100 protein-coding genes, 3 tRNA genes, 1 other RNA gene and 4 pseudogenes (1 of these 108 cut by a window edge) are annotated in these 107421 nt (G+C 34.3%); 38 read left to right on the top strand and 70 right to left on the bottom strand.

Annotated features, from left to right (window positions below):
* Nucleotides 1–298 precede the first annotated feature (298 nt).
* The 4 genes from A9G47_RS14835 to trhP all read right to left on the bottom strand — a co-directional run bounded on the left by A9G47_RS14835 (nucleotide 299) and on the right by trhP (nucleotide 5802).
* Nucleotides 299–463, bottom strand: a complete 165-nt coding sequence (locus A9G47_RS14835; RefSeq protein ID WP_442903228.1) for a phage/plasmid replication protein, II/X family — start codon at nucleotides 461–463, stop codon at nucleotides 299–301.
* Nucleotides 464–1190: 727 nt separating this feature from the next.
* On the bottom strand, nucleotides 1191–3131 hold the full coding sequence (locus A9G47_RS02930) for a peptidase U32 family protein (RefSeq protein WP_065579396.1): 1941 nt from the start codon (nucleotides 3129–3131) through the stop codon (nucleotides 1191–1193).
* Between the two features lie 133 nt (nucleotides 3132–3264).
* Nucleotides 3265–4134 (bottom strand): protease HtpX, encoded by an 870-nt coding sequence (gene htpX / locus A9G47_RS02925; RefSeq protein ID WP_065567208.1) that lies wholly within the window; start codon nucleotides 4132–4134, stop codon nucleotides 3265–3267.
* 324 nt (nucleotides 4135–4458) lie between these two features.
* The gene (gene trhP, locus A9G47_RS02920; protein WP_065579397.1) at nucleotides 4459–5802 is read right to left on the bottom strand and encodes a prephenate-dependent tRNA uridine(34) hydroxylase TrhP; all 1344 of its coding nucleotides are present in this window, start codon (nucleotides 5800–5802) and stop codon (nucleotides 4459–4461) included.
* Between the two features lie 513 nt (nucleotides 5803–6315).
* Between trhP and argE the strand changes: the two genes are divergently transcribed.
* The gene (gene argE / locus A9G47_RS02915) at nucleotides 6316–7473 is read left to right on the top strand and encodes an acetylornithine deacetylase (RefSeq protein ID WP_065579398.1); all 1158 of its coding nucleotides are present in this window, start codon (nucleotides 6316–6318) and stop codon (nucleotides 7471–7473) included.
* Between the two features lie 39 nt (nucleotides 7474–7512).
* On the opposite strand, the gene rnz is transcribed toward argE, so the two are convergent.
* The gene (rnz, locus tag A9G47_RS02910) at nucleotides 7513–8430 is read right to left on the bottom strand and encodes a ribonuclease Z (RefSeq protein ID WP_065642109.1); all 918 of its coding nucleotides are present in this window, start codon (nucleotides 8428–8430) and stop codon (nucleotides 7513–7515) included.
* Nucleotides 8431–8436: 6 nt separating this feature from the next.
* Nucleotides 8437–8664, bottom strand: a complete 228-nt coding sequence (locus tag A9G47_RS02905; protein ID WP_065567204.1) for a YccJ family protein — start codon at nucleotides 8662–8664, stop codon at nucleotides 8437–8439.
* Between the two features lie 351 nt (nucleotides 8665–9015).
* Between A9G47_RS02905 and yaaA the strand changes: the two genes are divergently transcribed.
* A complete protein-coding gene (gene yaaA / locus A9G47_RS02900; protein ID WP_065642108.1) occupies nucleotides 9016–9789 on the top strand; it encodes a peroxide stress protein YaaA in 774 nt (257 codons plus the stop codon).
* A 10-nt stretch (nucleotides 9790–9799) separates the two neighbouring features.
* Entirely contained in the window at nucleotides 9800–10753 is a 954-nt protein-coding gene (locus A9G47_RS02895) for an AEC family transporter (protein ID WP_065642107.1), read from the top strand.
* A 554-nt stretch (nucleotides 10754–11307) separates the two neighbouring features.
* On the opposite strand, the gene A9G47_RS02890 is transcribed toward A9G47_RS02895, so the two are convergent.
* The 8 genes and pseudogenes from A9G47_RS02890 to A9G47_RS02865 all read right to left on the bottom strand — a co-directional run bounded on the left by A9G47_RS02890 (nucleotide 11308) and on the right by A9G47_RS02865 (nucleotide 15026).
* Nucleotides 11308–12195, bottom strand: a complete 888-nt coding sequence (locus A9G47_RS02890) for a carboxylate/amino acid/amine transporter (RefSeq protein ID WP_218057413.1) — start codon at nucleotides 12193–12195, stop codon at nucleotides 11308–11310.
* Between the two features lie 180 nt (nucleotides 12196–12375).
* Nucleotides 12376–12702 (bottom strand): helix-turn-helix transcriptional regulator, encoded by a 327-nt coding sequence (locus A9G47_RS13850; protein ID WP_141674792.1) that lies wholly within the window; start codon nucleotides 12700–12702, stop codon nucleotides 12376–12378.
* A gap of 139 nt (nucleotides 12703–12841) precedes the next feature.
* Nucleotides 12842–13159 (bottom strand): AraC family ligand binding domain-containing protein, encoded by a 318-nt coding sequence (locus A9G47_RS02880; protein WP_065642105.1) that lies wholly within the window; start codon nucleotides 13157–13159, stop codon nucleotides 12842–12844.
* 25 nt (nucleotides 13160–13184) lie between these two features.
* A complete protein-coding gene (locus tag A9G47_RS02875; protein WP_218057412.1) occupies nucleotides 13185–13739 on the bottom strand; it encodes a YbhB/YbcL family Raf kinase inhibitor-like protein in 555 nt (184 codons plus the stop codon).
* 98 nt (nucleotides 13740–13837) lie between these two features.
* Nucleotides 13838–13939 (bottom strand): annotated as a pseudogene (locus A9G47_RS14830) (riboflavin synthase); the annotation flags it as partial.
* Nucleotides 13940–13978: 39 nt separating this feature from the next.
* Nucleotides 13979–14179 carry a hypothetical protein gene (locus A9G47_RS02870; RefSeq protein WP_141674791.1) on the bottom strand — a complete coding sequence of 67 codons (201 nt, stop codon included), beginning with the start codon at nucleotides 14177–14179 and terminating at the stop codon, nucleotides 13979–13981.
* A gap of 288 nt (nucleotides 14180–14467) precedes the next feature.
* Nucleotides 14468–14593 (bottom strand): hypothetical protein, encoded by a 126-nt coding sequence (locus A9G47_RS14580; RefSeq protein ID WP_255309193.1) that lies wholly within the window; start codon nucleotides 14591–14593, stop codon nucleotides 14468–14470.
* Between the two features lie 142 nt (nucleotides 14594–14735).
* Nucleotides 14736–15026, bottom strand: a complete 291-nt coding sequence (locus tag A9G47_RS02865) for a hypothetical protein (protein ID WP_065642103.1) — start codon at nucleotides 15024–15026, stop codon at nucleotides 14736–14738.
* Between the two features lie 540 nt (nucleotides 15027–15566).
* Between A9G47_RS02865 and A9G47_RS02860 the strand changes: the two genes are divergently transcribed.
* Complete coding sequence (locus A9G47_RS02860) at nucleotides 15567–17162, top strand: ABC-F family ATPase (RefSeq protein ID WP_065567197.1); 1596 nt, start codon at nucleotides 15567–15569, stop codon at nucleotides 17160–17162.
* A gap of 36 nt (nucleotides 17163–17198) precedes the next feature.
* On the opposite strand, the pseudogene A9G47_RS13460 reads toward A9G47_RS02860, so the two are convergent.
* The 12 genes and pseudogenes from A9G47_RS13460 to A9G47_RS02785 all read right to left on the bottom strand — a co-directional run.
* A pseudogene (locus tag A9G47_RS13460) lies at nucleotides 17199–18543 on the bottom strand (transposase); the annotation flags it as partial.
* Nucleotides 18544–18641: 98 nt separating this feature from the next.
* On the bottom strand, nucleotides 18642–19028 hold the full coding sequence (locus tag A9G47_RS02845) for a hypothetical protein (RefSeq protein WP_141674790.1): 387 nt from the start codon (nucleotides 19026–19028) through the stop codon (nucleotides 18642–18644).
* Between the two features lie 373 nt (nucleotides 19029–19401).
* A complete protein-coding gene (locus tag A9G47_RS02840; protein WP_065567194.1) occupies nucleotides 19402–20100 on the bottom strand; it encodes a hypothetical protein in 699 nt (232 codons plus the stop codon).
* Nucleotides 20101–20693: 593 nt separating this feature from the next.
* Nucleotides 20694–21431: a carbonic anhydrase gene (locus A9G47_RS02835; protein WP_065567193.1), complete on the bottom strand. Its 738-nt coding sequence runs from the start codon at nucleotides 21429–21431 to the stop codon at nucleotides 20694–20696.
* A gap of 388 nt (nucleotides 21432–21819) precedes the next feature.
* On the bottom strand, nucleotides 21820–23466 hold the full coding sequence (locus A9G47_RS13455; RefSeq protein ID WP_081303503.1) for a hypothetical protein: 1647 nt from the start codon (nucleotides 23464–23466) through the stop codon (nucleotides 21820–21822).
* A gap of 1060 nt (nucleotides 23467–24526) precedes the next feature.
* Nucleotides 24527–24835 (bottom strand): hypothetical protein, encoded by a 309-nt coding sequence (locus tag A9G47_RS02815; RefSeq protein ID WP_065642098.1) that lies wholly within the window; start codon nucleotides 24833–24835, stop codon nucleotides 24527–24529.
* A gap of 286 nt (nucleotides 24836–25121) precedes the next feature.
* The gene (locus A9G47_RS02810) at nucleotides 25122–25457 is read right to left on the bottom strand and encodes a YggL family protein (RefSeq protein WP_065566670.1); all 336 of its coding nucleotides are present in this window, start codon (nucleotides 25455–25457) and stop codon (nucleotides 25122–25124) included.
* 20 nt (nucleotides 25458–25477) lie between these two features.
* Nucleotides 25478–26797: an ATP-dependent RNA helicase RhlE gene (gene rhlE, locus A9G47_RS02805; protein WP_081297910.1), complete on the bottom strand. Its 1320-nt coding sequence runs from the start codon at nucleotides 26795–26797 to the stop codon at nucleotides 25478–25480.
* A 395-nt stretch (nucleotides 26798–27192) separates the two neighbouring features.
* Nucleotides 27193–27561 (bottom strand): MmcQ/YjbR family DNA-binding protein, encoded by a 369-nt coding sequence (locus A9G47_RS02800; protein ID WP_065566669.1) that lies wholly within the window; start codon nucleotides 27559–27561, stop codon nucleotides 27193–27195.
* Between the two features lie 327 nt (nucleotides 27562–27888).
* Entirely contained in the window at nucleotides 27889–28320 is a 432-nt protein-coding gene (locus tag A9G47_RS02795; RefSeq protein ID WP_065566668.1) for a hypothetical protein, read from the bottom strand.
* Nucleotides 28321–28881: 561 nt separating this feature from the next.
* On the bottom strand, nucleotides 28882–29088 hold the full coding sequence (locus A9G47_RS02790) for a hypothetical protein (RefSeq protein ID WP_065566667.1): 207 nt from the start codon (nucleotides 29086–29088) through the stop codon (nucleotides 28882–28884).
* Nucleotides 29089–29669: 581 nt separating this feature from the next.
* Complete coding sequence (locus A9G47_RS02785) at nucleotides 29670–30275, bottom strand: riboflavin synthase (RefSeq protein ID WP_065566666.1); 606 nt, start codon at nucleotides 30273–30275, stop codon at nucleotides 29670–29672.
* 212 nt (nucleotides 30276–30487) lie between these two features.
* Here A9G47_RS02785 and crcB point away from each other — a divergent pair, with 212 nt between their 5' ends.
* Both crcB and A9G47_RS02775 read left to right on the top strand, forming a co-directional pair.
* Entirely contained in the window at nucleotides 30488–30865 is a 378-nt protein-coding gene (crcB, locus tag A9G47_RS02780) for a fluoride efflux transporter CrcB (RefSeq protein ID WP_065566665.1), read from the top strand.
* Nucleotides 30866–30970: 105 nt separating this feature from the next.
* Nucleotides 30971–31387, top strand: coding sequence for a cell division inhibitor SulA (locus tag A9G47_RS02775; protein ID WP_065566664.1), 417 nt, complete (start codon nucleotides 30971–30973; stop codon nucleotides 31385–31387).
* Between the two features lie 267 nt (nucleotides 31388–31654).
* Here A9G47_RS02775 and A9G47_RS02770 read toward each other — a convergent pair whose 3' ends face one another.
* Both A9G47_RS02770 and A9G47_RS02765 read right to left on the bottom strand, forming a co-directional pair.
* Nucleotides 31655–32236, bottom strand: a complete 582-nt coding sequence (locus tag A9G47_RS02770) for a hypothetical protein (protein WP_065642097.1) — start codon at nucleotides 32234–32236, stop codon at nucleotides 31655–31657.
* Between the two features lie 116 nt (nucleotides 32237–32352).
* Nucleotides 32353–32982, bottom strand: a complete 630-nt coding sequence (locus A9G47_RS02765) for a TetR/AcrR family transcriptional regulator (protein WP_065566676.1) — start codon at nucleotides 32980–32982, stop codon at nucleotides 32353–32355.
* Nucleotides 32983–33156: 174 nt separating this feature from the next.
* Between A9G47_RS02765 and A9G47_RS02760 the strand changes: the two genes are divergently transcribed.
* The 6 genes from A9G47_RS02760 to A9G47_RS02730 all read left to right on the top strand — a co-directional run bounded on the left by A9G47_RS02760 (nucleotide 33157) and on the right by A9G47_RS02730 (nucleotide 38124).
* Nucleotides 33157–34368, top strand: coding sequence for a Tm-1-like ATP-binding domain-containing protein (locus A9G47_RS02760; RefSeq protein ID WP_065580773.1), 1212 nt, complete (start codon nucleotides 33157–33159; stop codon nucleotides 34366–34368).
* A gap of 12 nt (nucleotides 34369–34380) precedes the next feature.
* Nucleotides 34381–35211, top strand: coding sequence for a phosphoenolpyruvate hydrolase family protein (locus tag A9G47_RS02755; protein ID WP_065580774.1), 831 nt, complete (start codon nucleotides 34381–34383; stop codon nucleotides 35209–35211).
* A 234-nt stretch (nucleotides 35212–35445) separates the two neighbouring features.
* Entirely contained in the window at nucleotides 35446–36183 is a 738-nt protein-coding gene (locus A9G47_RS14445; RefSeq protein ID WP_218057411.1) for a hypothetical protein, read from the top strand.
* A gap of 443 nt (nucleotides 36184–36626) precedes the next feature.
* Nucleotides 36627–37118: a hypothetical protein gene (locus A9G47_RS02740; protein WP_065642095.1), complete on the top strand. Its 492-nt coding sequence runs from the start codon at nucleotides 36627–36629 to the stop codon at nucleotides 37116–37118.
* A gap of 310 nt (nucleotides 37119–37428) precedes the next feature.
* Nucleotides 37429–37830 (top strand): hypothetical protein, encoded by a 402-nt coding sequence (locus tag A9G47_RS02735; protein ID WP_065588503.1) that lies wholly within the window; start codon nucleotides 37429–37431, stop codon nucleotides 37828–37830.
* Nucleotides 37831–37839: 9 nt separating this feature from the next.
* On the top strand, nucleotides 37840–38124 hold the full coding sequence (locus tag A9G47_RS02730) for a hypothetical protein (protein ID WP_065642094.1): 285 nt from the start codon (nucleotides 37840–37842) through the stop codon (nucleotides 38122–38124).
* Nucleotides 38125–38262: 138 nt separating this feature from the next.
* Here the strand turns inward: A9G47_RS02730 and A9G47_RS02725 are convergent, their stop codons facing one another.
* The 10 genes from A9G47_RS02725 to thrS form a co-directional block, all read right to left on the bottom strand.
* A complete protein-coding gene (locus A9G47_RS02725) occupies nucleotides 38263–39153 on the bottom strand; it encodes a DUF4261 domain-containing protein (RefSeq protein WP_065642093.1) in 891 nt (296 codons plus the stop codon).
* 1204 nt (nucleotides 39154–40357) lie between these two features.
* Nucleotides 40358–40453, bottom strand: an RNA gene (gene ffs / locus A9G47_RS02720) — signal recognition particle sRNA small type.
* A gap of 137 nt (nucleotides 40454–40590) precedes the next feature.
* On the bottom strand, nucleotides 40591–40884 hold the full coding sequence (locus A9G47_RS02715) for an integration host factor subunit alpha (RefSeq protein ID WP_065566618.1): 294 nt from the start codon (nucleotides 40882–40884) through the stop codon (nucleotides 40591–40593).
* 4 nt (nucleotides 40885–40888) lie between these two features.
* On the bottom strand, nucleotides 40889–43276 hold the full coding sequence (gene pheT / locus A9G47_RS02710; protein ID WP_065642092.1) for a phenylalanine--tRNA ligase subunit beta: 2388 nt from the start codon (nucleotides 43274–43276) through the stop codon (nucleotides 40889–40891).
* A gap of 16 nt (nucleotides 43277–43292) precedes the next feature.
* The gene (gene pheS / locus A9G47_RS02705) at nucleotides 43293–44276 is read right to left on the bottom strand and encodes a phenylalanine--tRNA ligase subunit alpha (protein WP_065566616.1); all 984 of its coding nucleotides are present in this window, start codon (nucleotides 44274–44276) and stop codon (nucleotides 43293–43295) included.
* An 81-nt stretch (nucleotides 44277–44357) separates the two neighbouring features.
* On the bottom strand, nucleotides 44358–44414 hold the full coding sequence (gene pheM / locus A9G47_RS14825; protein ID WP_141671930.1) for a pheST operon leader peptide PheM: 57 nt from the start codon (nucleotides 44412–44414) through the stop codon (nucleotides 44358–44360).
* A 67-nt stretch (nucleotides 44415–44481) separates the two neighbouring features.
* Nucleotides 44482–44835, bottom strand: a complete 354-nt coding sequence (gene rplT / locus A9G47_RS02700; RefSeq protein WP_024496189.1) for a 50S ribosomal protein L20 — start codon at nucleotides 44833–44835, stop codon at nucleotides 44482–44484.
* Between the two features lie 32 nt (nucleotides 44836–44867).
* Nucleotides 44868–45065 (bottom strand): 50S ribosomal protein L35, encoded by a 198-nt coding sequence (gene rpmI / locus A9G47_RS02695; protein WP_034945602.1) that lies wholly within the window; start codon nucleotides 45063–45065, stop codon nucleotides 44868–44870.
* An 84-nt stretch (nucleotides 45066–45149) separates the two neighbouring features.
* A complete protein-coding gene (infC, locus tag A9G47_RS02690) occupies nucleotides 45150–45689 on the bottom strand; it encodes a translation initiation factor IF-3 (RefSeq protein ID WP_065566615.1) in 540 nt (179 codons plus the stop codon).
* Between the two features lie 27 nt (nucleotides 45690–45716).
* Entirely contained in the window at nucleotides 45717–47642 is a 1926-nt protein-coding gene (gene thrS / locus A9G47_RS02685; protein WP_065566614.1) for a threonine--tRNA ligase, read from the bottom strand.
* A gap of 262 nt (nucleotides 47643–47904) precedes the next feature.
* On the opposite strand from thrS, the gene A9G47_RS02680 reads away from it, so the two are divergent.
* Entirely contained in the window at nucleotides 47905–48366 is a 462-nt protein-coding gene (locus A9G47_RS02680) for a YaiI/YqxD family protein (RefSeq protein WP_065566613.1), read from the top strand.
* 29 nt (nucleotides 48367–48395) lie between these two features.
* Here A9G47_RS02680 and recO read toward each other — a convergent pair whose 3' ends face one another.
* On the bottom strand, nucleotides 48396–49088 hold the full coding sequence (gene recO, locus A9G47_RS02675; RefSeq protein WP_065566612.1) for a DNA repair protein RecO: 693 nt from the start codon (nucleotides 49086–49088) through the stop codon (nucleotides 48396–48398).
* 156 nt (nucleotides 49089–49244) lie between these two features.
* On the opposite strand from recO, the gene A9G47_RS02670 reads away from it, so the two are divergent.
* Both A9G47_RS02670 and ubiT read left to right on the top strand, forming a co-directional pair.
* The gene (locus A9G47_RS02670) at nucleotides 49245–50873 is read left to right on the top strand and encodes a Na+/H+ antiporter (protein ID WP_065566611.1); all 1629 of its coding nucleotides are present in this window, start codon (nucleotides 49245–49247) and stop codon (nucleotides 50871–50873) included.
* A 21-nt stretch (nucleotides 50874–50894) separates the two neighbouring features.
* On the top strand, nucleotides 50895–51380 hold the full coding sequence (ubiT, locus tag A9G47_RS02665) for a ubiquinone anaerobic biosynthesis accessory factor UbiT (protein ID WP_065581822.1): 486 nt from the start codon (nucleotides 50895–50897) through the stop codon (nucleotides 51378–51380).
* 822 nt (nucleotides 51381–52202) lie between these two features.
* On the opposite strand, the pseudogene A9G47_RS14820 reads toward ubiT, so the two are convergent.
* Nucleotides 52203–52316: pseudogene (locus tag A9G47_RS14820) on the bottom strand (hypothetical protein); the annotation flags it as partial.
* 158 nt (nucleotides 52317–52474) lie between these two features.
* Here A9G47_RS14820 and sbcB point away from each other — a divergent pair.
* From sbcB to A9G47_RS14815, 13 genes are all read left to right on the top strand, one after another.
* Complete coding sequence (sbcB, locus tag A9G47_RS02660) at nucleotides 52475–53908, top strand: exodeoxyribonuclease I (RefSeq protein WP_065567555.1); 1434 nt, start codon at nucleotides 52475–52477, stop codon at nucleotides 53906–53908.
* Between the two features lie 101 nt (nucleotides 53909–54009).
* Entirely contained in the window at nucleotides 54010–54465 is a 456-nt protein-coding gene (locus tag A9G47_RS02655; RefSeq protein ID WP_081303502.1) for a CidA/LrgA family protein, read from the top strand.
* On the top strand, nucleotides 54462–55151 hold the full coding sequence (locus A9G47_RS02650; RefSeq protein WP_065567554.1) for a CidB/LrgB family autolysis modulator: 690 nt from the start codon (nucleotides 54462–54464) through the stop codon (nucleotides 55149–55151). Before A9G47_RS02655 ends, A9G47_RS02650 begins: the two co-directional genes overlap by 4 nt.
* Nucleotide 55152: 1 nt before the next feature.
* Entirely contained in the window at nucleotides 55153–55800 is a 648-nt protein-coding gene (locus A9G47_RS02645) for an ElyC/SanA/YdcF family protein (RefSeq protein ID WP_065567553.1), read from the top strand.
* A gap of 157 nt (nucleotides 55801–55957) precedes the next feature.
* On the top strand, nucleotides 55958–56686 hold the full coding sequence (gene artP, locus A9G47_RS02640; protein ID WP_065567563.1) for an arginine ABC transporter ATP-binding protein ArtP: 729 nt from the start codon (nucleotides 55958–55960) through the stop codon (nucleotides 56684–56686).
* Nucleotides 56687–56709: 23 nt separating this feature from the next.
* A complete protein-coding gene (locus tag A9G47_RS02635) occupies nucleotides 56710–57444 on the top strand; it encodes a transporter substrate-binding domain-containing protein (protein ID WP_065567552.1) in 735 nt (244 codons plus the stop codon).
* Between the two features lie 134 nt (nucleotides 57445–57578).
* Complete coding sequence (artQ, locus tag A9G47_RS02630) at nucleotides 57579–58307, top strand: arginine ABC transporter permease ArtQ (RefSeq protein WP_065580789.1); 729 nt, start codon at nucleotides 57579–57581, stop codon at nucleotides 58305–58307.
* A 12-nt stretch (nucleotides 58308–58319) separates the two neighbouring features.
* Complete coding sequence (artM, locus tag A9G47_RS02625) at nucleotides 58320–58997, top strand: arginine ABC transporter permease ArtM (protein ID WP_065567551.1); 678 nt, start codon at nucleotides 58320–58322, stop codon at nucleotides 58995–58997.
* A gap of 1 nt (nucleotide 58998) precedes the next feature.
* Nucleotides 58999–60834, top strand: a complete 1836-nt coding sequence (gene uvrC, locus A9G47_RS02620) for an excinuclease ABC subunit UvrC (RefSeq protein ID WP_065567550.1) — start codon at nucleotides 58999–59001, stop codon at nucleotides 60832–60834.
* A gap of 107 nt (nucleotides 60835–60941) precedes the next feature.
* Complete coding sequence (gene pgsA / locus A9G47_RS02615) at nucleotides 60942–61496, top strand: CDP-diacylglycerol--glycerol-3-phosphate 3-phosphatidyltransferase (protein ID WP_065567549.1); 555 nt, start codon at nucleotides 60942–60944, stop codon at nucleotides 61494–61496.
* A 236-nt stretch (nucleotides 61497–61732) separates the two neighbouring features.
* Nucleotides 61733–61820 (top strand) — tRNA-Leu (locus A9G47_RS02610).
* A 12-nt stretch (nucleotides 61821–61832) separates the two neighbouring features.
* A tRNA-Gly gene (locus A9G47_RS02605) sits at nucleotides 61833–61908 on the top strand.
* Nucleotides 61909–62144: 236 nt separating this feature from the next.
* Entirely contained in the window at nucleotides 62145–62618 is a 474-nt protein-coding gene (locus tag A9G47_RS14815) for an integrase arm-type DNA-binding domain-containing protein (protein WP_081303501.1), read from the top strand.
* Here A9G47_RS14815 and A9G47_RS13830 read toward each other — a convergent pair.
* From A9G47_RS13830 to A9G47_RS02570, 7 genes and pseudogenes are all read right to left on the bottom strand, one after another.
* Entirely contained in the window at nucleotides 62521–62964 is a 444-nt protein-coding gene (locus A9G47_RS13830; RefSeq protein WP_141674789.1) for an IS3 family transposase, read from the bottom strand. The genes A9G47_RS14815 and A9G47_RS13830 overlap by 98 nt on opposite strands.
* A 9-nt stretch (nucleotides 62965–62973) precedes the next feature.
* Nucleotides 62974–63099 carry a hypothetical protein gene (locus tag A9G47_RS14575; RefSeq protein WP_255309192.1) on the bottom strand — a complete coding sequence of 42 codons (126 nt, stop codon included), beginning with the start codon at nucleotides 63097–63099 and terminating at the stop codon, nucleotides 62974–62976.
* Complete coding sequence (locus A9G47_RS02595; RefSeq protein ID WP_065642090.1) at nucleotides 63099–63356, bottom strand: transposase; 258 nt, start codon at nucleotides 63354–63356, stop codon at nucleotides 63099–63101. Before A9G47_RS02595 ends, A9G47_RS14575 begins: the two co-directional genes overlap by 1 nt.
* Nucleotides 63357–63602: 246 nt before the next feature.
* Entirely contained in the window at nucleotides 63603–64940 is a 1338-nt protein-coding gene (locus tag A9G47_RS02590) for an HlyD family type I secretion periplasmic adaptor subunit (protein ID WP_065589096.1), read from the bottom strand.
* The gene (locus A9G47_RS02585; protein ID WP_065589097.1) at nucleotides 64940–67048 is read right to left on the bottom strand and encodes a type I secretion system permease/ATPase; all 2109 of its coding nucleotides are present in this window, start codon (nucleotides 67046–67048) and stop codon (nucleotides 64940–64942) included. Before A9G47_RS02585 ends, A9G47_RS02590 begins: the two co-directional genes overlap by 1 nt.
* Before the next feature lie 115 nt (nucleotides 67049–67163).
* Nucleotides 67164–71165 (bottom strand): calcium-binding protein, encoded by a 4002-nt coding sequence (locus A9G47_RS02580; protein ID WP_065642089.1) that lies wholly within the window; start codon nucleotides 71163–71165, stop codon nucleotides 67164–67166.
* A 1417-nt stretch (nucleotides 71166–72582) separates the two neighbouring features.
* Nucleotides 72583–73741 (bottom strand): annotated as a pseudogene (locus A9G47_RS02570) (IS256 family transposase).
* Between the two features lie 704 nt (nucleotides 73742–74445).
* Between A9G47_RS02570 and cysK the strand changes: the two are divergent.
* Nucleotides 74446–75411, top strand: a complete 966-nt coding sequence (gene cysK, locus A9G47_RS02565; RefSeq protein WP_065580557.1) for a cysteine synthase A — start codon at nucleotides 74446–74448, stop codon at nucleotides 75409–75411.
* A 90-nt stretch (nucleotides 75412–75501) separates the two neighbouring features.
* On the opposite strand, the gene ruvB is transcribed toward cysK, so the two are convergent.
* From ruvB to A9G47_RS02535, 6 genes are all read right to left on the bottom strand, one after another.
* Entirely contained in the window at nucleotides 75502–76506 is a 1005-nt protein-coding gene (gene ruvB, locus A9G47_RS02560; RefSeq protein ID WP_065567580.1) for a Holliday junction branch migration DNA helicase RuvB, read from the bottom strand.
* A gap of 13 nt (nucleotides 76507–76519) precedes the next feature.
* Nucleotides 76520–77128, bottom strand: a complete 609-nt coding sequence (gene ruvA, locus A9G47_RS02555) for a Holliday junction branch migration protein RuvA (RefSeq protein ID WP_065567581.1) — start codon at nucleotides 77126–77128, stop codon at nucleotides 76520–76522.
* A gap of 170 nt (nucleotides 77129–77298) precedes the next feature.
* Nucleotides 77299–77637, bottom strand: coding sequence for a YbaB/EbfC family nucleoid-associated protein (locus tag A9G47_RS02550; RefSeq protein WP_065567582.1), 339 nt, complete (start codon nucleotides 77635–77637; stop codon nucleotides 77299–77301).
* 31 nt (nucleotides 77638–77668) lie between these two features.
* Complete coding sequence (dnaX, locus tag A9G47_RS02545) at nucleotides 77669–79795, bottom strand: DNA polymerase III subunit gamma/tau (protein WP_065580579.1); 2127 nt, start codon at nucleotides 79793–79795, stop codon at nucleotides 77669–77671.
* Between the two features lie 658 nt (nucleotides 79796–80453).
* Nucleotides 80454–80909 carry a DNA polymerase III subunit chi gene (locus tag A9G47_RS02540; RefSeq protein ID WP_065580560.1) on the bottom strand — a complete coding sequence of 152 codons (456 nt, stop codon included), beginning with the start codon at nucleotides 80907–80909 and terminating at the stop codon, nucleotides 80454–80456.
* Between the two features lie 16 nt (nucleotides 80910–80925).
* Entirely contained in the window at nucleotides 80926–82407 is a 1482-nt protein-coding gene (locus A9G47_RS02535) for a leucyl aminopeptidase (protein ID WP_065642087.1), read from the bottom strand.
* A 137-nt stretch (nucleotides 82408–82544) separates the two neighbouring features.
* On the opposite strand from A9G47_RS02535, the gene lptF reads away from it, so the two are divergent.
* Together lptF and lptG are read left to right on the top strand one after the other, a co-directional pair.
* Nucleotides 82545–83648: an LPS export ABC transporter permease LptF gene (gene lptF / locus A9G47_RS02530; protein ID WP_065642086.1), complete on the top strand. Its 1104-nt coding sequence runs from the start codon at nucleotides 82545–82547 to the stop codon at nucleotides 83646–83648.
* Between the two features lie 10 nt (nucleotides 83649–83658).
* Nucleotides 83659–84723, top strand: coding sequence for an LPS export ABC transporter permease LptG (gene lptG / locus A9G47_RS02525; protein ID WP_065642085.1), 1065 nt, complete (start codon nucleotides 83659–83661; stop codon nucleotides 84721–84723).
* An 85-nt stretch (nucleotides 84724–84808) separates the two neighbouring features.
* Here lptG and msrB read toward each other — a convergent pair whose 3' ends face one another.
* Genes msrB through msrA form a run of 3 tightly spaced genes read right to left on the bottom strand, consistent with a single transcriptional unit; the run spans nucleotide 84809 to nucleotide 86373 of the window.
* On the bottom strand, nucleotides 84809–85249 hold the full coding sequence (msrB, locus tag A9G47_RS02520) for a peptide-methionine (R)-S-oxide reductase MsrB (RefSeq protein WP_065642084.1): 441 nt from the start codon (nucleotides 85247–85249) through the stop codon (nucleotides 84809–84811).
* Between the two features lie 53 nt (nucleotides 85250–85302).
* Complete coding sequence (locus A9G47_RS02515; RefSeq protein ID WP_065642083.1) at nucleotides 85303–85824, bottom strand: cytochrome b; 522 nt, start codon at nucleotides 85822–85824, stop codon at nucleotides 85303–85305.
* A 15-nt stretch (nucleotides 85825–85839) separates the two neighbouring features.
* Complete coding sequence (msrA, locus tag A9G47_RS02510; protein ID WP_065642082.1) at nucleotides 85840–86373, bottom strand: peptide-methionine (S)-S-oxide reductase MsrA; 534 nt, start codon at nucleotides 86371–86373, stop codon at nucleotides 85840–85842.
* 155 nt (nucleotides 86374–86528) lie between these two features.
* Between msrA and A9G47_RS02505 the strand changes: the two genes are divergently transcribed.
* Nucleotides 86529–86801, top strand: a complete 273-nt coding sequence (locus tag A9G47_RS02505) for a DksA/TraR family C4-type zinc finger protein (protein WP_065642081.1) — start codon at nucleotides 86529–86531, stop codon at nucleotides 86799–86801.
* 68 nt (nucleotides 86802–86869) lie between these two features.
* On the opposite strand, the gene A9G47_RS02500 is transcribed toward A9G47_RS02505, so the two are convergent.
* Nucleotides 86870–87520 (bottom strand): DUF421 domain-containing protein, encoded by a 651-nt coding sequence (locus A9G47_RS02500; protein WP_065642080.1) that lies wholly within the window; start codon nucleotides 87518–87520, stop codon nucleotides 86870–86872.
* A gap of 540 nt (nucleotides 87521–88060) precedes the next feature.
* Nucleotides 88061–88597, bottom strand: coding sequence for an HPP family protein (locus A9G47_RS02495; RefSeq protein ID WP_065642079.1), 537 nt, complete (start codon nucleotides 88595–88597; stop codon nucleotides 88061–88063).
* A gap of 113 nt (nucleotides 88598–88710) precedes the next feature.
* On the opposite strand from A9G47_RS02495, the gene A9G47_RS02490 reads away from it, so the two are divergent.
* A complete protein-coding gene (locus A9G47_RS02490; protein ID WP_065642078.1) occupies nucleotides 88711–89286 on the top strand; it encodes a TetR/AcrR family transcriptional regulator in 576 nt (191 codons plus the stop codon).
* 513 nt (nucleotides 89287–89799) lie between these two features.
* Nucleotides 89800–90129 carry a hypothetical protein gene (locus A9G47_RS02485; protein WP_065567593.1) on the top strand — a complete coding sequence of 110 codons (330 nt, stop codon included), beginning with the start codon at nucleotides 89800–89802 and terminating at the stop codon, nucleotides 90127–90129.
* Nucleotides 90130–90949: 820 nt separating this feature from the next.
* On the opposite strand, the gene tkt is transcribed toward A9G47_RS02485, so the two are convergent.
* The 6 genes from tkt to A9G47_RS02455 all read right to left on the bottom strand — a co-directional run bounded on the left by tkt (nucleotide 90950) and on the right by A9G47_RS02455 (nucleotide 98398).
* Nucleotides 90950–92956, bottom strand: coding sequence for a transketolase (tkt, locus tag A9G47_RS02480; RefSeq protein ID WP_065642077.1), 2007 nt, complete (start codon nucleotides 92954–92956; stop codon nucleotides 90950–90952).
* A gap of 139 nt (nucleotides 92957–93095) precedes the next feature.
* Nucleotides 93096–94046 carry a transaldolase gene (gene tal / locus A9G47_RS02475; RefSeq protein WP_065567596.1) on the bottom strand — a complete coding sequence of 317 codons (951 nt, stop codon included), beginning with the start codon at nucleotides 94044–94046 and terminating at the stop codon, nucleotides 93096–93098.
* Between the two features lie 330 nt (nucleotides 94047–94376).
* Nucleotides 94377–94613 carry a FeoC-like transcriptional regulator gene (locus A9G47_RS02470; RefSeq protein WP_081303496.1) on the bottom strand — a complete coding sequence of 79 codons (237 nt, stop codon included), beginning with the start codon at nucleotides 94611–94613 and terminating at the stop codon, nucleotides 94377–94379.
* A gap of 129 nt (nucleotides 94614–94742) precedes the next feature.
* Nucleotides 94743–97019 carry a Fe(2+) transporter permease subunit FeoB gene (gene feoB / locus A9G47_RS02465; RefSeq protein WP_065580575.1) on the bottom strand — a complete coding sequence of 759 codons (2277 nt, stop codon included), beginning with the start codon at nucleotides 97017–97019 and terminating at the stop codon, nucleotides 94743–94745.
* Complete coding sequence (locus A9G47_RS02460) at nucleotides 97016–97258, bottom strand: FeoA family protein (protein WP_081297763.1); 243 nt, start codon at nucleotides 97256–97258, stop codon at nucleotides 97016–97018. The genes feoB and A9G47_RS02460 overlap by 4 nt, the downstream gene beginning before the upstream one ends.
* A 1068-nt stretch (nucleotides 97259–98326) precedes the next feature.
* A tRNA-Arg gene (locus A9G47_RS02455) sits at nucleotides 98327–98398 on the bottom strand.
* 134 nt (nucleotides 98399–98532) lie between these two features.
* Between A9G47_RS02455 and A9G47_RS02450 the strand changes: the two genes are divergently transcribed.
* Nucleotides 98533–99291, top strand: a complete 759-nt coding sequence (locus A9G47_RS02450; protein WP_065566299.1) for an MlaA family lipoprotein — start codon at nucleotides 98533–98535, stop codon at nucleotides 99289–99291.
* A gap of 56 nt (nucleotides 99292–99347) precedes the next feature.
* On the opposite strand, the gene A9G47_RS02445 is transcribed toward A9G47_RS02450, so the two are convergent.
* Both A9G47_RS02445 and A9G47_RS02440 read right to left on the bottom strand, forming a co-directional pair.
* Nucleotides 99348–100157 carry a TIGR03915 family putative DNA repair protein gene (locus tag A9G47_RS02445; RefSeq protein ID WP_065642075.1) on the bottom strand — a complete coding sequence of 270 codons (810 nt, stop codon included), beginning with the start codon at nucleotides 100155–100157 and terminating at the stop codon, nucleotides 99348–99350.
* Between the two features lie 3 nt (nucleotides 100158–100160).
* Nucleotides 100161–101426 (bottom strand): putative DNA modification/repair radical SAM protein, encoded by a 1266-nt coding sequence (locus tag A9G47_RS02440; protein WP_065642114.1) that lies wholly within the window; start codon nucleotides 101424–101426, stop codon nucleotides 100161–100163.
* 279 nt (nucleotides 101427–101705) lie between these two features.
* On the opposite strand from A9G47_RS02440, the gene fabB reads away from it, so the two are divergent.
* Complete coding sequence (gene fabB / locus A9G47_RS02435; protein WP_065580577.1) at nucleotides 101706–102917, top strand: beta-ketoacyl-ACP synthase I; 1212 nt, start codon at nucleotides 101706–101708, stop codon at nucleotides 102915–102917.
* A 159-nt stretch (nucleotides 102918–103076) separates the two neighbouring features.
* Here fabB and A9G47_RS02430 read toward each other — a convergent pair whose 3' ends face one another.
* Both A9G47_RS02430 and A9G47_RS02425 read right to left on the bottom strand, forming a co-directional pair.
* Nucleotides 103077–103646 carry a hypothetical protein gene (locus A9G47_RS02430; protein ID WP_065642074.1) on the bottom strand — a complete coding sequence of 190 codons (570 nt, stop codon included), beginning with the start codon at nucleotides 103644–103646 and terminating at the stop codon, nucleotides 103077–103079.
* Nucleotides 103616–104218 (bottom strand): hypothetical protein, encoded by a 603-nt coding sequence (locus tag A9G47_RS02425; RefSeq protein WP_065642073.1) that lies wholly within the window; start codon nucleotides 104216–104218, stop codon nucleotides 103616–103618. Before A9G47_RS02425 ends, A9G47_RS02430 begins: the two co-directional genes overlap by 31 nt.
* 378 nt (nucleotides 104219–104596) lie before the next feature.
* Here A9G47_RS02425 and asnA point away from each other — a divergent pair, with 378 nt between their 5' ends.
* A complete protein-coding gene (asnA, locus tag A9G47_RS02420; protein ID WP_065566295.1) occupies nucleotides 104597–105589 on the top strand; it encodes an aspartate--ammonia ligase in 993 nt (330 codons plus the stop codon).
* 68 nt (nucleotides 105590–105657) lie between these two features.
* Here the strand turns inward: asnA and A9G47_RS02415 are convergent, their stop codons facing one another.
* Complete coding sequence (locus tag A9G47_RS02415; RefSeq protein ID WP_065566294.1) at nucleotides 105658–106050, bottom strand: DUF1161 domain-containing protein; 393 nt, start codon at nucleotides 106048–106050, stop codon at nucleotides 105658–105660.
* 369 nt (nucleotides 106051–106419) lie between these two features.
* Nucleotides 106420–106683 carry a SemiSWEET family transporter gene (locus tag A9G47_RS02410; RefSeq protein ID WP_081297764.1) on the bottom strand — a complete coding sequence of 88 codons (264 nt, stop codon included), beginning with the start codon at nucleotides 106681–106683 and terminating at the stop codon, nucleotides 106420–106422.
* Between the two features lie 624 nt (nucleotides 106684–107307).
* Between A9G47_RS02410 and A9G47_RS02405 the strand changes: the two genes are divergently transcribed.
* Nucleotides 107308–107421: the 5' portion of an IclR family transcriptional regulator gene (locus A9G47_RS02405; protein WP_065642072.1), read on the top strand. Its footprint extends 330 nt past the window's final position; 114 of the gene's 444 nt are visible here — the first part of the coding sequence; the start codon lies at nucleotides 107308–107310; its stop codon lies beyond the right edge, outside the window.

Below are 107421 nucleotides of genomic sequence, written 5' to 3'. Positions count from 1 at the left end.
GATAAACGTACATAAAATTAGACAATGAAACCAGCATAATCTGACCTCAATTGAAAAAACACAACTCACTAGTAAAATATTAAATTAATCAATAAATTAACAAACATTAAAAATAAATAATCATTAAAATCAATACGTTAGAATAATGTATATTATGTTAAATAAGGTTGTTGTGAATTATATTATCGTAAAATAATGTCGGCTCTACGTACCCGCTCGGACACTGATGACTAAAATCAATATTAATAACCCTGCGCAACGGAATTACGTTATTTTTTTGTTGTTGTAAGTTTTATAATTACATTTTACTTAAACCAATTAATAACAAGTCTTTTTCGTACAGCCAAAAAGTTTTTTGTGACATAGAGTTCTTAACAAATTGATAACCGTCATTTAGTAATAATCGATAAAAAGTATAAATTCGATTAGCTTTTGAATATGAGATTTTTCCTGTTCTAGTAATAATTGATTGACAAAATACTCAATCAAAAGATGTTAAGTAGCAATTAATAATTAGAACTGATACGGACGATAAAGGACTTAAAGTTTCATAGATATTTTTATCGTGGTACGCATAATGGCATTTTGCGTACCACGATAAACGTACGTAAAACTAGACGATGAAACTAGCATAATCATGACCTCAAATAAAAAAACATAACCCGCCAACAAAAAATTAAATTAATCAATTTGTGAATTAAGAATGAAGAATAAATGACCATTAAAATCAATTATGTTATAACTTGTCGGCTGTTTAATTGGCCGTTTATCGTCGCTCTTCTTTTTTAATGCTGGGCACTTTGTCCTTCAAAGTTGTTTAAAAAAAGTTAAATAAAATCAATGCGTTTTCTGACTGTTTTTTATTGTGTTTATTTACAACCGTACTTTCTGCCACCTCATCACCTTTGTTTCGGATATTTACAATTAAGCTTGGTGTCACTTAAACAGGCTTTATGTTGCTAATTAAAGTGTGTTGATAGGCAAATGCCTATTTGATTAACCAAGTATAGTTTCACATATAGGCACTTTAGTGATAATGAATAAGCTTAGTTTACAAAACAGGTAATTATAGAATTAATTCCAGCTTGCATTACTAACTTTATTTTTTGAAACTACTGCTTTATATCTGTTCTCATCAATTTAAAACTAAATTTTTTTGTTATTTTTGTTATTTTTGTTATTATAGTAATTTAATTCTTTGTCATAAAAATAACATCACTACCAGGTAACGGTTTTTTTAAGATGTGGCTTTTGATTTTTCCCCAAACTTGCATTTCACAAGCTTTACAATTGAACTTTAATAATAATTCTTCATTGTTTTGAATCAATTTCATTGGCGTTACTTTGGTTTTTACTCCTTGGATTCCTTTTGCTTGTTTTGGACATAAATTAAACGCAAATCGTAAACAATGTTTCGTTATCATTAGTGGGACATCATCTTTTATTTCGTGTGCTTCATACGCACTTTCAATTAATTTTACGCCATGTTGTGCATAAAATTCCTTAGCTTTATGGTTATATACATTGGCTAAGTAACTTAAGTGTGTCTCTGGGTAAATTGGTGTTGGTTTTAATTCTGGCTTACGTGTCTTACAATGATAATTGGCTAATCTAGCTGTGGTTAAATTATCGATAATTTCTCTTCTAAATTGATTTAGTCGGCTACTTGGAATAAAATAAATTTTTGACAAATTCATTTTAAATTCAATTAAGTGATATATTGTTTGCCCTATTTTAGATAAGTTATCTCTAATATTTTTCACAAATTTATCTGGTTGTTCTGCAAGATCAAATTCATCCTTTAATGCTAATTCAACACAAATACCCTCTTCACTTTTTGCTATTAATTCAATACCGCCTTCGATATTATGTAATTCAAATGATACACCTATGCGACGATTACTTGTTTCTTTCAATAAATTTTGCTGCCACATATGATCGAGATTCCTATTGACCATATAAGGTAATTTAATGGAAAAAAGTGGTTTGGGAATTTCATTTGGGTAAATGCGGTATTGATTAGCCGAAAGTTTCTCTACTTTGTCAGCTCTAAATCCAAAAATTTCTCTTTTTATCAGTACATTTAAACCATCACCATTAGTTAATATTTTCTCGGATTTGATATCGATAGTTTTAGATGTAACTTTAGTTATCTCACCAACCTGCAAACCAATAAATTTAGGTGAATTGAAAGCGCCTATATCAGGTTTTCTACCGTTTATAAAATAATCAGTACTTCCACGATGAAATGTTCGGTTAGGATCTGGTGTAAAAAAGTGCTCGGTACGACCACTTGATGCAGGTAAGAAATTTGATGATTTAGCTAAAATATTATCTAATTTTTGGCGATAAAATGCTGTAATATTTTTTACATAACTTAAGTCTTTATAGCGCCCTTCTATTTTGAATGATCTAACACCAGCTTGAATTAACTCCATTAGATTATCCGATTGATTATTATCTTTCATTGATAATAAATGTTTTTCGTAAGCAACAATACGACCTTGGTCATCTTTTAAAGTAAAAGGTAAGCGACAAGCTTGAGAGCAATCTCCTCGATTAGCACTGCGCCCTGTTTGTGCATGAGAAATATAACATTGACCTGAAAAAGCCACACAAAGTGCTCCATGAATAAAAAATTCTATTTTCGAATCAATTTTTTTATTAATTTCAGATATTTGAGTTAAATTAAGTTCTCGTGCTAAAACTATTTGTGAAAATCCAACATCAGATAAAAATTTTGCTTTTTCTGGTGTTCTAATATCCATTTGAGTACTAGCATGTAAATCAATGGGAGGTATATCCATATTCAAAATTCCCATATCTTGTACAATTAATGCATCAACACCCGCATCATAAAATTGCCATATGAGTTGTCTTGCTGGTTCAAGCTCATTATCGTGAAGAATGGTGTTTAAGGTTACAAACACTTTTGCATAATAACGATGAGCAAATTCAACTAACTGGGCAATATCGCTAACAGAATTCCCTGCATTATGCCTAGCACCAAAGCTTGGTCCACCGATATATACTGCATCTGCGCCGTGTAAAATAGCCTGCTGTGCAATTTCAATATTTTTGGCAGGACTAAGTAATTCTAATTCATTTTTAGCATTATGATAGGATGGCATTATAAACTCTTTTGACAATGGGATTAATAGGCGCTCTGTTCTTTATTTGACAAGCATTATTGTTAATTTAATAATGCTTGTCAAAAGCTTTCAGATAATTGTACGTTTGTATATAATTTTTGTTATAGAATGATTAGTTTTGGTAAGTTCTATTCTGTAAAGCTTTGATTCGTTTTTCTAATGGTGGATGAGACATAAACAATTCAGAAAATTTCGCTTTTTTTGCACCATTAATACAAAATGCCAGAATTGACGTATCTTCACTTGGTTCATGGCTGGTTTTTAGTTTTTCTAACGCAGCAATCATTTTTGTACTGCCTACTAATTTAGCCGAACCAGCATCAGCATGAAATTCTCGATAACGAGAAAACCACATTGCGATAAGGCTTGCTAAAATACCAAATACAGTTTCAAAAACCATAACTATCAAGAAATAGGTTAACTGTGATAAACCACGATTACGATCATCCAATGCTTGAGCTACAACAGATGCTAACATTCTTGAAATAAAAATAACAAAAGTATTAAGAACTCCTTGTAATAAAGTCATTGTGACCATGTCGCCATTAGCAACATGACTCATTTCATGACCGATTACCGCTTCAGCTTCATCTTGAGTCATAGTATTTAATAAACCAGAACTTACTGCAACCAGTGAACTATTTTTGGTAGCACCAGTTGCAAAAGCATTAACATCTTGAGCATGATAGATAGCAACATCTGGCATTTTTATATTAAGCTCGGTTGATAAACGGCGAACAACATCAAGTAACCACTGTTCTTGATTATTACTAGGTTGAGTAATAATTTGCCCTCCTACTGACCGTAAAGCCATCCGTTTAGATAAAAGAAGAGATATAAAAGATCCACCAAAACCAAATAGTGCTGCAAAAATAAGTAAACCTAGCGTACTATGTGAATCAACACCTAAGATACTTAGAACAATGCCAAATACAAACATAACAGCTAAGTTAGTTAGAATAAATAATCCAACTCGCATCATAATGAAAATTTTCCTTTTTTGTGATTTTTATTAATAAAATAACCTTTAAACATAATTGTTGTATTACATATAGTAAAAATATAACTCTACTTTTCTTTGGAGCTTTTATTATTTTACTATATTTTATAGGAGTATGACATAATCCACTCACTAAACATAAACTAGCGATGTCGTCTTCTACAGTCGTTTTCTACAACCATTTTTTACATAGCTAACTCAGTGGCCAGCTCTCTTAAATGTTTTCATCCATTTTCATATCCTCTTAATACATAAAAAACAAAAGCGCAATAGCTATACTGCGCTTTGGTATTAAGTTAAATTTAACTAATCAAAATTACGCATTAATAATGCATAATTCAGATCAATATCTTCGGGAATGGGAATATAAACAATATGACCATCGCCAAGTCCTGCGGGCACTGGTTGCCCTTTTCTATTTTCCATACGTTCAATAATAAAAGTGGTATTGCCCTTTGGGGTCATCATTTCAACACTATCGCCGACAGAAAATTTATTTTTTACAATAATTTCAGCGAGACCATTTAATCGCTCACCACTAAATTCACCCACAAATTGTTGTCTATCAGATACTGAATGACTATGTTCATAGTTTTGCATTTCTTCATGCTTATGGCGACGTAAAAAACCCTCGGTATAACCGCGATGCGCAAGTGCATTGAGTTCTTGCAACAAACGAGGATCAAAAGGTTTACCCTCGCTCGCGGCATCAATCGCTTGGCGATACACTTGTGCTGTTCTTGCACAATAATAAAAAGATTTTGTTCGGCCTTCAATTTTGAGTGAATGTACACCAATTTTAGTCAGGTCGCCTACTAACTCAACCGCTCTTAAATCCTTTGAGTTCATAATATAAGTGCCATGCTCATCTTCAAAAGCTTGCATATACTCGCCTGGGCGTCCAGACTCTTCAAGCATGAATACTTTATTTGTGGTCTGCCCAATACCTAATGTTGGCTCTACTTGTTGCACTGGGATGGGCTCACATTTATGTACAATTTGGCCAACTTCGTCTTCTTTGCCTTCAGCAACCTTATATTCCCAACGGCATGCATTAGTGCACGTACCTTGATTGGAATCACGTTTGTTAATATAACCAGAAAGTAAACATCGACCAGAGTATGCCATACATAGCGCTCCATGAATAAATACTTCTAATTCCATTTCGGGCACTTTTTCACGAATTTCAGCAATTTCATCAAGTGATAATTCTCGGGATAATACAACTCGGGTTAAGCCCATCTGGTGCCAAAATTTTACTGTAGCCCAGTTAACTGCATTAGATTGCACCGATAAATGGATTTCCATTTCAGGGAAATGTTCACGAACTAACATAATTAACCCAGGATCAGACATAATAAAAGCATCGGGTTTCATGTTTACAATAGGCTCTAAATCACGAATAAAGGTTTTTAATTTAGAGTTATGTGGGGCAATATTAACTACCACATAAAACTTTTTGCCTTGGGCATGGGCTTCGTTGATCCCAATTGCCAAATTTTCATGATTAAATTCGTTATTGCGAACACGTAGGCTGTAGCGAGGTTGACCAGCATAAACGGCATCTGCGCCATAAGCAAAAGCGTAACGCATATTTTTAAGGGAACCAGCTGGCGAAAGTAGCTCTGGTTTTGCATATAAAGTTGTCATTAAAAAATGCCTCTGATTTCAAGTCAGTATTACTTATTCGTAATAGGTTAAGCAAAATAGGATGGGCATTTTACGCTTTAGCTTATCTGTTGGCAAATTTATTAGTTACCTTCGATAAACACTTCTTTATTTTAAAGCGTATTTCTAGCTATTTAGGTTGGTAGTTGACAAGCTAAATAACCTATTTTATTAGCAATTAAAATGACATTATCTGGGGATTTTTTGATATTTTCTTGTTTCCTGAGCATATGATCAATATGTTTATTTAGCAATAATAAACTATCTTATTAAAAGTTCAGCAGTAGCTTTTTCATCATTATGTGTGTTTTATTTATTAACACATATTACTTTATTTGGAATAACTTTAATGATAATTAATGATCCAATATATAAAATACCGATTGAAAAGAATGGTAATTTATAGGCAAACGATAATGTAAATGTTATGCTTACAGCATGTAAAAATATATGTTTTCAAGCTATTATTTAAAGGTAATATTTAAAGGTAATTTTATGGCTATCCCTTCTTTTTTAACACTATATAACGAACTTGTCTCTATCCCGACAATTAGTAATGTCACTAACGAAAAATTGGATTATTCTAACCAACCACTTATCGAGAAGTTAGCTACTTGGTTTGAAGATTTAGGTTTTACTATTGATATTCAGCCTGTCCCCAATACTCGACACAAATTCAACATGCTAGCAACTTATTCAAACAGCGACAATAAAACGCAAGGTGGTTTATTACTAAGTGGGCACAGCGATACGGTTCCTTTTGATGAAGGACAATGGACAAAAGATCCTTTTAAGCTAACTGAAGAAGATAATAAGCTATATGGACTAGGCACTGCCGATATGAAAGGCTTTTTTGCTTTTATTTTAGAAGCGTTACGTGATATTGATCTCAAAAAGTTAAACAAGCCAATTTACGTTTTAGCTACCGCTGATGAAGAAACCTCCATGGCTGGCGCATCATTTTTTGCTAAAAACACCAATCTTCAACCTGACTGTACCATTATTGGCGAGCCAACATCTTTAATACCCATCCGTGCTCATAAAGGGTTTATCTCTAATTCTATAAAAGTAATTGGTAAATCAGGGCATTCTAGTGATCCAGATAAAGGTATTAACGCTATCGAAGTGATGCATTTAGTCATTGAACGCTTATTAATCCTGAAACAGCAATTTAAACAGCAGTACCACAATGAGGGGTTTAGTGTTCCCTATCCTACATTAAATTTAGGTGTTATTCATGGAGGCGATGCAGCAAACCGTATTTGTGGTTGTTGTGAACTGGTCATCGATATTCGGGTATTGCCTAATAATGATATCGATTCGCTTTATAATGCTCTTTGTGACGTACTTCAGCCTGTCATAGATAGATATCCAAATCGAATTGAAATACAATACGAAGTTTCGCCTATTCCAGGTTATGAATGCAAAAAAGATCATCCGGCATTACAGCATATTGAAAAGTTAGTTGGCCATAGTGCCGAAACAGTGAATTATAGTACCGAAGCACCATACTTAAATCAAATCTCACCAACTATTGTGTTAGGTCCGGGATCAATTGAACAAGCACATCAACCCGATGAATTTATTTCATTAGATTTTTTAAAGCCAACCAAAGCAACAATAGAACAATTAATTAAAGATTTTTGTATTTAGAACAGCCGCTTATTCGCCGAGCATTTCGGCGAAATCTGTTTAAATTTCAAACGTGGAAAAATCGGTGGCTATTTCGGTATTCGGAAATATATTTTTAGCTTCGCTAACCAATTTATCATTATCATGTAAACTATATCTAGGGCTAATATGCGTCATAATTAACTTTTTAGCATTAGCTTGCTTGGCTATTGTTGCGGCATGTGTTGTTGTCGAATGACCGCGCGCAATGGCTTTATCCGCTAAAGCATGTTCTTGTGTTGCTTCATGCACAAGAACATCAACATCTTTAGCAAGTTCAATCGATGCTTCACAAGGTATTGTGTCACCTAAAATCGCTAATTTCCGACCTTTTTTAATTTGACCTAAATAGTCTAACCCATTAATTAGTCGCCCATCATCAAGTATGATTGTTTTACCTTTTTTAAGATCACTATATAAAGAACCTATCTCAATATTATCTTGCTTTAATTTATCAATATTTAAAGTTGCTGGCAGATCTTTTTCAATAATACGATAACCAAAACAAGGCACGCGGTGTTGTAATAATTTTGCTTCAACTCGAAACAGGTTATCTTCAAAAACGGTACAATCTTTTTCAAGCTCAATAATATTAAGCGGGTAAGTTAACCAAGAATCACTAATTTCAATGACCGTTTCGATAAATTGTTTAATACCTTTTGGACCAACCAAAATTAACGATGATTGATTTTGCATTAAAGAGCGAGATGTTAAAACACCGGGTAGCCCAAACAGGTGATCACCGTGTAAATGTGTTAAAAAGAGGATCTCAAGTTTAGAAAGGCTAAATTTGGCTTTTTGCATTTGCATCTGAGTTGTCTCACCGCAATCAAAAAGCCATAAGCGCCCTCTTTCTTGCCTAACATCTAGCACAATACTACTCACGTTACGTTGTGCGGTAGGAGAGCCTGCGCTTGTTCCTAAAAAAGTTAACTTCATAAAAATCTAAATATTTTTGCGTTCAATGGTTTGCTCACCCCAGAACAGCCTATCAGCTTTAGTTTTAGCAAAAGCGAGCTTTAAAACTTCATCACTCCCTTCTGACCAAATCTGCTCAGCTAAAGTTTCGTCATTATTGGCTAATTCAAAAATAGCTTCGGCAATTTCAATAGATGTTTCACGAATAGTAGCCCAAGCTTTGATATCGTGCATTTCTTTTTTATCTACGTTCATTTTTGCTACTCCTTTGGGTTGAATTAGATGTAAAATAACCCTATTTATTGCAAAATACAATAGGCAAAATACGTTATGATAACAATTATTTCACCAGCAAAAACCTTAGATTATCAATCACCATTATTAACCCAAAATTATACGCTTCCTCAATTTATTAACTCAACTAAAATCCCCCTATAAAAAATTCAAAAATAGCGCCGACAATTTCAAAAAATATTTCACGAATAGTAGGCCAAGCTTTGATATCGTGCATTTCTTGTTTATCTACGTTCATTTTGCTACTCCTTTGGGTTGAATTAGATGTAAAATAGCCCGATTTATTGCAAAATACAATAGGCAAAATACGTTATGATAACAATTATTTCACCAGCAAAAACCTTAGATTATCAATCACCATTATTAACCCAAAATTATACGCTTCCTCAATTTATTGACTCAACTAAAACCCTTATACAAGATTGTCAAAAATTGAGTGTGGAGAATTTAGCCCAATTAATGTCTATCAGCCCCAAATTAGCTGAGCTTAATTATGAGCGTTTTCAAAATTGGCATAGTGATTTTAATCTTGAGAATGCAAGGCAAGCGATACTGGCTTTTAAAGGTGATGTTTACGAGGGCTTACATGTTGAAGATTTTAATGATAGTGATCTAAAATTTGCTCAATCACATCTACGGATTTTGTCAGGATTATATGGCTTATTACGACCACTTGATCTAATTCAGCCCTATCGCTTAGAAATGGGTATTCGCTTAAAAAACGGTAACCATACTAATCTTTATCAATTTTGGGGAGAATCATTAACAAATAAACTTAATGACGAGTTGTTAAAATCATCACATCCCACATTAATTAATTTGGCATCAAACGAATATTTCAAAGCAATAAAAGCAAAACAGCTCAATGCTAAGATCATTCAACCGATATTTTTAGATAAAAGCAAAGATGATTATAAAGTGATTAGCTTTTATGCTAAAAAAGCGCGTGGTTTAATGAGCCGATTTATTATAAAAAATAAAATTAATCACCGTGATGATATTAAAGATTTCAATTTAGAAGGCTATCAATTTGATTCAAAACGATCAACTGACTTAGAATGGTACTTCATACGCAATCATCAATAAAATAATAACGATGGTATTTTTTACAACATTATGGGCGCAGTTTTTATCTACTCTGCCCCTTTTTATGCTAATTTTATTCGGCTTTTTAGCGGTTAAAGTAGGTCGTTGGCAAAAAACAGTCACCGATAGCTTAACCAAATTTACCTTTTATATTGCATTTCCCATCATGCTATTTCAGATCATGAGCCATTTTTCTGAACATTCGCAAATCGATATAAAACTGTTATTCGTTTTTTTTGGTGGATCCTTTATTGTCTTTGCAATTGGTTGCCTAATTGCATCTAAATTATTTAAGTTAAATGGTTCAGAAAGTACAATGTTTGCTATGGGTAGTATTTATACCAATACGGTGTTTGTTGGTATTCCTATTATTAAAATGTTATTAGGCGATAATGCTATCCCCATTGTTGCCATTATCGTTATTTTTAATGCCTTAATTTTATGGACACTTGCGACGGTTTCTATTGAATTTGTGCAAATGGGAAAATGTTCGACTAAAGGGATTGTTAAAGCCTTTAAAAATGTTGCAAAAAATCCCATTATTATTGGAATTTTTACAGGCATTATAGTGAATTTTATTGGTTTACCGTTACCTAACTTTATCGATAAATCAACCAAAATGGTGAGTGAGATGACCGCACCTCTTTCATTAATTGTTTTAGGCATGGGACTAGCTGAATATAAAATTCGAGATAAACTTTTAATTACAACAGCTATCTGCACATTAAAATTGGCTATGTTACCTATTGTTACCTATATTTTAGGTAAACTCATTGGACTACCAACTTTAGAATTGCAAGTGGTGGTATTACTCAGTTCAGTTTCAATTGCGATAAATTGTTATATGATGGCAAGGCAGTTTGAAGTGTTGCAAGGCGCTATCGCTTCAAGCTTATTAATATCAACGATGCTATCTTCCATTACAACACCGTTAATTTTATCAATTATGACACATTTACCTTAAACGGTTATTTATAGCACAACACCAGATTGCTTACACTTCATGATTCAAATAATTTGCTAACAATGCCTAAAGCATTTTACTTAAAATCATCTTATGTGTATAAAAATGAATAAATCATTTTCTATCTTTTGAATCTAACAAATAAAATACTGCAGAGTTTTAATTTATCACCAAACGGTATAGAATCCTGAATATTTTTTACAAAACCTATCACCTGAAAAATGCATACTGGGCTTGCCGTCTTAATTTATCTTTAATCGATTTTTAAATTTTAACCAAATGATCAATGACATGATTAATGGTTTTATAACGTTTGTTGCTACTGGTTAAGAAGACAAATAGCTTCAAACAGGCTTTTTTAGCAGGTTACAAATCATTGAACGATTCATCAAAATGTTTAGCCAAATCAGTGGTAGTTATTTTTCTTTATGATATAAGTGCCATATCGCAATCTTTGATTTACGTTAGTTCTGTTTTTTATGTCTATTTATGACGGACGTTTCTCAAATTACTGTCAATAACGCGAATAATTCCTACAGATTATTGTTCTTAACTTAATGAGCAATTTTAACTTTGTAGTGTAGCAATAGTGCCAACATAATGACTGCACTACCCAATATAAAGCGTACCCAGTCTATTGATTGATGCCAAATCGCCACATTCACCAAAATCCCTGTTGGAATAACCACATTATTCATAATAGCCAAAGTGCCCGAATTCACTTTTGTCGCACCATAATTCCATAAAAAGTAACATATGCCAGAAGCCACTACGCCAAGCCAGATAATAATGCTCCATTGTAAAATAGTTGTAGGTAATTTTGATGCATCGCCAAAAAGCAACCAACCTACTGTTGCCACAATTACCGCCCCCAAGTAAACCCAAGCAAAAGCCTGATGTTGAGGCATTGGATATATCTCCATAATTCTTTTATAACCAACCTGCCCTAAGGCAAAAACAATATTAGCTCCTTGAATTAATAAAAAACCAATAATAAAGTTTGCACTAATATGATCATAACGAATAATAGCGGCACCAATAACTGCTAATATTGCCGTAAAAAGGTAACTCAATCTTAATGGATGACGTTGCAGTAAATCATAAATAACCGTGACATAAATAGGTGTAAAAATGGTAAACAACAGCACTTCAGGTACTGAAATATATTGGAAGGAATTATAATAAAAAAAGTACATAATCCCTAATTGACAAGCCCCAACACCCATTAAAAGAAATAGGGTTTTAAGCTTAATATTTCTAAAGCATAAAAAAGGTAAAAAGGTAATAAATGCTAACAAAACACGCATAACTACAGCAAACCAAGTATCAACCTGTCCACTGATATAAACACCAATAAAACTAAACGAAAACGACCAAATAATTGTTACAAAAATAAGATAAAGCATAATTGATGAATATAAAGAAAATAATGAGAGACGCATCGTATCAATTGGCTTAGCACTTGTAAACTTTATATCATAAAAATTGATTACTATGATAAAATAATTGATAATCTGTAGGAATTGCTAGCGCTATATACTATAGTCTGAGAAACCATGGTAATGGACATGCATAAAAAACAATTTAATAAATAAAATTAAATGGTAGTGATAAAAAATTGACTAACGTAGCCTCTTTGGTGAAAACCCAAAACGTTGTTTAAAGTAAAAAGCAAAACGAGAGCCTGATTCATATCCCACTTCTTGGGCAATTTGTAGGATCGTTTTTTGGGTGGTTTGTAACAGCATTAAACCAAAATTCATTCTTATATCTAAGATAATTTTGGATAAATTATATCCTTCTAAAGCAAGATGACGCCGTAAAGTTGATTCACTCATAGCAAATTGTTTAGCAATTTCTGCTGCCTGCCACTTTTTGTCTGGCTGCTGGTTAATAATTTCGCGAATTTTTTGGCTAATTTTCGGGTTATTATTCAGTGGAAAATACACACCAAATTCAGATAATCTAATTAAAATTTCAATAAATAAATGTTTAACAAGATTAGAATTGCATTGATTATGCGTAAATAATTCTGTTTTAATCTGTATTAGTCGAGCAATAAAAGTTTCAGGTAATATTGTTTCAACTTTAATTTTTTTTAATAATTTGATTACTCTGATAAAAATGAGATAAAGCAAATTGGTCTAGTAGCTGTGCATGCCAAGAGTAACAAATGGCTTGATAATCCTTATCATCAATATAAAAATTATTTATATTCATTAAATTACCTGCTGGAATCAGGACTAACTGACCTGTTTTTACCCTAAAATATTCGCCCTCACATTCAATCTGTTTTTCGCCATTTATGACATAGACAATCATTGGATCAATGCTTTGAATCTGTTTTAGGGTTTGATTACAACGTTGTGTTATATAATTCACTCGACCAATTGAAGCAAAATCCATAATCCTAATAGCCTATTAACCAATATCAACGTGAGTAGGAGTAAATTATATCTGCCTTTGCTATTTGATGCGAATTAGCAATAAAACCAACTAGAGCTGGGGTAGTTTGTTCATCAACCTCAATGTGATCAATGTCTAGTGCATAAAGTGTAAATTGATATCGATGAGTCGAATTTAACGGAGGACATGGCCCTCCATAATTTATCACGCCAAAATCATTACGTACTAATCTACTTCCTTTAGGCAATAAATTGGGATTATTTCCTGCTGATTGTTTAATAAACGATGTTTGTACAGGAATATTAACAATCACCCAATGCCACCACCCAGAACCTGTTGGTGCATCAGGATCATACATAGTTAATACTAAACTTTTTGTCGCTTTTGGTAGATTTTGCCATGAAATTTGTGGAGATATATTTTCGCCTTGGCAACCAAATTGATTGGATATAAATCGAGTAGTAAATCCATTATTGATAAGATCTGTGCTAATTAATTGTAATTGTGTCGCATAACTGCAATTTGTGCTCAATAATAATGTACTATAAATAATGGCTTTCGCTTTGTACAAAATACGCATGTTAGCCTCTTTTAACGATTAAATAAAAGCTATCATAAGGAATTTTCAAGCTATAATCGGCACAAATTAGCTTAAATCTGACACAAATTCGATTAATATTAGCATTCTCTTGCAGCTAATACTCGTTCAACCGTATCAACAATGGCTTGAGTTTGTATGTTGACTTTATGTCCAACTTTTTTAGCGTCTAATATTGTTTGATTGTCGTCTAGCAATAACTTTGCATTATTTATCTCAACCTATAATGCCGTGGCCACAATCAGTGTGCTACCGGGTATATTACTCACTTGTAAAAAAGGCTTAGTCCAACCAGCCCTGTTTTCGGCTAAAGACAACTCGCCATTGGATTTGGTTACATTGGCAATAGCAGCTTCATTTTTTATCCATAATGTCTTTATCTCAGTTTCTGATGACTGTATTTTAATTTGTAACCAAGCCACCTTCACATCTTGACTCATTATATTGATTTTGGTCTTTGCATACGGTTTAGCTACTGTCTTATCTGCTGCAGTTTCTTTTTCTAGTAGTTTGGTTTGAGTAGTCTAGTTCAGAGAAGAACCTAAACCTCTCGCTGGTAACAAATCTGCCTCGCGTAATCGCACATCCAGACGATTGATGGTTTTAACATCCTCAATATTTTTAAAAGATGGAAAATGATCGAGCGATACAATGACAGTGCCAACCTGTTTATCATTTTGATTAATAGGAATAATTTTATGCGCCTCGGGCTAATCCTTTGCATTTAGTGGTGCTGGAATGTAAACAATTAGCGAAGTACCAATTCGTCCAGGAAATATACCCAGCACATCAATATCAATATAGCTATCCGTAAAGGCGTTAGCTAATTTTGTCACAAAGGTTGTAATTTGCTTTAACAGCTGTAAATCTTCAAGTTTCGTGAAAAAAAACTTAATATTAGAATTAATAATAGCGTTATCAGAAAATGACTTATCAACGCTATAAGTGATAACCTGCCCGACACTTGTCGGTTCACCATCAATAAAAAAACCTGCATATCATTTTTTTTTCAATTTTTTTGTAGGCTAATGCAAGTTTTTTCATCCCAAAATCAGTAAAACCCTCAGGCTGGTAGACTAACTCTTCAGGTTTCGCTTTCATACTGTTTTTAGATAGGTACCAACGCATGTTTGAATCAAAACTGTCTTGATAAGCCTTTAAGGCATTTTCCAAACATTGATAAAAATTAGTAAATGTGAGTATTGTTGTCTTTGATAAATAAAGTCTGATTCTAAACTGAATATCGTTTGATTCAATGTATTTAGTCATACTAATCTCGTTATGTTAATTGCGATAATGGAATCCAAATTGCACTGACTGAAGGTGTTTGCTAAATATTTACAAATTATATGCGTTTATTTTTCGATAATAACAGATTATTGGAGTGGTGTAAAAGCCGTTGGTGGATAAAATTACATCATGATTTCATGATACTTTTTTAATATTAATAAGTTATATTAATAAGTTATGTTAGTTAGACGAGTATGAGGCTATCAGTGAAAAGCTTTGTGAAATGAGGATAAGTAAACTTACCATTTCCTGGTGCACGCCTATATTTGGTAATTGAATTTCCATTTTTATTGAAACGTAGTTTTATTCCCTAAACGTTCTTTATAATTCTTATAAAATCACGCTAAATCAATTGATAATAACTTAAATAAATTACCATAAAAAAGATAGCCGATAAATCAAAGATCCTCAAAAAAGCTATTTTATGGCATAATGTGCGCTAAATCACATTTTATAGGTTTCACTTAAAGGCTAATTATTGCTTTTGAGCAAAACGCATTTTAAAGAGAGTAAATTTTAGTGTTAAGTACAAATAACATCACAATGCAATTTGGCAGTAAGCCATTATTTGAAAACATTTCGGTTAAATTTGGTAACGGTAATCGCTATGGGCTTATCGGTGCTAATGGCTGTGGTAAATCGACCTTTATGAAAATTATTGGTGGTGATCTAGTGCCGACATCGGGTAATGTATCGCTCGATCCACATGAAAGATTAGGTAAATTACGCCAAGATCAGTTTGCTTTTGAAGATTTTACCGTACTTGATACCGTCATTATGGGGCATACCGAATTATGGCAAATCAAACAAGAGCGCGATCGTATTTACTCGCTCCCAGAAATGAGCGAAGAAGACGGGTTTAAAGTGGCTGATTTAGAAATTCAATATGCTGAAATGGATGGTTATAGCGCTGAGTCTCGTGCTGGCGAATTATTATTAGGTGTTGGTATCCCCATTGAGCAACATTACGGGCTAATGAGCGAAATTGCGCCGGGTTGGAAGTTACGGGTATTGTTAGCGCAAGCCCTATTTTCAAATCCGGATATCTTATTACTTGATGAACCAACCAATAACTTAGATATTGATACGATCCGTTGGCTTGAGGAGACGCTAAATCAACGCGAAAGTACGATGATTATTATTTCGCATGACCGCCATTTTTTAAATATGGTTTGTACCCATATGGCCGATTTGGACTATGGTGAATTGCGTGTCTATCCTGGTAATTACGACGATTATATGACCGCGTCAACTCAAGCCAGAGAGCGCTTATTAGCTGACAATGCCAAAAAGAAAGCACAAATAAGTGAATTGCAATCGTTTGTAAGTCGTTTTAGTGCCAATGCTTCTAAATCCAAGCAAGCGACATCACGCGCCAGACAAATTGAAAAAATCAAACTTGAAGAAGTCAAAGCTTCCAGTCGTCAAAACCCATTTATTCGCTTTGAACAGGATAAAAAGCTGTTTCGCAATGCCCTTGTTGTTGAAAATCTGACGAAAGGTTTTGACAACGGCCCACTATTTAAAAATCTTAAATTAATGGTTGAAGTAGGCGAGAAAGTCGCGATTTTAGGGACTAACGGTATCGGTAAAACCACCCTACTAAAAACCTTAATGGGCGAACTGACACCAGAACAAGGCGAGATCAAATGGTCAGAAAATGCCAATATTGGTTATTACGCGCAAGATCATGAATATGAATTTGATGAAGACTTAACCGTATTTGACTGGATGAGTCAATGGAAGCAACCCACCGACGATGAGCAAGCGGTACGTAGTATTTTAGGGCGTTTATTATTTTCGCAAGATGATATTAAAAAACAAGTTAAAGTCCTATCTGGTGGTGAAAAGGGACGCATGTTATTTGGTAAATTGATGATGCAACGCCCGAATATTATTGTCATGGATGAGCCAACAAACCATCTTGATATGGAATCAATTGAATCACTCAACATGGCATTAGAGCTTTATCAGGGCACACTATTTTTTGTTTCACACGACCGTGAGTTTGTAAGTTCCTTAGCGACTCGAATTGTTGAAATTACACCTGAAAAAGTGAACGATTATACGGGTAATTATGAAGATTATCTGCGTAGTCAAGGAATTGAATCATAGCCATTAATAAAAATAGCCACTAAATGTGGCTATTCAGATTGATGACAAACCTCGATATAATTCGGGGTTTATTTTTTTATTTAAACCATAAATAGGATTTTTAATTTGGATTTTATTAAATAAATTAAAAAATAGCCTAAAAAAACGTAACAAAAATAACTTTATCGCTATTTTCTTGATATTTTGAGCCGTTGTAGCCAATAAACACTGCATTTGAACCTGCGCTCTTCCTCTAAATCGAGCATAGCGATGTCCGTGATGTTGTTTAGCATCAGCAAAGCTGCGCTCTATCGTTTCTTTTCGCCGAGCATAGACTTTTTTACCCCACTGACTTAAATGAATCTCGTTGGCTTTTTCTTTATCTGCTTCCCAGATATGCCGTGTGATGACTTTCTGTGTATTTTTACTCTGTGTACACTGTGACAATAACGGACAGATTTTGCAGGTTGTTGCATCAGAATGATAATGACGATAACCTTCCCTGCTGGTAGTTTTATATATTAATGTTTGCCCGTTTGGGCAAGTATAAGTATCGTTTTGACGGTTATAGATAAACTGCTTTTTTCTGATGGGATTCGCACCATGGGTGGGGCGACGATAACCCAACACCGAATATATCTGCTCTGCCAGCAGTAAATGGCAAATGGGAGCCGTAAAATAACCCGCATCAAGACCGACACCAACCGGATTAAAGCCAAACCGCTCTAGCTGGCGTTTTAATCGAGCCATATAAGGCTGGGGATCATGGATATTTCCGGCTGTGACATAGGTATCGGTAATTAAATTATGTTTGCCATCAACCGTTCGGTGATCTAAGTAGAAGAATCCTTTAGGCTTGTCTTCCCGATGCATAAAGCCACTATCCGAATCTGTTGTACTGACTTTAACATCCTTGTATTTCTCTACCGTCGATGGCTTTAAGGCTTTTTTCCGTTTAATTCTCTTTCTGCGTTGATGGCTTGATTAAGCGCATCAATATATTGACTGGGCTCAACAATATTATCAAAAATCTATTGATAGATTTCACTGTCATTAAACCGACGGCGACGATTTTGGCTGAGTGTTGAGGCGTCAATCACTTTTTCGGTTAATCCCATTCCAGAAACCAGCGATAAGCTAAATTGACCAGAATTTCCTGAACTAGACGACGTTCACTGGGGATACCGAAAAGATACCCCAATAGCATGATTTTAAACAGTCTGACCGGATCTTCTGCCGGACGACCGTTATTAAGGCAATAAAGTGGTGCTACCGCTTCTCGAATAAATTCAAAATCAATGACTTTAGCTATTTTACGAACAAGATGATTTTGAGGGACAAGCGCATCTAGCGAGATTTGCTCTATTTTTTTCTGGTGTCGCTGGAATTGGTTTTTTAGCATAGAAGAATTCCTCTTATAATGGACTCCTCTCTATTAGATCAAAGAACTCGCCAAAAAACGAGCTCTTTGTCATCAATTTGAAATTTATAAATAAATTTTTACTTAACATACAATTCAGATGTATCTAATTTAAATTCATCATAAATATCAAGTTTTTTCATAATATGCGCTAAAACTTGATTAATAGTTCGCATTCCAACTAATAACTCATCCATATAAATATCTGGATGTAATTGCGATGAATTATAACCTAAGCTTTCCTTTTCTGCTTTACAGCCCAATTCATCGTTTGAATCATAAACTAAATTAAGAAGTTCTGCCCTTAATGGCACACCAGCCTTAAATACATTTTCTTTTACAAAATTCAACCAATTAACATAATCATTATTAACTTGATACTTAAACATTTTGATATTTATTGAGAAAAAGCATATCTCTACTGAACAAATGAAAGCCCCAAAAGCCCACAATGTACGCTTATCCAATGAAACTTTAAGGTTATTAGCACAAAAACTACTAGGGAGTAATAGTGAATATGTGTCTCCTAACCGTATTAAACATGATGAACCACTTAATCCCCAAAAAACTAACGCCGCAAGCGTATAGGCTACAGAGGTCAGCTAGTAGCACATGGCTTACGCTCTATCGCTATTACCATCAATGAACGAAGCCAAACTTAAACCCGTATGATTGAAGTAGTATTAGCGCATAACAATAAAAACAAAGTAAGACTAGCCTATAACGCTCAACTTATATAGCGCAATTCAAAGAATTAATGATTTGGCGTGGAAAAAACGGGTTTATAAAAATTAGATATGAGCGTTAATAAAGCCCCTATATAGGGCTATTTATTCATAGTTATACTTTTTTTTTCAAAAATTCTAGCTGTTTTTCACTTAAAATAACTTGCTCTTTTGATAGGTAATCAGTATTTGTTTCAATTATAGTTACTTTTTGTGTACTACCATTTTTATATGATATCCTAACTAAGCGAGAAAATGCACCTTGATTAATCCATAAATCCTCATAAGTATTAATTCTCGCTTCATAGAAAAAGCAAAACTTTAATTTTCGTTGTTTATTATAACTTTTACTTGGCAAATAGTTTATTAGGGTTACATAAACATAGGGTAAGAGTTGAGGATTAAGATTTGTATATTCGTAAATATTGAGTTTTTTTGCTTCATTAAGAATTGACAAAAACTCTGAAAAGTCAAAGAATGGAATAATTTCTTTCAACCTTTCCCAAATTTTACCTATATTTTCTTTAGCAAAATTAAGGTTTTTTTGTCGTATTTCTGCGTTTTGTTTTGTTATTGGCAAGTTACCGTAGGATCTTTTATTTGCTTCTTTTGTTGGGCAATAATATTCATCATTGTGATAAAAATGCCCATCATCCTTTTGTTTTCCTGCTCTGACTTTCAGACGCCTTTCACAAACAGGACAGCGAGCACCTGGCGCATCATTAGGTTTTTGAAAATTATGATCTAATGCAAATTTTAGGTATTCCGTATAAGAAATTAGCTTATTATCATATGGATGTAATGCACTAAACATTTTATTCTCCTTGTTATATTAAGCTCTTTTAAATTCTGAAATGGCAACATATATTCAATCAAAAAATTAAGAGCTGTCTGTTTTTTAAACTCAACTGTAGGCAAGTAGCCTAACGACGAATATAACTCTGTTATTATTATACCAATATGCATATGCAGAAAAAGAATGTTATAACTCCATAGTCGAGATGAGGAATTGACCTTTATAAACTCCGTTTAATCGTTTTAAATGTCGCTTCCACCACCGCTATAGGTAAATAACAATAAAAAAGAGCTTAATCCTATTAAGTCATTTTATTATATCGGCTTATTTATTAATAGCTAAGTTTATTTCTCTGCTTCAACTATATTAAATACAGGTGGAATTGTTAACTTAATCGAATAACATTGCGCATTGTTTTTTCTGATATAAACAACGTCCTTGGCATGGATATTCATATTATTTGATGATAGCGCAAAATTTTTATACGGTATGCGTATCATGTTTAATTACGAAAAATCATTAAAAAATACATTATATATTTTAGTGTGTTATAAATGATAAGTGCACTAATTATTGGCTCTATTCGCTTTCACCGATAGAGCCAAAAAGTATTAATTAACTATCACACGACCATTTAAAGGCTGAATTGGACGGTTGTTATCATGATGTATGATTGAGTGGAATTTTTCAATTTGTTTGGCAGATGCGCTACTTTCTTGTTCTAAAATAATCCATCTCACACCTTCCGTACAAGGCGGTGTTGTTAGTGAGCCGCTAAAGCGGTAAAAATCTAATCTATTTGGCAATAATGCCTTAATATTAACCGACTGACTTAATGTCGCAGTGTTTCCTACTTGTGTCGGAATATGTTGCCAAGCTTTAGCTAATTCGGGGTTAGATTTTCCCCTATTAAACATAAGACCAACAACCGTTAAGTCGCCATTGTCGTTTTTATAAACAAAGTGAGCTTCCATCGGAAAGGGTTTGCTTTTAATCATATTTTCGCTTGGTGCATGAAAATGGAATTGTTGTAACGTAAAGATTTCATTATCAATTTCTAAGGTATTACCTTCGTTAACATTGATTTGAATGGTATGGCCGTTGTTGATGATTTCTTGCTTGCTGGGTTTAAACGCCAGTTTAAGTTTATCATGATGGGTTTTTAGTGCATGTTCAATATTGATCGGCGATTGATTTTTGCCGTTTTCACAGGTTGAAAATTCAGGTGAAAGTTTTCCCCAATTTTCGGGTTTAAATTCGCCTTCATAATCCCAATGCGGAGCAGGCTCTACAGCAGCACAAGATAAACTGGTTGCCATTAAGGCTGCAATAATTACATTAAATTTCATGTTGATTTTACGTTAGAAAGTTGTTTATTGGAGACCAAATTATACGCCACAAAAAACTACCTTACTACAATCACACATCATCACTTTTTGATATTTTTATAAAAAATCGTTTGACATTTATACAAAAAAACCAGCTAAAAAATAGCTGTTTTTTTTGGTACTAATTTTACTCAATTTTTATTATGATAATGTCTAATTGTTTATGTTGAGTAACTCTTCACAGCTTAGGCATCGTCAGTCGGGGGAAGTGCTTTTTGATTTTCCGTCATTAAAGCGCAAAGCTCGCAGCTCTGCCTGCCCTCCCAAACTGACGCGGGGATGTTCTTTGATAACTTAACCAACTACAGTCATATAAGTATCACTGCGCCTTAATGATTCAGAACTAAAGCTAAGGTGCAGTGCAAATAACACTGAAACTGTCACTGTCGTCGCCCCTGTCGTAGTATACTTCATAGTACTCACCTTCGACGGCAACCTTGCTGCCATAGTCAGAATCTACACAAAAGTAGTTAGTCTGGAAAACTTCATCAGGGTAATAACTTAAGTAGCCCCACTCGGGTAAAAAGCCTGCTCCTATTTGACGCTGGAAATAATTACCACTTGATGACGGCGTGGCACCCTCTATGCCTTCTAAGCATGGAAACCATTTATCCTTACCACATTTCGCATTGGTTAAATCTCTGACTCGTGACAAACGATACCCCAAACTACTACACCACGATGATTGTTTAGAATAGCTCCTATTTTTATTACCTCGATTGATAAACCACTTCTGCAATACAAAACCGTACTTAATCACCACATTACCACTTTTATCCCTACCCTCTAATTCAAAGGTCTGCGGTAAAATAGGTCTACGAAGTGGACTAGGATTATCTGACTGTATTTGCGCATCACTCGCTCTAGGACCATTTAATGTCACCCGCGTTACATACTGAGATTTATCATCAATCCATGAATCGTATTCTATTACTCCCCATGCGCTTGTAAATGAGCCCGAACGTGGCTGTATCCAACTCACAGTAGCCGTTATTCCACCACGAGTAACAGGTGACCAGGTCAATTGACTTGCATCCACCCCACCTATATCTAAATCAAAATACAATCCATCAGCACCTGTTGTCGGAAAATTAAGACTATAAGATGATAGATTTATTGACTGAGTAAGAAAACCCTTATCAGAATTCCATATGCTAGCAGGTCCTGCCACTTCATAGTCACCAAAGTAAAGATTCGGCCTTGCGTAACAAACTTTAGGCTGTGAATTTGGATTGATATAATACGTCACCGTACTACCCCCAAAAGTTCTGCTATTCGGTATACCATACTGGGTAGTTAAATTACCATCTGTACTACTTAATGTTACCTTATAAGGTGCACTACATATATCTAATGTATCACTACGGCTTACTGTAATGCCATTCTTATCAGTAAAACTCACCGATAAACTTCCCATTGCAGTCACCCCATTAGTACCCTGACCATCTCCATCATCATCTCCCCAATAATTATACGGCGCTCGAATAAGTGCATCTAATCCTATTGAGTTGGTTGACGGTGGTAGCAACATCCCTATATCACTAAAGGTATTTCCATTTATTAGCCTTATTGGATTTGTTGCACTTGATGTATTGGTTGATGGCGTAACCGTTGTACCATCTGGCAAGGTAATAAACAATAACGCGTCAGTGGTTGTCGCTTTAGTTTGGCCTCCATCAAACGTTAAATACGGGGCACTACCTTGAATCACTTGGTTAGTATGTGCCGTTAATGCTTGCGAACCTTGCGAATACGGCAATAACAATACTGGCGCTAATGCCAACGGGATTTTTTTAAATAATTCGGTGGATAATTTTGATGATATAAACGAGGTAAGTGTAAAAAACCAGCTAATGCGATTATTGGATAAATTTAAGGCATAGGCTCGCCATGTCTGTTGTCTGTTGTCTGTTGTCTGTTGTCTGTTGTCTGTTGTCTGTTGTCTGTTGTCTGTTGTCTGTTGTCTGTTGTCTGTTGTCTGTTGTCTGTTGTCCAAGATTGTACTTCATAACATCCCACCTTACAAATAAAATATTGTTTTATGATTATTAGCCTATAAAAAAGCTAATTTAATTTTTAGCTTTAAAATTATAATGTTAAAAAAAAGCTTGGCTAGTTTTTTTGGTGATTTTTTGTAAAGGAATGTAAAAAAAACATATTAAGCTTTAAAGAAAGCTTTAAGACATTGAATTTTTTGATTTTTGTAAAAAATAACAAGGTAAAAACATAATAAAATCAATACGCACCTGACTGTTTTTATGGTTTTCGGGTTTGGGTGACAGTATTTGACTATAATTTGTGTGATTGGGTTTCGGACATGTTGAGCTTTTTGTAGTGGAAGCAATAGCAACAGTGACAACGGTCGAGTTAGGAAATTAGCAAATTCCTTAACACCCCTCACTTTGGCTACAGAATATGGCCGACTTATATTTACTCGTATCATCCTGATACTCGCCTCTTTGATGCCTTCTTCACTTTGCTCAGATGTTCAAATTTATTCCTAACAAAGCCCAAACTCACCAAACATCCATACTTGCCGTGCTAACCTTGCTTAGTTGTCGACGCATTCTAGCGCGGTGAAAGGGCTGCTGCTATATTGTCCTTGCAATATTATAGGAACATTTTTTACTATAAAAACCTTTCATTTATCAATTTGATTTTACTTAACATTTAAAAATAACTACAATGATAATATTCAATCCAATTGTGATCATTTAAATTTCTTTTAGCAACTCATTAATTTGATAAGAAGATTAAAAAATTAAATACATATCCCAAAAAACGTGGTTTTAAGCGTATTTGTTGTAACAACGAAATAAATAAGTGGGTATTTTAAGATAAAAAAATACCCGCTATAAACAGGCTATAGGGATTCGGAAATTGGCTCCTCTAACAGGACTTGAACCTGTGACATACGGATTAACAGTCCGCCGTTCTACCGACTGAACTATGGTTGTGTTGTGTCTTTCTACCATAACCCATTCAATTTATCAATGCATTGTTTAATATAATATTTTTATAGTACATTGGTTAGTTTTTATAAAATCTTTTTTATATTAACGGCTTGCATAAATGGAAATAACTTCTCCTGAATCCATGTCTATATCAACATTAATATCATCTATTACTATTCCTCCTGAACCAATATCCATCCAATTATTTTGTGTTACTTCTTCTGAATAAAACCGTATTGTGTAACATTTGGCTCCATTATTTATCTTTATATGGTGACTAAAAGATATATAAAAATGATCGATATCGTATTTGTGTTTGATCACAAATTCACTTTTCTTTGCTGCTTCTATCGCTTTAAATAGAAAAGATGTATATTTTTTATCAAGCTTGAAAATAGTGTTTTCACTCATAATGTAATTGAGCCCTGCCCAAATAGTAGACTGTAATTATCTTAATGATAGTTTTTTACTCACCGAGGTAATCCACTTATTATTGGATATATTTTATCGTTTGTATGATTGTATTATAAATAGCCATCCTTAAGAAGATGTAAATATAATAGTTGATGTAGTTGATATTAATATAGTTAATAAAAAATAAATTAACCAGTAGCACGATAAAATTCAGTTATAAAAATAGCCACATACGTGACTACTTTTATTTAAGAATAACGTATATTTAAAAATAACGTAATAATTAAAATGCTAGCTCATCCCACCAAATATCAATAAGTTGACTGGTTTTAACATTTTTTAAACCATGATCTTCCAACCATTTTGTGACAACGTCACGATGTTCTTCAGTACAATTTCCTAATTTTTGGGTGCAAATAATACCTTGCCAATTTAAATAACCACTCCCCTCATAAGCTAAACCATTTGGTTGAATGGCTTCAAGAATAAACTGATCAACAATGTTATCTAAAGTCTCTTCGCTTGTGCCTTCGTCAAAAGACCAGCTAACAGTAAAGCCTAATTCTTTGAACTCTTCAATATGTAATTTTTTTCGTAAACGCTTGCTACGATTTACCATAATAGTTTCCTTCTACTTTGTTAAATATTAGTTTTTTTATTATTAGAGTGATTCGATCTATTTGAAGATTTAATACTCTTTTGATTAGAGTGCGACGATCGACCAGCCCCCGTTACATTTGCTCTTTTTGGTGATGCTCGCCTTGGCGATGATTTTTTTACAGGCTCAGCTTTAATTTTTGGATCAACTTCAAACCCGTTAGTTGTTAATTCTGGAATCGGCTTTTTTATTAATTTTTCAATCGCTTTTAATTGAGCCAGTTCATCAATACACACGAGCGAAATAGCCTGCCCTTCATTTTGTGCACGCCCTGTTCGCCCAATGCGATGTACATAATCTTCAGCAACTTGTGGTAATTCATAATTAACGACATAAGGCAACAGCTCAATGTCAAGACCTCTTGCTGCAATATCAGTAGCTACTAATGCTCTAATTTGCCCACTTTTGAAATCGGCTAAGGCTTTAGTTCGTGCCCCTTGGCTTTTATTTCCATGAATAGCAGCTGCTTTAATGCCATCTTTAGTTAGCTGTTCCGCTAAGTGATTTGCACCGTATTTAGTGCGGGTAAAGATTAATACTTGTTGCCATTGGTTTTTACCAATTAAATAAGACAATAGCTCTCGTTTACGGCGTTTATCTACTCTATGTATATATTGGGTTATTTGCTCTGAAGCGCTATTGGTTTTAGCTACTGCAACAGATTCTGGTGAATGTAATAGAGATTGCGCTAACACTTTTATCTCATCAGAGAAAGTAGCTGAAAACATTAAATTTTGGCGTTTTTTCGGTAATTTAGCAATTACACGACGGATATCATGAATAAATCCCATATCTAACATGCGATCGGCTTCATCCAACACTAGCATTTTAACGGTTGAAAGATCCACGGCATTTTGTTGTACTAAATCAAGTAATCGTCCCGGTGTTGCAATTAATATATCCACACCGCCCCGTAATTTCATCATTTGAGGATTTATACTTACACCACCAAATACTACCAAAGATCGAATCGGTAAATAACGGCTATAGTCACGAATATTTTCGCCAATTTGGGCTGCAAGCTCACGTGTTGGCGCTAAAATCAAGGCATATAAAGAACGTTTATTTTTTTTGCTATTTGGATTATTAGCGTCTTTAGTTTTCTGCTCAAGCCATTTTTGTAAAATGGGCAAGCCAAAGCCCGCCGTTTTACCTGTCCCTGTTTGTGCACTCGCCATAAGATCTTTACCAGATAAAATGACCGGTATAGCTTGTTGTTGAATGGGCGTCGGGCTGGTATAGTTTTGTTCTTGAATTGCTTTTAAAATCTCGGCATCTAAACCAAGAGAGTCAAATGACATGAATTGATTCCTAAATAAATGGTAAATGGATTGTCCTTAGGCATTATAATGCAATTGAATAATATTTTCTGATAAATCTTATTTTAAACAATAAGATTTATTGTCCTGTTTGTTGTTCTAAAATAAAATCAAACTTCTATATATAACATAATTCCGTGTGATCCAGTGACTTCTTATTTAAAACATAATGATTTTCAATATGTTTTTATAAAAATACCGGCGATATTTACCTCGCATGCTCTATAGGGGATTTATCATATAACTACTCATAGATTGTGAGAAACAAAAAACAATTGTTGAGTAGCTTAGCTTTGCTCACTCTTTTCATAGCTGTTTTTCATGAATTGCACGGCTACTTATTTGTCGAGACAGTCATTAGATATATCAGTGCAAATTCAAACTTTATCTTTATTCGTTAAATTATAACTGTAGTCTAATAAATGTATTATTTGTTCTAGTGGCACAGATCCATCTAGCATTATGGTAATCCAGTTATTTTTATTCATATGATATGCTGGTAATAAACCAGTGCTATTTTTTATTATAGAAATTAATTCAGGATCGGATTTGACATCAATGATTTCCACAACCTCTTCCGAGTTGAGACCTAATTTATTTTTCTCTACTGACATAATGAGGCCAAACCACTTACCACTACTTTTGTGTCTAAGAACTTGATAGTCAGGAAACTTTTTGAAAGGATTATCAATTTGAACATTATTCAAAGTCTGCGTGTATTCAACTAATCTATTTTTAAGGCTCATCATTGTTTCCCTTTTTCTGGTTCACTCAATATAACATCACCTTAATCACATCTTTAATTAGCAAGATATGCTAATTAGTACATGTTGTGATAATAATCCAAAAAGACGGCGGTAACAATGATAATAAATCAATAAAAAGCGAATATGCAGTACAAAATTTGAAAAGTGAATTATGCTATTATGCAAAGGTTTAGTTATGTAAATAGAAAATCTAAAAAGTTTTTTCAAAAATAACTTAATAAATCAGCTGGTAGTAACTTTGAATAAAGTAAGCTCGCAAAATGAGCGTTAATTTTACGAACTACTTGGAACGATGGCCAAAGCTATTTATTTTGGCTCTTCACAAATTTCATCAATTGACAATGTTGCTGGTACATTTCGATCATCATTGAATTGGAAACGGAACAAGAAGCGAATGTCATAAGCCCGTAATACATCAACCACATCTTGTTTACTACAAAATTGTGCATTGAGCCCAAGCCTAATTCCTTCAGTAATATCTACAATGGAAACGCTTTGGCTATCAGTTGGCATACTATATTCAAATACGACGTTATTCAGATTATAAAAAATATTAGTAACTTCGTAGCCCGCTTCAGTTTTAATAGGAAATTTTCCTCCTTCGCCTAATATTGATCTTTTAGCACTATCAGCGAAAGCTTTTGTGATATTTGCTGACGAGGGTAATTCCGCGCTATAAGCGTTCGAAATCATCAAAAATGAAGAAAGTAGCACAGCCAATTTTATTCGTTTTTTCACTTCGGTATTCCTTAAATTGAAACTTAATCAAGTTATGTTATTTTAATCGCATAAATAGCACAACATCCATTTGCTTTTAGCATAATTTAATTGGTTACTAAAAATTGCCAATACTGAGTCAATATACCCCTTATTATTAATTATTGTTGATTGTAACAATTCTAATTAGATCATCATATTATACAAAATCGATAAAAATAATTAAATATTAAGTTAGTTAAGATTAATGCCAAACAGCAGCAAGGAAATATTGGTAATAAAAATATATCAATGAAAAATAATTTTTTATCATCAAGTATTTTATCATAAGTGACAGCGTCACGTATTTATATGACTTAATCATAAACACATAACAAATTGCAATTGATTTGATGATTCTTAATTTCTTATTTTCCATCGATTATTTTAATCAATGTGACTCTTATAATTCACTTAATTTTTATATAAGAATGAATGTGTTACTTTTTAAATCATATAGCCCTATAATGTTAGGAATTTAATTTTAATGCGGTAAAAAAGGTAACCTAGTCGGTTACCTTTTGATGGTATTAACTTATAAGATTACTTTTTATCTGGATGAGGATCTTTAACTGAATCCCCTTGTCCAGACATAATATACCAACCATTTTTGCTATGCGGTGTTTTATTATGATCAGGGCAAGGAGGTAACGATTTCTTACTTTGGTTTGAATAAACATACCCACAGTCGGCACACTTATAAGTGCCAGACGAGACATCACTACCGTACGGAGCAAATTTTTGTACCATTATAAGTTCCTCCAAAGTTAAATGAGTGATAAGCACCATGCTCATCACTGTTATATATAAGCGCTGATTTGAGAAAAAATCAAGTCTATTTTTTAAACAAACTATCGATCAATAGCCTGCTTGATTAGAGAAAAAATCATTCAGAAAAACCATTGATTTTATTAAAGTTTTTTTGTTGTTTTGAAGTGGTAATTGGCATATATTTAAATAACAGACTAGCGATATTGCTATTATTTTACAAAAGTAAGTATTGCTTATCTTATTTAGGGTTAGTCAATATTACAAAGATACATTATGCTTTACAATTAAAGGCTTTAATACAAAAAACGTCGTTATTTGATCGGTTAATTACTCTCATCTTTAATTATTAGCATCTTGCCGTGATAAATTAGGCCCTGGATTAGCTTAATAGTTCTTATTTAGCCAATCTATTAATTACTTAAAAAAGTAGCCCAGCGCCTTGAATTTTTAACTAAAATTGATTATTGAATGATAAAACGCAATTAGTCTGTGTGGTTTTAATCTTTATTTGTTCATGAGTATAAGTATTATTATTTATCGCCTATTCCAATTATTTAAGATTATTTTGCCGCCAGTACCCGTTCAACGGTATCAACAATAGCTTGTGTTTGAGCATCAATTTCAATATTTACCTTATCTCCTACTGTTTTCGAATCTAACGTGGTAATAGCTAACGTTTCAGGGATTAAATGAATCATAAAGCTATCTTTATCTATCTGCCCAACCGTTAAACTTGCACCGTCAATACCAATAAAACCTTTATATAATACATATTTGCTAAACTGAGATGGTAACTGTAATGTCATATGGCAATTAGTTGCTGTTTTTTGAATATCAACAATTATTGCTGTGCAAGATATATGCCCTGACATAATATGCCCACCCACTTCATCACCAAATTTTGCGCTTCGTTCTATATTTACAAAATCGTTAATTTTTTTATCACCTAATGTGGTTAATGCTAACGTTTCTTCCATAATATCAAATGATACTACGCCATTATCAAACTTCGTTACAGTTAAACAGCAACCATCATTGGCTATCGAAGCCCCAATTTCAATTTTATCGGTTAATTGATGCGGTAACTTCACTTTATAAGTTCTTAATTTATCTTGGTCTATAATATCAATAATCTGACCAACACCTTGAACAATACCCGTAAACATATCTATACCCCAATTTTTTACTTAATGATGAACATTCTATCGCAACTTGGTCAGAAGTTCCTATTTGTATTTTCAACTGGTATGATGACGCTATAATTTTATGGATTTTGATTATTTAAGAAATGATTTTTATTGTAATTAGCAATAAAAGGCCAATACTAAGATTTTGTTAAAGTTAATTTGATGTTTTTTATCATTAAGGATGTTTTATCATGCTAAAACTGGTGTTAGCCATTTCAGTGGGTTCTGTAGCTGGCGGTTTATTACGGTGGTTTTTATCACTTAAATTCAATGCGATCACTTTTGCTATCCCATTAGGTACACTACTATCAAATTTAGTTGCAGGCTACATTATTGGTTTTGCGATTGCTTTTTTTAATCATTCTAACCTATCGGCAGAATGGCGGTTATTGGTTATAACGGGTTTCTGTGGCGGGTTATCAACGTTTTCAACCTTTTCAGCCGAAATTGTCAATTTTTTACAAGAAGGTCGAATATCTTGGGGGTTGGCAACCCTATTTATACATGTAATTGGTTCTGTTTTAATGACTTTTTTAGGAATATTGTCATATCAATGGTTACGTTCTTAAAGTTGAATAGTTGTAAATAATATAAAAAACCAATCAAAATAAAGTTTACAAGCGGGAAATACTGTACTAACATACACTGTATATAAAAACAGTGTTAAGATTATTATGCTTATTGAACATTCAACACAACAACTTATGGCGATTAATTTTGAATCACCTTTTCAACAAGTATTACAACAACAACGGCCTTTATTAAAATCACTTAACAAAGCTAAAAAATGGCAATTATGGCTTTCGACCCGACCAATGTTAAAGCGTTCATGGATTAATATCGCAGGTTTAGATAAAAACAAAGTTGTTCATCTAGCAAATTTAAATAACGCAAACTTAATATCAACTATTGAAAAAGCGTTACAAAACAAAACTTGCAGTTATGTGGTTGCTTGTATCAATAAACTTAATGAGCAAGACAAAGCTCGCTTACAACAAGCGGTATCATCAAGTGACACATGTCTACTTTTAGTACATGATAAACAAATAGTACATGATGAACAAAGTGAACACCCTATTCAATATCACTAACGATAAGCATAGTGACTATGCACAAATAAGTGTGCATTTTCAAATTTAGCAAGTAAAGTTAAAATGTTTAATAGCTATTAAAAAAGGGCTGAGCATATTTAAAATACTCAGCTTTTTGGTCATTAATAATAGTAAATTATAACAACACATTGGCTAGCTTTTTTGTTCTACTTTTCCACTTCAAATCATAGGCAGTAGATCAATTATTCTCATTTTCCTAGCATGTGATGGCGAACTTTTTCTACACATAGCTTTTATACATAGCTTTTAACAAGGTCCCATAATACAACTAATCATCATTAATGGAATAAAAACTGGCAATATAATTAAACCTGCTACATCACCTGTGATGTCCTCACTAGCTTTTATTTCATTTCTAGGTTTGACTAATACGGTAATGGGGGTTGGTAATAAATATTGATCAGATAGCGTATTTGCTTGCTTATAGGCATTTCCTTTTGTGCTAAATGACACTTGATAATAACCATCTTTTAACACCCATTCTGATTTAGACTTCATTGAAAAATTGTTATTGTTTAAAACTGTTTTTTCTGGGATAAGATTACTATACCGAACGATTATTTCATCGCTTGCATGTTCTCGGAAAAAAGTGATAGAGACTTTTTCAATATCATTTTTATATTCTGCTAAAAAATTACGGTAGCTTTTGAGCTTGTCTATCGCATCGGCACTTGTAAATTGGTATGAGTATGTTTGCGATTCAGCAATAATACCTATTTTTTCATCACTCTTTAATTTGATAATGGTGTCACTACTGGGTAAAATTTGCGTTTGCTTATGCACACACCCACAAAGACAAAAAATCAGAATAAAAACAAGCTTTTTCATTATCGTTTTCCTACTTTAAACACGTGAATAAGGATTAATTTTCACAAAATCATTTATTTTTATCATAGCACTAGCGATCAGCAAAATTAGGCTAACTAGCTATCATAGCACATCAATCAAAATTTTGAGGCATCTTGTTTAGCTTGGTTAATGACTGATTTAGCTATCCATTGCGATAGTGATATTATAGACTGGTCATCAAGCATCCAGATATCTTTGAGTACCATAAATATTTCAGAGCCATAAATAATCGAAATTGCATAAATAACCTTATTATATAGTTCATCAGGGAGCTCGGCTTTAAGAGGAGATAAAATTGTTGCAAGTATTTCTTTGCGATTACCTCGCACCAATTTTTCGGTTTGTGGAGATAATGACGCTCGTTTTGTTGCCCATTGTTGTAATGAAACCCTTAGTGCTGCGCGTAGTGCCCCTTCATGTTTTAACATTTGCGGAAAGGCAAAAGCTAAAAAATCATTGATGCGTTCTTCTGCATTTTGTTTTTCTGATCGCCAACTAAAAATCGGACCTAAAGCGCTTTCAACAGTTGCAGAAATAAGATCACTTTGTGTTGGGAAATAGCGATAAGCGGTTGCTCTTGAAATCCCCGATTTGTCAGCTAATTCGGTTATAGACAGTTCAAAGCCCTGCTCTAATGCTTCTAATGCTGTATTAATTAAACGTTCATAAGTCTTCTTTTTGGCGCCTGTATATTTTGTAGAACACAATAAAGTCTCTTGAATCATTAGATATATTGTTATATTTGAATTCATCATCAAATAATACTGCATTTTAATCATTAAGTTAAAATTAGTATTATAAAAATGAGACTTATGTCTCATTTTGAGTATATAATGTATGACTATTAACCACCCTTTTGGTAAAAGTATTACCCTTATTAACCTGCTTAGGAGCGATAAATGGCATCAACTAGCACAATTTATTTGGTTACGACACTAGACACCAAAAGGGAAGAAATCATTTATATCAAAACCCTTCTCGATTTAAAAAATCTTAATTATAAAATTATCGATATTTCCACACAACTTCATCAATTTAATCATTTAGCAACTATCACGTCAGAAATGGTTGCAAGTTACCATCCACATGGCAAATCGGCTATATTTTGTGGTGACCGAGGTAAAGCGATTGTTGCAATGGCAGATGCATTCAAACTATTTTTGATGGCTCAAAATGATGTAGACGCTATACTAGGATTAGGAGGCTCAGGAGGAACGGCATTAATTACCCCTGCTATGCAATCACTTGCTGTTGGCATTCCTAAACTCATGGTATCTACAATGGCATCTGGCAATATTTCTGATTATATTGGCGCAAGCGATATTGCAATGATGTATTCAGTCACAGATATTGCAGGAATTAATGTTATATCAAGAAAAGTCTTATCAAATGCGGCTAACTTTATTGCAGGTTCAGTTCTTTTTAAAACCCAAGAAACGATCGAAGATAAACCTGCAATTGGCTTAACTATGTTTGGTGTTACAACCACATGCGTTCAATCTATATCAGCCAAATTGCACGATCATTATGATTGCCTCGTTTTCCATGCTACAGGCAGTGGAGGTAAAGCGATGGAAAAGCTAGCTGATAGCAAGTTATTACATGCAGTACTGGATATTACCACAACAGAAGTATGTGACTATTTATTTGATGGTGTTTTAGCTTGCAATGAAGATCGTTTTGGCGCAATTGCTAGAAGCCAAATTCCATATATTGGATCGTGTGGAGCACTTGATATGGTTAATTTTTCTAGCCCTGAAACTATTCCTGAAAAATATAAAGATCGTTTATTTTACCCACACAATCCACAAGTAACCTTAATGCGAACAACGCCGGAAGAAAATAAAAAAATGGCTAATTGGATAGCAAATAAACTTAATCAATGCCAAGGTTACGTTACTTTTATTATCCCTGAAGGTGGCTTTTCAGCATTGGATATTGAAGGAGGAATTTTTTGGTCACCAAAAGCGAATAAAGCCTTTATTGATGAATTTGAAAAAACATTTATTCAGACCCCTAAAAGAAAATTAATAAAAACACCTCATCATATTAACTCGCCCCAGTTTTGTGATCTGATTATTAATGAATTTATTCAAATAATTAAAAATTAAGTGGAGAAAACTATGAAAAACCAACGTTCACAGTTACTAAAGAAATTTCATGATATGATCGCAAAAGGACAACCCATCATTGGTGGAGGTGCTGGCACAGGTCTATCGGCAAAATGTGAAGAAGCAGGTGGCATTGACCTTATTGTCATTTATAACTCTGGTCGTTATCGCATGGCAGGTAGAGGCTCATTGGCGGGATTACTTGCCTACGGTAATGCGAACGAAATTGTGATGGATATGGCTAAAGAGGTGTTACCAGTAGTTAAACACACGCCAGTGTTAGCAGGCGTTAATGGAACAGATCCATTTTGCCAATTCGATCAATTTTTAGATAAATTAAAGGAAACTGGATTTGCTGGCGTACAAAACTTCCCAACTGTTGGACTAATTGATGGTAACTTTAGAGCAAACCTTGAAGAAACAGGTATGGGATACGCTTTAGAAGTAGAAATGATTCGCAAAGCACATGAAAAAGATCTGCTAACAACACCTTATGTATTTAGTGAACAAAACGCAATCGATATGGCTAAAGCTGGCGCTGATATTTTAGTACCCCATATGGGATTAACTACGGGCGGTAGTATCGGTGCAGAAACGGCTTTAAAGCTTGCTGACTGTGTGCCTTTAATCAATCAATGGGCTAAAGCAGCTAAAACAATTCGACCAGATATTATAATTTTATGCCATGGTGGCCCTATTGCTACTCCAGAAGACGCTAAATATATTTTAGACAATTGCCCTGATTGTAATGGGTTTTATGGAGCTAGTTCAATGGAACGTTTACCAACAGAAATAGCACTTAAACAAACAACAAAACAATTTAAATCAATTCAACGACACTAACAATAATATAAGCAATAACGGTGCGGCTAAAATGTCGCACTGCTATTTTTTTATGTTGCACTAAAAATACCCACCAATTTCAACCAACTCAATGCAAGCAATAATATAATTATCGATTAATCTTATTGCATTACCTAAAAAATAAAATAGACTACATATCATAGATACAATAAAAATATATTTTAGTAGCAAAACCTTAAATCAATTCCAATATATGGTAATAAGTAGGAACAAATGGATACCCCCAAAAAATGGCTAAGATTTTTAATTGATGAGCAGTGTTCATTCGAACAACTATTAGCAACACTAGTTCAAGCTTTTGACAGTAAATTCAACTATCAAAAGGATAGTGATATAGCTAAAGCAAACCTCGATGGTTTTACTATTTGGGTTTATGACAAAATCGATCCCAATTTTGATATTACTATACGTTCATCTTATATTCTTACTGTCATCATTACTGCAAATGAATACCTTAATTGCCACTTTGAAGATCATATTCAAACAATCTTAACCAATTACGGTCTCGCTAATCAGCGCTTACAGGACAAGGATTTTGCCTACCCAGTTGAGCTTCCTTACTGGCAAGCCCCCAACGATGATCTTGTTATAAAGTCTAAAGGTGATGAGTTAACTGCCTATTGTAAAATATGGTATAAGCCAGCAAAATATTCTAAATTTACAGGTATATTTGAATTTTCTAGCGTTTGGGCAATGCGTTTTGAACGAAACAAAAAACTTGCCTATTATAATCATTGTGATAGCGATGATTTTACTAGTTGTTATTGGGTTATTCCTGAATCATCATGGCTGGCGCAATTAGCCAGTGAACGGCAATCTCATTTTCCTGATTGGCGACACTACGATCGTGGGGATTATTGGCATTATATTATTCAAAGCGATTCATTCTATGTAGAAGTCATTGCTAAACAGATCAAAATATCAAAAAAACAATTAAAAGGCATTTTTTAAGATAAAATGGCAATATATAAAGGTCAAATCATAACTTGATATTCAATATGCTATGAATCATCTAAATTTTTTTATAAACAACTTTATAAAGCAAGATAAAAAACAACGATATCACTTTCTAATTAATGGAAAGTGGCAGAAATTTGCCAATAATATCAAACATATTGATAAACATTTGAATCACCATTGTGTAAAAATTGATAACAATGCTTTTGAAAAATTTACTCAAATTATAAAACACTATACCATTAAATCAGGATATTATTATGATGCTTATACCAATGGATTGGAAATATCAACCCATTGCCTAGATAATATTCATGATGATAGCCTACTTATCTGTCCCGATAACAATATTGCATTCTATTTTCATCATGATAATTGGATATGGTTTTGCCAGATAAAACCTTGAGCAACATCATAAATAAAACAGGTAACAAAAAATGCACTCATTCAATGAGATAAATCAGCTTTTAACCGACTGCATTAATCTACAGGATAATTTATTAGATAAACTCTATTTATTAGCTAATGAGCCTAAAACTGTTGAATTACTTAAAACACATTTAACCCAAAAGTTTGATCCTTTATTATTACACTTGATCAAACAATTTCCAGAAGCAATCAAAATAAGCTTATTACCTGAAATTATTAACATTATGCAATATTTAGATGGCAATACAAAATTATGCCAAGAGATTATTTTAAGTATCAATACGCAGTGGCTAGAAAAACATATTTGGAATTATATTACCCCTATTTTAGGGCAACAGGATTATCAAACATTTGGTATATTGATGTATTTATTCAATTCATTTAGCCAGAAATTATCAAAAAAATTGGCGAATTTAGCTTTACAAAGTGACGATAAAGATGTGCAAGAAATCGGTGAGTTCTATTTATCAAATAATAGATACCTTTTGGATGATGTTTAAAATAGCTAATGATGCTAATTGAGTGTGATAACATTTACATACTACTTTGATTATTTAGAGAAACTGTATGTTAGATATCAAGTATTTAAACGATAAGAAAACAAACCCCAATCACCGCCACGATTGGAAGCGCTGTACATGGGGTTTGAGGCTTTGGTGGAAGCTACCCATACATGCTTAAACTTAAACAAGTATAGGTGAAAAAATGAATGGCGTAAATGTTAAGTTTAATATAAAAACTTTCTTGATATATTGATTACAATAGAATCGTTTTTTGAGTTAACTGTACAAAGTAAAAAAAGGGTTAATCATGCAAGGATTTTTTGATAGATTAATGCTCGGTGAACTAAAGGATGTCATGATCGCTGGCTATGTTGATTATGCTACTCTGCCGATTTTTCACCCACTTTATGATAGATTATATTTTATTATTGATGAAGTTATTTTTGAGTTATATCTCAGTGAAGCAGGTATTATACAATATAATGAATTAACAGAAATTAAAGCATGGTTTACGTTAGATGACGATGATCATTTTTCATTAATGTCAATTTATTCGCAATTATTCAAAACCGAGCAAACTGTAACTATCACCGAAATAGCATACTCATCAATACCCTTTTCCTCAATGAGTATAAATTACCTCAATGGCCAAGACTGTGGTAATTTACTTTTTAACCCAAATCATTTTTTTGGTTTTACATTTTTATAAAGGTTATAAATGTTAGATATTATTAATTTTATGGAATCATCATATAAAGATAATCCAGAGTTAAAACACAAACTAGAATTAGTCAAAAAATTAATTACCTACTTGTCTGAACATGATATTGAAAGATCTTTTGGTGAGATTATACCTATCTTAGGCAACAATACAGGTTATAGTGAATATCGAATCATTAATGACTGTGAATCGGATAACCCTGATCTGTGGTCGGAGTACCAATATAATGGTGAAAAGGTAAGGCTTAATTCTGGCGATATTGTACTTACAATGAAAAAATAACGTTTTGATAATGGACTAGCGCTATCTATAAGTAAATTAAACAATAAATTAAGTGATAAAATTAACCTACAAAATAAACGCACAATTTAAAAATAGACGTTTATTTTATTAGATTAATTTTGCTAACGAGTTAAGTATTTATTCAGTTGCATTATTGCTATTTATTTCAACGACTAAAACGTACCCTTCATCTTTTAAAAAACTTTCATCATCACGTGGTGTGCGTAAAGACATCATTTTATTATCGCCAACTTCCATTGTGTCACCAGAAGCCATTGTTGTACCACTATCGCGTAAATACTGTAGAATATTGCTAAACATATCAAAATAGTATACGCCTTCATCATGGCTATTAGCTAATACAGCAAAATCAGGTAATCCAAAAGCGTCAGCGCCATACGTGCGCATCCACACACCTTTAACATTTTCTATTTCATATTTGACAAAACCACAATAAAACATTGGTAAGCAATGACATAACCCTTCTATTCCACCTTTTTCTGTGGCTAATTGACGAATAACTTTTATTGGTAATGAGCTATGCCCTTTTCCATTAATCAGCGCTAAACCATTAAATGGTTCAAAACTAGCTGCAAAACGAGTTAAAGCCAAGTATTGCTCAAGTATATTCTTTTCATATCCAGTATAATATAGAATGATATAACTATCATTTTCACGAACTTGATCTTTAATATCCTGACTGTAATGTGCTGGTGCCACGCATATTTCTAAAACATCAGCAGGATAAGGAGCATTGATGCCAATTAATTTAATGACATGATTTTCCCAACCAAATAAAGCATAACATCCGTCATCTAACTTGCCATATGGCATTTGGCATCGAATATTTTTCATTGATGAATCAATACTACGTAATTGCTTTAATAGATTATCTTGATCTAAATAGAACTGCCCCTTAAAAACAATGCTTAATGCTAATGGCGCTTGAATATTTGGATTTTCAATTAATGCTTCATCAGCTTGTTGTAATTTTGATTTCTTACCAAATAAGCGTGAAAAAATATTCATTTATACTCCTTAAATTAACCCTTCCCAAAATACGTTAAAAATGCTACTAGTAAATCTGCTTTATTGCTGATGGTTACTTAGCTAGGTGTTTTATCACCCATATTTCACTACATTCTTTTAAAAAAATCTTATTCTGATGGGGAAAAATAATAATATTTTTTACTTTTGGTATCTTCTGTAGTGTGCCAGCATGTATTTTATTAATAGTAGATCGTAACTAGCGCAATAAATTATTATTTTCCTTTATCGTAAGACTATTGACAAGTATGGAAAACTCAGGCAAAGCAAGCCAAAAGCATCAGTACCATACATGCGCATCCATACCCCATCGCTATTGTCGGTATTTAATGCCACAAATCCAACAAAAAATAATGGTAAGCAATTGCGCAACAAGTAAATCCTTTTTGCCCATTTACCAGTGCGCTAGCAACATCTATCTGTAAAATTTGATTACTTTTGCATTAATAATGTGTATTCATATTAAAATGCACAAAGCCTACTGTAAATTGAGCTAAAACAAGGCATTACTCAATTACATTATCATCAAATCTAACATAATACAATATCACATGGCTTTTATGATTGTGAACTTTCTGTTTAAAGAGAGGTGTCATATGGCTATGACTAATACATGGATCAACGATTTTGTTAGAAAAAAGTTAATTAAACTCGACCATTTTGATAATATGTTTATTCCACGCAGCTAAATTTCAACACCCTGATCAATTTGTTCTATCGACGATTGTAAACAAATCTTTTTATTAACGAATCAAATTTGCATAATAAATTTAGTAATTATTTTAATTAAAAGAGAGATTGTCACCAAATAGAAATACCAAAGACAAAGGATTTTCAATAGATGAATTTGCAACTAAAGCATCAGTGGATTATTTAGTGATATTATCGCGACGGCAAAAAAGCGGGAAAGCAAGCTCATCTTATGTTTTTTATTAATGTTATATTATTAATATTTAATGATATAACTAGCGCAAAATTATTTAATTACAATCTAGTATTTAATAGCATATTATTTACATTGCAGTTATTGTTGAGATAAAGGATGGATATGACAAAATAACTTTATTTGTTATCAAGAAGTTATTTTTTCTTATTTTCTTAATATGTTGTAAATTATAAATAACACCTAATTAGTTATAATTTATAAGAATAGGCAAACTTACTGTAAAATAAGTTTGGGAGGAAACTCTATCAGCCACATCCCACACACATATTTTTTACTTTGGCTGCTTCCTTCCGAACCTGACCTGATGAGCAAAAAAATGTTGCAAGAGGACCCATAGAGCCTCCATTGAAGAACGGTTATTATGCTTTATTTACGAAATTAATACAAGCATTATTTATAAATAAAATAGCCTTCCCAGTGTTCTTAATAAGAGAAAGGCTATTATATTAAGCAAGCAGAATAAGAACTTAATATTAGATAACTAAATTTTTTTCTACACGCTCTCTGAATTTAATTCCAGGTCTAAAGGTAACAACTCGGCGAGCTGAGATATCAACACTTTCCCCTGTTTTAGGATTTCGTCCAGGCCGTGAGTTTTTATCTCGTACCGAAAAATTACCAAATCCAGATAATTTTACTGGCTCCCCTTTTTCCAAAGCCACTCGAATCTCTTCAAAAAAGAGTTCAACAAGGACTTTAGCTTCTTGACGATCAATGGTAAATTTTTCGGCAAGACGATCTGCAATATCAGCTTTAGTTAATGTCATATTATTATTCTCTTAATAGGGCTTTAAAACGATTTTGTAAAGCAGTAACGCATTTACTTACAATGTTTGTTATATCTTCTTCTTCAAGTGTACGTGATTTATCTTGTAAAATCAAACTGATAGCAAGACTTTTTTGATTTTCTTTGATATTTTCACCTTGGTAAACATCAAACAAATTAACTTTAATAAGTTGCTCACCACCAGCCCGCTTACACTCAGAAATAATATCAGCTACTGGAATTGTATTTGATACCACAATAGCTATATCTCGTTTGTTCGAAGGATACTTTGATAAGTCTTGAGCAACAGGTACTGTCTTGTTATTAATTTTAGCTAAATTTATTTCAAAAACAAGTGTTTTACTATTTAAAGATAATTTTTTTTCAATTTCTGGATGTAACACACCTAGATAGCCTAATAGCTCATCATTCAAATAGATAGTAGCACTTTGTCCAGGATGCAAGGCAGGTAGCTGAGCTTTTTTAAACTGTACTTTATCCGCACAGCCTAAAAGAGAAAAAATTGATTCAATATCACCTTTAAGATCATAGAAATCGACATTCTTTTTAGGAAGTTGCCAATGCTCTTCATATAAGCTACCTGTAATAATGCCTGATAACATTAACTCTTGACGTACACCTAATTCATCTTTTTCATCAGGTATAAAACGCAATCCTGTTTCAAACAATCTAACCCGAGATTGCTGGCGATTTTGGTTGTATAGCACTGCATCTAATAAGCCAGACCATAGTGATAAACGCATAACTGACATTTCACTTGAAATGGGGTTAGGTAATGTGATCTCTGGCTGCTCAGGGTGAAGAATGTGTTGAATTTTGGGGTCAACAAAGCTATATGTTACGGCTTCTTGATATCCTCTATCAACTAATAAGTCTTTTATTCTTCGTAATGATATTTGGCTTTCCGGCTTTGGTTTCATTACTGACTCAATTTTTAAATTGGCATTTGGAATATTGTTATAGCCATAAATACGCGCAATTTCTTCAACTAAATCTTCTTCGATTTGCAAATCAAAACGCCAACTCGGTGATTTTACAGTCCAAACATTGTCATTGTATTCGACTTCACAACCAAGCCTAATTAAAATATCGGTGATTTTTTGTGTCTCAATTGCATAACCAATGATACGATCAATTCTATTGCGACGAAGTTTAATTATTGCTTGTTTTGGTAGTTCACTTTGCTGTGTTACCTCGATAATTGGACCAACTTCACCACCACAAATATCAACTAGTAATTGACTTGCTCGTTCCATTGCAACAAATTGTAAAGATGGATCAACACCACGTTCATAACGATGCGAAGCTTCAGTATGTAAGCCATATTCACGAGCTTTACCTGTTATTACTAATGGACTAAAAAATGCAGATTCAAGAAATACATCTTTAGTTGTTTGTGTTACAGCCGATTTTTCACCACCCATAATTCCGGCTAAAGCCAAAACCTTTTGGTGATCGGCAATGACTAAAGTTTTATCATTAAGGTTAACTTCATTACCGTTAAGTAAGACCAGTTTTTCACCATTACTTGCGTAACGAACAACTATTCCCTTTTCTATCTGAGTCAAATCAAATGCATGCATTGGATGACCAAGTTCTAATAATACATAGTTAGTTATATCTACAACTGCATCAATTGAACGAATTCCACCTCGACGTAATTTCTCTTTCATCCAAAGTGGAGTGGCTGCATTAACATTAATATTTTTGATTACACGTCCCAAATAGCGAGGAGCGGCTTGAGGAGCATCTATCTGTATTGATAAAGTATCGGTAATGGTTGCAGGCATACTGTCAACTTGTAGTTCTTTCATTGGAACGTTGTTAACTGCAGAAATATCTCTAGCAACGCCAATAATACCAAAGCAATCTGCTCTATTCGGTGTTACGCTGATATCAATCATGACATCATTTAAATTCAAATATTCACGAATGTCTTGTCCTAACGGCGCATTATCAGGTAATTCAATAATACCATTATGTTCATCAGAAATTCCTAATTCAGAATAAGAGCACAACATGCCTTCTGATGGCTCTCCCCGCAATTTAGCTGGTTTTATTTTAAAATCGCCGGGCAATACAGCGCCTACCGTTGCACAAGCAACCATTAAACCTTTACGGCAATTTGGAGCCCCGCAAACTATATCCAGTAATTCAGCTTTCCCAATATCAACTTTTGTGACACGAAGTTTGTCTGCATTAGGATGTTGCATACATTCAACGACTTTACCGACAACAACACCTGTAAAATCGCCTGCTACTTTTTCAACATCATCGACTTCTAAACCAGCCATTGTTAATTGATCAGCTAACGTTTCGCTACTAATTTCTGGATTGATCCATTCACGTAGCCAACTTTCACTAAATTTCATGTTTTGATCTCCAGAATTAATTAAATTGCTTTAAAAAACGTAAATCATTTTCAAAGAAAGAACGTAAATCAGTGACACCGTAACGTAACATTGTTAGCCGCTCTATCCCCATACCAAAAGCAAAGCCACTGTACACTTCAGGATCAATGCCTACATTACGTAATACATTAGGATGAACCATCCCACAACCTAACACTTCTAGCCACTTGCCATTTTTCGCTTTAATATCAACTTCTGCTGACGGTTCTGTAAATGGAAAATAAGCTGGTCTAAAACGAATTTCCATATTATCTTCAAAAAAGCAATGCAGAAAATCATGCAACAAACCTTTTAGATGTGTAAAGCTGATATCTTTATCAACAAGTAAGCCTTCCATTTGGTGGAACATTGGCGTATGAGTTTGATCGTAATCATTACGATAAGTTCTTCCTGGAGCAATGATTCGAATTGGTGGTTTTTGGTTTTCCATTGTGCGAATTTGCACCGTTGAAGTTTGTGTTCTTAATAATCGTTTTGCGTCAAACCAAAATGTATCGTGATCAGCTCTAGCTGGGTGATGAGCAGGAATATTTAATGCGTCAAAATTATGATAGTCATCTTCAATTTCAGGCCCCGTTTCAACAGCAAAACCAAGTTCGCCAAAAAAATCGACTAACCGATTAATCGTTTTTGTCACTGGATGTAATCCACCTAATTCAATTGATTTTCCTGGCAACGTAATATCAATTGTTTCATTAGCTAGTTTCGCATCAAGAGCCTGACGCTCTAAAAAATTGCGCTTATGATTTAATATTTCAACAACTTTTTGCTTTGCATCATTTATTTTTTGACCGACAGCTGGGCGCTCATCAGCTGGAACATCGCGTAATGAAGCCATTTGCATTGTAAAATGACCTTTTTTACCAAAATACTCCACCCGAATTTGTTCGATCGAATTAATGTCATTAGCATTTTCAATAGCGGATTTGGCATTATTTACCAGTTCAACTAATTGAGGCATACAGTTCTCCTGCTTATTGTTTATTGCATAAAAAAAGCCTCTTTTGAGGCTTTTATAATTATTTTTCGCTTTTTCTTTGCCTCACAAAATAGTATTGCTAAAGCAATCAAAAAAGAAACGAAAAATAACTAACTTCATAATTAATCAACCCTTATAATAAAAATGAAAATATAAAAGCCGAGATAACTCGGCTTTTATAAAGCTATTATAGTGCCGCTTTTGCTTTCTCAACTAATGCAGCAAATGCATTTTTGTCAAATACAGCAATATCAGCAAGGATCTTGCGATCGATTTCAATTGATGCTTTCTTTAACCCATTGATAAAACGGCTATAAGAAAGACCACATTGACGAGCTGCCGCATTAATACGGACAATCCATAATTGACGGAATTGACGTTTACGTTGACGACGGTCACGATAAGCATACTGTCCTGCTTTAATTACTGCTTGGAAAGCAACACGGTATACACGTGAACGTGCACCATAGTAACCTTTTGCTTGTTTTAAAATTTTCTTGTGACGTGCACGAGCAATAACACCACGTTTAACACGAGCCATAAATTATATCCTCTAAATAATTAACCAATAACTTAAGCGTATGGAACACACGCAGTAACTAAACCTAAATCGCCTTTTGACACGGTGGTCAAACCACGTAAATGACGTTTACGCTTAGTTGATTTTTTAGTTAGGATATGACTTTTGTTAGCTTGCTTATGCTTAAAGCCACCAGAAGCTGTTTTTTTAAAGCGCTTTGCTGCGCCTTTTACAGTTTTAATTTTAGGCATTTTATTAATTTCCACTTCGCATTGTTAATAAAAATAAAATAATGGTGTAATCTTTGATGAATCAAAAATTAACTTGTAAAACCATTACTTTTTCTTCGGCGCAAGCACCATAATCATTTGGCGGCCTTCAATCTTAGTTGGATAAGATTCAATGACAGCCAAATCAGCTAAGTCCTCTTTAATACGATCAAGCATTTCAGATCCTAACTGTTGGTGAGCCATTTCACGTCCACGAAAACGCAACGTAACTTTAGCTTTATCGCCATCTTCAAGAAAGCGAATCAGGCTGCGGAGTTTTACCTGATAGTCGCCTTCGTCTGTACCAGGTCGGAACTTAATTTCCTTAACCTGAACAATCTTTTGCTTCTTCTTCTGCTCTTTTGTTGCTTTACTCTTTTCATAGAGGAATTTGCCATAATCCATAATTCGACAAACAGGTGGCTCTGCATTAGGGCTTATTTCGACTAAATCAAGAGTTGCTTCTTCAGCTTGTTTTAAAGCTTCGTCTAAGCTTACTATACCGAGCTGTTCACCATCGACGCCGGTTAACCTCACCTCACGAGCAGTAATTTCATCATTGATCTTATGCGCGCGTGTTGACTGAATACGTTTACTGACTTTAATATCTCATTCCTCCAAAGTAATTTATCATTAATTCATTTGTTCTAATGAACGACTATGAATTTCGTTAAGCAACAATTCTATAACATGTTTCACTTCAAAGCTACCAAGATCTTTACCTTGGCGTGTTCGAACTGAAATTGTTCCTGATTCCATTTCTTTGTCTCCACAAACAAACATATAAGGAACACGTTTAAGAGTATGCTCACGAATTTTAAACCCTATTTTCTCATTTCTCAAGTCTGCTTTTGCTCTAATACCAACTTTTTGTAATTTTTCGCATAATTGTTTGGCATATTCAGCTTGATTATCAGTAATGTTTATTACGGCAACTTGTAATGGAGCAAGCCATGTTGGAAAGAACCCCGCACAGTTTTCAGTTAAAATCCCCATAAAACGCTCCATTGAGCCCAAAATAGCTCTATGGATCATAACTGGAATATGACGTTCGTTATCTTCACCTACATAAGTTGCATCTAAACGTTCAGGCAACATAAAGTCAAGCTGAACAGTACCACATTGCCATGCACGACCTAAACAATCATGTAAAGTAAACTCGATCTTCGGTCCATAAAATGCGCCTTCACCTGGTAAGTACTCAAATTCTATGCCATTTTCAGTTAAACATTCAGCCAAATCTTTTTCAGCAAGATCCCATGTTTCATCTTTACCAATTCGTTTTTCTGGGCGGGTTGATAACTTAACCGTAATGTCAGTAAATCCAAAAGTGCTATAAGTATCATAAACCATTTTAATACAGCTGTTAACTTCGCTACGAATTTGGCTTTCCGTACAAAAAATATGTGCATCATCTTGCGTAAAGCCTCGAACACGCATTAATCCGTGCAAAGATCCTGACGGCTCATTTCGATGACAACTACCAAATTCAGCCATACGCAATGGTAAATCACGATATGATTTTAACCCTTGGTTAAAAATTTGCACGTGCCCTGGACAATTCATTGGTTTAATACAATATTCACGATTTTCAGATGAAGTCACAAACATTAACTCTTTATAATTACCCCAATGCCCTGTTTTTTCCCATAAAATGCGATCCATCATGAAAGGGCCTTTGACTTCTTGATAATCGTATTCCTTTAATTTGGTGCGAACGAAAACTTCAAGCTCACGGAAGATAATCCAACCATCATTATGCCAAAATACCATACCCGGTGCTTCTTCTTGCATATGGTAAAGATCAAGTTGTTTACCTATTTTTCGGTGATCACGTTTGGCTGCTTCTTCTAAGAATTGTAAATAACTATCGAGTTGTTTTTTATCAGCCCATGCAGTGCCATAAATGCGTTGTAACATTTTATTATCACTGTTACCACGCCAGTAAGCGCCGGCGACTTTTTGCAATTTAAAATGGTGGCAAAAACGCATATTAGGCACATGTGGCCCACGGCACATATCAATATATTCTTCGTGATGATAAAGTGCTGGTTTTGAATCTTTAGGAATATTTTCATCTAAGATAGCTATTTTATAGGGTTCATGTCGTTTCCAAAATACTTCCCTAGCTTGCTCCCAACTAACCACTTCTTTTTTTACTTCGTAATCTTTTTTAGCCAATTCATGCATACGTTTTTCTAATGCATCAAGATCTTCTTGCGTCAAAGAGTGATCTAAATCAACATCATAATAAAAACCATTATCAATAGTTGGACCAATGGCCATTTGCGTATCAGGCCATAATTGCTTAATAGCATGACCTAATAGATGCGCACAAGAGTGACGTATAATTTCAAGACCATCCTCATCTTTTGCCGTAATAATGGCTAATGTGGCATCTTGTTCTATCAAATCACAAGCGTCTTTACGCTCACCATTTACACGTCCAGCTATACATGCTTTTGCTAGCCCTGCACCTATGCTTTGTGCAACTTCTAAAACAGTAACGGCTTTATCAAATTGACGTTGACTTCCGTCAGGAAGAGTAATTATTGGCATAATAAATCCTTATAACAGTGGTGCGCCACACGAAAGCGCACTTGCATACATAAATAAAGTAGACCGCATATACTATCACTTATCATTAAGATTTTAAATAGAAACAATTGCCGCGACATCAACACGAATATGAGCATAAAATAGACTGTAACGTATCCTATCTCTGTAATACTTTTACAAAAAATAATTGATTATTTTTTTATAATAGACGATATAATCACTAAATATTGGAAGTTTTAATTGAATATTGAATAGAGTAACTATGAACATTTGGATTGATGCTGATGCATGCCCTAACCCAATTAAAGAGATTTTATATCGAGTAGCAAATCGAAAAGCCATTAATACAATATTAATAGCTAATCAACGATTAACGATTCCCCTCTCACCTTACATTCAAAGTTTACAAGTTGGAAAAGGATTTGATGCCGCAGATAATAAAATTATTGAGTTAGTTAAAAAAAATGATTTAGTTATCACATCCGACATTCCACTTGCATCAGATGCATTAAATAAAGGCGCTTTAGTACTCACACCACGAGGAGAACAATATACACTCGATACGATAAAAGAGCGGCTAACTATACGCGATTTTATGGAAACTATGCGAGCTAGTGGCGTACAATCTAAAGGCCCTTCTCCTTTTTCAATTAAAGATAGAGAAAAGTTTGCCAATCAACTTGATAAATTAATTCATCACTTTTCTAATAAATCTTTCTGTTAGTATTATGTATAAATTGTAATTGGTAAAAATTAGAGCTTCAAAAATAGTTCTCTGCTTTTAAAAGGTTTTGAACCTACATAAGGTTTTAATGCCATTCGAGTAAAACGTTTTGCGGCTTTCAGTGTATCATCACTATTAAATTGGCGTTTTCCTAGTGCCAAAACTTGTTCACCTGTAAAACTGGTGCTGTTTTTTAATAAGCTACTAATAAACCCTTTTTCACTTTGATATTGATAATTCATCGATTCGACAATACTATCGCCAGTGGCACAGCAGTGAAAAAAATCAACACAATAGCCTAAATTATCTAATAAGGATAATTCAAAAGCTCGTAGCACATTTTCAGCAGAAACCTGTTGTGCTAATTGTTGCAAGCTTTTTAAGTAGTCATCAAAAAGTGTTGGCATTTCAGTTTCGGCGACTAAGACTCGGTGTAATAGTTCATTTAAGTAAAAAGCACTATATAAATAAACAGATGCTAATGGCAAAGAGAGAGACATTGCTTCAACTTGACGCAATGTTTTTATGTCACCTTGACCTGAATATTGTACAATTAGTGGAGTAAAAGGTTGCAACATCCCTTTTAATGATGAACGTTTTCTTTTTGCTCCCTTAGCTAAAACCGTTATTTTTCCAACATTTTCAACAAACAAATCAACTAATAGGCTACTTTCAGTATAAGAACGAGTGTGTAATATAAATGCCCTTTGCCAACTTTCCATCAAAAATACCTGTTAATTAATTCGATTATTTTCTAATTAAAATTTGTATCTGACCAAAATTTAGATGATTCTGCGAAATTTTCACCTGAAATTTAACTAAAGATCCTGTATAATCAATATAATCAACAGGATTATAGGATAAATAGAAGGAAAACTATGGAACTTTTTTCAATAATTTTACTCTTGGTACTAATTGTATCACTTTCTGGTGTCGTTGTTAAAATGTTGCCAATTCAAATTCCATTACCTTTAATGCAAATATTACTAGGTTGTATATTGGCAGCATTTAATGTTTATGTAGAATTTGATCCAAAATTATTTCTCGTTTTATTTATTCCCCCTTTGCTTTTTGCTGACGGACGCAAAACGTCAGTGAAAGATTTTATCTACAATGGTAGAGAAATCATCGGATTAGCTTTAGTTTTAGTTGTTATTTCGATTATTGCATTGGGTTACATTCTTTATTGGATACTACCAAATGTTCAGTTAGCTGCATGTTTAGCCTTAGCTGCTGTGTTATCGCCAACCGATGCTGTAGCATTAAGTGGAATTGTGGGTAAAGGTCGAATAGAAAAAGAAAAAATGGAAATCATTGAGGGCGAAGCATTAATGAATGATGCTTCCGGCTTAGTTTCTTTAAATTTTGCTATAGCAATTGCAGTTGGCACATTACAATTTGACTTATTACAAATTAGCATGACCTTCTTTATCGTTGCCATTGGTGGTTTAGCTATTGGTGTCTTATTTACTTGGTTATATGCACGTATTTTACGTAAAATAAATCAGCTGACTCACAATGATCCAGCTATTCAAATTGTATTACTATTCTTACTTCCATTTGCCGCTTATATCATTGCAGAAGAATTCCACTGCTCAGGTATTTTAGCTGCTGTAAGTGCAGGTATGACAGTAAACCATTCAGGTATGATGCGAAATGCACCGTTAACTGCACGCTTACAATCAGATAGCACATGGTCAATGTTAACTTTTGTGTTTAATGGATTTGTATTTGTTTTATTAGGCATTCAACTACCAAGTATTTTAAATAATACTTTTGCAGAAAACCAAATAGATAAATCAATTGAAGTGTGGCAATTATGTTTAATTGTTTTATTTGTCTTTGCAGTGTTAATGGGAACTCGATTTGCTTGGTTATGGGCAATGAAGCATATGCCTGCCATGCCTTTTGGAACCAAACGTCCACTTGCATTTAGAGCATATTCAACAAGAGATCTTTTAATTTCGACATTTGCAGGCGTTCGAGGTGCTATTACTCTAGCGGGTGTATTATCCATACCAATAAGTATTAGTGGTCGTTATCAACTTGTTTTTATTGCAGCAGGTATCATTTTAATTTCATTAATTACAGCAGTTATAATATTACCTATCTTATTACGAGGTAGTGTCATTTTAGATAATTCTGAACAACACAATGAAATTTTAACAGTTAAAGGACATATGGCCGAAGAAGCTATTACTAGTCTTGAAAAAATGCAAAACAATTTATTACAAGAAACATCAGAAACAGGTTTAGATCAAGAAATTATTCATGAAATTGGCTCTCGTGTTATTGGTTCGTTAAGACGGAGAACGGGTCTAAAAGACTTAGAACAAAAAGCACTTGAGGCAGAAAATCTAGAAAGGCGTATGCGTCTAGTAGCAATTGGTGCAGAACGTACAGCTTTACTACAAATGAAAGTTCGTAATGAAGTTAGTGAAGAAGTTTATGAACATTTAAATACTGATTTAGATATCTATGAAAAAATGATTTCTGGAGATGCCTAAATGATTGGATCAAGAAGCGAAATTTTAAGCAAGATTCATTCACAGTTTGTTAATAAAGCGCCCCATATTTTGGGGCTTACTTTACGACACATTCCTTTTAATATAAAAAAGCAGGCCATAGAGCAATTATTACAGTTACAATTTGAACATTCTCTTGAAGATGGGGATCTCGACTTTTTAGAAAATCGATGGCTTAAAATTCAAGTTACCGATCTTGGCCTTATTTGGTTTGTAAGCCTTATTGACAATAAACTTGTCGTAAGCAGAGAAGAGATTGCTGATGTAAGTTTTATTGGTAATGCTAATGATTTGATTATGATAGCAACCAGACGTCAAGATCCTGATACCCTATTCTTTCAGCGACGTTTAATTGTTGAAGGTGATACTGAGCTGGGTCTTTACGTTAAAAATTTAATGGACTCAATTGAATTGGAGTCTATGCCAAAATTATTAAGACTGACACTTGAAAAATTGGCTGATATTATCGAAAGTGCTCCCAAAGACTAAACTAGTATATAAGAAAGATGATTATAATGCATCACAATCGCCAAACCGTTGTGGTGCGAAGAAAGTATAAATCACCTTTCTACTTTCTTCGCTTCACCGAGTCTAAAATTGTAATGCATGTTTTAATCTAGGTTCTAGGATTAAAAACTCAATAAAATCAATAACTTTTCTGACAGTTTTTTTATTATGCTTATTTACGGTTCTTTTCAGATGCATTATAGCCTTGCCCTGAATGTCATGAATTAAGCTTGGTGTTCTTAATGTCTATTTGATTTTATTTCACATTTAAGCCAAGCGTAATGTCTGACATGCTAGTAAAGTCTCAGTATAAATACCTGTTAGTAATTAATGGCGCTTAGTACCGAAATAATCATAGAATGATCCTGCAACTTAGGTTGATCATAGTAAGCACAATGGCTTAAGCCAACAATTACACCGTTCGTAGCAATAGCAATAAAATAATTTTTCTGAAGTTGTTTTAATCAAATTTTACGTGACTTTGTGGCCTTTAAAGTTTTTTCATAATTTCCAACTGACGTTATGATTTTAAGCTAAGTTCGGTAAACATCTGTTTAAGGTTAACCTGATGTCTAAAGTTTCCATTCCGCCACATTTTTCTCACCATATACAAAAAGATAAATTACCCCATGCTATATTTACGGCACAGTTCTTTAACAAGAACGCTTGCCTTGGTTTCTTTTAAAATAGATAAAATTTGATGTTCAGTCATTTTTTCATACTTACATCCCCTTTTACTTTTATCATCGAGAATTTTCTACCTTTTTACTGTACTGTTTTATAAGATAGTTATAATCAGTAGCAAAATTGAAATGCAATTGTCCCTTTTTGTGATATTCTTACGCCTAAACCATCGGTTAGCTCAAACAACCCTGTATAAGGTTTATTTAATATTGATTTGGTATCACTTAACGCCATTTTTTACATTCTGTACACATATAAAAAATAGTTATGTACTCAATCGGTGCGCATTTGCAATGTGAACAAATCAAGACACGTAAATAACTAAAACAAAAATGAACAAATATCAATTTAATTAAATTTAAATAAAAAACGATACTAAGCAAAAACTCACCATGAAAAACAACTTAGAACAGCCAACTTTTTACTTTCATGATTATGAAACATTTGGAATTCATCCAGCATTAGACCGCCCTGCTCAATTTGCTGGAGTTCGTACTGATGCGGATTTTAATATTATTGAAGACCCACTAGTGATATATTGCCGTCAAACACAAGATTATCTACCTAGTCCAGAAGCTGTACTCATCACTGGAATTACACCTCAAAAAGCCAATCAAGAAGGTATTTGTGAAGCAGAATTTACCCGACTAATTCATCACGCTTTTTGCCACCCCAATACCTGTATTTTAGGCTATAACAATATTCGTTTTGACGATGAAGTAACGCGTAATATTTTATATCGCAATTTTTACGATCCCTATTCTTATAGTTGGCAAAATGGTAATTCAAGATGGGATCTTCTTGATGTTGTTCGAGCGTGTTATGCACTAAGACCTGAAGGTATCAACTGGCCGATTAATGATGCGGGATTACCTAGCTTTCGTTTGGAGCATTTAACAAAAGCGAATCATATTGAACATGAGCATGCACATGATGCAATGTCTGATGTGTATGCAACAATTGCCATGGCAAAATTAATAAAAACAAAACAACCTAAACTTTTCAATTACTTTTTTACATTACGCAACAAAAATAAAGTTGCTGAGCTTATTGATGTAATTAATATGAATCCTATTGTTCATATATCGGGCATGCTAGGTAGCCATCGAGGCAATCTATCATTAGTTTGCCCTATTGCTTGGCATCCGTTACAAAATAATGCCGTTATTGTTTGTGATTTAACTGGAGATATTAACTCAATTATTGATTTACCAGCAGAAAAAATTAAAGAAAAACTTTATACAAAAACAGAAGATCTTGAACTTAATGAATCACGAATTCCTTTAAAGTTAATTCATATAAACAAATGCCCTATTGTTGCTCCGTTAAAAACACTATTACCCGAAAACGCAACAAGGTTTGATATTGATATAGAACAATGTTTAATCAATCAACAACGGCTATTGCAAAATCAAACAATATTGCAAGATAAAATGAGAGAATTATTTGCAATAGATAATCATTTTTCGATTAGTTCTGATGTTGATGGTCAAATATATAGTGGTTTTTTAAATAGCCAAGACAAATTACGCTGTGAAACTATTCGAACAACACCGCCACATTTATTAGACAGCTTATCATTCACATTTGATGATCCTCGCTTAGCAACACTATTTTTTAGATATAAAGCACGTAATTACCCACAAATACTAACAGAGCATGAACAGATTATTTGGAAGGATTATTGCCGCGATAAATTTAATATCCAAAAAATTCAAGATTATTTACTAACCTTAGAACAGCTTGCGGAAACTTATATAGAACAGCCGGAAAAGCTTTTAATACTAAAACAACTTTATCAATATTGTCATTATTTAGTTGGATAATTAGATTTGACGGGCGTATGATATGCTTTATTCAATTTATGTCAACGCTAACTACAGGCATATAGTCATAATTAAAAATTAAGATTAATAGCATTCACGTTATGAAACATTTTTTAGCGAAGCACGCCACAATAAGACATCGACTTTATTCTTTGTACTATACACTGTTCAGTTATAGCCGAGGGTTGATTATACTGACTATTTGCTTATGGGCAGGAAACATTATTTCTAAAATATTACCGATAATGATCCCTGGTAGTATTATCGGTTTGTTGATTCTATTTTTCTTACTTGCTTTTCAACTTATTCCTACTTGTTGGATTAAAAATAGTTGTAACCTTTTCATGCGTTACATGACATTACTTTTTATTCCCGCAGCTATGGGAATAATGGATAATTATTCACTCTTATTGCAAAACTGGATACCTATAATATTTAGTAGTGTAGGAGGATCATTTATTGTACTGCTACTAACTGCATTTTTAACTGAACATTGCCATCGCTTACCAACTAAGAGCTCAATTGTTGAATCCGAAAAAAAGGAAAATCAACCATGATATGGATGTTACCTTTAACACTTGGGGTTTTTCTCATTGTTCGTCGGGTTGCATTGAAACTAAAAAATCCGCTATTCAACCCTTTAGTGATTTCAGTCATTGTATTAATTCCAATTTTACTAATAACCAACACAAGTTATGTGGAATATGTTAGTAACATACAAATTATTAATGACTTATTACCTTACTCCGTGGTTGCTTTAGCCTACCCTTTATATGAATTGATTCCACAAATCAAAGCGCGTTGGAAATCGATAATGCTTATTACCTTTACCGCATCAATTGCTTCAATGATAACAGGCGTTTGTATTACATTTTGGTTAGGTGGTAATGATGAAATAGCCGCATCGGTTTTACCAAAATCAGTTACAACGGCAATTGCAGTGACTATTGCCAGCAATCAGGGAGGAATTCCGTCTATTGCAGCATTATGTGTAATACTTGTTGGCACATTAGGTGGCATATTTGGACATCAAATATTAAATTTATTTAAAATAAAATCGGCCTCAGCTAGAGGATTATCTATTGGTGCTGTATCGCATGCTGTTGGTACTGCTCGTTGTATTGAAGTAGATTACAACGAAGGCGCCTATAGTTCGTTATCTTTAGTATTATGCGGTATTATGACATCATTGACAGCGCCTTTTTTATTTCCAATAATGGTAATTATTTTTGACTGGTTATAGCATGAACTTAAAAAAGCTTATTGCTTATTTTACTGGATTGTGCTTGATTACAATGTCTGCAATATTGGGGTTAGACTATTGGATCAGCTACAAAACGGCACCTTATATTTACCATGATGAAAACAAACTGCCATACCGTCCGATCGGTGTGGTACTTGGTACAGCAAAATATGTTCGTGGTGGCGGAATAAATGGCTTTTATCGGAATCGTATTGATGGAGCCATCGATCTATACTGGCAAAATAAAGTTGATTATCTATTATTAAGTGGCGATAACGCGCTTTTGAGTTACAACGAACCCATCACCATGAAGAAAGATTTAATAAAAGCAGGTATTCCTAGCGATTCGATTGTTTTAGATTATGCCGGCTTTAGAACATTTGATTCGGTAGTTCGAGCCAATAAAGTATTTGATGCCAATGACTTTACTATTATTACGCAAGAGTTTCACTGTGAACGGGCTATTTTTATTGCGCTTGCACATAACATTCAAGCACAATGTTTTGCTGTACCAGCACCAGCAAGCATGAAACTAGTGCGCATTCGTGAAATGTTTGCACGCGTCAGTGCCTTTATTGATCTCTATATTCTTAATAAAGAACCCAAATATCTTGGCCCAGTAATTCCTATCATTACTAATAGTCATTAGTTTTATTTAGCCTAAATTTTTTGTAAAGAAAATTCAGGTAATACGTCTATTTTGGTATAAAAACACAGCAAAGAAAAGATTGTCCAATAAATTAGATTGCATTTTTATGCAAAAAAAAGTAATATTTAATCAATTATACAGTCAAGAAAAAAATATAATGAATATTGAATTAAACCATATTAACTGTTTTTATGGTGCACATCAGGCCTTAAATGATGTTTCTCTTAGCTATCCACTTGGCGAAACAATTGTATTACTTGGTCAAAGTGGTGCTGGTAAAAGCTCTTTATTAAAAGTATTCAATTTACTTGAAATACCGACATCAGGTAAAATGACTATTGCCAACTCACATTTTGATTTTTCTGAAAAAATCAGCGAATCCACAATTCGACACCTTCGCAAAAATGTCGGCATGGTTTTTCAAAATTACAATTTATGGCCACATTTAACGGTGCTAGAAAATTTGATTGAAGCGCCCTGCCAAGTTTTAAAGTTATCAAAAAAAGAAGCTAGCGATAAAGCAATGGCAATTTTAGCGCGGTTACAAATTGATAATATGGCTCAGCGTTATCCCCTTCATCTTTCAGGAGGTCAACAACAAAGAGTGGCTATTGCAAGGGCATTAATGATGGAGCCACAAATATTATTATTTGATGAACCAACAGCCGCATTAGATCCAGCGATCACATCACAAATTGCTGAAATTATTAATGAGCTTTCGCAAACAGGTATTACACAAATTATTGTGACTCATGAAGTCGATTTTGCGCGCAAAGTAGCTTCACAAGTCATTTATATGGAGCATGGCAAAATTATTGAGCAAGGACAACTTGAATGCTTTGCACATCCTAAAACCGAGCAATTTAAAGCTTATTTATCACATTAATTAAAATAAAATTGGGTGGATATATGAAAAAAACGTTACTAGCCATTTGTCTTGCAGGAACAACATTTTTAGCTCAAGCTGTAGACACTTTAACCATCGGCACTGAAGCAACTTATGCGCCTTTTGAATTTACTAATGAAAAAAATGAAATTATTGGCTTCGATATTGATGTCATAAATAAAATTTGTGATGAAATAAAAGCATCTTGTAAAGTGGTTAATCAATCATTTGATGGCCTAATTCCTAGCTTAAAAACACGTCGAATTGATGCTGCTATAGCGGGTATTGACATTACGCCAGAACGACAAAAACAAGTTGATTTTACAAAAATTTATTATGATGATAGCTCAATTCAGTTTATTACATTAAAAGATACACTAACGGATCTTGAACAATTAAAGGGTAAACGTGTTGGGATCCAAAAAGGCACAACTTATCCAAAATACCTAAATGAAAAGTACCCAGATGTCAAACAGGTAAGTTATGACAGCTATCAGTACGCTATTTTAGATTTAAAAGCTAAGCGAATTGATGCAATCGTTTCAAGTTCAATTGTTGCTGGTGAATGGTTAGGTAAAGATGCAGACATCGTTCCTTTAAGTGATAAAATTATTGACCACGACTTTTTTGGTGAAGGGCTAGGAATTGCGATACGTAAAGGTAACGAGAAGCTACTTAACCAATTTGATCAAGCAATAGATAAACTGAAAGCTAACGGTGAACTAGATGCTATCTATAAAAAATGGTTTAACAAATAAACTTTATATTTAAATATATATTTTATAATAATGACCTCGCCGCATTCACTTGCGGCGAATTTATTTTTTAATTTAATCTTGGTTTTTTTATGTTTGATTTTTTTGCAAATGAAATGAAATGGGTTTTGTCTTCAATGGATGGTTATATTTTGCCGCTTATTGAAGCTACTTCTACCACATTATCATTAGCCTTTGTATCATTAATTGTTGGGATTATATTTGCTTTTATTTTCTCAATATTAGAATCCGTTCCATTCAAACCCATTGCATGGACCATGTCTTTATTTAACTTAACTATTCGAGCATTACCCGAATTATTAATTGTGATAGCCATTTATAACGGTTTACCTTTATTATTGATATTATTAAATGATGGCTTCACCATTGATCTGTATTTTACCTCTTTAACAATACAGCTAAACATTGAAGATTTTAATGTTAGCCCTTTTTTATGTGGTGTTGCCGCACTTTCTCTTCTCTATGCTGTTTATGCCTCTCAAACTTTACGTGGTGCATTTAAAGCAATTTCTAATGGACAACGGCAGGCCGCGCAAGTTTTAGGACTAAGCAAATCTCGCACATTCTTTCGCATTATTATGCCACAAATGTGGCGCCATGCTTTACCGGGCCTAAGTAATCAATGGTTAATATTATTAAAAGATACGGCATTAGTTTCAGCAATTGCCATTAATGATTTAATGATGCAAACCAAAACCATTGTTGCACGAACCAATCAACCTTTTTTATGGTATATCGTAGCTATGATTATTTATCTAATTATCTCAATTTTTAGTCAAAAAATTATATCGCGCATTGAAAAACGCTCAACCTATTTTGAACAACCTACCTCAGCGAAAAATTAGTAAGGTCGCATTATGTTTGATAATTTTATTCATTACCTAAAAATAATCTGCCAAGGTCTTCCTGAAACATTAAGTTTAAGCATTTTAGGTATTTTATCTGCAGGAGTTATTGCTACTTGCTTATCATGTTTATTATCACTAAATCACTTTATACTAAATAAAGTAATACGCACATATATTATTATATTTACCGGTACACCTTTACTTGTACAGCTATTACTTATTTATTATGGACCATCACAGTTTAAAGATATTTTAATCAAAGTACCATTACTTTATAATACCATCTCATCACCTTGGTTTTGTGCCTATTTGGCATTAACACTTAACAGCGCTGCCTATACAACGCAAATTTTTTATGGCTCGTTAAAAGCCTTACCTAAAGGACAATGGCAAGCTTGTAAAGCACTTGGTATGGATAAAATACAAACGTTAAAAGTTGTTTTTCCTTATGCTTTAAAACGTGCACTTTCCACTTATTCAAATGAAGTCGTGTTTGTCGTAAAAGGTACTGCATTAGCCGCAATGATTCCTGTGATGGATGTGATGGGTTATAGTAATGATTTGAATGCGGATTACTACGATTTCACTATTTTTATTGCTGCTGGGCTAGTTTACCTCTTGATAAATGGTTTGCTTAGCACCATTATGAGGATAATAGAGAAAAAAGCCCTCACATTTGAAAACTAATATGAACTCATTTGATTCAGCATCTTTTTTAAAAACTGTCCCACATAAACCGGGTATTTATCAAATGTTTAATGATAAACAGACGATTATTTATGTGGGAAAGGCAAAAGATCTTAATAACCGTCTAAAAAGCTATTTTAACAATAGCAAAAAAACCTTAAAGACAGATATGCTAGTTAGTCATATCCGCCATGTTGAATTCACAATTACTAATACCGAAACCGAAGCTTTACTACTTGAACAAACTTATATAAAAAAGTATCAGCCACGATACAATGTGCTTTTAAAAGACGATAAAAGCTACCCATTTATAAAATTAAGTAAAGAACAACATCCTCAACTATCGCTTTACCGAGGAGCTGTAAATCGGAAAAAAGATGAGTTCTTTGGTCCTTATCCCAGTGGCTATGCTGTTAAACAAATATTAGCCTTGTTACAAAAAACATTTCCAATAAGACAATGCCTGAATTCGACATATCGCAATCGCACCCGTCCTTGTCTACAATATCAAATTAAGCGTTGTTTAGGGCCTTGCGTACCTGGTTTAGTGAGTGATGAAGATTACCAACAGCAAGTTAACTATGTAAGGTTATTTCTGTCTGGGCAATCAGAACAAATCTTACAAAAAATCACTGAAGATATGCAAAAAGCCAGCAATGAACTTAATTTTGAAAAAGCGGCAACACTACGCGATCAACTACAAGCAATAAAACATATCAATGAAAAACAAGCAATTTATAACAATAATGATAATCTTGATGTGATTGGCTTTCATTATGAATTAGGTTTAGCGTGTATATATGTTTTATTTATTCGCAACGGGCAAACCTTTGGTCATCGATCTTACTTCCCTAAAGTACCATCCAATACGGAATTAGAAGAAGTTATTGAAACATTTATAGGGCAATTTTATTTGCAAGGTAATCAAAACCGCAACATTCCTAAGAAAATTTTGTTGAATTATTCTTTATCGGATAAAAAACCTATAGAAGAGACACTGTCACTTATTGCTGAACACCAAGTTAAATTGGTTGATGAACCTAAAGGTGATAATCTAAAATTACTCAACATTGCAACGGTAAATGCTCAAACTGAAGTAAAAAATAAGCTATTAGCAAACTCAACCATAAAACAACGTTACGATGCATTAAAAGCTTTTTTAGGGATTGATAAAATTAACCGCATGGAATGCTTTGATATTAGCCATTTTATGGGCAAAAACACCATTGCATCTTGTGTTGTTTTTGACGATAAAGGACCTGTTAAAGCCGAATTTCGACGCTATAATATTACAGGTATCACACCAGGTGATGATTATGCAGCAATGGAACAAGTATTAACACGCCGTTACAACAAAAAAGAGCTTCCTGACGAAAAAATCCCCGACATCATTTTTATTGATGGCGGTAAAGGACAACTTAACCAAGCGTTGCAAGTATTTGACCAATTGAATGTTAATTGGAATAAAAATCATCCTATTTTAATTGGGGTAGCAAAAGGCGCTGAGCGTAAAGAAGGATTAGAAACCCTTTTCTTTGAGGCTCATGGCTCTGGGCGCTATCTGGATGATCATTCCCCTGCTCTATTACTCATTCAACAGATCAGAAATGCATCACACGATCATGCCATTGTCGGCCAACGAAAAAAAGGCATCAAACAACTTACCGATAGTGCTTTGGAACATATTGAAGGAGTTGGAGCCAAAAGAAGGCAAGCATTACTTAAACACTTTGGTGGGTTAAGAGAACTAAAAAATGCCAGCATTGATGAAATAGCGCAAGTGCAAGGAATATCTAAATCATTAGCTGAAAAAATTTATCTAAATTTAAAGCAATAACACATTGAAAAATTAACATTTTTCAGGCAACATAATCACCAATAAAAAACTATTTTTCGCTAATTACTAATGCATTGATTAATAAAATAAAAAAGAGCTTCTATCACATGAAAATTAATTTTCCAACAGCCTTAACACTATTTAGAGTCATTTTAATTCCTTTTTTTGTGATGGCATTTTATTGGTTTCCTCATCAATGGGCTGGTTTTTTTTCTGCATTGATTTTTTTAATTGCGGCCGTAACCGATGTTTTAGACGGCTATCTTGCCCGTCGCTTAGGACAAACAACTAAATTTGGTGCTTTTTTAGATCCTGTTGCTGATAAAATTATGGTGACAATTGCTTTAGTTTTAATTACACAATATTATCAAGCATGGTGGATCTCTATTCCAACAATTATTATTGTTTCACGCGAAATTATCATATCTGCCCTACGAGAATGGATGGCTGAAATTGGTAAACGTAAAAGCGTGGCCGTTTCGTCAATTGGTAAAATAAAAACAATTACCCAAATGACCGCGTTAACTTGGTTACTATGGCGTCCTTGTGATATGGTCATTTATGCTGGTCTCGTTGCATTATTTATTGCGACAGTTTTAACACTATTATCAATGTTACAATATTTATGGATAGCGCATAGTGATTTATTAGAAGAAGAATAACCAACTCTCTATATTTCTGAGCAAACACTTTTTTATATAAGTAATTTTGTTCAATCAAAACGTATAAACAAAATTACTTATCGCCTTATCAATTAACTGACACCCCTATTTTAATCATTAATTAGCTAAACATTGAGCAATTAAACAATTAATTTAAAATTTCTATTGACTGAAATCATAAGATAGGTAAAATGCACTGCATTCAAAGCGAATTACTTTTTGTAAGTCAGTTTTGAGCCCGGGTGGTGAAATCGGTAGACACAAGGGATTTAAAATCCCTCGGCCTTTTTGGCCGTGCGAGTTCAAGTCTCGCCCCGGGCACCAACCTTTACTTATGCGGGAATAGCTCAGTTGGTAGAGCACGACCTTGCCAAGGTCGGGGTCGCGAGTTCGAACCTCGTTTCCCGCTCCATCTCATAGTATAATACATTTCTATAAGTTTCTAAAACTGTTTTAAAATTATTGAGTTGTGTTTATTTTCATTCTTATATGTTCCTATAAAATCTTATGAGTTCCAAGAGATTTAAGTATAAGTAACTCTTAAATTTAAAATAAGTAACCGTCAATTCTCTTTTCTTTGTTAATGAAATCAATTTATTACTGTATTTTTTCTTCAATTGTTTTCGCCTTGGCTAACTTAAAAGCAAAATTCAATTTTTTAACGATAGAAGAGGATATATATGTCTAAATTATCTGATACTAAAAATTAAAGCAGCAAAAGCGAAGGATAAAGCCTATACACTAAATGATAGCTTGGAACTAATGATAAAAATTAAGCCTACTGGAGCTAAACTCAAGGACTTTAGGTTTTACTGGTATAACAAGCAACAACTCATGTCGTTTAGTCGATATCCTGAAATAAACCTATCTGATGCCAGAAAGCTTAAGGAGGAGACGCGTGAATATGTGGTTAAAGGCATTGATCCAAGGCTTCAATTAACAATAAAAAAGAATAAAATAGCACCGCAAGAAGATAAAAATACAACGCCCCTGTTTAGCGAATATGCTTTAGAGTGGAAAAAAATTAAAATTGAAAAACTCTATATCTATATAGGTAGAGAGGATGCATTAAAAAGAATGGATACCCATGATATTCGACCAGTTTATCTAAGTAACGGGTAATCCTTCCTGCTGGTAAGCTTACTGCAATATCAATACCTAACGCCTCACGATTAAAGTCATCGATGACATTGAATGTCCTAAAGCGACGTTGATTACGGCTACTGTCACTCATAAAATCCATTGACCAACATTCACCTTGTTTATTGGGAGCCAATAACTTTTCTGGCGCCCGAGGTGGAATTCGTTGTTTTCGTTTTGTTTTAAGATTCAGTTTTAACTCACAATACACCCGATATACCCGTTTATGATTCCATTGATAGCCGAGCTTTCTGATACGATTAAAACATTTAGGAAAGCCCCAGCATAAATGCCTATCTGTAATAGCATTCAACACCGAAACAATCACCGAATCATCCTACAACTTAGGTTGATAATAGTAAGCACAACGGCTTAAACCAACAATGGCACAACTCATAACAATAGTAACCGAATGATTTTGTTGTAGTTGCTGTGCCCATGTTTTACGCGCCTTTGTGGGCACTAAAGCTTTTTTATGATTTCTTTCTGAAGCTGGGATTTTAAACTTAGCTCAGCAAACATCTGTTTAAGCTTACGATTTTCAGCCTCAAGCTCCTTTAAGCGTTTGATATCCGACGTTTCCATACCGCCATATTTTCCCCGCCATTTATAGAAAGTTGAATTACCCATGCCATATTTACGACAGAGTTCCTTGACAGGAATACCTGCTTCAGCTTCTTTTAAAATAGCGACGATTTGATGTTCAGTCATTTTTTTCATAATTAAATCCTCTTTTACTTTTATCATAGAGAATTTTCTACTTTTTTGCTGTACTATTTTAGGGGATAGTTACAGTAACACATATTCAAGTTGTTTTTCTAATTCAAAAAGCTCTAATTTTGGTTTAATAATATTTACTGTTTGATTTACGTCGGGCACTTCTTATAAGATCATTTTAGCTATAAATTGGAACAATCTCGTGTTTTCCTACATATTAATCGCGCATTAATTCATTGGATTAATGTACTAGCGTTGCTTACCAACATCATCCAAAGCCTCCATCATTGGGCTTAATAAATAACTTAATACTGTCCTTTGCCCTGTTATTATTTCCGCAGAAATAGACATTCCAGGCTCTAAATTAACAGGTTGGTCATCAATAATTAAGTGGTTTTTGTTTAATTCAATAACAGCCTTATACACAAGCCCTAAGTCTTTATCTTCAATAGCATCGGAAGAAATGTTTAACAATGTACCTTCAATCCAACCATAACGCGTAAAATCAAATGTATCAATTTTTACAGTAACCAATTGGTTTTTCCTTAAAAAACCAATATCTTGGTTTTTTACCAAAACTTCTGCAATCAGCTTTTCATTTTCAGGAACAATTTTCAATAGCTCTTGAGGAGCTTCAACCGCAGCACCAGCATCTCGATAAGCTAATGCTTCCACAATCCCTGCAATTGGTGCTTTTAACTCATATTGTGCAATAAGCGCTTCTAGCTGTTTTTGCTGTACGGATAATATATGATTTTGATTCAGTTTTTGTATTTTTTCTTGCTCAATTTCTTTAATTTTATCGGCAATATGAGAATTCATTTGTGTATCAATTTGAGAATAACTTGCTTGCATTTCTTTCATTTTTGCTTCTGCTGCACTCACAGTAAATTTTGCTTCTAAATATTTTTTCTTAACCTCAAGTAAACTATCTTTACTCGTCATCTTTTTTTTATACAACAAATCCAACGCCCGATGTTGCTCTTCATAAATTGGCAATAGATTTTCCGCCATCTCTTTTTGAGCTTGATAATTTTCTATCTGAGCCATTAAAATTTGTTGATTTAACTTATAAACCTCTTTTTCATTATAATCATCCTCTACTTCAGCTTTAAGTAGCATAGAAATCTGTTTAGCAAGTATTGGCGACTCTTTTTGTAACTCGGTAGAAAGTATCATCGGTGCAGGACGATTGAGGTAATGTTCATAAAGTAATGTCAATCTAGCAATATGAAAGCGATTAATCTGTTGTTGTAATATATTCTCTTCTAATTGTGCTACCAATGATTTGCTATTTAATTTAATTAAAGTCTGTCCCTTTTCAACATGTTCGCCTTCTTTAACCAATACGGCAATAATTTCAGCTGTGACTGAAGTATTAACGGGTCTTGATAGCTCATTGACAACTAATTTTCCTCGAGCCATGGCAACAATATCAACTTTACTTAATGAAGCCCAGAAGATGACAATAACAAATAAAATAATAATCACCCATAGTAGCAACCGGCCAAGGGGAGATGGTGGAGTCTCTTGAACCTCTAATACAGCAGGCAAAAACTCACGGTATTTTTGTTTCATCTGTTTCATCAATGGCCTCCACTCTGTAAATCATACAGTTTATGGTAGATCCCTTTTATTTCTAATAACATTTGGTGAGATCCTTGTTCAACAATTTCACCTTTTTCCATCACAATAATGCGATTGGCATGCCTAACCGTTGATAAACGGTGAGCAATAATAAAAACCGTTTTATCATGACAAATTTTTGCCATATTCTCTTGAATAATCTGCTCTGATTCATAATCAAGCGCGCTAGTTGCTTCATCAAAAATAAGCAGTTTAGGATTTGTTATCAATGCACGAGCAATACCGATTCGCTGCTTCTGTCCACCAGATAATTGTCCTCCATTTTCGCCGACTGGCGTGTCATATCCTAATGGAAATTCACTAATAAAATCATGAGCCCCAGCCATTATTGCAGCATTAACTACAGCTTCAAGAGAAGCATCAGGAATCGCCAATGCAATATTATCACGGATAGAGCCATTAAAAAGCTGCGTTTCTTGTAATACCACTCCGATTTGTTTACGTAGCCATTGGGGATCAGTTTGTGCAATATCAATGCCATCGATAAAAACTTGTCCTTCTATCGGAACATAAAGTCGCTGTAACAGCCGAGTTAATGTACTTTTACCCGATCCTGAGCGTCCAACAATACCGATAACTTCACCAATATTAACCGATAAATTCACTTGTCGAATCACAGGCGCTGCATCTGGCCTATAAGCAAAAGAAATATTAGCAAAACGGATATGACCCTTAATTTCCTTCAAAACACTACTATTTTCTTGTTGCCGCTCTGCAGGTACATTTAGTATATCACCCAATCGTTTTACTGAAATCGAAACCTGCTGAAAACTTTGCCATAACTGTACTAATCGCAATACGGGGGCTGTAGCTTGTCCAGAAAACATATTAAAGGCGACCAAACCACCAACGGTCAACTTGCCTTCTATCACTAAATTAGCGCCATACCATAAAATAACAACACTCGTTAATTTATTAACGAGTTGAGATATTTGACCTGCTACATTCCCTAAATTTTGCGTTTTAAAACAACTTGTCACAAAATAGGCAATTTGCTCATCCCAACGACGCGTCATATGATTTTCAACCGCCATAGCTTTAACTTGCTCAACACCAGAGATACTTTCAACTAAAAATGCTTGATTTTTAGCCCCTTGTTGAAACTGCTCATCAAGACGCCTACGTAACACTGGGGTAATAAAAGTTGATAACAAAATGTAAGGAATCAATGAAACTAAAACAATTAATGTCAGGGGAATACTATAAAATGCCATAATTACAAAAAAAACAATCGCAAAAAGAATATCCAAACAAAGCGTCATTGCACTTCCAGTTAAGAACTCACGTACTGTTTTTAGTTCATAAACACGAGCAACGGTAATACCAACCTGACGAGACTTAAAATAGCTTAAAGGTAATGAAAGCAAATGTTTATATAGTAACGAGCTGAGCATAACATCAATACGTTGCGAAGTATGCGCCATTTGATAATTACGTAGTCCACCTAAAATCACATCAAAAATCACAACGGTTAACATTCCGATAGCTAATACATCTAATGTTGTTAAACTTTGATGAGCAAGCACTTTATCTACAACTACCTGAAAAAATAAAGGTGTAACCAGAGCCAAAATTTGGATAAAGAATGAAGCTAATAAAATTTCACCAATCAGTTTTTTATAACGCATAAAAGCTTGAAAAAACCATTGGATATTAAACTCTCTATTTATGGATTCCCATGTAATTCGTTTGGTAAATAAAAACGCACTGATTTTTTCTTGTAGCTGTGGAGCTATCACTTCTGGTTGTTTTTTATGGGGAGATTGTATCAGCCATTGCCCATCTTTTACGGCTAATAAAACGACATAGCCTTGCTGCTCTAAATAAACAATAATTGGAGTAGAAATTTTATTATTTAGATTTAGTTTATCAACATAGCGACATTTTAACCCTGTTTTTTTGACAGCCCTAACAAATTGGAGCGAGATATCATGTTCATCATCAAGATAGAACTGCTCTTGTAATGATTTAATATTGACCGCTACGCCATAAAATTCAGCGACAATCGTAAATCCTAACCATAAATCATTATACTTTTCTTTTTGCATCAATTTTTCCAAAATAATCACTTTTCCATGCAGACCAACGAAACAGATTTTTAAATTCAAAATAAAAGACAGCTATTATCAACTGTCTTTTGATGACTATGAAATCTAAAGATTACTAGGCTTTGATTGAATGATTAAAATGCGGCAATGGATTAGCCAACATTAACTCACATGTTACCGCATCACTATCATCATCTGATGCAACAAAAGCACTTACGCTCTGCGTTATCAATGTAAAGTTAGATATAGGTGCATTTGATGAAAATACTGGTAGTGGTATACCATCATTAATATGAGCATTAATATCAGCCGCTAACCACGATGAGCCATCAGCAAATTGGAAAATATCAATTTGGGAAGATAATTTAGTATCCAAGTTAGTTGAAAACCAATTCTTAATCGTAATGGAATCAGTACCAAATGTTAATAAAAGATCTGTAGCCGATTTTTTAATATCAATCATTTTTGCTGAAATTCCATCACCAAAACGAATCATATCAACATCCGATTTTATTCTATTTAAGAAACCGGTGTATCCTAACTCGCCTCGATTATCTATTGTATCGTGACCATCGCCCAGATTGAACAAATAGGTATCGTTTCCTGCTCCGCCTGATAAAAGGTCATTCCCTTTACCACCCGATAAGATATCATTGCCTTTACTTCCTAAAATGGTATCATTTCTATCTGTGCCAATCATATATAGATGGTTATTTAATACTTCATCCCACGTTAATTTTGTACCATCCGCAAAAATGAACTCTTCAATAACGTTATTTGTATTAATGCTTGCTCTTGCTGACGTTGCATCAGAAAAGATATTCTTAAAGGTTATACTACTGTTGCCTCCAATTAATGTTGCAATTATATCAGTACCTTGGCGTGAAAATCTAATATCACTTGGCATAATTCCATCAACAAATTCTAACTTATCGTTACCACCTAATTCAGTTATCTGATCATGCCCACTATTACGCCCAAATCGATAAATATCATTGTAATTTGAACTTAACAATGTTTCATCTTTTACTGTGCCTGAGGTAATAATCGGACTATTATTATACCAATCTTTAATATTAAGTTGGGAGCCATCTGTAAATTCAAAGAAATCAACTCTTGCTGCTAATTGAGTATCACCTGTTGAAAACCAATTTTTTATCGTAATTGAATTTTGGCTATTTATAGATATAACTAAATCTTTGTTTCTTCTAGCACAGCTTAACATATCAGCGCTAATACCATCACCAAAACGGATAGTATCAACATCCGATTTTATTCTATTTAAGAAACCAGTGTATTCTAATTCGCCTCGATTATCTATTGTATCGTGACCGTCGCCCAGATTGAACAAATAGGTATCGTTTCCTGCTCCGCCTGATAAAAGGTCATTCCCTTTACCACCCGATAAGATATCATTACCTTTACTTCCTAAAATGATATCATCTTTATCTGTGCCAATCATATATAGATGGTTATTTAGTACCTCATCCCACGTTAATTTTGTACCATCCGCAAAAATGAACTCTTCAATAACATTATTTGTATTAATGCTTGCTCTTGCTGACGTTGCATCAGAAAAGATATTCTTAAAGGTTATACTACTGTTGCCTCCAATTAATGTTGCAATTATATCAGTACCTTGACGTGAAAAAATAATATCTTCAGCACTAATATTATTCATAAATAATAGCTTATCAATCCCTGATGAGTCGCTAATTAATTCATGACCAGATCGACCAAATACATAAAAGTTATTACCCGTTAATGTATTTTCACCCAAACTATTTTTAATCGACTGATAATATTCATTAGAACTACTGTATGTCAAATAACCATCAATAACTTCTTTCAGTAAAAGTTTTTTTGTCGGATCAGTTATCTGATTAAGATGATGCTCTAACCCTGAAAAATCAATCACAACATTTCCATTATTAATATCTATTTTTAATAATTTAAATGCATCTTTAAATTCTGTTTGTGCTAAAAGGTTAGCTGTAACATAATGTTTGAATTTATTATATTCTCCCATTAATAAATTAGCAGCAATTGTACCTGCTGGAGGAGCATTATCTCCATAATAAACATTAGTATATTTTTCCCCCGTAATGATTTCCAATACGGTTAACTTTCTAGCATCTATATTACCTCGACTATTCGGGTCAACCTGAGTTACATTAGCCCAAGTAAAAATAATATCGTCAATAATCTGTAGAATGTCAGTTGTTATAGGATTAGCAATAAATTTATCGAGTAAATTTCTTAATTGTACATTTTGGCTTAATGCAAGAGATAAGTTAACAAGATTGCCAAATCCTCGAATAGCAGGATACTTTCCAACCTCATTAATATAGTGTTCTTTGCCAGCATAAATCGTGTTTGCTTGATTTGTTTCAAACCAAACGTCGGTAGACAGCCCTTTTTTTCCATCAGTGTAGGTGATTTCAGCTGTTAAGCGATGCTCATTTCCGTTATTATCCACATACTTTGATGTTGAATATTTTGTACTAATAGAGGAAATTCCCGCTTGTTCTAAAGTCAGTAGCTCATTTTCATCAGTAAGCCCATTGCTATTTTTATCTTGCCATACTTTTAATTTTTGCCAGATACTATCTTTAGCATCAATAACGCCATCACCATTTTCATCATATTGGGCTAATGCTTGGTAACCATTTTTAGCTGTTTTTCCATTTTGTAATAATGTGCTTTCACCAAACAATTCTCTTCCATTATCAATGACACCATTATTATTCAAATCTAACACCAGCAATCCATCGTCTGCACCAACCCATCCAGTATTTTCAGCGAATTGGTTAGCATTTAAATCAAAATGAATATTTTTATCTTTACTAATAGTTTCAACTCCATCACGATCCAGATCGATAATAATTGGAGACCATGCACTTTTTGCAAGATCGGGAATAGAAGGAAATAACGATAAAATAGGATCCAAAATAGCATTTCCAACATCATTAAGTAGTTCCTTTACCTTATCCCATAGATCAATTACTCCATTCTTATCTTTATCTCGAAATAGATGAGCAAACTCGTCTATTACCTTATCAGAGAGCATACCAGCCGCCGCCGCCGCACCAAAACCGATACCGATAGCACCTAAAGCTGGTGCGCCAAGTCCCAAAGCAATACTAGTGGCAACAGATCCAACCAATGACCCTAGTATATTGCTAGTAAGCGTTTTAACACCAAACTCAAGCAAAATTCCTCTTGCTTCATCAACATCCCCTCTATCAAGTGCAGCCTGAGCTCTTAATGATGCGTCAACAAGCCCAACGCCCGTCATAATATAGCCCAAAATACGAATGCGCATCTCGAATATTTTACCTGTTGATGCTAAATAGGTAGAAGTTTGATAAACACTTTTCTGCATTTCTGGCGATAAATTGAGATAAGCATTTTTAAGGTTATTAATATTATCATTATGCAAATTTCCGTCAGAATCACTAAGTTGTAACCAAGGTTCAACATTATTTGGTGCTAACGTAGTTCCTGCTGCATCCAAACCAGCAATATTTTTAATATGCTTAAAAACAGTATTAACTCCTTTTTCTGTTGCTAAAGAATTTAATTCTGATATTGGAAGACCATTGACTGATGTCACCTTTTGATTATTCAATAATGCCGGTAGATCAGTTGCACCAAAAACATCCCTAGGGTTCATTTCAAATCCACCAATTACACGAACATCACCGACTGTGGCATCAACAAACCGTTCAGAAATAGTATCGTATGCACCATTGGGTTGGCGGACACCATTAATATTGGTTCCATAAAGGAATTCATATGCTTGGTTAGATAACTGATTCTGTTCATTTTCACCAAATATCTGTTTTAACTTCAGATTTAAAGGTGAACCATTTACCAAAGCCTCAGATAAAAATTTAGCAGCCTCAGTATTATCAATGAGACGAAGAGTAGAGTTATTTTTTAATGTAGCGATAATCTCTGATGTATGTGTCCCAGAATCTAGTACACCTGAGTAGAGAATTGTCGTTTTACCATGAGTATTAATATCTAGTTGCTGTATTAAATTACGTAATCCATCTGCATCATTAATTTGAACTAATTGTTTTTCCGCTTCTTCTTTAGTAAATCCCACCATATTTTCCTATACCTCTAATATAATATATCGATTATCTGTTGGTTTATAACGTGCTAGAAATCAAACTTAATAAGTGCTTTCACTCTAGATTCTAAATTATCTCTAATTTAACCACTTTCATAGACCGTTAACATGTCTTTCAAAATGGCTAACAGCTCCTCCTTTGACATAGTTGGCAAAACAACAAGAAATTGATATTCAGGATAAATATCTACTTAGCGATTAGGTCAAGTATACCCGAATAGCTATTCACAATTCAGCACACAAACAATCACATAACTAATTCCTTCATGTTTTATCCATACACCAAATAACTAATGAACGCCAAAACTATCTAATAGTTCAGACATATTTGTATCCCTCTGATTGTACTTATTCCATAGATTATCTGACTCTTCGTCTGAGACATATTCATTTACAAATGGTATGAGTTATTCCTTAATTTAGTCGTTTTAAATGCTTTTGGATTTTCTACATAAAAACGATAAGTGTTAATAAACAAAATTATAAATAAAATAGGTAGTTTGTAAATAACCAAAAACAGATTATAACTATTAGTTATCAGTAAATGATTTTATTAAATAATTATTATAATTCGCTCAATAATTGATCGGCACAAATGTTAATACCTCTTTTATTCACTACCATTCGGTTTTAGCTAACTTTGGCTTTGATTAAGTAACATTTTAGTGCAATATTTGAATAACAATAGAACGTACAGTTATATTGGGGAGAAAACAAAAAATTGATTATCTTGTTAGCTTACAAACAACTAAAATTATATATGCTAAATGCTTGCTCATTAACCCCAAAATCAACTAAATTTACAGGCAACTAACTCCTCTTTCAAAATAGTTAATAAAACCTTCTTTCGGCACAGTAAATACACAAAAAAGGGTTGGCACAATGTCCCAAGTAATTTTTATAAGGTATGAGTTGATATATTCCAAACCGTTAACCTTCAAATCGCTAAGTTTCCAACTGTCAGCTTCCAAAATAAACTTTGCATAGGCTACACTAAATCATTCAACTTTTTTAAGGGGATAAAGTAAACTTATCACAATTAAAAAAGGATCTAATATGAATAAGAGTAAACGAAAAAAACGAACATGTAATGATGATTTTAAACACCAAATGGTCAGCGTTAACATATTAACACGGTAAATTACGTAGTGAAATCGTTGCAGAACTTGATTTGCCATCAGCATTGGACCATTAGATAACGCAAGCCAGTCAAAGTGGCTCATTTGAAACAAAAGATAATCGCAGTCTGCAAGAATAAGAGTTGATAGCTTTGCGCAAAGTGCTTAGACAATGCCGTATGGAAAAACGATATTTTAAAGCAAGCAACACTGATAATGGGAGCAAAAATCACTATCCTAAAAACGAAATTGTTCATAATTCTTGTCAGTTTAATCTACAAAGAGAGTACCTTATCAAGACGATTAGGGGGAAACATCATCAATTTTGACAATGATAAATTCCAATTTTGGATTGATGTTGTTCATTTTTCCGCATTTTGCAATCCCAAATACAGCAGATTGAGCAAGTTATTTTCATTAGGAACACCGTTTTTGGTCTTTATTTATTTGCGAAATTGTCAATGAATGGGCTCAGAATATCGGAAATAAGCCGATAAATTATTTCATTTACGGCACCACGATGGGATGACTATTAAATACTTATCGCCCCATATTCGCTCAAGTTCATTTAACGCATCAATTGCCACATCACGAGACATTGTCTTGTAGACAGGTTTCAAATCACTCATAAAGGCTTCATGATGCTTAGAAGCAACATACTTAATTGAATGGCAAATTTGATGAATAACGCAAAGCTGAACTACTGTTTGTGGGTAAATGGTATTCATCGCTTCAGAAAAACCAACCCAGCCATCAACACAAGCGCTTAAGATGTCATTTAACCCTCTGTTTTGCAAATAGACCAAAAAAGATAACCAAAAATGTGCCTCTTCGTTTTCAGATAAATATAAACCTAAATACGTCCTTTTTCCCGCTAAATTAAGGGCGAGTACAGAATAAGCAGTCTTGTTATGATAAATCCCATTTTCTTTTACTTTATAATGGATTACATCCATCAAAATAAACGCATAAATCGACTCTAGTGATCGTTGTTGCCATCATCGCAATTCGAGAATGATTTTATCTGTAATGACGGTTAAGATTGCAGGAGAGGCACGAAAAGCATAAATCTCTTCAATATGTTGGCTAATTCCTTTATAGCTCATCCCCAGCGCATATATACTCAGTTTTTTGCCCAATTTCATCGATTAATGTTTCCTGATTTTTTGATGAGTTGAGGTTCAAATGAACGATACCTATCTCTTGGTGCATCAATCTTGAAGCTGCTCGATGTGGTTTTTTATTGTTTTTTTAACTTTCACCGTTGCGTCGATTAGGGGTAATATCATTGGCAATATGAGAATCTAACTCCGCAGATAATGCTTCTTTGGTGAGCTATTTAATTAATGGCGTTAAAACGCCATCTTTACCCATTAACGATTGACCATCTTGTAATAACTTTAATGCTTTTTTTAAATCAAATTCTTGGGGCAGTTGTCATTTCTTTTTTTATACCTAGTTTACAGAAATGACACAGAATATTGAACAATCTCAATTAAGTCTCTTAAAATTGCTGTTTTTTACGCATTATATTAAACATGCCCCATTAAAACAGCATAATGTATTGTATAAAAACACTTTATCTTGTTTTAATGGTATAAAATAATACTAATAAAAATTCCATCCATATCATCAAATTTAATTAAAAGCTTTCTTCAAAAATACATAGTAACTTTCTACTGACCATTCTAACTTTCTGTATAGATTTTTTAACAAAAAATATTGCTTTTATGGATAAAAAGCAACATAAGGCACGTTAACATATTTATTTAACATTACAATTGTCTTATGTTTTCTAATTTAAATAGAAGATGAATTGGCTGAAAAATAATGTGAGTTAGCTAACAGAAATAAGTATAAAAATCAGTTCATTTTACACATAAAAATCATTCAGAAAAACCATTGATTTTATTTAATTTTTATTTTAGCATCGAATTTTTATTAAACCTTTATTCGCACCAAAATATGCTTTTAGCTTTTTGATAAAAAGCCATTTTCCTGCTTATAGCTTAAATGAATATCATTATACTAATTAATTAGTACCATCTTTTTAAGATAGATTTATAATAGCGAATATGATTAAGTAACCAGATAGATGGCTGTCGCCTATCTAACTGTGACTAAATAAGGAAATGATAATGAGCAAAATATTTGATGATAATTCACAAACTATTGGCCATACCCCACTTGTTCGTTTAAAACACTTTGGTCATGGTAATATTTTAGCTAAAGTCGAATCACGTAATCCAAGTTTTAGCGTGAAGTGTCGTATTGCATCGAATATGATTTGGGATGCGGAAAAGCGTGGTTTATTAACTTCAGATGTTGAATTAATTGAGCCGACCAGCGGTAATACGGGTATTGCACTTGCGGCTGTCGCTGCAGCTCGTGGTTATAAGCTAACATTAACTATGCCTGAAAGCATGAGTATTGAACGCAGAAAGCTGTTAAAAGCTTTAGGTGCCAACTTAGTATTGACTGAAGCATCAAAAGGTATGAAAGGTGCCATTGATAAAGCCGAAGAAATTGTTGCCAGTAATCCACAAAAAAATATCATGCTTCAACAATTTAGTAACCCAGCTAACCCTGAAATTCACGAAAAAACCACTGGTCCTGAAATTTGGAATGATACCGATGGTCAAATCGATGTGTTTGTTGCTGGTATTGGAACTGGTGGTACGTTCACTGGTGTAACACGTTATATCAAAAAAACGCAAGGTAAAAATATTACTGCAGTCGCCGTTGAGCCAACTAATTCACCCGTAATTACTCAGGCGCTAGCAGGTGAATCAATCAAGCCAGGACCGCATAAAATTCAGGGTATTGGGGCTGGTTTTATTCCTGAAAATCTAGATTTAAGTTTAATCGATTTGGTCGAAAAAGTTTCTAACGAAGATGCTATTGATACCGCTCGTATATTAATGGAAAAAGAAGGCATTTTAGCAGGCATATCGTCTGGTGCTGCGGTTTTTGCAGCCGATCGTTTAGCTAAATTACCTGAAAATGCAAATAAAACCATTGTTGTCATTTTGCCTTCTTCTGGCGAACGCTATTTAAGTACTGACTTATTTAGTGGTATTTTTACCGAAAAAGAACTTGGTTAAGCTGAAATCGCAATAAAATATCCGTAATAAAAAGCGCAAATCATCAAATCATTGCGCTTTTTGCTAATATACATTTATTGACACACTGGGCTAATTATCCTGAATAATGCCAAAATGGCGGTACGCATGTGGCGTTGCAATTCTGCCACGAGGGGTTCTTTGGATATAACCTTGTTGGATTAAAAACGGTTCAAGCACGTCTTCGATCGTTTCGCGCTCTTCGCCAATTGCCGCCGCAATATTATCTAAGCCAACAGGCCCACCCATAAATTTTTCGATAATAGTAAGCAATAATTTGCGATCCATATAATCAAAACCTTCGTTATCAACATCAAGCATATCCAGTGCTTGGGTAGCGATTTTTTTATCGATAACACCTTTGGACTTTACATCAGCATAATCGCGCACACGACGCAAAAGGCGATTAGCAATTCGAGGAGTACCACGTGAACGTTTGGCAATCAAATAAGCCCCTTCATCTGACAGATCCATGCCTAAAAATTTGGCACTGCGACTAACAATATATTCCAAATCCTCAACACGATAAAATTCAAGACGTTGTACAATACCAAAGCGATCTCTCAGTGGCGAAGTCAACGAACCAGCTCGCGTTGTTGCACCAATTAATGTAAAGGGAGGAAGATCAATTTTGATCGAACGTGCCGCAGGCCCTTCGCCAATCATAATATCTAGTTGGTAATCTTCCATCGCTGGATATAAAATTTCTTCAACTACAGGTGATAGGCGATGAATTTCATCAATAAACAATACATCGTTAGGCTCTAAATTGGTTAGCATAGCGGCTAAATCGCCCGCTTTTTCTAAAACAGGGCCAGATGTAGTACGTAAATTAACATTCATTTCGTTGGCTACAATATTAGCTAACGTGGTTTTACCAAGCCCAGGCGGACCAAATATAAGCACATGATCGAGCGCATCACTACGTTGTTTAGCTGCTTGAATAAAAATCTTCATTTGTTCGCGCACTTGTGGTTGGCCGATGTATTCGTCCAAATATTTGGGACGAATAGCACGATCTAACGATTCTTCTTCTTTTTGTACTTGTGGGGCAATCAAACGATCCGCTTCAATCATAATAAATCCCTATTTACAATGCCGATTTTAAGGCTTCACGAATCAGTGTTTCACAATCCATATCTGGGTTAATGACTTTATTAATGATACGACTGGCTTCTTGCGGTTTATAACCAAGTGCAATTAGAGCTGAAACCGCCTCGCTTTCAATTTGATTAGCCGATTTTTGAACACTATTTGTTTCAATAGCGGTGTTAGCGCTTGATGATTGTTCTCCAAACCGTTTAATGCGATCTTTCATTTCCACAATTAACCGTTCAGCTGTTTTGTTACCTACACCGGGTAGTTTTACTAAGGTTTTAATTTCACCTTGCTCAACAGCGCTAATAAATTGCCCTGCGGACATACCTGATAAAATGGCTAACGCTAATTTAGGTCCTACTCCATTGACTTTTATTAGCTCACGAAATAGCTCACGCTCTTGATCTTGATTAAAGCCATACAATACTTGAGCATCTTCACGAACTGCAAAATGGGTTAACACAATAACTTCTTGCCCATTTTCGGGTAATTCATAAAAACAGGTCATCGGCATAAATACATCATAACCGACACCGCCAACTTCAATCAGTACTTTTGGGGGTTGTTTTTCAATAATAGTGCCTCGTAAACGACCAATCACAATATATCCTTAATAATAAAGCGTAATAAATCAGCAAATAATTAAGCGTAGTTTACCCGATAGCAAAAAAATAATAAAGAAAAACTGTATAAATAGACAGGCAATAAAATAATATTGCCGACATTTGTTGACTATGTCGGCAACATAAATCGCAAAATTAATGCGTTATCTTAGAATGGCATTTTAAAACCTGGCGGTAATTGCATGCCGCCAGTAACTTGCGCCATACGTTCTTTCTGTGCTGTATCTAAACGACGCGCTGCATCATTATAAGCAGCAGCAATAAGATCTTCTAACATTTCTTTATCATCATCAGCCATAAGTGATGGATCAATTTCAACACGCTTACAACTGTGTGCACCATTAATCGTAACTTTGACTAAGCCGGCACCAGACTCGCCAGTAACTTCCAATTTGGCGATCTCTTCTTGCGCTTGTTGCATTTTTGCTTGCATTTGTTGGGCTTGTTTCATTAAATTGCCCAAGCCACCTTTTCCACCTGAAAACATAATTATTCCTCGTTAAAAAAATATCGCTGTATTATACAGGACGAACACTTGTCTCATCAATCTTAGCGTCAAAATATCGGCAAATTGTTGCCACTTTGGGATCTTCAGCAATGATTATTTTAGCTTGTGCTAATTTTTGTTGATACAATGCTTCGCGCATTTCCAATGGTGTTTTATCATCTTGATTGTCATCAATAATGATTTTTACATCAAGTTCTTGCTTACGTTGTTCACAAAGCGCCTTTTGCACTTTAGCTACGTTATTTGCCGAATTAATTAAATGCTTAACTGCCGAGCGCACACGTAACACAATAGTATTATCATCCACTTGTTGAAAAACGGCATTAACCACAATTTGTTTAAGCAACGGTGGCAAATTCAATTGCTCAATTTCGGCACACCAAGCATTTTTTTGCGCCATTTCTGTAATCAGTTTTTGGGTCATTTCGGGGGTTTTGTCGCCGTTAAGCGATTCACGAAAGGCCTTAGTATCAATAACCAATTCTTCCTTCATAGCAATTAAACCACTAGCTTGCCATTGATAATTTTCAGCAGTGATTTCTTCTTTACTATCATCATGATCCGTATTATGGGGATCTGCGCTAACCTCATTTACTGGTTGCTGAATATTCTGTTTAATTCGCGTCAGTGACTCATTAACGACTCGTTTTTTAGGTTGATTTACATCAACCAATTCAGACTTTTTTGAACTTTGTTCCTCTTTGATTAGCTGCATACGCATTTCTAAAATGCTTTTAGTCACCGACGGAGCATCATCAGGAATCGCTAAATCAACCGTTTTCGGTTTTGCATCAGCAGTTGGTTCCGCTTTTAAAGGAACTACATCTGCCATTAAATCGTTCTTTTTTTGTTCTTCGGTTTGTAACTTTGGTGGTAAACTCGAACTTGTTACTGCGTGTAACGAACGTTGTTGAGATGTAACCTGCTCAACATTATTTTTAGGTTGTTGTGTTTGCGATTGTTGATTAGTCTTAGGTTGTGCTTGGATTGACTCTGGTTGCTGCGTATTGCTTGCAGTCCGTAGCATTACTGATGATGTAACAGCATCAACCGACTTTGGTATAAAAGCTAAAGCACGTAAAAAGCTCATTTCCACGCCAATTTTTTTATCAGGTGCAAAACTTAGTTCTTTACGCCCCATCAATAGAATTTGATAAAAAAGTTGTACATCATTTGGCGCCATAGATTGTGCTAAAAAACGGATGCGCTCTTCATTATCAGTATAATCACCAAGTGCCGTTGGTACTACTTGCAATAAAGCAATTTGGTGCAACAGTGTAATTGTTTCAGCTAATAAATGATCCCAATTTGCACCTTGCATAGCTGCCGCTTCAATCTGTTGCATTAAGGCATTGCCATTACCATTATGCATTGCCTCAACAAGAGCAAATGGAATCGATTTATCAAGTGTGCCAAGCATTATTGCCACTGATTTTGCATCAATGATACCATTGCCAAGAGCAATCGCTTGATCAGTCAAACTCAAAGCATCACGCATACTGCCGTTAGCTGCTTTTGCTAATAAGCTAATTGCTTTGGGATCACTACTGATTTGTTCTAATTGTAAAATACGCTCAAGTTGCTGGCTAATTAAAGCCGTATCAAGCACATTTAAATGTAAATGCAAACAACGTGATAATATCGTAATGGGTAATTTTTGCGGATCGGTGGTCGCTAATAAAAACTTAACATGCTCAGGAGGCTCTTCTAAAGTTTTTAGTAGCGCATTAAAACTACTGCGAGACAACATATGCACTTCGTCAATCAAATAAACTTTAAATCGACCTTTTGTTGGCAAATATTGAATATTATCAAGTATTTCACGTGTATCTTCAACTTTAGTACGTGATGCGGCATCAATTTCTAAAAGGTCAACAAATCGACCTAGCTCAATATCACGACAATTATCACATACACCACAAGGAGTGGCTGTTATACCCGTTTCGCAGTTCAAACCCTTAGCCAATAAACGGGCAATCGACGTTTTACCTACACCACGAGTACCAGAAAACAAATAAGCGTGATGGACGCGTCCAAGTGAAAGCGCATTAGACAGAATTTTAAGGACATGTTGCTGCCCAACAACTTCGGAAAATGATTTTGGTCGCCATTTGCGTGCCAGAACTTGATAACTCATAATCACCATAACGCATTATTGCCATTGAATTTGGCGCTAATCATACCATAAACTGGCAAAATAGTCTTTAAACAGACAATAATAAAAATGGTTACACAAGGTGCTCTTTTTCATTTTCAAGCACTATTTACTTCGGTGGTCATTATTTTCGGTAAAAATCATTTCGCCTAATATTTTTATTCAATTTGCGAATTTTTCTCAATTGCTAGTATATTTTCGGCCTTAAACAAATAGCATCAATAATAGTTAACGCTGTTAACTTTGACTAATACCCGCTTTTATGACATAAAAGTATGACATAAAAGGCGTTTAGATTAATGATGGGTTTTATCTATTTTTAGGTTAACTAGCGATATAACATTGCACTAGTTGCCGGTAGTTATTATTAAGTATTGAAATGAGCGTGACACTAAAAAAATAGAACATACCGCCTTGCTTAACAAAAGAAAAACCAGATGAGATTTGCAAAAAACTTTTTATAAACGATTTAAATTCGTTATGGTAATTAATTTTAATGAATTGATAAAACAAGTTTAAAACGATTGTCGATTGTTCGGTATCTTGTTAATCGCCATCAAAAAACCGTCAGAAAAGACATTGATTTTATTGAAGTTTTTATTGATAACAAAAAACAAAAATAAATTAATAAGATACTTTTTTAGTCACAAATTATCGGAATCGTTTTAAGATTAAAACCAGCCTCTTTATATAACTTATACCTAACCCTTGCGAGCGACTTTAGTCGCTCATCGGTTGGCACAAAATCGATAATATCACGATAGACACCAGCAAATTCGGGAAACTGCTCTTGTAAATTAATCAGCAACTGACGGCTTGCGCTACTCCGTTTTTGTGGCCAACTAATTTCAACCGGCGATCCGCCTTTCATCCCTTCGCCAGCCAAATTATGAGGAACAAAATTATCCGTTTCGAGTTGCCAAAGGTATTCATCGATTCGTTCGGCCTGAGCCTGATCTTGACAAGCAACTTGCACGCGCTGATTCGCGTGCCATGCTTCAACAATTTTTTGACATGCTAACTTCTCAAAAAACAAAATGCCCGATTCGTCGGCTTGTGTTTGGTTTTCAAGTAAGTAGAAGATGACTTTTTTCATTAGATCAACGCTCAATTTATTGGTCTAGTAAGTATTGAATCAACATCGCCACAGGGCGTCCTGTTGCACCTTTTTTTGCACCTGAGCTCCATGCTGTGCCGGCAATATCTAAATGCGCCCATTGATATTTTTCGGTAAAGCGTGATAAAAAGCATGCAGCAGTAATGGTGCCCCCATCTCGACCACCTGCATTCACAATATCGGCACATATAGATTTAATTTGTTCTTGGAAGTCATTATCAATCGGTAGTGCCCATGCTTTGTCACCTGCTTTTTGAGAGGCGGAAACAAGTTGTGCTATCAATTGATCATTATTGCCCATTACGCCTGTATAGTGATGCCCCAATGCAACAATACAAGCTCCCGTTAAGGTAGCAATATCAATAACCGCTTTTGGATTATAACGTTCAACATAAGTTAAAGCATCACATAACACTAAACGACCTTCAGCATCGGTGTTAATTACTTCAACAGTGGTACCAGACATTGTCGTTAATATATCACCAGGCCGATAACTGTTGCCATCTGGCATATTTTCGCAACCTGCCATAATACCTACGACATTAATTGGTAATTTTAATTCGGCTACAGCTTGCATAACGCCATATACCGTCGCTGCACCACACATATCATATTTCATTTCATCCATACCTGCCGATGGTTTGATAGATATGCCACCAGAATCAAAAGTAAGCCCTTTGCCGACTAATACATACGGTTTGGCTTGTTTGTCTTTTGCTCCTGCATATTCAATAATGGTCATAATTGATTCATTTTCTGAACCACGCCCGACGGCTAAATAAGCATTCATGCTTAATTTTGCCAACTCATCTTCGCCAAGGCAAGTGACCTTTAATGACGAGTGTAATTTGCCTAGTTGTTTACCTTGATCGGCTAAGTATTTTGCGTTACAAACGTTTGATGGCATATTGGCAATGGTTTTTGTTGTGGCAATCGCATCAGCAATAATTTGACCTTGTAACAAATTACTAGCTAACTGTGGTAACTCATTTTCGTTGTGAGTGAATAATGTCACATTAGTTAAACTTGGTACAGGCGCTTTAGTCGTTTTAAATTCATCAAATTGATAAGTAATATCGCTAACAATTTGCGGTAATTGTTTAGCGATTTGAGCACTATTGGCTTGATTAATTGTTAACAAATCCCATGCAATATTTTTGATTTTTTTGGCAAGAACTTCTTTTATGACTGCTTGAATCACCTTTTTGGCTTGTGACAAATCAAAATTTTTGGCTTTATCACAACCGACAAATAACAGTTTTTGTTTTAAATTGTTGCTGTTGGCATAGAGTAACGTAGTTCTACCCAACTCACTGCTTATGTCACCCGATTTAATGAGTTGGCTAACTAAACCATGGGTTGAGTTGTCAATATCTTTAACAAAATCGGACTGATTTTTTCCTGAAGCAATTGAAATAACTAAACACTCTGCTTTTTGCTTGGTGATAATAGCACTATTTTTTATTTGAAATTCCATGGTGTTTCTCGTTTATGAATTGATAAAGATAATGAATATTCTATCGCTTCGTTATTGGATAGCAACAAAAAGATAACTAAAAGCGCTCAAATCAGATTATAATAGTCAGATTTTATGCCAACATATATAGGTAAGTTGTGATAATTCGTCGATATTTAGTTAAAGAGACATTGAAAACCCAAGGAGCAATTCTATTTATTTTATTGCTGATTTTCTTTTCTCAAAAATTAATCAGAATTCTGTCAAGCGCTATTGATGGTTCGATCCCCCGAGAATTAATTATGCCATTATTAGTTTTGGGCGTGTCAAATATGGCTGATCTTATTTTACCGCTAAGTCTTTTTTTAGGCGTACTTGTTGTCTTTGGACGACTTTATTCTGACAGTGAAATGGTCGCTATGTATGCTTGTGGCATTAAAAAGAATTTAACTTATCAAGTGGTGCTTTTTCTCTGCATTCTAACCTGCATATTGACAGCGCTGAATGCACTTTGGTTTGGTCCTTGGTCTAACGTTAAGCAAGATCAGCTACTTGCAAATGCGAAAATAAACCCGAGTTTAGCGGGGTTATTAGCGGGGCAATTTCAACAAACGCCAGATGGTAATTCAGTGATTTATATTGGTAATGTTGATAATAATAACCTAGAAAACGTATTTATTGCGCAAATCAATCCCAAAGCCAATCAACGACCATCGATCATTCTTGCCAATAAGGGTAAAACAGGCCATGATGATGAAGGCAATCAAATCATTAAGCTTGAAAATGCCAACCGTTATGAAGGTACAGCGCAATTAAAAGATTTTCGGATCTCAAACTTTCATAATTATTTAGGTATCATTAAACCCAAAGAACTCAATATTACTGAAGAGGTCGATAAAACCAATGTTCAACAGTTGGGATTGTCTGAACTTACAAATCTTAATACCCCTAAAGCCAATGCAGAATTTTATTGGCGAATAACATTGATTATTTCGGTGCCTTTGATGGCATTTTTGGTTATTCCTCTGAGCGTATCTAACCCACGCCAAGGGCGCCTAGCTCAAGTTTTTCCAGCGTTACTGCTTTATTTGGTTTACTTTTTGTCAGCTAGTTCAATTAAGGCTAATGCAGGGAAAGGTCGATTAGATCCTGAATTGTGGTTTTATATGTTGAACTTAGGATATTTTGTATTGGCACTCATTTTAAATTGTTGGGATAATCTATTTATGCGTAAACTTCGCTTGAAATATTCGGCATCTTAAGGAGAAAAGTGTGTTTTCGATTTTAGATCGTTATATTGGTAAAACTATTTTAAGTACCATTGGTGTTAGCCTTTTTCTGCTGATTAGTCTGTCGGGTATTATCCGTTTTATAGATCAACTTCGAAAAATAAAAGTTGATTATGATGCGTTTTCTGTTGGTGTTTATACCTTTTTAATGGCGCCAAAAGACTTAGAAGTTTTCTTTCCTATGGCTGCATTATTGGGGGCTTTAATTGGTTTAGGCTTATTGGCATCACGCAGTGAACTAATTGTGATGGAAACGTCAGGCTTTAGTCGTTTCAAAATTGCCCTTGCGGTTATGAAAACAGCATTACCACTCGTATTAATTACAATGGCAGTTGGTGAATGGATTGCCCCTATTAGTGAACAAACTGCACGCAATATGCGTTCTGAAAAGCTTTATGGTAATACCTTAATGGCACAGCAAGGCAGCCTTTGGGCTAAAGATGGTAATGATTATGTATTTATTGGACAGGTAAATAACGATAATTCAATATCTAATGTTTATATTTATTCGGTTGATCAAAATAAATTGCTATCCATCACCCATGCTGCTTATGGCGTATATGAAAATGACAGTTGGACTTTATCGCAAGTGGAAAAAAATGATCTAACAGAGCTCAATAAAGTGGTAGGAGTCAATATGGTATCCATCCCTTGGAAAACAAACATTACCCCAGATAAATTAAGTATTGTCGCATTTGATCCTGACTCATTGTCAGCTTCTGGACTTTATCAATATTCGCAATTTCTTAAAAGCTCAGGGCAAGATACCAAGTATTATGATTTGCTATTTTGGAAAAAGATTATCAAACCCGTTTCTGTTGCTGTGATGATGTTGCTCGCATTGTCATTTATTTTTGGTCCATTACGTAGCGTATCGATGGGCATTCGTATAGTAATTGGTATTAGCTTCGGTTTCTTATTTTATATTGCTGATAATTTATTTGCACAAGTGAGTATTGTTATTGGAATTTATCCCATCGTTGGATCGTTGATAACCAGTGTTGTATTTTTGTTAATTAGTTATATTTTATTTAAACGAAACAACTAAGCTTGCAAAGATTTTATCAACCCTATCATCTTGTTAGATGATAGGGTTGTTATTTTATAAGTTCTATTTTATCGACTGTTATTTATTATTTATCAAATAGCTTTATGTACTGCCCATAACCAGCATATTCTAATTCATCTTTAGGTATAAATCGTAAAGCAGCCGAATTAATACAGTAGCGTAACCCACCTAGTTCTTTTGGACCATCAGTAAAAACATGTCCAAGATGAGAGTCGGCATTCGCTGATCGCACTTCGGTGCGACGCATAGCAAAACTGGTATCTTTTTTTTCAATAATACGACTCTTATCTATTGGCTTAGCAAAGCTAGGCCAACCGCAGCCTGAATCAAATTTATCTAACGAGGTAAATAGTGGTTCACCAGATACTATATCGACATATAATCCTTCACGATGATTGGCATTAAATTCATTATCAAACGGCGGCTCTGTACCATTTTGTTGGGTAACATAATATTGCATAGGTGTTAATATGGATAGCGCTTTTTCTTTCATGGTTTTATTCATAAATCACCTTCTCGTAGTTTAAAGTTACTTGTTTTAATTAATGTCGGTTAACATCAGTTTAACATTGATTGCAATACTTTATCTTTAATTACAAAATAATGATATAAAGCACCAGCTATATGTATGATAAGTAAAATACCAAGTAAATATGAACTGGCTTGATGAACGCTATGAAATATTTGATAAGCCTGATTTGGCAAATCAACAGCAGGTATAGAGATGATACCCCAAAAATTCAGTGGGTGACGACTCATCAAGTAACCAGAGAGCGGCACAATAATCAATAAAATGTAAATAAACCCTTGCGTTGATTTTGACAAGACCCGCTGTAATTTATGATCTTTGGATAAAACATCTGGTACACCTTCGCGCTTTATTAACACAAAGCGCCACAATGTTAAGATAAAAATCAATGCACCCAAAGATTTATGCAATAAGTAAATAACCGGCATACCCCCCAAATAGTTTGACAATCCCCCCTTAAATATAACCACTAAAAACGTGAACAAAACCAAGGTAAAAGTTAGCCAATGAACCCATTTTTGTTTACTGCCATAGTGCGGATAATTTTGCATGATTAACTCATCCTTTTATTTGTGTTTTTGCCAATGTTGAGCCAAAAAATGAGAGCGCCCTGATAGTTGATAGTATTGGTTATAGCGTTGCGGTTGTTTAGTGTAATAATTTTGGTGGTAGTCTTCAGCTACATAAAAACTCACAGCAGGCTCAATGGCAACACCAATTGGTTTATCAAACTTCCCGCTGGCTTGTAATGCTTGTTTAGAGTCCAGCGCTTGTTTATGTTGATATTCATTATGATAAAAAATTACAGGACGATAAGAATCGCCCCGATCGGCAAATTGTCCCTGAGAATCAGTGGGATCAATTTGTTGCCAAAAAATTTCTAGCAATTTTTTATAGCTGATAACTTTCGGATCAAACGTAATTTGCACGGCTTCAGTATGCCCTGTTGTGCCTGAACAGACTTGTTGATAGGTTGGATTAATTACATGCCCACCTGTATAACCCGATACAACATTGATCACGCCCTCATACTTATCAAAGGGTTTTACCATACACCAAAAACAACCACCAGCAAATGTTGCTTGTTCATATTGTTGCATAAAAACCTCCACATTTTGATAATGTTAAATTAAATACGCGCACCGCTGTAGTCAATAACATAATTTTTGGGTAATTAACGCCCTAAATTACTTGAAACAGCCCAAAAAAACACCATATCATTACCCTACTATTTCAGTTATAGGAGGCTACTTTTATGGCAAGTGGATGGGCATCTGACGATGCTGTTAACCAACAAATCGAAGGTACTATTGCCGATGCTATAGAAAACGCAAGGCGACAACTCAATTACGGTACAATTAGCGCTCACTTTTGCATTGAGTGTGGCGACCCTATCGCTGAAGCCAGAAAAATAGCATTACCCGGCGTACAATATTGTTTGTCTTGCCAACAAAAAATCGACAAGCGGATTGCTAAAGCATCAAGTTTATATAATCGCCGAGGCAGTAAAGATAGTCAACTGCGCTAATCACAACAAAAGCCAAAATAAATCAGCAAAAAAGGGTGGATTGCGCCACCCTAAAATACAAGTAATGTTTATTTTTTACCTTCACGAACCGCATCATAAGGATAAATAATTAACTTATTATCAAACCACTCAGCACAAAAAATATCTTCTATTTTTTCATAGCCTTGCCTAGAAATTTCACGTTTAACCCAATCTTCATCTTTTTTGAGTTGCTCAAGATTATCATGACTAATACTGCCGTTTTCAATAATAAGCAGGGCAATATCTTTATCACCTTGTTTGATAATGGTTAAAGAACCGTTTAACTCGTACCAAACTTCTTTTAACTCATCAAACGAAGCTATGCCTTGTATATTAACTAAGGTTTCAAAATCTCTTACTGGTAAATTAGCTTTAACAAAATTATCTGTGATTAAATGACCATTTTTAACTAATTGAATAGGCTCACCATCTATAGCATCTCGTAGACGTGAATTTTTAGATTTGATAAATCGGATCAAAACAAGCAAGCCAGCCCAAATAGCAACTAACCCCGCTGCCTCCCATGGTGATACCGTTGGGCTCAGCAACGCTCCCCCAACGAGCGCACCAATAACCATACTACCGACCTGATCAAGCTGTGACATTGGTGCAATTTGACTTTTACCTGATAACTTGACGTAAATAAGTAAAATAACTAGTGCTAACAAAAATTTTGGTGCCATTTCTAATAAATACATTTCCTTTCTCCCAGCTAACATAATATGTTGAACTACAATTCCAAATACAGAATTGAACAAAACTTCCAAATTGGAACAGGTAACAATTTATATAAAAATCGGTGTAACTTTTGTGTAATTGACAATCAACTCACATTTATTTTATGAGCAAAAACCAAAATAAGACATGATCATTAAGATAAGTAACTATTATTGTACTCTAAAATTTAAATAATTTATAAGATTATTGCTTTGATTGTGATAACTTATTTCTATTATGCAATATTAGTTAAAAATTACAACAATGAAAAACAATAATGATTGTGGTGATAAAATACCATTAATGATGACATAAAACCAACTCGAAATTGCTTTAGATTATTACTCAATACACTAAAGCAACAACGACTATCGTATTACCTTCCTTTAGAATCTTAACCGTTAAATTAACTGCAATATTAGCTGTAAATCTTTGCATCCATTTGCAAGCAGGTTTGAGAAAAAACAATTATATTATTTCCAATAAAAATAATATTAGTCGCGTTTTTATTGGAAATTTATCTATAATTTTTTATTACGAAAGAGCGCAAACCAATAGATTGGCCACTTGCTTTTTCCGATAAGATTATTGACAATGTACGCAATGATAACTAATGCGATAGAGCCTGATAACACGGGAAACAGCAAAAAGCTAAAATCATAATTAATTTGATTTGCTGTTAACAATATAACTAGCGGATTAGCGCCTGCTGGTGGATGCACGCATCGCAAAAACTGCATAGCAGCAATAGCACATCCCACAGAGAAAGCGATAACGAATACTGAATCACCAAGCAACTTTAAAAACAGCAACCCAATAAACGCTGAGATAAGATGCCCAAAGATCACATTTCTAGGCTGCGCCAAAGGAGATTGAGAAACTGCAAATAAAATTACACAAGAAGCGCCAAACGGAGCCATTATAAAATAGCTACCAGAGTATATTGTCAAATATACTAATGTTAAAATTGCCAAAAAGCCGCCTAACACCCCCTGTGTTAAGTCCAGTAATTTGGGTCTACTTGATAGTTTTTCGCCATCGAAAAAAAAGAATTTCATTCGCTATTGTCCTGTTTGGTTATAATAATGATTAAATAAAACTGTACCGATCTGTACAAAATTAATAGTAGTACAGATCAGTACACCTTGCAATTTATTTCAGGTAATTTATTTTGAAAAAAACATACAAACGAATAATGGAAACAGCTGAAGCGCTGTTTTATCGAAGTGGTTTTGCTAATGCTGGCGTCGATGAGATAAGAGATAAATCAGGATGCTCTAAAACAACCTTATACAATAATTTTGGCAGTAAAGATAAATTGATACTTGAAGTATTAAAGCAAAGAGATTTGAGGTTTAAAGCAAAACTTAACGAAGCTATCTTAAACCTTAATGGAACAGAAGCTATTATGAAGATTTTTGAATGGCATGAAAAGTGGTATTGCGAAGAAAACTTTAACGGCTGCTTGTTTATCCGTGCAATGGAAGAAATACCAGAAGATTCATCATGCATATCTGATATTGTGGTAGAGCATAAAGAATTTATTCGAAATCTTATTTTTTATAAGCTTGAAAATTACCCCAATAAGGCATCTTTAACAAATAAACTAATGGTAATACTTGAAGGGCTTGCCAATATTAGTGTGGTATACAAAAATAAGCCAAACCTGCATCAACAAATTCTACAAGACACGCTTAACCTCGTGCTAGAATTACTAAATAACGCCTTAGTATTTAAGAAAGATTAATTAAAAATAATGCATTATTAAGTATCTAGAAAAAGTAATGAATTTGTATTGATTATAATTAGGAATTTTATCCAAACTTTCAGGTAGGTCGTGTTTCAATATAAATTCGTTTTTTGCTTTTATAGAAGCGCTTTTGTGTTTTTTTACTCATTAAAGCGCTTGATCATCACCAACGTTAATCTTACTGAGCCACCTTGCATGAGCTATCTTTTTGGGCAATTAGCCTTAATTAGCCCCATAGTTTTAGCTATCGCTTAGGGATTAAGTGCTCAAGGGTTAAGAATAAGCACAATAATATAATGATCACTACGGGCACTCAAATGCGAAAAAACGTAATCACTCCATATTTAAGCACCTATTTGGGCAAACAGGTAATGATTACCTGTTATCATCCGTATCATGTTTTTTGATAAAAATTTCTACACAACTCGCTGAAAATGTGAATTTAAAACAGTAAGCATGAGTTATTATATATTTTAATAAATTCTACATGTTAATTTTAGGTAAATAAAAATGATTCAAGAAATATTGACTAATATAAGAAATGGCCCAACTATTTTAACGTTACCTGAAATAATAAATTTGATGAATTCTCTTCAACTACTAAAAACTGAAGAAATATTAAAAAATGATGAGGATTTTTTACAATTGCTAGATTTATTAGTCGAATCTTATTGTGATTCGGCAATATTTGAAGTTAATGCTGATAATAAAGCCTATTTAAATCAATTTAGTCGCTGGTTAATTAAATTAGGAAAAAGGCATCCATTTGGGAAAAACCAAGATAACTTAAGCTCATATTCAAATATATTTTTAAAAGAAATGTCGAATACCTTAACCTAATGAAAAAAGCTTATATAAATTTATTGTGCGATAGTTGTAAAAAATATTTAGAAATCGATATCATTTAATTGCGAAGATAATTTATTACATAAAATTCAAATTAACAATCTACAACCAACAAAGGAAGTAACCGAAGAATGACTAATCATTTATAAAAACCAAAAGTTTAATTAAACATTAAACAAGCTGATACCTATTAAAAGCGCTAGCAGCTGAGTTAGCTAAAAATATTAAAATTCAAGACAACTTGAATAAGTTAACGGTTTTTAAAATAAAATAATCATTAAAACACCTCTTAGTGCAGAAATGACTATTCATTATGCGAGCAACATCAAAGAAAATAGCTTATCTTATTAGTCAAACTATCAATAAGTTAAAACTTATAATCAAGGCTATTTTATTGTTCGCTTTGTGGACTTGCTCATACCGACCAATATAATGACTTAAGACACAATGCCGAATATAAAGATAGCTATCGAATTCCTTTTATCTTTTTTGATTCAGATAACAAACCTCAACAAAAAATTAATAAACAAATATCTGGATTACAACTTGTTTATTTATTAAGCAACTGGTTAGGAATTAAATTAGATGTACGACATGATTATATGCTAAATGAATTAACAGACATACCAGAACAAATACAAATACAAATACAAATACAAATACAAATAAAAGACTGGAAAACCAATAAACTATTTCAGTTTGATCAATTAAAAGAAGACCCAAATCCTTTTAATTGATACTAGTTTTGAATACGCCATCAACAAATCTAAATGATGGCGTTTTTTAGTGCATTACTGAGAGTGCTAATTGTTACCTATTTCAGCAAACTTTTTGCTTGTGTAAGTACGTTTTCAACAGTAAAGCCAAATTCTTTAAACAGTTGATCAGCCGGTCCTGATTCACCAAAAGTTGTCATGCCAATAACTTTGCCATTTAACCCAACGTATTTATACCAAAAATCACTAATACCCGCTTCAATAGCAAGACGAGCTGTCACTGATGATGGCAGTACTGACTCTTTATAAGCACTATCTTGTTTATCAAATGCGTCAGTTGATGGCATTGATACCACACGTACTCTCTTTCCTGCTTGGGTCAGTTGTTGATACGCTTCAACAGCAAGCTCTACTTCCGAACCAGTAGCAATAATAATCAATTCTGGTACGCCCGTGCAATCATTTAGGATATAACCACCACGATAAACATTAGCTAGTTGTTCAGCTGTACGCTCTTGCTGTTTTAGGTTTTGTCTTGAAAAGATTAATGCTGTCGGTCCTTCTTTGCGCTCAATACCATATTGCCATGCAATCGCTGACTCTACTTGGTCACACGGGCGCCATGTGCTAACATTTGGCGTAACACGTAAGCTAGCCATTTGTTCAACAGGTTGATGCGTTGGCCCGTCTTCACCCAAACCAATTGAATCATGAGTATAAACAAATAATGACCGAATTTTCATTAGCGCAGCCATGCGAATCGCATTACGTGCATATTCCATAAACATTAAGAAAGTCGCACCATATGGAATAAACCCGCCATGCAATGCAATACCATTCATGATAGCGGACATACCAAACTCGCGCACACCATAATGGATATAATTACCACTAGGATTAGCTAAAATTTCTTTTGATCCTGACCACATAGTTAAGTTACTTGGCGCTAAATCAGCTGAACCACCTAAAAACTCAGGTAAAGCAGGTGCAAAGGCTTCAATGGCATTTTGCGATGCTTTACGTGTTGCAATCGTTGCAGGATTAGCTTGTAATTTATTCACCACATCGTTAGCAATTTGTAACCAATTTTCAGGCAAATCACCATTAACACGGCGTGTAAATTCTTTGGCTAATTCAGGATAAGCTTTTGCATACGCATCAAAACGGGCATTCCATTCATCTTCACACTGCTTACCTTTATCTTTAGCATCCCAAGCATCATAATAAGCTTTAGGAATTTCAAAAGCAGGGAAATCCCAGCCAAGTGCTTTACGTGTTGCTTCAATTTCGGCATCACCTAATGGCGCACCATGGCTTTCATGACTACCCGCTTTATTTGGCGAACCAAATCCGATAACGGTTTTACACATTAATAATGACGGTTTATCAGTTACTGCTTGCGCTTGCTCAATGGCTTGTTTTAGCGCTTTGGCATCATGACCATCTATACCACTAATCACATGCCAACCATAAGCCTCAAAACGTTTAGCTGTATCATCAGTAAACCAGCCTTCAACTTCTCCATCAATTGAAATGCCATTATCATCGTAAAATGCAATGAGTTTTCCTAATTTAAGAGTACCAGCCAACGAACATACTTCATGCGAGATACCTTCCATCATACAACCATCGCCCATAAACACATAAGTATGGTGATCAACAATAGTGTGATCGGGCTTATTAAATTGCGCAGCTAAGGTTCTTTCGGCAATAGCCATACCAACAGCATTAGCAATACCTTGCCCTAGTGGACCTGTGGTCGTTTCAACGCCTGGCACATAACCATATTCAGGATGACCTGCTGTTTTTGAATGCAACTGACGAAAATTTTTAAGATCATCAATTGTCACCGCATAACCTGTTAGATGCAATAAACTGTAGATCAACATAGACGCATGACCATTTGATAAAACAAAACGATCGCGATCAGCCCATTTTGGATTAGTTGGATTATGCTTTAAAAAACCACGCCAAAGGACTTCAGCCATATCCGCCATACCCATAGGTGCTCCAGGATGGCCTGATTTTGCTTTTTGCACGCCATCCATGCTTAATGCCCTTATCGCATTCGCCAGTTCGCGGTGAGATAGTGAGGTTGCATTCATGTTGTAATCTCCAAAAAAATTTTTGAGTTAAAAATTGTTAATATATGCAAGGTAAAATTACTTGCGAAATCGTTAGTCAAATTAACAAAACAAAATAGTGGTAAAGATGGGGAGTTAACTCCCCTAGTGCTCAAAATGATTATAATAATGCCCCAATCATATCTTCTAATTTGCCTTGGTCTATGGCAAAAGCACGGATTCCTTCGGCTAGCTTTTCAACTGCCATAGCATCGCTATTATGTTGCCATCTAAATTCGGCTTCAGTCATTGGCTCTGGTCGAGCAACTACAGGTTGATTTGGATTAAGTTTTTGAACAACAGTGGCATTTGATTGTTGCATTTCAGCAAGTAAGTTAGGTGCAATAGTCAATCTATCACAACCAGCTAACGCTAAAATCTGATCGACTTTACGGAAGCTCGCACCCATTACAATGGTTTTATAACCATGCTGTTTATAGTAATTAAAGATATTACGAACAGAAATAACGCCTGGATCTTCATCCGCATTGTAAGGATCAATAGGTTTTTTAGCTTGATACCAATCATAAATACGCCCAACAAAAGGCGAAATTAAAAAGACATTTACTTCAGCACAAGCTCGTGCCTGTGCAAATGAAAACAATAAAGTTAGATTACAGTTGATGCCTTCTTTTTCGAGCACTTCAGCCGCTTTAATACCTTCCCACGTTGATGCAATTTTAATTAAAATGCGCGACTTATCAATGCCCTTTTCTTTATAAAGCGCAATGATTTTACGAGCTTTTTCAATACACGCTTGTTTATCAAAAGACAAACGAGCATCGACTTCGGTCGAAATGCGTCCTGGCACTGATTTTAAAATTTCAGCACCGATATTGACTGCCACTTGATCGCAAGCATTAATCAATTGCTGTTCTTTGCTACCACCTAATTTTTTAGCTGTTTCAATCGCAGAATCAATCAAATACCGATATTGAGGAAGCTGTGCCGCCTTTAAAACAAGAGAGGGGTTAGTTGTTGCATCTTCAGGCGAAAATTGTTTAATCGAATCGATATCACCTGTATCGGCTACAACTACTGTTAGTTTTTTAAATTCATCTAATTGATTCATATTTTTTATCCTCATACAGCGCTTTACTATAATGAAAGTATAATAACATTTATTCGATAATAAAACGACTTTGTCATCGGACGATGATTTCATTATATTGTTGGCAAAAACAAACAGCTCAAACTGTAAATAAGACGTTATTATCAAGCTTTACCAAGATAAATTCACTTATTTTTATTAGTTATATTTGCTATTTTTACCGTACAAATAATTTCAATTATGAGAACTAAATCACAAAATCAAATCTCTATTAATTTGTATTAATCTACCAATAAAAATAAAAACTAATGAATACTAAAATAGTCAGACAAATCTAACAAATGCATTTGATTACCCCCAAGTATATTCAATATGATTTGTTAAATTACAACTTGAGCAAGAATGGCATTTATCTGCTTGACAAGGAACTGATTGATTTTGCACGATTAATTTAATCATTCCTTTTTTTATCCAAAACCGTAACATCTGCTCGGTGGCACTTTCAGGTAAACGAAAGTGCCTTGCAATATCTTGCAATGATGCACGGCCTTTTAATTGCACATAATCACGAATTGACGTCATTAACATAACATTAATATGATTTACAGGGAGAGCCCTGCAAATCGCTCCTCTATTATTATTATTTTTACAAATTAACCCGCCATTTATTTAATGACAATACAATAATTTTCAACGATTTCATAAACTGAGTTCAACTTATTGATTTAAAGTTGAATATCGACCTAAAAAACGCATAAACAGCAAAGCCACAACAATAAAGATACAGCATCCTAAGAGCCACCAAGTAGCTACAGCCGAATGTCCAAGCAAAGTACATTGGTAATAAATTGTTGCTGCTAGCCACGCAATAGTAAAAGTCCAAATTGCCACAAATATCATCCATTTTGAGCCAGCCTCACGATATACAGCCCCTAACGCTGCGGCACAAGGAGTATAAAGTAAAATAAAGATCAAATAGCTCATAGCGGCAGAAGGCGAACCAAAAGCCATTTTAATTTGTGAAACCGTCGCCGAATCTACCTCTAAATCAACTTTTAACGAATCAATATCTTGCGAAACAGCAGTGAGCCCTAATGGATCTAAGACCGCATCAGACAAGGTCTGCAAATTTTGGGGAATGGTAGCTAATGCTTTTAAAACGCCTTGTGACAAACTGAATGGCTCAGCTTGTTCGTTATTATCATTCATAGAATAAAGTGAATTTAATGTTGCAATTACCGATTCCTTAGCGAAAATACCAGTAAAAATACCCACTGTTGCAGGCCAATTATTGTTGGTAATGCCCATTGGTGCAAATACTGGAGTGATCTCTTGGCTAATCACTGAAAGCATAGTGTCTTGTGAGCTTTCAGCCCTAAACGATCCATTGCTTCCCCACGAATTAAGTAAGCTTAGTACCGTTACCATTAATACAATAGCTTTACCTGCTCTAAATATAAATGACTTTAACCGTTGCCACGTCAAACTAAATAAGCTACTTAAAGTCGGAATACGATAGACAGGCATTTCCATAATAAACGGCGTTAATGAACCTTTTAATAGCGTAAATTTAAGCACAAACCCTGTTAGCATAGCCACAGCAATGCCGATCAAATATAAAGTAAACACCACTATCGAAGCATTCTTAGGGAAAAATATCACAGCAAACAACGCATACACAGGCAATCTTGCCCCACACGACATAAAAGGGATCATACAAATCGACATAATACGATCACGAGTGCTCTCTAGCGTTCGTGTACCCATAATAGCTGGCACCCCACAACCAAAACCAACTAGCATTGGCACAAATGCCTTACCTGGTAAACCAATAGATCGCATCAATCGGTCAATGACCATTGCTGCTCTGGCTAAATAGCCTGAATCCTCCAAAAAAGATAAACAAAAAAACATGGCACCAATAACAGGAATAAACGTCGAAACAGTTTGAACACCTCGACCAATGCCATTAGCTAAAATCGCGATAAGCCAATTTGGTGCATTTATAGCATGAAGTAATTCAGTTGTGCCATCAACAAAAACAGTACCACACAGTACATCAAAAAAATCAATAAATACTGCCCCAAAATTAATCGCCACCATAAACATGGCATACATAGCCAACAAAAAGAAGGGAATGCCAGTAATGCGTCCTAAGGTAATATTATCAAGTATTTCAGAAAACCGATGACTAAGCTCACGTGGTTTCTCAATCACCTTTTTACAAATTGCATCAATCGTATCATAACGAGCGCTAGCCAGTGCCACATCAATTTCATTATCGCACCATTGTGCAAGTTTTAAACGACAATCCACTAACATTTTTTTCTCACATCGCGACAAGTTATAACGCGAATCATCCAATAATACATCCATCAATTGCCAGCGATTAAATTGGCGTATAATGCTATCTTCGGGTAGATCGCAAACATAACGATTAATAACAGTTTGCTGCTCTTCACCAAGTAGATCAACCGACGGCTGAGCAATTTGTGGATTTTTCGACATGGTTTCAATTTGTTGATAAAAGTGCGATAAACCTTGTTTTTTTGTAGAAGATATCGCAACAACAGGACAACCAAGTAGTGTAGACAACATATCAACATTAATCTGTTCGCCAATAGCTTTAATAGCATCCATCATATTTAACACAACAATTATAGGGACTTGTAAATCAATTAATTGACACGTTAAATAAAGGCTACGTTGCAAATTTGTTGCATCAATAATATTAATAATAACACTGTCACTTTCAGATAATACAAATTGACGAGCAATAAGTTCATCTTGCGAAACACTGAGTGGATCAGGCTCTATCGAATATGTGCCAGGCAAATCGATAATCTCATATTGCCTATGATGATAAGTAAAAATACCCGTTTTACGTTCCACAGTCACGCCAGGCCAATTTCCTACTCGCTGTTTAGAGCCTGTTAATAAGTTGAACAACGTAGTCTTACCGCAGTTAGGATTACCAATGAGTGCTATCTTCACGCAGCGACCTCCATTACTTCAATAGCTTTCGCTTCATTACGACGTAAACAAAGCAAAAAACCACGCATTTTGATCTCGATCGGATCACCAAGTGGCGCAACACGCACAACCAAAACCTTACAACCCGGTGTAATACCCATTGCAAGTAACTTTCGACGAAAGGGTAACGATTCGGGCAATAATCTAGAAATAACCGCCTCGTGCCCTAAAGGTAGTTGGTTAAGGGTAAAAGATGACATTATTTTTCCTAAAAAAGATGACAGTATTAATAAAAAAGTAATAGCATTAAATTAACAACACGTATTTTAAAGAAAAGAAAAGTTATTTTTAGTATAAAAATGCGAATCACTCGCAACAATGACAAATAAAACGCGAAAAAACAACCAAACAGTTCAAATAATAAAAACATATGGCATCTAATAATCAAAAATCAATCCAAGAAGTTAAGCTTTTATTTAGACAATAAATTAATTACCACTAAAAACAATAAATACTATCTGGTTAGCAATTTTTAATTGGGAAACTCGTGGTAAACCTACATCAATCTAAGACAAAATTGTAAAATGAACGAACTATTCTAAAGAATGATCATTGCCACATAATTAAAATACGCACAAAGCTCTACTGTTAGAGTAATATTAACTATTTCTTTATCTTCAACATTAATGCTAGCGTTATTTTGTAATTAAAAATGTAACGCTATCAAAACTCGATAAATCACAATGTAAAAACTTTTAGGTGGATGCGCGTTTGAGTATAAAATTTGCTAATTACAAACCTAGAGCGCCAACACTATTCAACGCTGAATAAATAGCAATAATTATCTTCGAGTGTTGTAAAATATCAGCTTACTGCTTTATTAAATTTTTAATAATAAATCATTAAGCTATTATTTTTATATAAAATAAACACCTATACGGCGTTAAGCTATAAATTTTGGGAGGTGCGAGCCACCGCAATTTTCTAAACTGCCTACACGGCGTTAAACCATACGAATATTTATTTTTATAAACTCGTTCATTTCTAAACCGCCTACACGGCGTTAAACTAGAAACAAACATACTATAAACTTTGTTTGCCAAAAGGCAAATAGGATTTTTGTCTCCAAAAACCCTTTTTTGCAGAAAATCACTAACACAATGTTTTTATTTGTTTTATTTTACAGCTCAAAAAAAGGGTTATAAAGCTTTAGATGATTTGATAAGGCGTAAATTTTACTGTACAACAAAATTGACTTAATTGATTTATAGTGAGCATCAAAGTTTATTGCGGATATCAATGTAAAGCTGTGTCTGTTTGGCGGGTTTTGACCCCAGCAGGAATCGAACCTGCAACTAGCCCTTAGGAGGGGCTCGTTATATCCATTTAACTATGAGGTCATAGGAGGCTTATTCTAATAAATTTGCAAAGATAATGCCATTTAAATAACGAAAAATTTTTTATTTTTTTTATTCTAAGTAATCATGATACAATTGAACTATATTTAACCTCATTAAATTTAATTAAAGATACTATGAAAAAACGAATAGTTGGTATGATGTTTTCTGTGATGGCGCTTACCAGTTGTGCCACTTATCAACCTGAAACAAATTCCTATAGTGACCCATTATCTGGCTTTAACAAAACCATGTTTAATGTTAACTACTATGCGCTTGATCCTTATGTCTTACGTCCAGCTGCAGTTGCTTGGAAGGATTACGTTCCATCACCTGTTCGTACAGGTGTAGTTAACTTTTCATCTAATCTTTCCGAACCTGCATCAATGGCAAACAACTTATTACAAGGCGATGTTCACAAAGCGGGAACACATTTAGCACGCTTTTTCTTAAATACGGTTTTCGGTTTTGCTGGTTTGGTGGATGTTGCAAGTATGTCAGATCCACAATTGCAAAAAGGTGGAAAACGAACTTTTGGCGATGTTTTAGGTCATTACGATGTGCCTTATGGCCCTTATGTTGTATTACCATTTTATGGTTCCGCAACGTTAAGAAACGAAGGTGGTAGCGTGGTTGATACTCTTTATCCTCCGCTTGTTTGGTTAGATTGGCAATGGGCGTTAGTACGTGGTGTATTTGACGGTATTGAAGCTCGTGCAGTTGCGATTGAATATGAAGATTTAATTAAAAATAGCGATGATCCTTATAACTTTATGCGCAATGCTTACTTTCAACGTCATGACTTTGTAGCCTCTGGTGGTAAAGTAGACGAAAATAAACAGCAACAACGCGAAGAATCTATTAATGATTTTATTAACGATATTGATTCTCAATAATTTTTATTAAATTATACTAAAGGCTGTCAATTATTGGCGGCCTTTGGTTTTAGGATTTATTTAAACATGAGTTTCATTTCTGGCAAATAATGCCAAAATCGACTTGGCATTTGTTGCCTTTGTAATTTGGGGTTGATTCGTTCCTTGATAGTTAACGCATTACAATAACGTAACCACATGGTTTGAAATAATGCTTCATCCCTAGCTAGATAATTTTTATTCACTTGACTGTTAATAATCAAATCATCTTTATCAGTCAGCGAAACGGGTTCAATGCTATGTAAATTATAAATATAACCATATTCGCGCTTTTCATCATAAATAGCCCACTTTTGATCAGCAAAACGATCTTTAAAAAACTTTAGTACCAACGGCAATACGTTATATATAGGAGCAATGATTGAAAAATAGATTTTATCTTCTTTATCATTAAACACATCTTTAACAGGATTATTTATAGCACTAAAACGTACAAATTGGATCACACGATGCCGTTCTCGGCTAACTTTTTTAGCGATATCATGTACCGCCAGCACACCTTGATCGGCAAAATCGGTTTCGATTGATTGAGATGATTTAAATACCTTGCAAATATAGCGAAAAACGATTAAATCACTTTCGGGCAGTTCAGATAACCAAACATACATTAAATGGCGTAGAGCAACTTTACTAAGTTTGTTAATTAATGCCTTTCGAACACGCTCATACTTGGCATTATCAAATTCGACATGATGTGTGTCAGATACTAATAGTGGCTCTACCTGCTCTGTAGCTAACAAACATTCAGGCATTTTTTTAAGCTTAAAAGCCTCAAATACCGCACATAATAATCCTTCAAAGCTTTTATCGTAATAGAATGCTAACATGCTCTACCATCCCATGACTAGTTGATGTGGAATATTATCTTGCTTTGCCTCTAACAAAGGGCGATCTTGCAAAGAGAGTCGGATATACTCGGCCGATGAATCAAGCACCTTAAATTTCCTCATTTCATGACAAACAATAAAAAATTGCGCACGCTTTAAAACAACGCCAATGCGCTTAAGCGCATCAAAAGTAAGCTTTCGATGACGCCTTGCCATCACAATCAACTTGGCCGATTTAACACCAATACCTGGCACCCGCAAAATTTTTTGGTAGCTATCACGGTTAACATCAACTGGAAAGCATTGTGGGTTGCGGATGGCCCAAGATAGCTTTGGATCGACAGTCAAATCAAGATCGGGGTATTGATCGTTAACAATTTCATCAACATTAAAATTATAAAAACGCAGTAACCAGTCCGCTTGATATAAACGGTTTTCACGCACTCTTGGCACCTCTTGCACTACAGGTAAACGTTTATCGTAACCATTTACAGGAATAAATCCCGAATAGTAAACCCGCTTCATACTGGGTCGTTTGTAAAGTTTGGCCGTTAATTGTAATATCTGTTTATCTGATTCATCTGTCGCACCAATAATAACTTGTGTACTTTGACCGGCGGGCACAAATTTGGGTGTGGCACGAAATTTTTTGCGATCTTCAATATTTTCTAATAGATTTTGATGAATTTGACGCATAGGCTGATAGATGCTTTGGTGATCTTTATCAGGTGCTAATAATTTAAGATTTTCTTCGGTTGGAATTTCCAAATTAACACTCATCCTATCAACTAATATGCCAGCTTGATTAATTAGCTCGTTACTTGCACCAGGGATCGCCTTCATATGAATATAACCATTAAAATCGTGCTCATGGCGCAAAATTTTTACCACTCTAATCATTTTTTCCATGGTATGATCGGGACTTCTAACTATGCCCGAACTAATAAATAAACCCTCAATATAATTACGACGATAAAACTCAATGGTGAGGTTAGCCAATTCACGCGGAGTAAAACCAGCTCTAGGAATATCGTTACTTTGTCGGTTAATGCAATAAGCGCAATCAAACATGCAATAATTAGTTAGCATAATTTTAAGTAAAGAAACACATCGCCCATCAGCGGTAAATGAATGGCAAATACCAGATTTATATGCATTACCTATGCCTTTATTTTTATTATTTCTTGATGCACCACTCGACGAGCAAGAAATATCATATTTTGCCGATTCAGCTAAAATTTCCAGTTTGGTTATTATTTTTTCAGTCATATTGAACTTAATATTTACCTGTTTATTTATACAGTATATCGTAACCATAGTAGTTTTTGCAAGTATATATTGCTGACAAAAACCGTCATCACTCACTATTTTAATCATTTTTTTAAGCAGTAAATTTATTGTAATTGCTTTACCTATATAAATAATTAAGGCGATATTAGGATACAGAAATAAAAAACACGGCAAAGTATTGTTCAGCTTACAACTGTACGCTATAATCAACGCACTTTTTTGTATGAAGCCAGATATAACTTAGGAGCTAAATAGTAAATGAAACGTGTTGTTATTACAGGGTTAGGAATTCTTTCAAGTATTGGGAATAATACTAAAGAAGTTTTAGAATCACTAAAAATTGGCCGTAGCGGTATTACCTTTTCTCAAGAAATGAAAGATAGCGGTATGCGTAGCCATGTATGCGGAAATGTCAAACTAGATACTACAGGATTGATTGATCGCAAAGTTGTTCGTTTTATGAATGATGCTTCTATTTATGGTTATCTTGCTTTGCAACAAGCTATTGAAGATGCAAAATTAACCCCTGAACAAGTTTCTAACCCTCGTACTGGTCTAATTGCGGGCTATGGTGGTTCAACTAAGACACAATACAATGTCGTTGCTGGCATGAAAGAAAAAGGATTACGAGGAGTTGGTCCTTATGCAGTAACCAAATCAATGTCATCAGCAATTTCGGCTTGTTTAGCAACCCCATTTAAAATTAAAGGTGTTAGCTATTCAATGACATCAGCTTGTGCAACATCGGTTCACTGTATTGGTCATGCAGCTGAACTCATTCAACTTGGCAAACAGGATATTGTTTTTGCTGGCGGTGGTGAAGAGCTTTGCTGGGAAATGTCTTGCGAATTTGACGCTATGGGCGCTTTATCAACCAAATATAACGACAATCCAGAAAAGGCATCACGTGCTTACGATAAAAACCGTGATGGCTTTGTTATTGCTGGCGGTGCGGGGATGGTTGTTGTTGAAGAGCTAGAACATGCTCTTGCGCGTGGAGCTCATATTTACGGTGAACTTGTTGGCTATGGTGCAACATCAGATGGTCATGACATGGTGGCACCATCAGGCGAAGGTGCAATGCGCTGTATGCAACTGGCTATTCAAGACTTAGATGTACCTGTTGATTATATCAATACTCATGGTACATCAACCCCAGTTGGAGATGTCAAAGAATTGTGGGCAATCAAACAAGTTTTTGGTGATAACATTCCAGCGATTTCATCAACCAAATCAATGACAGGCCACTCATTAAGTGCTACTGGCGCACAAGAGCTTATCTATTCATTATTAATGTTAGAGCATGGCTTTATTACTCCAAGTATCAACATTGATGAACTTGATGAAGCGGCCATTGGTATGAATATTATTACCGAACCAACTGAACGTGAACTCACAACAGTCATGTCAAATAGTTTTGGTTTTGGCGGCACTAATGCCTCAATTGTAATGAAAAAATACAAAGCTTAATAAGCATTAAGTTAGTATCAATCAATAAAAAACCGTTTATTTAAGAACGGTTTTTTATTGATAACGTTATATTAGATAACTCCATAAACTCACCTTAATTTATGATATTATGCTTGATATTAAAGAGCAATTTTAACTGAAATTAATAATGCCAATAAATTAAGGTTTTGGATGAAAATCCTCAATTTCATCACGCCAACGATTATAGTTCCAACTTACAATTTTGGCTGTTATCTCTGTCAGGTAACCTTGCGCTGCTTGTTTTTGTGCTGGGGTGAGGATCTGTTCTAAATGATTTTGAATTTGCTCGTTATATTCCCAAACTGGGGGGAGTTGCTCAGAATCCCACGCTAAATTGTTACCTTGTTCCTCGATTTTTTGTTTAGCATAATCACTTAATAGCGACCATGCATAGGCTTTAACAATATCATGCTCACGGCCTAATCCATATAAATAGGCTTCGGTAACCCGTAATATACCAATAATCGAGCTATGCTCCGCCATTAACTGCGCATAATCAATCGACAATTTTAAATCTTCTGATTTTAAGGATTTTCGGTATTCAGTTAATTTATTAATCTTTTTATAATGTTCATCTTTATAATGGTCGCCTTGTTGAAATAACATTCTGGCTATCAAGGCCTCGTAGCAATGATAGCCCCCTTCAATGGCATAGTTTAGATATTTAATACTTTTTTCTAATTTATCATCTGGACATGGAAATGCCATTCCTTTCTCATTATATCCACAAGGGCTATACCGCCAGCTTTTCGGTAAGCAAAATAGGGATATTTTAAATCAGCAAACTTATCCCATAAATAACCTCTCATTTTAATACTTCTAAACACTTTAGGTTCAACTAGTGGGTTACCGGCATTATCCACTAACTGATCGCGATATTTACGTATAAACTCAGTAAAAGACATCATGATACCATCTTCTTTTCCCCTTCCATCATACAAATCTTCCCAATGAAGCAGTTCATAATAATAAGGCATTGCATTTTTATCCCATTGCCAAGCATGTTTAATAAATTTTACTAAGTTATCAGGATCAACTACTCCATAGAATACTTGATCGTCGAATGCATGCCTATATAGCTGTTCAGCTTCGTCTATGCGTAATAATTGATTTTCGGGAATAGTTGAAGGATAAATTGTATAGTCCATAGGTATAGCTTCCGATTCAACATAATTTTTACTTTGCGCAGAAAAACAAAAATAGAATAGACATATACTAATAACCATTAATGTACTGATAAATATCAGCATCAATTTTACTGCTTTGCGAGGATGATTCATTAAATATACTCCAAATTATTTCGATTAAAGACACTCACATCAATAATTCTCGCCTCTCACTTCACTTTTTTTTATTTTGTTATAGTAATTGCCTATTTTATCAATAACATTTTGATTAGCACGGATTATTTAATTATATATTTGAAATATAGTAACAAATTAAAAAATCAAATAAAATCAATTGGTTTTCTGACTGTTTTTATGTAATTCTAATTAATTTTATAAATTTCTCTATTTTAGCAATGCGCTAAATTATCAAAAACCATAAAACTAAATACGTATAAAACCTTGTTTTAATACTCTATCTACATCTTGCAAAATGTACTCATCTAGTTTACCTTACTCATACACCAAAAACTAAATAACTAGAGTGTAAACATGACGATATCATTTAAAGAGCAACAGCAGCGAATTAGCTTTGTTAAGCAATTTTTTGCCAATCAGCTTGCCGAGCGTTTATCACTTATTGAAGTGCAAGCCCCGTTATTAAGCAAAGTGGGCGATGGTATTCAAGATAATTTGTCAGGAACTGAGCACGCAGTACAAGTTAAGGTAAAAGCAATTCCTAATGCACAATATGAAGTTATACACTCACTTGCAAAATGGAAACGTAAGATTTTAAGTGATCACCAATTCGAAGCTGGCGAGGGAATTTATGCAAATATGAAAGCATTGCGCCCTGACGAAGATCAGCTTTCGCCAATTCATTCCGTTTATGTTGATCAGTGGGATTGGGAAAAGGTCATTCGCCCTGAAGATCGCAATTTAACTTATTTAAAACAAACTGTCGATAATATTTATGCCGCTATTAAAGCAACCGAAAAAGCGGTATCTCAACAATATCATCTTTCACGCTTTTTACCCGAATCAATCACTTTTATCGATAGCGAACAACTTTTAAAACGCTATCCAAATTTACCGCCCAAAGAACGCGAAAACGCCATCACCAAAGAGCTTGGCGCTGTATTTTTAATTGGTATTGGCGGTAAGCTCTCAAATAATGAAAGACACGATGTGCGTGCCCCCGATTATGATGATTGGAGTAGCAATAACGATTTAGGCTCTAAAGGTTTGAATGGCGATATTTTAGTATGGAATTCGGTATTAAATAGTGCCTTTGAAATTTCATCAATGGGTATTCGTGTCGATCCTGAAACATTAAAACGCCAATTAAAGTTGACTAATGACGAAGATCGCTTGCAATTTGCTTGGCATAAAGCTTTAATCAATGGGGATTTATTACAAACGATTGGTGGCGGTATTGGTCAATCACGACTAACCATGCTACTTTTACAGCAAAAACACATTGGCCAAGTACAAGCAAGTGTATGGAGCGATGATACCAAAGCAAATTACAACCATTTACTATAACTATGCCATAAAAATATAGGGCATTACGCCCTATTTTTTGACTCAAAAATGTGACTAACTACTGATAATTAATTCTGTACCGGTGCTGATTGATTATCTTGGGGAGTCGGTTGAACATTTTGTTCTTCTGTTGGATTAATTGTTGAGGGCTGTGTTAAGTTGTCGTCATCACTTTGTGTAGGCTCATCTTTTGCATTAGTTGACGGTGTTTGTGACGTGGTTGTAGAGCTATCTAAACGAACATAAATAATATGTTGCTGACCACGATCACATGATCCCACAATTTTACCTTCAATTTGCTGTTCTGGCTTATCAACCGATTCTAATTTCAGCTGAAACAGTGACGGATCTACACCATTATTTTTGATTTTTTCGGCAATGTTACGGCTAATTTCATCACAATTTGATGCCGCCGCCAACATCGGTAAACAAAGTAAAAACATGCCGATTAATTTTTTCATTTTTTTTCCTTTTATATGTAATTTAACGACCATCTGTAATAGAAAATGATTGGTAAATTTACTTTTTGAATTACAACTACAAATAACATTGCGCATAATTAAATATCCAATAAATCTGCTAACACAACTTATTCACAGTAAAGTTTGATAACAGTTTAACAAACCTGTTGATAACTAAAAATCCCATTGATTATTAAATAATTTTTAAAGGGATCAAATATTAAACTTCTCTAGTTATGATTTTATTTAGCTTAAAAAAGCTTACTTTTTCAACCTGATTCAAAAGACCTTGCATTATCATTGAGAGCAAAATTCCCACAAAAAAGCAATAACCCTATAATTAATTACCGTTCAATAGCTTTACCTTATTTATAAAGCGGTAAAAAAAGCCATTAAGCCAAAAAACACACCCGGCGAATTAGCAATTGCAATTGGCCAGTCTTTCTTTTCTCTTAATAAACCATAGCAAACCCAAAGTGAACAGTTAATCGCAGCTGCTAATGGCTGAGTAGGATTTGATTTAAGCCCATGTAAATTATCAATGATTTGAGGAATATAAGAAACATACATCCCTAATGATGCAAATGTAGCAACAATCCCTAAAACACGAAAAGCTTTTGGTGAAAGATGCAAAACAGCCTCCTAATATCATTTATTACTTATTAAAGTATGTATTAATTATAACCATTTAGGGCATGATCAGTAAACAACCCACTAAGGTTCAGTAGCCCTAAGAAGATCAACGTAAAACAATCCATTAACTAAATTTAACTTATTTAGTTAACATTCTTTACCAAGGATTTTTATTTAATCATTAAGTTACAAAACAGCTTCAATTATTTATAACACAATTTAATAATAAATAATAAGATGAAACTAATTTTAATAATTGGCAAAATGATTTAATTATGCTTAAGGAATAATTATTGATTGGTAATTTCCACTCATCTGAATATATCTCATATCAAAAAGCTAATGAAGACAAATATCAATTTTATTAATAATAACAATAAATTACAGGATTATACGCCAAAATAAAACAAGCAAATTAAGTTTAATCGTCAGAACAAATTTTGAAGCAAACCTTCATCACAGGCTTAACTAATAATGCCAAAGCTAACTTAAAATATTATTCACTGTTGGATTTAATAAGTATTGAATAAGCTTGTTGATAACTCTTTAATATTTTGATTATTTGACATTTTTATGAATCGATTAAAAAACAACCACTAAAGTAAATCAACATTACTTGCCAGTTTGATTACTAATGGCTTATTAAGGCAAAATGAAGGAAAATACTTTTTAGGACTTGCTTTTTACGAATTTGGCAATAAAGCAATTGAACAATTTGATATAAAAGAGCTAGCCATT

Source organism: Gilliamella sp. WF3-4 (assembly GCF_001690275.1).
Classification (GTDB): domain Bacteria; phylum Pseudomonadota; class Gammaproteobacteria; order Enterobacterales; family Orbaceae; genus Gilliamella; species Gilliamella apicola_C.
This window is presented reverse-complemented; position numbering and strand designations above follow the sequence as displayed.

Coding starts and splice junctions, on each gene's coding strand:
- A9G47_RS02930 (WP_065579396.1), bottom strand. CDS start 3,131: ATGCCATCCTATCATAATGCTAAAAATGAATTAGAATTACTTAGTCCT.
- htpX (WP_065567208.1), bottom strand. CDS start 4,134: ATGATGCGAGTTGGATTATTTATTCTAACTAACTTAGCTGTTATGTTT.
- trhP (WP_065579397.1), bottom strand. CDS start 5,802: ATGACAACTTTATATGCAAAACCAGAGCTACTTTCGCCAGCTGGTTCC.
- argE (WP_065579398.1), top strand. CDS start 6,316: ATGGCTATCCCTTCTTTTTTAACACTATATAACGAACTTGTCTCTATC.
- rnz (WP_065642109.1), bottom strand. CDS start 8,430: ATGAAGTTAACTTTTTTAGGAACAAGCGCAGGCTCTCCTACCGCACAA.
- A9G47_RS02905 (WP_065567204.1), bottom strand. CDS start 8,664: ATGAACGTAGATAAAAAAGAAATGCACGATATCAAAGCTTGGGCTACT.
- yaaA (WP_065642108.1), top strand. CDS start 9,016: ATGATAACAATTATTTCACCAGCAAAAACCTTAGATTATCAATCACCA.
- A9G47_RS02895 (WP_065642107.1), top strand. CDS start 9,800: ATGGTATTTTTTACAACATTATGGGCGCAGTTTTTATCTACTCTGCCC.
- A9G47_RS02890 (WP_218057413.1), bottom strand. CDS start 12,195: ATGCGTCTCTCATTATTTTCTTTATATTCATCAATTATGCTTTATCTT.
- A9G47_RS02880 (WP_065642105.1), bottom strand. CDS start 13,159: ATGGATTTTGCTTCAATTGGTCGAGTGAATTATATAACACAACGTTGT.
- A9G47_RS02875 (WP_218057412.1), bottom strand. CDS start 13,739: ATGCGTATTTTGTACAAAGCGAAAGCCATTATTTATAGTACATTATTA.
- A9G47_RS02865 (WP_065642103.1), bottom strand. CDS start 15,026: ATGACTAAATACATTGAATCAAACGATATTCAGTTTAGAATCAGACTT.
- A9G47_RS02840 (WP_065567194.1), bottom strand. CDS start 20,100: ATGTTTAGTGCATTACATCCATATGATAATAAGCTAATTTCTTATACG.
- A9G47_RS02835 (WP_065567193.1), bottom strand. CDS start 21,431: ATGAAATTTAATGTAATTATTGCAGCCTTAATGGCAACCAGTTTATCT.
- A9G47_RS02815 (WP_065642098.1), bottom strand. CDS start 24,835: ATGAGTGAAAACACTATTTTCAAGCTTGATAAAAAATATACATCTTTT.
- A9G47_RS02810 (WP_065566670.1), bottom strand. CDS start 25,457: ATGGTAAATCGTAGCAAGCGTTTACGAAAAAAATTACATATTGAAGAG.
- rhlE (WP_081297910.1), bottom strand. CDS start 26,797: ATGTCATTTGACTCTCTTGGTTTAGATGCCGAGATTTTAAAAGCAATT.
- A9G47_RS02800 (WP_065566669.1), bottom strand. CDS start 27,561: ATGAGCCTTAAAAATAGATTAGTTGAATACACGCAGACTTTGAATAAT.
- A9G47_RS02790 (WP_065566667.1), bottom strand. CDS start 29,088: ATGGTACAAAAATTTGCTCCGTACGGTAGTGATGTCTCGTCTGGCACT.
- A9G47_RS02785 (WP_065566666.1), bottom strand. CDS start 30,275: ATGTTTACGGGTATTGTTCAAGGTGTTGGTCAGATTATTGATATTATA.
- crcB (WP_065566665.1), top strand. CDS start 30,488: ATGCTAAAACTGGTGTTAGCCATTTCAGTGGGTTCTGTAGCTGGCGGT.
- A9G47_RS02775 (WP_065566664.1), top strand. CDS start 30,971: ATGCTTATTGAACATTCAACACAACAACTTATGGCGATTAATTTTGAA.
- A9G47_RS02770 (WP_065642097.1), bottom strand. CDS start 32,236: ATGAAAAAGCTTGTTTTTATTCTGATTTTTTGTCTTTGTGGGTGTGTG.
- A9G47_RS02765 (WP_065566676.1), bottom strand. CDS start 32,982: ATGATTCAAGAGACTTTATTGTGTTCTACAAAATATACAGGCGCCAAA.
- A9G47_RS02760 (WP_065580773.1), top strand. CDS start 33,157: ATGGCATCAACTAGCACAATTTATTTGGTTACGACACTAGACACCAAA.
- A9G47_RS02755 (WP_065580774.1), top strand. CDS start 34,381: ATGAAAAACCAACGTTCACAGTTACTAAAGAAATTTCATGATATGATC.
- A9G47_RS14445 (WP_218057411.1), top strand. CDS start 35,446: ATGGATACCCCCAAAAAATGGCTAAGATTTTTAATTGATGAGCAGTGT.
- A9G47_RS02740 (WP_065642095.1), top strand. CDS start 36,627: ATGCACTCATTCAATGAGATAAATCAGCTTTTAACCGACTGCATTAAT.
- A9G47_RS02735 (WP_065588503.1), top strand. CDS start 37,429: ATGCAAGGATTTTTTGATAGATTAATGCTCGGTGAACTAAAGGATGTC.
- A9G47_RS02730 (WP_065642094.1), top strand. CDS start 37,840: ATGTTAGATATTATTAATTTTATGGAATCATCATATAAAGATAATCCA.
- A9G47_RS02725 (WP_065642093.1), bottom strand. CDS start 39,153: ATGAATATTTTTTCACGCTTATTTGGTAAGAAATCAAAATTACAACAA.
- A9G47_RS02715 (WP_065566618.1), bottom strand. CDS start 40,884: ATGACATTAACTAAAGCTGATATTGCAGATCGTCTTGCCGAAAAATTT.
- pheT (WP_065642092.1), bottom strand. CDS start 43,276: ATGAAATTTAGTGAAAGTTGGCTACGTGAATGGATCAATCCAGAAATT.
- pheS (WP_065566616.1), bottom strand. CDS start 44,276: ATGCCTCAATTAGTTGAACTGGTAAATAATGCCAAATCCGCTATTGAA.
- rplT (WP_024496189.1), bottom strand. CDS start 44,835: ATGGCTCGTGTTAAACGTGGTGTTATTGCTCGTGCACGTCACAAGAAA.
- rpmI (WP_034945602.1), bottom strand. CDS start 45,065: ATGCCTAAAATTAAAACTGTAAAAGGCGCAGCAAAGCGCTTTAAAAAA.
- thrS (WP_065566614.1), bottom strand. CDS start 47,642: ATGCCAATAATTACTCTTCCTGACGGAAGTCAACGTCAATTTGATAAA.
- A9G47_RS02680 (WP_065566613.1), top strand. CDS start 47,905: ATGAACATTTGGATTGATGCTGATGCATGCCCTAACCCAATTAAAGAG.
- recO (WP_065566612.1), bottom strand. CDS start 49,088: ATGGAAAGTTGGCAAAGGGCATTTATATTACACACTCGTTCTTATACT.
- A9G47_RS02670 (WP_065566611.1), top strand. CDS start 49,245: ATGGAACTTTTTTCAATAATTTTACTCTTGGTACTAATTGTATCACTT.
- sbcB (WP_065567555.1), top strand. CDS start 52,475: ATGAAAAACAACTTAGAACAGCCAACTTTTTACTTTCATGATTATGAA.
- A9G47_RS02655 (WP_081303502.1), top strand. CDS start 54,010: ATGAAACATTTTTTAGCGAAGCACGCCACAATAAGACATCGACTTTAT.
- A9G47_RS02650 (WP_065567554.1), top strand. CDS start 54,462: ATGATATGGATGTTACCTTTAACACTTGGGGTTTTTCTCATTGTTCGT.
- A9G47_RS02645 (WP_065567553.1), top strand. CDS start 55,153: ATGAACTTAAAAAAGCTTATTGCTTATTTTACTGGATTGTGCTTGATT.
- artP (WP_065567563.1), top strand. CDS start 55,958: ATGAATATTGAATTAAACCATATTAACTGTTTTTATGGTGCACATCAG.
- A9G47_RS02635 (WP_065567552.1), top strand. CDS start 56,710: ATGAAAAAAACGTTACTAGCCATTTGTCTTGCAGGAACAACATTTTTA.
- artQ (WP_065580789.1), top strand. CDS start 57,579: ATGGATGGTTATATTTTGCCGCTTATTGAAGCTACTTCTACCACATTA.
- artM (WP_065567551.1), top strand. CDS start 58,320: ATGTTTGATAATTTTATTCATTACCTAAAAATAATCTGCCAAGGTCTT.
- uvrC (WP_065567550.1), top strand. CDS start 58,999: ATGAACTCATTTGATTCAGCATCTTTTTTAAAAACTGTCCCACATAAA.
- pgsA (WP_065567549.1), top strand. CDS start 60,942: ATGAAAATTAATTTTCCAACAGCCTTAACACTATTTAGAGTCATTTTA.
- A9G47_RS02595 (WP_065642090.1), bottom strand. CDS start 63,356: ATGAAAAAAATGACTGAACATCAAATCGTCGCTATTTTAAAAGAAGCT.
- A9G47_RS02590 (WP_065589096.1), bottom strand. CDS start 64,940: ATGAAACAGATGAAACAAAAATACCGTGAGTTTTTGCCTGCTGTATTA.
- A9G47_RS02585 (WP_065589097.1), bottom strand. CDS start 67,048: ATGCAAAAAGAAAAGTATAATGATTTATGGTTAGGATTTACGATTGTC.
- A9G47_RS02580 (WP_065642089.1), bottom strand. CDS start 71,165: ATGGTGGGATTTACTAAAGAAGAAGCGGAAAAACAATTAGTTCAAATT.
- cysK (WP_065580557.1), top strand. CDS start 74,446: ATGAGCAAAATATTTGATGATAATTCACAAACTATTGGCCATACCCCA.
- ruvB (WP_065567580.1), bottom strand. CDS start 76,506: ATGATTGAAGCGGATCGTTTGATTGCCCCACAAGTACAAAAAGAAGAA.
- A9G47_RS02550 (WP_065567582.1), bottom strand. CDS start 77,637: ATGTTTTCAGGTGGAAAAGGTGGCTTGGGCAATTTAATGAAACAAGCC.
- dnaX (WP_065580579.1), bottom strand. CDS start 79,795: ATGAGTTATCAAGTTCTGGCACGCAAATGGCGACCAAAATCATTTTCC.
- A9G47_RS02540 (WP_065580560.1), bottom strand. CDS start 80,909: ATGAAAAAAGTCATCTTCTACTTACTTGAAAACCAAACACAAGCCGAC.
- A9G47_RS02535 (WP_065642087.1), bottom strand. CDS start 82,407: ATGGAATTTCAAATAAAAAATAGTGCTATTATCACCAAGCAAAAAGCA.
- msrB (WP_065642084.1), bottom strand. CDS start 85,249: ATGAATAAAACCATGAAAGAAAAAGCGCTATCCATATTAACACCTATG.
- A9G47_RS02515 (WP_065642083.1), bottom strand. CDS start 85,824: ATGCAAAATTATCCGCACTATGGCAGTAAACAAAAATGGGTTCATTGG.
- msrA (WP_065642082.1), bottom strand. CDS start 86,373: ATGCAACAATATGAACAAGCAACATTTGCTGGTGGTTGTTTTTGGTGT.
- A9G47_RS02505 (WP_065642081.1), top strand. CDS start 86,529: ATGGCAAGTGGATGGGCATCTGACGATGCTGTTAACCAACAAATCGAA.
- A9G47_RS02500 (WP_065642080.1), bottom strand. CDS start 87,520: ATGTATTTATTAGAAATGGCACCAAAATTTTTGTTAGCACTAGTTATT.
- A9G47_RS02495 (WP_065642079.1), bottom strand. CDS start 88,597: ATGAAATTCTTTTTTTTCGATGGCGAAAAACTATCAAGTAGACCCAAA.
- A9G47_RS02485 (WP_065567593.1), top strand. CDS start 89,800: ATGATTCAAGAAATATTGACTAATATAAGAAATGGCCCAACTATTTTA.
- tkt (WP_065642077.1), bottom strand. CDS start 92,956: ATGAATGCAACCTCACTATCTCACCGCGAACTGGCGAATGCGATAAGG.
- tal (WP_065567596.1), bottom strand. CDS start 94,046: ATGAATCAATTAGATGAATTTAAAAAACTAACAGTAGTTGTAGCCGAT.
- A9G47_RS02470 (WP_081303496.1), bottom strand. CDS start 94,613: ATGTTAATGACGTCAATTCGTGATTATGTGCAATTAAAAGGCCGTGCA.
- A9G47_RS02460 (WP_081297763.1), bottom strand. CDS start 97,258: ATGTCATCTTTTACCCTTAACCAACTACCTTTAGGGCACGAGGCGGTT.
- A9G47_RS02450 (WP_065566299.1), top strand. CDS start 98,533: ATGAAAAAACGAATAGTTGGTATGATGTTTTCTGTGATGGCGCTTACC.
- A9G47_RS02445 (WP_065642075.1), bottom strand. CDS start 100,157: ATGTTAGCATTCTATTACGATAAAAGCTTTGAAGGATTATTATGTGCG.
- A9G47_RS02440 (WP_065642114.1), bottom strand. CDS start 101,426: ATGACTGAAAAAATAATAACCAAACTGGAAATTTTAGCTGAATCGGCA.
- fabB (WP_065580577.1), top strand. CDS start 101,706: ATGAAACGTGTTGTTATTACAGGGTTAGGAATTCTTTCAAGTATTGGG.
- A9G47_RS02430 (WP_065642074.1), bottom strand. CDS start 103,646: ATGGCATTTCCATGTCCAGATGATAAATTAGAAAAAAGTATTAAATAT.
- A9G47_RS02425 (WP_065642073.1), bottom strand. CDS start 104,218: ATGAATCATCCTCGCAAAGCAGTAAAATTGATGCTGATATTTATCAGT.
- asnA (WP_065566295.1), top strand. CDS start 104,597: ATGACGATATCATTTAAAGAGCAACAGCAGCGAATTAGCTTTGTTAAG.
- A9G47_RS02415 (WP_065566294.1), bottom strand. CDS start 106,050: ATGAAAAAATTAATCGGCATGTTTTTACTTTGTTTACCGATGTTGGCG.